This window comes from Candidatus Uabimicrobium helgolandensis, from assembly GCF_041508025.1.
Classification (GTDB): domain Bacteria; phylum Planctomycetota; class Uabimicrobiia; order Uabimicrobiales; family Uabimicrobiaceae; genus Uabimicrobium; species Uabimicrobium helgolandensis.
The window spans coordinates 5,992,663-6,108,005 of the sequence record NZ_CP165719.1; the positions used below are offsets into that span (position 1 = coordinate 5,992,663).

At 34.5% G+C, this 115,343-nt stretch carries 82 protein-coding genes and 3 pseudogenes (2 of these 85 only partly in view); 39 read left to right on the forward strand and 46 right to left on the reverse strand.

Annotated elements, in window-relative coordinates; translation table 11 throughout:
• A protein-coding gene (locus UABHE_RS22285; protein ID WP_372365501.1) for a DUF1800 domain-containing protein crosses the window boundary here: on the reverse strand, positions 1 to 471 show its beginning. It extends 1,008 nt beyond the left edge of the window; only the first 471 of its 1,479 coding nucleotides appear in the window; it begins with the start codon at positions 469 to 471; its stop codon lies beyond the left edge, outside the window.
• Positions 464 to 985 carry a hypothetical protein gene (locus UABHE_RS22290; protein ID WP_372365502.1) on the reverse strand — a complete coding sequence of 174 codons (522 nt, stop codon included), beginning with the start codon at positions 983 to 985 and terminating at the stop codon, positions 464 to 466. The genes UABHE_RS22285 and UABHE_RS22290 overlap by 8 nt, the downstream gene beginning before the upstream one ends.
• A gap of 542 nt (positions 986 to 1,527) precedes the next feature.
• On the opposite strand from UABHE_RS22290, the gene UABHE_RS22295 reads away from it, so the two are divergent.
• Genes UABHE_RS22295 through UABHE_RS22310 form a run of 4 tightly spaced genes read left to right on the forward strand, consistent with a single transcriptional unit; the run spans position 1,528 to position 5,896 of the window.
• Positions 1,528 to 2,433 carry a metal ABC transporter solute-binding protein, Zn/Mn family gene (locus UABHE_RS22295; protein ID WP_372365503.1) on the forward strand — a complete coding sequence of 302 codons (906 nt, stop codon included), beginning with the start codon at positions 1,528 to 1,530 and terminating at the stop codon, positions 2,431 to 2,433.
• A gap of 10 nt (positions 2,434 to 2,443) precedes the next feature.
• Positions 2,444 to 3,256: a metal ABC transporter ATP-binding protein gene (locus UABHE_RS22300; RefSeq protein ID WP_372365504.1), complete on the forward strand. Its 813-nt coding sequence runs from the start codon at positions 2,444 to 2,446 to the stop codon at positions 3,254 to 3,256.
• A complete protein-coding gene (locus UABHE_RS22305) occupies positions 3,240 to 4,592 on the forward strand; it encodes an iron chelate uptake ABC transporter family permease subunit (RefSeq protein ID WP_372365505.1) in 1,353 nt (450 codons plus the stop codon). The genes UABHE_RS22300 and UABHE_RS22305 overlap by 17 nt, the downstream gene beginning before the upstream one ends.
• Complete coding sequence (locus UABHE_RS22310; protein ID WP_372365506.1) at positions 4,589 to 5,896, forward strand: iron chelate uptake ABC transporter family permease subunit; 1,308 nt, start codon at positions 4,589 to 4,591, stop codon at positions 5,894 to 5,896. Before UABHE_RS22305 ends, UABHE_RS22310 begins: the two co-directional genes overlap by 4 nt.
• A 7-nt stretch (positions 5,897 to 5,903) precedes the next feature.
• Here UABHE_RS22310 and UABHE_RS22315 read toward each other — a convergent pair whose 3' ends face one another.
• The 6 genes from UABHE_RS22315 to UABHE_RS22340 all read right to left on the reverse strand — a co-directional run bounded on the left by UABHE_RS22315 (position 5,904) and on the right by UABHE_RS22340 (position 11,912).
• Positions 5,904 to 6,470 carry a GDYXXLXY domain-containing protein gene (locus tag UABHE_RS22315; RefSeq protein WP_372365507.1) on the reverse strand — a complete coding sequence of 189 codons (567 nt, stop codon included), beginning with the start codon at positions 6,468 to 6,470 and terminating at the stop codon, positions 5,904 to 5,906.
• The gene (locus tag UABHE_RS22320) at positions 6,463 to 7,530 is read right to left on the reverse strand and encodes a DUF4401 domain-containing protein (RefSeq protein WP_372365508.1); all 1,068 of its coding nucleotides are present in this window, start codon (positions 7,528 to 7,530) and stop codon (positions 6,463 to 6,465) included. Before UABHE_RS22320 ends, UABHE_RS22315 begins: the two co-directional genes overlap by 8 nt.
• Complete coding sequence (locus UABHE_RS22325; protein WP_372365509.1) at positions 7,518 to 8,543, reverse strand: DUF2157 domain-containing protein; 1,026 nt, start codon at positions 8,541 to 8,543, stop codon at positions 7,518 to 7,520. The genes UABHE_RS22320 and UABHE_RS22325 overlap by 13 nt, the downstream gene beginning before the upstream one ends.
• A 408-nt stretch (positions 8,544 to 8,951) precedes the next feature.
• A complete protein-coding gene (locus UABHE_RS22330) occupies positions 8,952 to 9,911 on the reverse strand; it encodes an NAD-dependent epimerase/dehydratase family protein (protein ID WP_372365510.1) in 960 nt (319 codons plus the stop codon).
• Between the two features lie 12 nt (positions 9,912 to 9,923).
• Positions 9,924 to 11,327, reverse strand: a complete 1,404-nt coding sequence (locus UABHE_RS22335; RefSeq protein ID WP_372365511.1) for a hypothetical protein — start codon at positions 11,325 to 11,327, stop codon at positions 9,924 to 9,926.
• A 42-nt stretch (positions 11,328 to 11,369) separates the two neighbouring features.
• Positions 11,370 to 11,912: an AAA family ATPase gene (locus tag UABHE_RS22340; RefSeq protein ID WP_372365512.1), complete on the reverse strand. Its 543-nt coding sequence runs from the start codon at positions 11,910 to 11,912 to the stop codon at positions 11,370 to 11,372.
• A gap of 25 nt (positions 11,913 to 11,937) precedes the next feature.
• On the opposite strand from UABHE_RS22340, the gene UABHE_RS22345 reads away from it, so the two are divergent.
• Entirely contained in the window at positions 11,938 to 12,534 is a 597-nt protein-coding gene (locus tag UABHE_RS22345; protein WP_372365513.1) for a DUF924 family protein, read from the forward strand.
• Between the two features lie 171 nt (positions 12,535 to 12,705).
• Here the strand turns inward: UABHE_RS22345 and UABHE_RS22350 are convergent, their stop codons facing one another.
• From UABHE_RS22350 to UABHE_RS22360, 3 genes are read right to left on the reverse strand one after another with little or no spacing between them, the layout of a single operon-like run.
• Positions 12,706 to 15,636, reverse strand: a complete 2,931-nt coding sequence (locus UABHE_RS22350; protein WP_372365514.1) for a hypothetical protein — start codon at positions 15,634 to 15,636, stop codon at positions 12,706 to 12,708.
• 8 nt (positions 15,637 to 15,644) lie between these two features.
• Positions 15,645 to 16,238, reverse strand: coding sequence for a hypothetical protein (locus UABHE_RS22355; protein ID WP_372365515.1), 594 nt, complete (start codon positions 16,236 to 16,238; stop codon positions 15,645 to 15,647).
• Positions 16,235 to 16,897, reverse strand: coding sequence for an RNA polymerase sigma factor (locus UABHE_RS22360; RefSeq protein ID WP_372365516.1), 663 nt, complete (start codon positions 16,895 to 16,897; stop codon positions 16,235 to 16,237). Before UABHE_RS22360 ends, UABHE_RS22355 begins: the two co-directional genes overlap by 4 nt.
• A gap of 134 nt (positions 16,898 to 17,031) precedes the next feature.
• On the opposite strand from UABHE_RS22360, the gene UABHE_RS22365 reads away from it, so the two are divergent.
• Positions 17,032 to 19,914 (forward strand): HEAT repeat domain-containing protein, encoded by a 2,883-nt coding sequence (locus UABHE_RS22365; protein WP_372365517.1) that lies wholly within the window; start codon positions 17,032 to 17,034, stop codon positions 19,912 to 19,914.
• A gap of 43 nt (positions 19,915 to 19,957) precedes the next feature.
• On the opposite strand, the gene UABHE_RS22370 is transcribed toward UABHE_RS22365, so the two are convergent.
• Entirely contained in the window at positions 19,958 to 20,779 is an 822-nt protein-coding gene (locus tag UABHE_RS22370) for a hypothetical protein (protein ID WP_372365518.1), read from the reverse strand.
• A 775-nt stretch (positions 20,780 to 21,554) separates the two neighbouring features.
• Here UABHE_RS22370 and UABHE_RS22375 point away from each other — a divergent pair.
• Entirely contained in the window at positions 21,555 to 22,121 is a 567-nt protein-coding gene (locus tag UABHE_RS22375; protein WP_372365519.1) for a hypothetical protein, read from the forward strand.
• 365 nt (positions 22,122 to 22,486) lie between these two features.
• Positions 22,487 to 23,326, forward strand: coding sequence for a leucine-rich repeat domain-containing protein (locus UABHE_RS22380; RefSeq protein WP_372365520.1), 840 nt, complete (start codon positions 22,487 to 22,489; stop codon positions 23,324 to 23,326).
• 313 nt (positions 23,327 to 23,639) lie between these two features.
• Here the strand turns inward: UABHE_RS22380 and UABHE_RS22385 are convergent, their stop codons facing one another.
• Positions 23,640 to 24,518 carry a Scr1 family TA system antitoxin-like transcriptional regulator gene (locus tag UABHE_RS22385; RefSeq protein ID WP_372365521.1) on the reverse strand — a complete coding sequence of 293 codons (879 nt, stop codon included), beginning with the start codon at positions 24,516 to 24,518 and terminating at the stop codon, positions 23,640 to 23,642.
• 366 nt (positions 24,519 to 24,884) lie between these two features.
• Here UABHE_RS22385 and UABHE_RS22390 point away from each other — a divergent pair, with 366 nt between their 5' ends.
• From UABHE_RS22390 to UABHE_RS22405, 4 genes are all read left to right on the forward strand, one after another.
• A complete protein-coding gene (locus UABHE_RS22390) occupies positions 24,885 to 25,091 on the forward strand; it encodes a hypothetical protein (protein ID WP_372365522.1) in 207 nt (68 codons plus the stop codon).
• A 586-nt stretch (positions 25,092 to 25,677) separates the two neighbouring features.
• Positions 25,678 to 26,700, forward strand: coding sequence for a FecCD family ABC transporter permease (locus UABHE_RS22395; RefSeq protein WP_372365523.1), 1,023 nt, complete (start codon positions 25,678 to 25,680; stop codon positions 26,698 to 26,700).
• Positions 26,697 to 27,467, forward strand: coding sequence for an ABC transporter ATP-binding protein (locus UABHE_RS22400; RefSeq protein ID WP_372365524.1), 771 nt, complete (start codon positions 26,697 to 26,699; stop codon positions 27,465 to 27,467). The genes UABHE_RS22395 and UABHE_RS22400 overlap by 4 nt, the downstream gene beginning before the upstream one ends.
• A 37-nt stretch (positions 27,468 to 27,504) precedes the next feature.
• Entirely contained in the window at positions 27,505 to 29,217 is a 1,713-nt protein-coding gene (locus tag UABHE_RS22405; RefSeq protein WP_372365525.1) for a serine/threonine-protein kinase, read from the forward strand.
• Between the two features lie 316 nt (positions 29,218 to 29,533).
• Here the strand turns inward: UABHE_RS22405 and UABHE_RS22410 are convergent, their stop codons facing one another.
• Positions 29,534 to 30,481 (reverse strand): GNAT family N-acetyltransferase, encoded by a 948-nt coding sequence (locus UABHE_RS22410; protein ID WP_372365526.1) that lies wholly within the window; start codon positions 30,479 to 30,481, stop codon positions 29,534 to 29,536.
• A gap of 196 nt (positions 30,482 to 30,677) precedes the next feature.
• Here UABHE_RS22410 and UABHE_RS22415 point away from each other — a divergent pair, with 196 nt between their 5' ends.
• Together UABHE_RS22415 and UABHE_RS22420 are read left to right on the forward strand one after the other, a co-directional pair.
• Positions 30,678 to 31,286: a peptidase C15 gene (locus UABHE_RS22415; RefSeq protein WP_372365527.1), complete on the forward strand. Its 609-nt coding sequence runs from the start codon at positions 30,678 to 30,680 to the stop codon at positions 31,284 to 31,286.
• Positions 31,287 to 31,751: 465 nt separating this feature from the next.
• Positions 31,752 to 36,434 (forward strand): protein kinase, encoded by a 4,683-nt coding sequence (locus UABHE_RS22420; protein ID WP_372365528.1) that lies wholly within the window; start codon positions 31,752 to 31,754, stop codon positions 36,432 to 36,434.
• A 104-nt stretch (positions 36,435 to 36,538) separates the two neighbouring features.
• Here the strand turns inward: UABHE_RS22420 and UABHE_RS22425 are convergent, their stop codons facing one another.
• A complete protein-coding gene (locus tag UABHE_RS22425) occupies positions 36,539 to 36,793 on the reverse strand; it encodes a serpin family protein (protein WP_372365529.1) in 255 nt (84 codons plus the stop codon).
• Positions 36,794 to 37,016: 223 nt separating this feature from the next.
• Here UABHE_RS22425 and UABHE_RS22430 point away from each other — a divergent pair, with 223 nt between their 5' ends.
• Both UABHE_RS22430 and UABHE_RS22435 read left to right on the forward strand, forming a co-directional pair.
• Complete coding sequence (locus tag UABHE_RS22430) at positions 37,017 to 38,885, forward strand: serine/threonine-protein kinase (protein ID WP_372365530.1); 1,869 nt, start codon at positions 37,017 to 37,019, stop codon at positions 38,883 to 38,885.
• Between the two features lie 159 nt (positions 38,886 to 39,044).
• On the forward strand, positions 39,045 to 39,203 hold the full coding sequence (locus UABHE_RS22435; protein WP_372365531.1) for a hypothetical protein: 159 nt from the start codon (positions 39,045 to 39,047) through the stop codon (positions 39,201 to 39,203).
• Here UABHE_RS22435 and UABHE_RS22440 read toward each other — a convergent pair.
• From UABHE_RS22440 to UABHE_RS22450, 3 genes and pseudogenes are all read right to left on the reverse strand, one after another.
• A pseudogene (locus UABHE_RS22440) lies at positions 39,154 to 39,361 on the reverse strand (prolyl oligopeptidase family serine peptidase); the annotation flags it as partial. The gene UABHE_RS22435 and the pseudogene UABHE_RS22440 overlap by 50 nt on opposite strands.
• 103 nt (positions 39,362 to 39,464) lie before the next feature.
• Entirely contained in the window at positions 39,465 to 40,919 is a 1,455-nt protein-coding gene (locus UABHE_RS22445) for a hypothetical protein (RefSeq protein WP_372365532.1), read from the reverse strand.
• A gap of 566 nt (positions 40,920 to 41,485) precedes the next feature.
• Positions 41,486 to 41,899, reverse strand: coding sequence for a hypothetical protein (locus UABHE_RS22450; protein ID WP_372365533.1), 414 nt, complete (start codon positions 41,897 to 41,899; stop codon positions 41,486 to 41,488).
• A gap of 127 nt (positions 41,900 to 42,026) precedes the next feature.
• Here UABHE_RS22450 and UABHE_RS22455 point away from each other — a divergent pair, with 127 nt between their 5' ends.
• The 4 genes from UABHE_RS22455 to UABHE_RS22470 all read left to right on the forward strand — a co-directional run bounded on the left by UABHE_RS22455 (position 42,027) and on the right by UABHE_RS22470 (position 46,759).
• Positions 42,027 to 43,721, forward strand: a complete 1,695-nt coding sequence (locus UABHE_RS22455) for a leucine-rich repeat domain-containing protein (protein WP_372365534.1) — start codon at positions 42,027 to 42,029, stop codon at positions 43,719 to 43,721.
• A gap of 126 nt (positions 43,722 to 43,847) precedes the next feature.
• Entirely contained in the window at positions 43,848 to 44,726 is an 879-nt protein-coding gene (locus tag UABHE_RS22460; protein ID WP_372365535.1) for an alpha/beta hydrolase, read from the forward strand.
• A 129-nt stretch (positions 44,727 to 44,855) separates the two neighbouring features.
• The gene (locus tag UABHE_RS22465) at positions 44,856 to 45,386 is read left to right on the forward strand and encodes a hypothetical protein (RefSeq protein ID WP_372365536.1); all 531 of its coding nucleotides are present in this window, start codon (positions 44,856 to 44,858) and stop codon (positions 45,384 to 45,386) included.
• Between the two features lie 968 nt (positions 45,387 to 46,354).
• Positions 46,355 to 46,759, forward strand: a complete 405-nt coding sequence (locus UABHE_RS22470; RefSeq protein ID WP_372365537.1) for a hypothetical protein — start codon at positions 46,355 to 46,357, stop codon at positions 46,757 to 46,759.
• 481 nt (positions 46,760 to 47,240) lie between these two features.
• On the opposite strand, the gene UABHE_RS22475 is transcribed toward UABHE_RS22470, so the two are convergent.
• Both UABHE_RS22475 and UABHE_RS22480 read right to left on the reverse strand, forming a co-directional pair.
• Entirely contained in the window at positions 47,241 to 48,509 is a 1,269-nt protein-coding gene (locus tag UABHE_RS22475; RefSeq protein ID WP_372365538.1) for a GspE/PulE family protein, read from the reverse strand.
• Between the two features lie 338 nt (positions 48,510 to 48,847).
• Positions 48,848 to 49,474 carry a hypothetical protein gene (locus tag UABHE_RS22480; RefSeq protein WP_372365539.1) on the reverse strand — a complete coding sequence of 209 codons (627 nt, stop codon included), beginning with the start codon at positions 49,472 to 49,474 and terminating at the stop codon, positions 48,848 to 48,850.
• A gap of 645 nt (positions 49,475 to 50,119) precedes the next feature.
• Between UABHE_RS22480 and UABHE_RS22485 the strand changes: the two genes are divergently transcribed.
• The 4 genes and pseudogenes from UABHE_RS22485 to UABHE_RS22500 all read left to right on the forward strand — a co-directional run.
• The gene (locus UABHE_RS22485) at positions 50,120 to 50,755 is read left to right on the forward strand and encodes a hypothetical protein (RefSeq protein ID WP_372365540.1); all 636 of its coding nucleotides are present in this window, start codon (positions 50,120 to 50,122) and stop codon (positions 50,753 to 50,755) included.
• 5 nt (positions 50,756 to 50,760) lie between these two features.
• Complete coding sequence (locus UABHE_RS22490; protein ID WP_372365541.1) at positions 50,761 to 51,321, forward strand: hypothetical protein; 561 nt, start codon at positions 50,761 to 50,763, stop codon at positions 51,319 to 51,321.
• Between the two features lie 722 nt (positions 51,322 to 52,043).
• Positions 52,044 to 52,310, forward strand: coding sequence for a WD40 repeat domain-containing protein (locus UABHE_RS22495; RefSeq protein ID WP_372365542.1), 267 nt, complete (start codon positions 52,044 to 52,046; stop codon positions 52,308 to 52,310).
• Positions 52,259 to 52,549: pseudogene (locus UABHE_RS22500) on the forward strand (WD40 repeat domain-containing protein); the annotation flags it as partial. The gene UABHE_RS22495 and the pseudogene UABHE_RS22500, both read left to right, overlap by 52 nt.
• A gap of 200 nt (positions 52,550 to 52,749) precedes the next feature.
• On the opposite strand, the gene UABHE_RS22505 reads toward UABHE_RS22500, so the two are convergent.
• Both UABHE_RS22505 and UABHE_RS22510 read right to left on the reverse strand, forming a co-directional pair.
• The gene (locus UABHE_RS22505) at positions 52,750 to 53,328 is read right to left on the reverse strand and encodes a hypothetical protein (RefSeq protein ID WP_372365543.1); all 579 of its coding nucleotides are present in this window, start codon (positions 53,326 to 53,328) and stop codon (positions 52,750 to 52,752) included.
• Between the two features lie 224 nt (positions 53,329 to 53,552).
• Complete coding sequence (locus UABHE_RS22510) at positions 53,553 to 55,127, reverse strand: tetratricopeptide repeat protein (RefSeq protein ID WP_372365544.1); 1,575 nt, start codon at positions 55,125 to 55,127, stop codon at positions 53,553 to 53,555.
• A 231-nt stretch (positions 55,128 to 55,358) separates the two neighbouring features.
• Here UABHE_RS22510 and UABHE_RS22515 point away from each other — a divergent pair, with 231 nt between their 5' ends.
• Both UABHE_RS22515 and UABHE_RS22520 read left to right on the forward strand, forming a co-directional pair.
• A complete protein-coding gene (locus UABHE_RS22515; RefSeq protein ID WP_372365545.1) occupies positions 55,359 to 56,075 on the forward strand; it encodes a transposase in 717 nt (238 codons plus the stop codon).
• Positions 56,076 to 56,401: 326 nt separating this feature from the next.
• Positions 56,402 to 56,893, forward strand: coding sequence for a transposase (locus tag UABHE_RS22520; protein ID WP_372365546.1), 492 nt, complete (start codon positions 56,402 to 56,404; stop codon positions 56,891 to 56,893).
• Between the two features lie 541 nt (positions 56,894 to 57,434).
• Here UABHE_RS22520 and UABHE_RS22525 read toward each other — a convergent pair.
• The gene (locus UABHE_RS22525; protein WP_372365547.1) at positions 57,435 to 57,848 is read right to left on the reverse strand and encodes a hypothetical protein; all 414 of its coding nucleotides are present in this window, start codon (positions 57,846 to 57,848) and stop codon (positions 57,435 to 57,437) included.
• A 4-nt stretch (positions 57,849 to 57,852) separates the two neighbouring features.
• Positions 57,853 to 58,116 (reverse strand): hypothetical protein, encoded by a 264-nt coding sequence (locus UABHE_RS22530; RefSeq protein ID WP_372365548.1) that lies wholly within the window; start codon positions 58,114 to 58,116, stop codon positions 57,853 to 57,855.
• Positions 58,117 to 58,309: 193 nt separating this feature from the next.
• Here UABHE_RS22530 and UABHE_RS22535 point away from each other — a divergent pair, with 193 nt between their 5' ends.
• Positions 58,310 to 58,588: a helix-turn-helix domain-containing protein gene (locus tag UABHE_RS22535; protein WP_372365549.1), complete on the forward strand. Its 279-nt coding sequence runs from the start codon at positions 58,310 to 58,312 to the stop codon at positions 58,586 to 58,588.
• Between the two features lie 119 nt (positions 58,589 to 58,707).
• On the opposite strand, the gene UABHE_RS22540 is transcribed toward UABHE_RS22535, so the two are convergent.
• The 8 genes from UABHE_RS22540 to UABHE_RS22575 form a co-directional block, all read right to left on the reverse strand.
• Positions 58,708 to 59,337 (reverse strand): leucine-rich repeat domain-containing protein, encoded by a 630-nt coding sequence (locus UABHE_RS22540; protein WP_372365550.1) that lies wholly within the window; start codon positions 59,335 to 59,337, stop codon positions 58,708 to 58,710.
• Between the two features lie 41 nt (positions 59,338 to 59,378).
• On the reverse strand, positions 59,379 to 66,434 hold the full coding sequence (locus UABHE_RS22545; RefSeq protein ID WP_372365551.1) for an RHS repeat-associated core domain-containing protein: 7,056 nt from the start codon (positions 66,432 to 66,434) through the stop codon (positions 59,379 to 59,381).
• A 70-nt stretch (positions 66,435 to 66,504) separates the two neighbouring features.
• Positions 66,505 to 67,083, reverse strand: coding sequence for an RHS repeat domain-containing protein (locus UABHE_RS22550; RefSeq protein WP_372365552.1), 579 nt, complete (start codon positions 67,081 to 67,083; stop codon positions 66,505 to 66,507).
• A 255-nt stretch (positions 67,084 to 67,338) separates the two neighbouring features.
• Positions 67,339 to 68,355 carry a tetratricopeptide repeat protein gene (locus UABHE_RS22555; RefSeq protein ID WP_372365553.1) on the reverse strand — a complete coding sequence of 339 codons (1,017 nt, stop codon included), beginning with the start codon at positions 68,353 to 68,355 and terminating at the stop codon, positions 67,339 to 67,341.
• A 134-nt stretch (positions 68,356 to 68,489) separates the two neighbouring features.
• A complete protein-coding gene (locus tag UABHE_RS22560; RefSeq protein WP_372365554.1) occupies positions 68,490 to 69,251 on the reverse strand; it encodes a hypothetical protein in 762 nt (253 codons plus the stop codon).
• 29 nt (positions 69,252 to 69,280) lie between these two features.
• The gene (locus UABHE_RS22565) at positions 69,281 to 69,430 is read right to left on the reverse strand and encodes a hypothetical protein (RefSeq protein WP_372365555.1); all 150 of its coding nucleotides are present in this window, start codon (positions 69,428 to 69,430) and stop codon (positions 69,281 to 69,283) included.
• Positions 69,427 to 69,801, reverse strand: a complete 375-nt coding sequence (locus UABHE_RS22570) for a hypothetical protein (RefSeq protein ID WP_372365556.1) — start codon at positions 69,799 to 69,801, stop codon at positions 69,427 to 69,429. Before UABHE_RS22570 ends, UABHE_RS22565 begins: the two co-directional genes overlap by 4 nt.
• A 314-nt stretch (positions 69,802 to 70,115) precedes the next feature.
• A complete protein-coding gene (locus tag UABHE_RS22575) occupies positions 70,116 to 70,649 on the reverse strand; it encodes a hypothetical protein (protein ID WP_372365557.1) in 534 nt (177 codons plus the stop codon).
• Positions 70,650 to 71,421: 772 nt separating this feature from the next.
• Between UABHE_RS22575 and UABHE_RS22580 the strand changes: the two genes are divergently transcribed.
• The 3 genes from UABHE_RS22580 (at position 71,422) to UABHE_RS22590 (ending at position 79,132) form a co-directional block, all read left to right on the forward strand.
• On the forward strand, positions 71,422 to 76,617 hold the full coding sequence (locus UABHE_RS22580) for a hypothetical protein (protein WP_372365558.1): 5,196 nt from the start codon (positions 71,422 to 71,424) through the stop codon (positions 76,615 to 76,617).
• A 279-nt stretch (positions 76,618 to 76,896) separates the two neighbouring features.
• Complete coding sequence (locus UABHE_RS22585; protein ID WP_372365559.1) at positions 76,897 to 77,544, forward strand: PEP-CTERM sorting domain-containing protein; 648 nt, start codon at positions 76,897 to 76,899, stop codon at positions 77,542 to 77,544.
• Positions 77,545 to 78,109: 565 nt separating this feature from the next.
• Complete coding sequence (locus UABHE_RS22590) at positions 78,110 to 79,132, forward strand: IS110 family transposase (RefSeq protein ID WP_372365560.1); 1,023 nt, start codon at positions 78,110 to 78,112, stop codon at positions 79,130 to 79,132.
• 431 nt (positions 79,133 to 79,563) lie between these two features.
• On the opposite strand, the gene UABHE_RS22595 is transcribed toward UABHE_RS22590, so the two are convergent.
• Positions 79,564 to 80,031 (reverse strand): hypothetical protein, encoded by a 468-nt coding sequence (locus UABHE_RS22595; protein ID WP_372365561.1) that lies wholly within the window; start codon positions 80,029 to 80,031, stop codon positions 79,564 to 79,566.
• Between the two features lie 382 nt (positions 80,032 to 80,413).
• On the opposite strand from UABHE_RS22595, the gene ahcY reads away from it, so the two are divergent.
• Entirely contained in the window at positions 80,414 to 81,838 is a 1,425-nt protein-coding gene (gene ahcY, locus UABHE_RS22600) for an adenosylhomocysteinase (RefSeq protein ID WP_372365562.1), read from the forward strand.
• A gap of 294 nt (positions 81,839 to 82,132) precedes the next feature.
• Positions 82,133 to 83,131, forward strand: coding sequence for a hypothetical protein (locus tag UABHE_RS22605; protein WP_372365563.1), 999 nt, complete (start codon positions 82,133 to 82,135; stop codon positions 83,129 to 83,131).
• A 198-nt stretch (positions 83,132 to 83,329) separates the two neighbouring features.
• On the opposite strand, the gene UABHE_RS22610 is transcribed toward UABHE_RS22605, so the two are convergent.
• From UABHE_RS22610 to UABHE_RS22625, 4 genes are all read right to left on the reverse strand, one after another.
• Entirely contained in the window at positions 83,330 to 84,652 is a 1,323-nt protein-coding gene (locus UABHE_RS22610) for a cytochrome P450 (RefSeq protein ID WP_372365564.1), read from the reverse strand.
• Between the two features lie 560 nt (positions 84,653 to 85,212).
• Positions 85,213 to 85,896, reverse strand: a complete 684-nt coding sequence (locus UABHE_RS22615; protein ID WP_372365565.1) for a YfaP family protein — start codon at positions 85,894 to 85,896, stop codon at positions 85,213 to 85,215.
• A complete protein-coding gene (locus UABHE_RS22620) occupies positions 85,889 to 86,233 on the reverse strand; it encodes a hypothetical protein (RefSeq protein ID WP_372365566.1) in 345 nt (114 codons plus the stop codon). The genes UABHE_RS22615 and UABHE_RS22620 overlap by 8 nt, the downstream gene beginning before the upstream one ends.
• An 11-nt stretch (positions 86,234 to 86,244) precedes the next feature.
• Entirely contained in the window at positions 86,245 to 90,885 is a 4,641-nt protein-coding gene (locus tag UABHE_RS22625; protein WP_372365567.1) for an alpha-2-macroglobulin, read from the reverse strand.
• A gap of 233 nt (positions 90,886 to 91,118) precedes the next feature.
• Between UABHE_RS22625 and UABHE_RS22630 the strand changes: the two genes are divergently transcribed.
• Together UABHE_RS22630 and UABHE_RS22635 are read left to right on the forward strand one after the other, a co-directional pair.
• A complete protein-coding gene (locus UABHE_RS22630) occupies positions 91,119 to 93,389 on the forward strand; it encodes an NADP-dependent malic enzyme (protein ID WP_372365568.1) in 2,271 nt (756 codons plus the stop codon).
• Positions 93,390 to 93,532: 143 nt separating this feature from the next.
• Positions 93,533 to 96,013, forward strand: coding sequence for a glycogen/starch/alpha-glucan phosphorylase (locus tag UABHE_RS22635; protein WP_372365569.1), 2,481 nt, complete (start codon positions 93,533 to 93,535; stop codon positions 96,011 to 96,013).
• Between the two features lie 222 nt (positions 96,014 to 96,235).
• On the opposite strand, the gene UABHE_RS22640 is transcribed toward UABHE_RS22635, so the two are convergent.
• The 4 genes from UABHE_RS22640 to UABHE_RS22655 all read right to left on the reverse strand — a co-directional run bounded on the left by UABHE_RS22640 (position 96,236) and on the right by UABHE_RS22655 (position 101,703).
• Positions 96,236 to 96,616: a response regulator gene (locus tag UABHE_RS22640; RefSeq protein WP_372365570.1), complete on the reverse strand. Its 381-nt coding sequence runs from the start codon at positions 96,614 to 96,616 to the stop codon at positions 96,236 to 96,238.
• A gap of 207 nt (positions 96,617 to 96,823) precedes the next feature.
• Entirely contained in the window at positions 96,824 to 99,646 is a 2,823-nt protein-coding gene (locus UABHE_RS22645; protein ID WP_372365571.1) for a response regulator, read from the reverse strand.
• A 32-nt stretch (positions 99,647 to 99,678) separates the two neighbouring features.
• Positions 99,679 to 101,154 (reverse strand): S10 family peptidase, encoded by a 1,476-nt coding sequence (locus UABHE_RS22650; protein WP_372365572.1) that lies wholly within the window; start codon positions 101,152 to 101,154, stop codon positions 99,679 to 99,681.
• 105 nt (positions 101,155 to 101,259) lie between these two features.
• Complete coding sequence (locus tag UABHE_RS22655) at positions 101,260 to 101,703, reverse strand: nucleoside deaminase (protein ID WP_372365573.1); 444 nt, start codon at positions 101,701 to 101,703, stop codon at positions 101,260 to 101,262.
• Positions 101,704 to 101,903: 200 nt separating this feature from the next.
• Here UABHE_RS22655 and UABHE_RS22660 point away from each other — a divergent pair, with 200 nt between their 5' ends.
• The gene (locus tag UABHE_RS22660; RefSeq protein WP_372365574.1) at positions 101,904 to 105,161 is read left to right on the forward strand and encodes a protein kinase; all 3,258 of its coding nucleotides are present in this window, start codon (positions 101,904 to 101,906) and stop codon (positions 105,159 to 105,161) included.
• 212 nt (positions 105,162 to 105,373) lie between these two features.
• Here the strand turns inward: UABHE_RS22660 and UABHE_RS22665 are convergent, their stop codons facing one another.
• Entirely contained in the window at positions 105,374 to 106,738 is a 1,365-nt protein-coding gene (locus UABHE_RS22665) for a hypothetical protein (RefSeq protein ID WP_372365575.1), read from the reverse strand.
• Between the two features lie 627 nt (positions 106,739 to 107,365).
• On the opposite strand from UABHE_RS22665, the pseudogene UABHE_RS22670 reads away from it, so the two are divergent.
• The 4 genes and pseudogenes from UABHE_RS22670 to UABHE_RS22685 all read left to right on the forward strand — a co-directional run.
• Positions 107,366 to 108,277 (forward strand): annotated as a pseudogene (locus UABHE_RS22670) (leucine-rich repeat domain-containing protein); the annotation flags it as partial.
• A 284-nt stretch (positions 108,278 to 108,561) separates the two neighbouring features.
• Positions 108,562 to 110,334, forward strand: coding sequence for an ABC transporter ATP-binding protein (locus UABHE_RS22675; protein ID WP_372365576.1), 1,773 nt, complete (start codon positions 108,562 to 108,564; stop codon positions 110,332 to 110,334).
• Between the two features lie 22 nt (positions 110,335 to 110,356).
• Positions 110,357 to 110,710, forward strand: coding sequence for a hypothetical protein (locus UABHE_RS22680; protein WP_372365577.1), 354 nt, complete (start codon positions 110,357 to 110,359; stop codon positions 110,708 to 110,710).
• The gene (locus tag UABHE_RS22685) at positions 110,707 to 111,510 is read left to right on the forward strand and encodes a carbon-nitrogen hydrolase family protein (protein ID WP_372365578.1); all 804 of its coding nucleotides are present in this window, start codon (positions 110,707 to 110,709) and stop codon (positions 111,508 to 111,510) included. The genes UABHE_RS22680 and UABHE_RS22685 overlap by 4 nt, the downstream gene beginning before the upstream one ends.
• On the opposite strand, the gene UABHE_RS22690 is transcribed toward UABHE_RS22685, so the two are convergent.
• The 4 genes from UABHE_RS22690 to rtcA all read right to left on the reverse strand — a co-directional run.
• Positions 111,507 to 112,019 carry a PTS sugar transporter subunit IIA gene (locus tag UABHE_RS22690; RefSeq protein WP_372365579.1) on the reverse strand — a complete coding sequence of 171 codons (513 nt, stop codon included), beginning with the start codon at positions 112,017 to 112,019 and terminating at the stop codon, positions 111,507 to 111,509. The genes UABHE_RS22685 and UABHE_RS22690 overlap by 4 nt on opposite strands.
• 67 nt (positions 112,020 to 112,086) lie before the next feature.
• Complete coding sequence (locus UABHE_RS22695) at positions 112,087 to 112,728, reverse strand: ATP/GTP-binding protein (RefSeq protein WP_372371668.1); 642 nt, start codon at positions 112,726 to 112,728, stop codon at positions 112,087 to 112,089.
• A gap of 174 nt (positions 112,729 to 112,902) precedes the next feature.
• Entirely contained in the window at positions 112,903 to 114,429 is a 1,527-nt protein-coding gene (locus UABHE_RS22700; protein ID WP_372365580.1) for an ABC transporter substrate-binding protein, read from the reverse strand.
• Between the two features lie 25 nt (positions 114,430 to 114,454).
• Positions 114,455 to 115,343 carry the 3' portion of an RNA 3'-terminal phosphate cyclase gene (gene rtcA / locus UABHE_RS22705; RefSeq protein WP_372365581.1) on the reverse strand. The gene runs 152 nt beyond the window's last position, so only the last 889 of its 1,041 coding nucleotides appear in the window; its start codon lies beyond the right edge, outside the window — the gene reads right to left on this strand; the stop codon is at positions 114,455 to 114,457.

A 115,343-nucleotide genomic window follows, 5' to 3' on the forward strand; every position in this document is an offset into this window, starting at 1 on the left:
GATACAGTCGGATTTTTCGATGTGTATATTAAAATGATCCGTCCAAAATCCAACCATTACCTCAAATAATTGTCTACGGCTATAAATAGCGCGTAATAAAGTATGTTTAACCATTTCCGAGCGCAGGACTTTTTTTCTATATTCATAGCACATCGAAAAATGATGGTGGATCGTTTCAAAACGACGTGCTCGTAAATCACACAAGGTATCGTTAATGGCCATAGGCTTAAATTGCCATTCTAACCAAGCTTCGCGACCTATTGTTTTTAATTTTTCTAATTCTCCAGGCCACAAACCATACGTTGTGCGCGACAAAAAGTGAAAATCTTTATCTATATCTTCGTCTTGTGCAGGGGTCAAATTTTTGGGAATATCTTGGCCAAATTTTTTCGATACAGCACTAATGACGTCATTGCAACCACAAAGAGATAGTGTTCCTGCCACTACTTTAGTAAAATCACGCCTATTCATTACTTGTCTCGTTATCGCGTTGTACATTTTCTAATTCTTTAGATTTTTGTTTACGATAACCGCGAAGGCGCATTTTTGCCCCGCAACCAACGATAAGTCCATAAGGAAATAAGATAAACCATCCTAAAACTGGAAAAAGACAAGCAAGAAAAAAACAAGCACCACCGGCAGCAGTTGTTTTCCATGGAGATTGAGAATCACTAATTAGTTTGCGACCAATCATAGTAACAAAACCGCTAAGTCCAATACATGAATAAAGAAAAAACAAACTCAATATAGTCGGCCCTAAGATTTTTCCTACTTTTTTAGCATTTTCACCAATTGTTAAACTTAAAAAAACGATTATCACACTCGGAAGAATTCCATAAAAAAAATTCTTCTTTAGTCCTTGCGAGCATAATTCACATACACCATTGGTATCTTCTAACCATATTCCTCGACAAAAGAGAAGCAACGCATTTAAACTCAAAAGTAAACCAATAATAAACATTGTTATTGCTAAAACTTCAGACATTATCATTAAAAAATCTCCTATTAATAAAATTTATCTTTACTGGTAATACTTGTAATAAACATAAAAAGTTCACGAAAATTTTTATTAACAATTATATTAATTTACGAAATAAAAGTTAGTCGCCAATAACAAAAAGTTGGTGACTTCTAACTTTTTTGTTTGACTTATCGTAATTAATGTGCTTATAATTAAAATAGAACTATTTCTCAAAATAAGGCGTGGACATTTAGACTTTATTCGCCGCATAGAATTTACAACGACTTACACACTAAACAAATTTTAAATGTCCACACGCACTAGTAATCAAATAAAAAATGTCATCATAAGTCATCGTGATTCTAAATGACCCACCAAAAGTATTTATCCCTTTTAATTTCTAGTTTTGTTACTTTTTTGTTGCATACTACAATTGTGCTGACTAGAAAATAAAAGTTCTGTATTCAAACTACTTTTTCTGAGTCACTTAGTACTCTAGAGCATTAATTCTCAATGAAATTGTGTTTTTCTAATTGATGACATACCTAGTCAAAGAGAGGGTAGAAATGAAAAAATATATTATTAGCTTGTTATTAATGTTTATCGCTATACCTAGTTACTCAGAAGATAATAAACTTTATGTTGTAGCTACTACGGGAATGATCGCTGATGCTTTGGAGAATGTGGGCGGAGATCTTATTAGAATTGACAGTTTAATGGGGTCAGGTGTTGATCCACATCTTTATAAAGCAACTGCCAATGATACAAAGAAACTAGCAATGGCAGATGTTATTTTTTACAATGGTTTACATCTCGAAGGAAAAATGGGCAAAATTTTTCAAGCAATGCGCCGCCAAAAACCAGTTTGTGCTGTTGCCAACGGATTGCCAAAAAATAGACTTTTAAAACCAGAAGGATTTGAAGAACTTTACGACCCACATGTATGGTTTGATGTTTCCCTATGGCAAGAGGTTGTCAAAAAAATAACACGCGTACTTTGCGGTATTGATAGCCAAAATGCACAGCATTATCAAAAAAATAGCAATGCATATTTGCTGAAATTACAAAAATTACATGTTTGGGCACAACAGCAAATTAATAAAATTCCCAAAAAGAGTCGAGTACTAATTACAGCGCATGACGCTTTTGGTTATATGGGAAATGCTTATGATTTTGAGGTAATGGGACTTCAAGGGATTAGTACAGTAACAGAATCTGGCATACAAGACATCGAACGAATCGTTGAGGTTATTGTTTCGCAAAATATTAAAGCTATTTTTGAAGAAACATCGGTGATGAAAAAAGGGGTTGAAGTTGTAATAGAGCACTGTCTGCATCGTGGGCAAACAGTAAAAATGGGAGGTTCACTGTTTTCTGATGCGATGGGCGAATCTGGTACTTTAGAAGGAACATACATAGGCATGGTCGAGCACAATATAAAAACTATTGTAAGTGCCCTTAGCGAAAAATAATGGTGAAAATATGAGCAGAGAATCGTTGAAGCAAAAAAACGAAATAACGAGTGATGCTGTTGCTGATGTTCACGACCTTACGGTATCTTATCATATTCATCCAGTACTGTGGAATGTAGATTTTCAAGTTCCTTGTGGAAAACTAATGGCAATTATTGGTCCTAATGGAGCTGGAAAGTCTACTCTAATTAAGGCTATGCTCGGTATTATTCCTGTGACCAGTGGCTGGGTAAAAATTTTTGGCGATTCGTATAAAAAAGTACGTAGTCGCATAGGTTATGTACCACAGCGTGGTTCAGTTGACTGGGATTTTCCTACCACAGCAATCGATGTTGTTATGATGGGAAGATATGGTCATCTAGGATGGTTTCGTCGACCAAAAAAGAAAGATCGCGAAATTTCTTATGCATATTTAGAAAAAGTTGGTATGCAAGATTTTGCGAATCGTCAAATAAGTCAATTATCCGGAGGACAGCAACAGCGAATTTTTTTAGCGCGCGCTCTGGCACAAGAAGCAGACATTTATTTTATGGATGAGCCATTTGCAGGTGTTGATGTTGTTACCGAAAAAGCTATTGTCAATCTACTATTTGAACTACGATCGCAATCAAAAACTGTGGTTGTTGTACATCATGATTTACAAACAGTAAAAGAGTATTTCGACTGGATTTTATTGCTAAATATGCGAAAAGTGGCTATTGGTGCTGTTGATGAAGTATTCACAGAAGAAAATTTACGAAAAACTTATGGTGGAAAACTGGCTATTTTAAGTAAAGCAGCAAACGCAATGACGAAAGGCCGAGTCGATGGAACTTTTGACTAGCTCGTGGTGGATTTTTGATGAAATAGGAAAGTACTTTCTTGTAGAGGGAAGTACAAGGCGTTGGGTAATGTTCGCCGCTATTTTATTAGGGATCTCTAGTGGTGTTGTGGGGACTTTTGCTTTTTTACGAAAGCAGAGTTTGTTGAGCGATGCAATGGCCCATGCTGCCTTACCTGGTATTTGTCTAGCCTACATGTTTACAGGTGTAAAAGATCCACTACTCTTTTTGTTAGGTGCTTCCGTTACTGGGCTCATTGGTGCTATTATTGCAACAGAAATTCCAAGACATAGTCGCATTAAGATAGATACTGCCATAGGGCTCGTATTGTCCAATTTTTTTGCATTTGGTATTGTACTCTTGACAATTATTCAGAAAAATTTTAGTGGAAATAAAGCCGGCTTGGATTCTTTTCTTTTTGGAAAGGCTGCTTTATTAGCACGTTACGATATATATGTTATGGGTTCTATGTGTTTGCTTTTATTGGGCATTACTTTCATATTTTATAAAGAGTTTAAATTACTTACATTTGACCGAAGTTTTGCAATTACTCTTGGTTTGCCAGTACGTTATCTAGAACTCCTCATTACTCTTCTTATTGTACTTGCCGTTATGGTTGGTTTGCAAGCCGTTGGAGTTGTCTTAATGGTAGCAATGCTCATTTTTCCAGCAGCTGCAGCAAGACAGTGGACGGATCGATTAGGGCTCATGATTCTTATTTCGGCATTTATTGGTGCGTTTGCAGGAGCGGTGGGTTCTTTTTGTTCTGCGATTGTCGCGAAAGTTCCCACTGGCCCTGTTATGGTTGTGGTCTGTTCTTTTTTACTCATAGTAAGTATGTTTTTTGCACCTAATCGCGGCTTAGTACCAAAATGGTTGCGCTTGCGTAAAAGTCGTCAACGAATTCGCAGAGAAAATATATTAAAATCTTGCTATAAAACTTGCGAAGAACACAACAATTGGAAAATGAATTTTACTATTGAAAATTTCTTTGCGTATTTTAAGTTACCACGTTATCTACTTCGCCATTATTTACGTTCGCTTATAAAGCGAGAATTTATGTCTCACGAAAATGGCAATTGGCAGTTAACAGAAAAAGGATTGAAAAAAGCATTACAAATTATACGCAAGCATCGTTTGTGGGAAGTTTATCTCACTAAAAAAATGGATATTGCAAGCGACCATGTTCATCGCGATGCCGAAGATATAGAACATGCTATTAACAACGAAGTTCTACATCAATTAGATAACGAGCTCAAATCTCCACAGCAAGATCCTCATGGAAAAGCAATACCACAAAATGTATGTTTTTCGGAACAAGAAAGGAAAACAAGGTGACGTTTATAGCACTTGCAAGTTTTGAAATATGGATAATGGTAATAGGTGCTTTGGTTTGTAGTGCTTGTGGTATCTTGGGATGTTTTTTAATTTTAAAAAAACTTGCGCTCATGGGCGATGCTATTAGCCATGCTGTTTTACCCGGAATTGTTATTGCCGTTATTTTAAGCGGTGGTTTAAACTCTGTAGCCATTTTTATTGGGGCAGGGCTTATAGGAGTTTTAACCCCTATTTTAGTGGATACATTAAAAAGTTCGCGACTTATCGATGAAGATGCGGCTATAGGCTCTGTTTTTACTTTATTGTTTGCCATAGGTGTTATCATCGTAGCAAATGCGGGAAACATAGATCTTGATACTGAATGTGTTTTGTACGGAGAAATAGCAACAACGCCTTTTGATACATGGATAATAGGTGGAAATTCTTATGAATTTGATGGACATGTATACACAAAAGGTGGTGTTGACGTAGGTCCAAAATCAGCATGGGTTCTTGGGATAGTTCTACTTATAAATATTGCTTTTATTTTCTTTTTTTATAAAGAACTCAAGATTTCAACTTTTGACCCAATGTTAGCTCTGTCGATGGGGCTTAAGCCAAAGTTAATTCATTACCTACTTATGTTTCTGGTAGCGATTACTACTATTGCTAGTTTTGAAGCGGTAGGGGCAATCATTGTTGTTGCAATGTTTATTGCTCCAGGAGCCAGCGCATACCTGTTAACAGATCGTCTATCGTTAATGATTTTTCTTTCAGCGATCTTGGGAGCAGCGAGCTCTGTCCTTGGATATTTTTTGGCATTATCACTAGGAGGAGATGTTTCTATTGCTGGTTGTATGGCCGTTTGTGCGGGGAGTATTTTTACAGTGTCATTCTTTTTTTCGCCGAAATACGGAGTTGTTGTTCGTTTAGTACGTAGATATAATTTGAAAAAGCGTTTTGATGCTGAAAACATACTCATGCAAGTATATCGATTAAATGAGTCAGGAAAAAAATGTATAACTGAGGACTATAAAAAAAATACTGTTAATATGTTTGTACAACAAGGGCTTCTTGCAAAAAGCGATAGCGAATTAAGGCTTACCGAAAAAGGCATTAATAAAGCGATAGATTTAATGCGTGCTCACCGTCTCTGGGAAACATACATCCACAAACTTGGATTACCAGAAGACCACGTTCATCAACCCGCTGACGAAATGGAGCACTACCTAACAAATGATTTATGCAAGGAAATAGAAAAAGAATTGCAACATCCCGATTCTGATCCACATGGAAAACCTATTCCGATAAAGCCTGAAAAATAAAATGCTATTATTTTTCCAAAGGTTCTATTACTTTAAATTTATTGTCATACAATTTGTATAGAACCGCTTCTCCTGATTTTGCCAATTTAATAAAGCCATAACGAGCCCGCTCATAATATTTGGCATGCCCTTCTTGAAAAAAGTAAGCATCTGTTTTTCCTGCGCTAATTTGGACTCTGTTATTTCGATAGTGGTATTTTAGTAGATATTCGTTTTTGGTTAATACTTCGCCATCATATAGACGAACAGGAACAAGTCCCTTAATTCTACCGCTTGCCAATTGCAAATAAGCTGCCGGGCCTTGTCTTGGCTCTACATTGCTGCTATCTAAATCTTTTTCAAGCTCATTGAGTACAACATAGCCGCTATTTTTAGGTTTTAGCATTGCTATTTCTTGGGATAAACGATATCTCAGTATCATATAGTCTCCTTGTATCAAAGAGCGCGGATCAGTAGGAGCAAGATCTAAGAAAACAGTCTTACCTTCTTTTAATGTCATTTCTTTTTTGTATATCAGAACATTGAGAGTAACAAAAATGATGACAGTGGTGATAATAAATATGATTTTACGCATTTTTGACCTCTAACTCAAAACGATCTACTACAATACTCAGAATAGCGAGCAAAGCACCACTACCCATTAATACAAGAGACTTATTTAGTAAAGTTGTCTCTAAACTGTAATAGAAAAAGAATAAAAAACCAGCAAAATACAAACACGAAACTAGCATTAATAACTTATCACCACGATAGAATCCAAGCACTAAAACAAATATCCCCGCAATCAATGCAGGAGAATTGATCATTAAAACACAAAACAATAAGCTCACAATCACAATAAAAATACCAATTGCTGTAGAAGCTAAGTTTTCAAGCAATGTAATTTCCAATAATAACAGTGCTAGTGTAAGAACTACTCCTGAGACCCACCACATATTAACATCGTATAATTCTGGAAATGCTGAAACGCTAACCATTCCAAGAAGTGACAAAGCCATGCCGTATAAAGAGTAATGAAAAAAACGGTATTTACCAAAAGAAGATTGTTTATACCATGAATAACCTGTTGCTACAGTCAACATCGCTATGACTATTTGCATTGCTTCTGGGCTTTGATTCCAGAACCTAGAATTTGAACCTGATAATAGGAAAAATGTGGCACATGATATAAATATCGGCATCATAAAATACTGCACTGCATGCCTATAGAAATAGCACATAGTAATTTGCAACACAATGATAGAAGTACCAATAGCAATTTCTGGATTTATATCGCGAAACATAATACCAACACCCACCATTACTAAAAATTGCCCGGTCATATTGAGCACTAACGACACTTGATTAAAAAACATAGAATCTTTTTTTTGTTTGTTCAAAATAACCGCAATCGTACATGTTAGAATACCTAGTATCAGTACTGTATCTTCAACGTTTTGAAATAATGTTAGAAATAAAAAAATAATCAGTAATACAGTCGAGAACCACGCAGCAACTGCGATAAGAGCGTGAATGTACCACGGAGTTACACTTTGGGGCTTCATCGACGATAAGATTTCCTGCTGTTGTTCAGCACTAATAAATCCTTCAGCTAATAGCTGTTCGGATATTTTTTCCAATGTCAATTGTTCCATGCTTTTCCTACCTTATTTAACCAATAACCTGCAGTAGCGGTAATTCCCATAATAAACAAACTCATAGGAATCATGGTTCCAGGTCCATCGACCACTTCATTGCCAAACATACAACTAAATACAACAATGAGACTCAAGCAATTAATAGTCAACATAAATAAATCGCGTATTTGTTTTTGGTAAAACCAAAACACTCCAGCAACATAGAAAATGTATATAACAGGTACTAGTGACAGACCTTTAGAATCAAAAATTACAACAATAATGGGAGGTAATAAAATAGAGTAGATTAATATATTTATTGCTCTTGGAAAAAAACGATTTTGCAACCATTCTATTTTTTTATGGTAAAAATACTCCCATAGAGCAACAGCGGTAAAATTGATGGTAAAGAACACGAGATAAAAGTCTTCTTTAAGAAGAAATGTACGACCATAAACTTGTTCGCAATAAAGAAATACAGAAATGTTGATGAGCACAAACCACGTAAACCATAAACCTGCAAATTTGCTAATAGCAACCCAACCAGCCATTAACACAGACCATCCCAGAAATAATTCATAAGTGTCAGCCCCTGTTTGATAAATTGTTCCGTATACTCCTAACGTTGGTCCTATCATAACGCATGCGCCGAGTAGAGAGCTTTTGCCAACAATATGGTCAAACCCTTTGATCATTGCAACTGCGGCAAAAGTAAAAAGGATAGTTTGTGTTATTGCTAATTTTGCAAACTTATGAAGACTTGCCCAGTTGTAAGCAAAGAAAAATATAATTCCACAAAGTAGCAAGGTAATTCCCAATAACAAAAACGTTTTGCTAATAAAATCTTGCCAACCTTTGCGATCAGGAATTACTTTTGATATGCGTAAAGACTCTTCCAAAGCTTCAGTAGATAACAATTCTCGTTGCGCTAAATGGTAGAGAAATGCAGTTTTTACCGGACGTACAGTTCGTAAAATTCTTTGTAATTCCTCCCATTTTTGAGGCTTATTCTCTTTTGTTGGGTCAAACATTAAATTCTCCCAATAATGGTTATGTTGCTTTTGTGACTATTTTCTTTTTCTTCCGATAATAGCCGAATACAATATTTTCTCACTATCTATTCGTAAAGCTTGTCTATGAAAAAAAATAGTCAAGATTAGTCCAAATGTTACGCATGTAAATAAAAAGTATGCAAATACACTAGTGCGAGGTAAAAAATATCCCAAAATTAAGGGAAGTGCTGTTCCTATTGAAAGTGACAAATAAGCTTGGAAATATTTATCTCTAGCTCGAAAAAAAAGTGATTGTGGCAGTTGTGGAAAATTTAGAATTTTCAAAGAACGTACGCGTGCAAGCGCTAAAATACTAATCGCGAAAATTAAAAGTAGATGTTGGCCTTCCAAATTTATACCCTTTCTTTCTCGGAAATCTAGTTCAGGTTAAAGCTTTTCCATGGATTTAAGCCCTTGAGATACAGAAACAATAGGAGTGTAGCCTAAATCCTGTTGTGCGCGATCAATTTTTAGAGTACAATCACTCGACATTACGTAAACAGCGTGTCTTGTAAGAGGAGGTTGCTTTTTTATAGCGAGTGTTCTCCATATAAATTCTGTCATCTGCGCAGCTAATCTTGCTAACCAGCGGGGCACCGATTTCGCTGGTAAAACTACTCCTTGGGTTTTCAACATTTTACTTAAAAAATCGCGCATATCCTGGTTTTCATTGTCAGTAATAAAGTAGGCCTTTCCACCTTGTCCGCCTGTTAAAGCTAATGTTATTGCGTGAACGAGATTATCAATGTAAACAGTTGATGTCTGGTAATACCCTCCTCCAACCCATACAAATTTGCCTTGCTCTACCATCTCTTTTATCTTAGGAACAATGGTTTTATCTTCTGGCCCCCAAATAAAACGCGGGCGCAAAACTATTGTTGTAAAAAAATCGTTGTTTTCTTCCATAACTCTTTTTTCGGCAGCAGCTTTTGTACGAGAGTATAAAATGGGGGTTGTTTTAGGGTAAGGATAGCTTTCATCGACATCACGCATATGCTGTCCATAAAACAAAACAGCTTCAGTACTAATATGAATGAATCTCTTTACACCAGCTTCTTTTGCTATATCTATTAATTGCTGTGTTCCAATAACATTTGTTTCCCAAAATTGCTCCTCACTTCCCCATTCTTCCACAAAAGCAGCACAATGAATAACGACATCACAACTTTGTAAATTTTCGCAAGTAACATTCCCAAGTTGACACTCGATAGCCTTTGCTCCTATGGATTCCACAATGTCTTTGCTCTGCTGAGAACGAGCCATTGCCCAAATTTCGTGATTTTTCACCAACGTTTTGCTTACCGCTTTACCAACAAAGCCAGAAGCACCTGTAACAAAAATACGCATTTGATTCTCCTGTTAATATTCTTTTAATTTTTTTAATGTTATTTTCGTTTGCAATAAAACTCTGGGGTCTACACTCTCGACGTGTAATTTTTCAAGAGTAGGGATCGATACTTGGGCAATAACACCCATGTTACGGATATGAGAAATAATATGACATTTAAGAATTGGTCGTACGCGAATTTCATTTAAATATTGCATAAATTTTTCGATAACACGCCGGTTTTCATTTTTATATTTACTCAACGCCAACAATGTTTCTTTACATGGATAATACTTATTTTCAATAAAAATTAATTTGTCCGCTATCTCTATAAATATTAGCAGTGCGCGTTTATTTTGTTTTTTTGATAGAAATTTGATAATTCGCAGTGGCACTTTTTCTTTTGCGATTTTTAACCAATTTACACAGGCATCTTCTATGCGATTGTCTTCAGTATTTTGGTCCAACAATAAATTCATGTAAATATTATTTTCGCGTATTTTTTCAATAAGATATTTTATCGCAAATGAGCGATGTTTTTCGATTTGTAAAAGAGTTAACAGCGCGTTTTTTATAATTTGTAGGTTGTGTATTTCTTTATCATTTACTAAATTTCTTAGTAAAAACGCCGCATTGTGAGCTTTATTCCCCAAAATAGCACAACATTGAACTGTACTAGCAAGCAGTGTTTTATTGCGAAGATTTCTTTTGACAATAGTCAATAACTGTGGAAGCGCATCATCATTAATTATGTGGCCGAATATTTCAAGAATCGCTTTATTTTTGCCCAAATCTTTTTTCTGTAGAGATTCTAAAAAAATTGCACATACTTGTTTTTTTTGTAGCGTTGTTGCACAGTACTTCAAAAATAGATGCTCAAGGTAGATTTGTTTTTTGTCGAGAAATAATTGTGAGATATTTACTTTTTGTTGTGTTGTGTTCCACCGATCTCTAACTAGTGTAATCATCGAGTCCTTATTGTTTTGCAACAAATTTACTGCTAATTTAAAAGAAATGATTTTTTTGTAGTAGGCACTGAGAATACTTTGTTGTGTTGTTTTTATCATTATCGGATACAAAATTTGTTTTACGATTGTGGTAAATTTATCGTTACTTGTACACATCAGAAGAGGTTCGACCAGTTCTTTGCTCTTGCCTTCTACTAATTTGTATTTCTGCAATAGTTTTAAAAACACCAAGCGTCCTAAACTGTCTTTTTTTTGCGCTTCTTGTAAAAGAATAGTTGCAAATTCTTTTTTCTCTGTGGTAGAAAGAAAATTGAGTTTTTCTTGTGCTACTATCGAAGCAATGCGATCCATTCCAACTAATTCTTCGAACAATAGTTGCATTGGACTTTCTTCTTTATATAGTATAGCAATAGAAGTAAAAATAATAAAAACAGTGATGCTTAACTTTGATTTTAACCCAAGAATCATGTTTTGCTTTCTAGTTTAAAGTTAGACAATAGTGACCTGAAGTTAATAAGACGGAATGCGCTGTAATACAAATTCTACTCTAGAAACAATTGATATTCTAGGGAGAAAAGTGATTCTATAGTTATATTTTTTATAGATATCAACTAAATGATCAAATTCGCTAATCGCTTCTTCGAGAGAATGTTTGCGCTCAGCGTCATTTTTATATATTTCTGGCCACGGTGGCGCAAAAAACACATTTGAATTGTAACGAAACTTGTGAGCTGCGTTATAGAACTTATTATGAGAACCACTTGCTGGTATTGAATCAATAATACTTCGATCAAAAAAAGTCAATTGGTTTGAAGCATTGCGAAAATTTTCGATAGATTTTGCTAAGGCAAGATTACGAAATTGTTGTATATTAATCCACGGAAGTGCTGTAGAGTTTTTTTTCATCTGTTCTTTGACTATTAAACGTCCTGGCTCAGGCATCACTGAAAAATTGCGCTGTGCTAGTGCTGCAATCAGTGAAGATTTTCCTCCGCCAGAACAACCAGAAATAACAATGTAATTTGAGCGCTGTACTGTAGAACTTTGTTGCATAATTTTCCCCTCATAGGTGCATAAAATGAATTATACACAAATACTTGATTATTGGTTTGGTAATCTAAAAAACAATGATTTTTTTCCTGCTCGCAAAGCAAAAATTTGGTACCGCAAAGATGTAGAAGTTGATAAATATATTAGTGAAAATTTTCGTGAAATTTGGGAACTTGCGCAGAAGAGGCAGTTAGGTAGTTGGCAAGAAGATGTACGTGGTATGTTAGCGATAATTATTGTTCTCGATCAATTTTCGCGTCACATGTTTCGCCAAAAACCAGAAGCTTATGCTGAAGACACTTACTGTGTTGAATTGTGCTTACAAACTTTACCAAAAAAGCAACAGCTTTTGACAGTGGAAAAGGCTTTTTTATATATGCCTTTGCAGCACAGCGAAAATTTAGATTTGCAGGAAAAAAGTGTTGTTTACTATCGTAAACTTGTTGAAGAGTCTCATAGTAAAATACGCGAACAGATATATGCTTTTTATGATTATGCTGCGGCACATTGCGATATTATTAAGCGCTTTGGGCGTTTTCCACATCGCAATGTAATTTTAGGACGTACATCAACAAAAGAAGAACAACTGTTTTTACAAAAACGCGGACTATCGTATTTTTCTTAACTAGGACATATTATCATTTAGTGCACGAGAATGACAGTACCGCTAAAAATATTGTGATGCGTTCTCGGGCTTGCAAGTAGACCGAACCTTAAACGTTAAGTCTAATTCTCGACCAGCGACAATATTCAATTGTCCACTACGCTGATTTGACGCTAAGTGCCAAATAATTTGTTATTTTAAAAACAGTTTTCTTGCATGCGCTCGTACCAACCAACTATCATTTTTTATAGATATTTGTTGTAAAACTTTCTTGTCTTCTTGCGTTAGTTTCCACAGTGTATTTTGCAATATATAAAGTATATGCAGCTTACTACTTTCTGTTTTTTGCAGCTCTTCTAGCAAAACATTCTCTATTTTCATTTGCCTCATAAATGATATAGATTTTATCATTTGGTGTGGATAGTGCATTTTCATACACGAGAGAATAAGGGGAGTAAATTTACGATCTTTTTTATTTAACATTGACATAATCTTGTGGCGATCTCGCCGAAAATAATCAGTGAATATTTGTTGGAGTTCTTTACTTTGAAGAACAGCAGCTTTATCTTTAAACATAATAGCTTCGAAAATTTGAGAACGAAAGTGCTGGTGATTTGGTTTTAGTTTTTTCAATAACAGATTTAGATATTTCGCATCAGAAGATACTTGACTAATTGTCGTTACAATCTGCCTATTGAGAGAATAGTCATTTGAAGGGTAAAGTTTAATGATATCAGGTAGCGCTGTAGTAGAATAAGTCCCCCACTTACCGAAAGCCAGTAAGGCTTGATTTTTACTTCTGTTACTTTGTTTTAATATCTTTATAAAAAATTGTATATTTTCGTGACAAGGTAAATAGCTAAGCCCTATGGCAATATAGCGCTTTATACTATTCAATCGCGATTCTAGATATTTTTCATGTATTTGTGGTATAAGTGAAGAATTGTGTTTGGCAAGAAATATCCATGCAACAGTTTTCAATTTTTTATTAAAACTGAAAGTAAATTTGCGCACTAATTCAACAAAATTTTGCGTTTTATCGCTCTCAAATGAGAGCAACAGTTCAATTAGAATTCGTTTTTCAATTGCATTTTGCGATTTTTTTAAACTAGAGGCGATTTGTTCTACATCTCCAATAGCTAAAATGCAAAAACGAATTGCATCGTTTTTTCCAGGAGACACGATTAATTTCTTTATCAGTGCAGGCACAATACTTTTCGCTTGTGTGCCCAATTTACTTATGACTTTCAAAATATTACTATCGTAATTTCTGCGTTGCGTCACTTCTAATAATTGCTTTTTCACTTTGCTTAAATCAAAATTACCCGCACCTAAAAGTTCGGTAGTATATTTACCTAAATTTTTATTATCTAAACAGTTTATCAAAAAATGTAAAGCTCTATCGTTGTACTGTGCAATCTTACTTAACACGCAAACAGCAAATTTTTTACGAGAGTGGTAGTTATCTTCAATAATCAAATTATGAACCGAATTAACGAAAATTTCGCTTGCGTTTATCCAATCTAAATCAGAAAGAGCAAGACTCTGGATCAGAACATGTGCACGAGAGTTTTTTTGATTTAAGATATCTACAGCTTTTAAAAATACTTGACCTTTATATTTGTTCAAAAAATAACTAAGGAGTTGTGGATTAGAAGAATACAACCGCGTTAATAGGGATAAATCACAAGAAGAGCTAGCATCTACAATTTCCAATATTCGCAGCCAATTTTCAAGTGCTTGAGGCTGAGTAGTTTTGCGCAAGTATTCTTGTATATGTGTGCCTACATCATGAGCTACATGAGTAATAAGTTCAAACATTTCTTCAAGCTGATCGTGATCAGTAACCTCTATCAATTGTGCAATATTTTTGGGAACACCTCTAAAAGAACTCTTTAGAAGTCTTTTACATATATTTCTTTTGATATTACTATCTACTTTAGAACTAAGTAGCTGTTCTATTAACATTTGTTTTTCGGCAAGTGTAAAATTTTTAGTATACGATAACAAATATTGCGATGCTTTAATGGCAATATACCCAGCTAATTTATTTTGTTTATTTAATAATTGCAGAAATTCTGGTGACTCGCTATCAGCAAGGATTTTTAAAGCCAAATCGTGAAATGGTCTTTGCGTAAATAGATATTTTTGCAATATTTGGATAATATACGTGCTTTGTATATTTTTTTCGTGGATAAGATGTATTGCAATCCACTGTTTTCTGGAATCAGAAGACAGTAACAGCTCACCAATAATTTTTTCATCAACAATAAAAGTGTTTGCTAGTTGTTTTATCTGTTGGCGCCATTTGGCATCGTCCTCAAAACTAATGAGCATTGTACTTATTTTATCTGCAAATTTTTCACGTTGTTTTTGGTCTATTTTTGCTGCATACACTTGGTTGAGTCCCAGCCAAAAAGCTAGTAGAACAACAATGAGTATTGTCGCAACGATACTCAATTTTTTACTCTTTTTTTTGTAATAAAAACTACTAATACCTAACAAATTAGCCATTGTAGGTAATTCGTTACTTTTGACACCAATGATAGCAGGAGATAATCTATTTTCTTTAATAGCTACAGATAAATACTTGAGTGGTTGATATTCAATATTTAATGCTGAAGATATAATTTTGGCATCGCGCTGTGGCAATACCAACGCATGAGCTTTTGCCATTTTTGCTGCCCGATATTTTGCGACAAGCCCTTGTTCTGCAATTTTACTAGAACAATAGGTGCGTATTTGTGCATCAACAAATGGTGGAGCTCCTGTAGGAAGTTCAATAGCACCACTAAAAAGAATAATTGGTCCATCGCATATTTTTTTAGTGAAAACACTTAAAGCAATTGCTAATTGCATTGAAGTGCCTTGTCCAATAATTTGTCCATGTTGCGCTATACTTCGGCGCTCGTCTGGCGACTCGATTAGAGTACCAACAACTCCTCGGTCAACAACGCGATTTAGAATCTTAGGGCCAGCATCAGTTACTGACAACTTATGCTCAACTCCGTTTACGACAACACTATGAAAGCCACAATATTTAGTTGGCTGTAAAATCACAACAGAATCTTTTGTCGTTTCAAAATTGCTTGCAGCATATGGGTAACCTATTTGGATATTCATACAGAATCCTAATGTCTCAACACTTCAAAATGAGTCCAGCTATCAATTTGTTCAAATGGAATTAGATCTTGAAGAAATTGTTCGCTAACATTGATATTAACCAATTCTTCAGAATCGCGATAGAAAACCATCGTTAATCTAACAGGTATCGCACTTTCGACGTGAATTTCGTACCCTTGCGCTAAACGTTGGCAAATAATATACGTGTCATCAGGTAAACCCATAATGCTACCAGGAATGTTACCTAACTCGCCAGGACTACCAGCTGCAACAGGTAAATCTTCGCGCAATACGATGTTATTTGCTTTTGTTAAAAGTTCGATAGATTTTGCCGTGGAAGTTTCGACATTCCACAACTGTTTTTGTTTTACGAATGGCGATAAAATTTGTTTTTCGACATGTAAAAAAATTTGTTCATTGAATTGTGTGAATATACTAGCGATTTGTTTATTATCGAACATTTGGCTAATATTATCTTCAAATAACTCACGACAATGCAAGCATAAACGAATATGGTCACGCCAATCTTGTTGAAATGTTTTCTCCACAAGATCAACATTTCGTTGCTGAAATATTTCTAGCAACTGATCGCATTTTTTCATTCGATTGTAACTCCATTCTTTTCTAAACAATGTTGCAAAAACTCCATTGCTCGGTATCTTCTCGTTTTTAGCGTATTGTTTACGATGTTTTCTCCTGTCATAGCAAGAATGTCTTGTTGTAACTCTAATAGTGGCTTACGAATACGTTCGGCAAGCTCTAGTAAAGTTGTCTCTTCTAGTATTTTTGCTACTGCCTGTAAAGATTCCCTGCGATGAGCAACTAACACTGTAAGAAGCGTTCTATACTTTTCAGGAAATTTATCAATGCAAAGCTCTATTACTTTTTTTACATCGCTTTCGCAAACAAAGTTTTGTGTGGTAGGTATTTGTAAATTGTTAAATGCAACAATATTTTTTCGACGGCGCATATAATCAATCAATTTATTTTTTAATACACCATATAGCCAACGACGAAACGAACTATTTTCTGGAGAAAAATGGGATTGCAATGTTTTAATAACACCTAGCCAGGTATTTTGAACAACTTCCTCTGCTTCTTCTACACTTTGTAAATATCGAAAAGATCGAGCAAAAAGTAAGCTCTGATAACGCTTTACCAACTCTGAAAAAGCGAATTGTTTCTGGTTTAGTCCACTACAGTAGATTTCAACTAACTTTTCATCAGTAGCATTTACATAATCTAAACTTGTGTCACTCATTATTCGATCCTTGAAGACAAAAATATTCAAATTTTTTTGCAAAATCTCATTTTTTTTGAAACTTCTGCCTATGTAGCGCGAAGTATAAGGCAAATCATTTACAACAATTCAAACCAACATCAAAGGACAAAAAAATGAGAAAGCACATACTGCTTATACTTCTTTGTATTATTTTTCTAGGTGCACAAGAGTTTAACATAATTGAGCCCAAGGTAAAAGTATTGGTAAATCAGTTTTATTCAAGTAATCAAAAAATTCGCAACGCTGCTTTGGCTAAGATTTTGGGTATTGGTTCTTCAGCCAGCCCCTCGTTAATTGCGGCATTGAAAATCAATAACAAAAATGTTTATTCTTATTGTGTTACAGCTCTCTTACAAGTAGGAAAAAAATCGGACTTGGAATTGGCGCTTAAATCACCGCACCCACGTGTTCAATCGGGAGCGAAATATGTATTAAACGAAAAAGCAAAACAACAAAAAATACATAGTGAAATTTCGCAACAAATTTCTCCACAAGTAAATCAATTTATCGAAAAGTTTTATTCTCCGGACAAAAAAGTGCGAGACAAAGCCCTAATGCAACTTGTCAAAATGAAAGAAAAGGCAGTGCCATCGTTAATTGCAGCACTACAAATACCCAACCAACAAGTATATTTATACGTTGTCTATTCCCTAATCAACATTGGACAGTCAGCAACGCCATCTTTGAGGCAAGCTTTAAACCATTCGAATGTGACAATTCGCAATGGCGCTAAATTTGCGCTAAGTAAAATACCACAGCCGCGAAATGTACCGCGAAAAAAAGTTAAAGTTGCAGCAAACAAACAAACCCTAAAAACACAAAAACAAAAAACAACGCAAAGTGCAGACAAGAAAGAGGAGAGTTTGGAGTCTAATTTGAAGATTCAAAGCCTTTCAAAAAATCTGCAACCAATCGCCAAACGTTTGCTTAGTTCTAATTATAGTGACAGAGTGTACGGCGCGAGGGATGCACAAAGAATGGGCAAAGCTGGTTTACCGCTTTTACCATTCTTAGTGCAAGCTCTAGATCATCCTAAACCATATGTCACAAAAAAAGTAACTAGTGCCTTATTGACTTTTGGAGCAGATGCCATTCCTGCATTAACTACAGGATTACAAAACTCTCACTCACAGGTTCGTTGGTATTCTTGCCAGCTACTAGGTATCTTGGTTGCGGTGCAAAGTAAATCAAAAGTAGAAAACCTGCTTTCGGATTCAAATGCTCAAGTGCAGAAAGTCGCACAAGAAACTCTAAACATTTTCCAAAAAGAACAAATGTATTCCGATTCTTCTCCGCAAAACATTCGCAAATTAATCGAAAATTTGGATAGCGTTGATTACAAAACGCGTACCAAATCGCGACAGGCATTAATAAATATGAAAGAGAAAGCCTTTGGTTCACTGTTGGCGGCCGTTGCTGATCAAAATAATTCTCTACGTCGTAGCGCCACAAAATTGATAAACGAGATTGAAATTTCGCCAGCGAGTATTTCTGAGATTATGTCGGTAGTTCATCATCCAAATCAAAATTTACAAAAAATTGCGCACACAATATTGTACCGTAAAATGGGAGACGGAGCTATTGCACCACTCGTGAATTATGCAAATAGCAGTGATATTAGCAAACGCACCCAAGCTGTTTTTTGCTTGTCTATACTAGGTCCTAAACATCGCTATGCTGGAGAACTAGCCAAAAGTAAAAGTAAGTGGCAACAATTACGAAGTCAAACTATTCTACCAGCGATCATGAAAAGTCTTACTCACCACAACTCCCAACTACAACAATCGGCGATTAATGCAGTAGTTACTCTCGTACAAAAAAACGAATACTTGTTGGAAATTATTGTATCACACCTACGCAATGATTCTTCGCAAGCGCAAGCAGGCTGTGCACTTGTGATAGGAAAAATGAAAGCTTTCAAATTGAAGAAAGAATTACTTGAAAAGACTGCTCACGATGACGAAACTGTTCGCGATGCGTGTTGTTGGGCTTTAGCGAATATGTATGCCAATGAAACACCATCTTCCAAAGCAGTATCTTCAGTAACGCGCTTGCTTCAAGACGAAGACAATAATATAAAAACTTGGGCAACAAATAAAATGCAGGAATATGGTCCCTTGGCCACTTCTGTATCAAGCTTAATACCTCTTTTAAAAAGTGATGATCAGCATGTCAGACGTACCACAACATACACCCTCGCCCAAATGGGTACAAAAGCAACAGAGGCTATTCCACATCTCATGACATTGTTAAATCATGACAAAGAAGATACGGTTCGTGCAGGAGCTGCCAAAGCAATTTTCCATATAAAAATTACTGACACAAAATACTTGCAAGATCTCATAGCTTCTTTAAACGATTCTTATCAAGATGTAAGGAGGCATGTAGCGAAAAGCATTGCGGGTATGGGAACAGAAGCCATTCAGCCGCTGATTATAGCAGCCGCAACTGATGAAGAAAATACTCGATTTTATTGTGGAAAAGCGGCGGGACATATTGGGCAGGATGCTATAGCAGACATGATCAATTTACTTACCCATAACGACTGGCGCTTACGCGAAATGGCAGCAATAGCGTTTGGAGTTATGGGGGAAATTGCCGAACCTGCAGTTCCTACACTAGTGCAATCGATGCAAAGAGAAACCAACTATAGTACTCGCTTTGAAATGGCACTAGCTTTAGGTGAAATTGGTAAGAACACCAGTGACATTGAAAATACATTAGTGGCGGAAGCTAAGAAAAAACAAGGTGCTCGTGGAGCATGTTTGCAAGCTCTTGCAAAAATAGGATGCCAAAATTATCAAACGGTTTCTTTATATTTAAATGCACTTGCAGATACACAGTGGAAAAGCAGAATTTGGGCAATCAAAGGTTTAGGAAAAGCTAAAGCAAAGCGCGGAGTAACACCACTAGTCATTATTGCTAATGATTATAAAGAGAGTTACCAGATGCGTCAAGCAGCTAAAAAAGCGCTCTTATTAATTACCGGTCAGTAGATTTACAAAAGAATAGCCATTTAAAGTGGCTATTCTTTTTACACTATGTAGCATTTTTAGATTGAGGTACTGTCAATAAGCTCTGAAAAGAATTGCGATTTTCGCCGACAATGGTAAGGTTTTTCCAGTCAACTAGGTATAAGTTATTTTCTATTAAAAAGCGATCCATTTTTTCACAAACGCAGTCTTTGGTGTTTTTTTGGCGAACTAAGTTTAAAAAAGCAATGTTATCTTGAACTATTTCACCCCACAAAATGAGGCTATCAATAGTTAAAAATGCAAAACTATTTGCAATAACTCTCTTACTCTCATTGTATCCGACACTATCATAGCGTTTTTGCACTTGAAAGATTTCTTGGATATTATCAACGGATAAACGAGATGTTTCCAAAGGAGATTCGATTAACTTACGCGAGTGAATATTTTCAAACTTCCCTTCTTTATCTTGTTTATCATAGATATTACCTATAGCTAAAAGTTCTGTATTAATTTCACGCGCGAACGACATAGAAACGAACTCAACTTGCCTTACATCACTTTCAGCAATAAAAAATACATCTCCTGGGTTCTGTACTTTTTCACCAGGAGTTACTTTGTTGTTAATGGTAGGCAAGGAATAATTTTTCTTCTTAAGCGCTACTTTAGTTTCTTCATCCTCTAGAAAAATTTCCAACTTACCGCTCTTTAAAAAATCACTCTTTTCCTTTGGTTTGGCATCAATTACTTTAAAACTCTGACCTCCCACGTGCATTTGCGTATCAACAGCAAATGTATCAGGCAACTCACCTGTTGGTATTTCGCAAGCAGCCAGTAATTTGTCACCTGACTCTTGATAAAAAGATACAAAAATCTTATCTCTGTTCATTTGTTATTCCTACAATTAGGGATTCTACCCGCAATATATTCATATTTTGCAAAATAATTTTCGTCATTCTTCAAGATACACAGCACTAAACTGGTCAATTTACTGCTATGTCAAATAAGATATCCATTAGTTTTAATGAAATTCAATTTATAGGATATCACAATGGAATTCAATCACTAAAAACTTGACATACACAAAGTTGCCTAGAATTTATTACTTTGACTCGATAATTTTTACAGAAAATTTATCTTGACCATGGTTTTTTCACTCATAAACTAAAATGCTATTCTTAGCCTTCTCTTGTTAGTATTGCGGAAGATTTTGGAGGTTTATTTAGATTTTGAATATAGTTTTGAAAATTTAAATCTTTATAGAGCATTGAGAAATCGAAATCGACATTGGAATATAACTATGTTTTGGTGTTGAGTAAATTTTCTATGTGCTACGAAACAAATTTATTGGAGGAGTAGATTTACGTTTGTAGATCAAGCCGATGATAACAAGCCTAGATAGGAGAAAGAAGACAAATAGTACATAAGAAATCTCCAGGTTTTGTGGTGTGTATAAGAGAGATAAAAATAAAGTCTTTTACTCAAGACTATTATAATTATAATATCTATGTGAAATAGTTGTTTACATAAAAACACATTGGATACAGACAATCTTTTTATATTAAAGCTCTTAGACGGTTGCTAAATTCGTTGTAACGCAAACGTCATTAACCAAAAGAACAGAAGTTTTATATATGAGCTCTCCTTCAAATAAGGTTTATGAAATGAAACAACAAAAGCCTCTTATCTCGCTATCTGCAAATGAAACCCTAAATACACAAAATCCCCAAAAACAAATTCTAGCCTATAATCTAAACCAAATACTACCAACAGAGGATCTATGGAAGCATTGGGGTAACTCAAATCAAAAATGGGATGAGCCAGAGAGCAATTGGGATGAGCCAGAGAGCAATTGGGATGGGAGCAATTGGGATGAATTACCGATACAAATGCAAAAATGGATTAACAAAGGTAACATCACCAATAATCAACGTGTTGTAATCAATCGTTGGATTTTGGAAAACGCATTTCCAGAGGCATTTGAGTCGACAAGTCATTTGTACGCTGATAAAGTTGATACCAACAACACAAAAAACAATTGGATTGAAGCCCTTCAACCTACAGCGAAGCCTGCATTGGAAGGTAAATCCCAATCATATGTAAGCAATTACAACACAAAACATCTACGTAAATGGTGGGTTATCGTATTGCTCCATTTTGTCTTACTTCTATCAGTCGCTGCAATGTGGAGTTTGCGTAGTTATATACCCGATGTTCGTGAGTTATTGTGAGTCTGGCATTGAATTATTTACGAGTCTGGCATTGAATTATAGAATCATAAAAACGCTGTTTTTTATGTAAGCATTTTGTTTGCTATTATTATTTTTAGTTTACATCTCTATGGACAAAATACATATAGCTCATTAAATGAAGAGCAATCTACTACATCTCTTATATTTTTGTTTTCGGGAATTCTGATTAATATAATATGGTTTGCAATGTCTTCGTTATTTGGCTTTAACAGGTCTTCAACGATAATAAGAGTTAGAATTACTGATAATAGTTTCTTGACTAGTATCTATATTCATTTTTCTTAAGGTATATATTTCTGAATATCTAATTTTACCCATTTTATTTTTTCTACTTAGAGGTATATATGTCTAATTCTGAGCGAACAAAACTCTTTCTATCTTTTTTGGTACTGGGGTTTTTATCCCTTATTCTGTTCTATATAAATCCACATGTTATGAAACCTCAAAGAAGTAAAATTCTAGTGTTTTTCTCTGTGTATCTTCATTTATCAATAACTATACTGTGTCTATCTATTTTATTTTTCGTTACTTCTATTTTTGATAGAAAGGAATGTCAAAAAAAATGCAATATACCTCAACGCAATTCTGTACAATATGATCGCAAACCAGTTATTCACTATAAGCAACATATAAAAAGAGAGTTACCAAAATATATTGCAAATGATACCTGTTACAGCGACTGTACTTTCTATTTAAACGAAGATAAGAAGTATACGTTTGATTGCGTGAGATTTTATAACTGTAGTTTTGAAACCGATGTTACCTTTGGAATGTTAACAAATTGTGATTTTCATAATTGTGTTTTTTGGGGAAAATTAATTATTGATTTGGAAGATATGCAACTAGATGAAATACCTAGCTGGGTATTCAAACTAAAAGCCCTTACTCACCTAGTTTTTAGCAGAAATAAACTAATAGAACTACCAATAGAGATCACTGAGCTAAAAGCTCTCATTCACCTAGATCTTAGCAAAAATAAAGTAATAGAACTGCCAACAGAGATCGCTCAACTAAATTCTCTTACTTGTTTAGTTATCAATGACAATAGGATAAAAGAGCTCCCAGAAGAGATCTCTCAACTAAAAGCTCTTACTCGTCTGTTTATGTATCACAATTACATGAAACAGCAAGACAGAAAACAGATCAAAAAATGGCTCCCTAACTGTCAAATATGCCATTGGTGATGTCTTATCGTACTTGTCAAACTTATTAATGAATTTCGTTTAAAGAGTGACAGACCAATAGAATAATTCAATGCCAGACGTGTGCGATGAACTTTATCATATTGAAATATGATAAAAGTGCTGTATAAAAGATGAGGGAAGGCCCTCTGAATCAGCTTGCAGGAGAAGATCCCGGAATTATAAGAGGAGCAAAACTTTAGTTGGTATCTAAGTTATGAAATCTTTAGAAAAGTTAGAAATGCAGTTCTCCACTATTGTTAATTCGGACAACGGTTCTACCACTTAGCTACCGGAAGATTTTGTCCAATTGTGTTCACTTCTTTGTTTTTTTGAGTAAATTACACAAATATTGTATTGTTTTTTCTTTGTTTAGAGCACGGTTCCAGTAATCACAAAAAACCGTGTCGAAGTGACGTAACATTTGCGGATCCATTTCTCCACAAACAACTTCTCCATAATACATATATCCTAACCATAAGTAGTTGTTAGCGTACAATCGAAAATTAGTTGCTGGATGTGGGCAAGTTGGTCCGGGTTGTAATATGCGAATTTCAATAAAATTATGATTTTTCATGAACTCTATAATGTGTTCTATTTGCTTAGTTAATATACTTGATGGAATCATCACACTCTTTTCAAGGATTGTGTCTAAAATAATAAATTGCGATGTAATTCTTGCATCGAGATAGGTTTGTTTTCTTTGTTTTCGCGCTTCTATGAATTTTTCTATTTCATTGGTGGAAAATCTATGTTGCTCATTTTGCCATTTAGAACAAAGATATTTAGTGTACTCTGGTATTTCAATTTCTGGGTCTAACCACGAAATTACCAAACTTTTCATAATACCAATATTCTTCCGTTGATAAAACATCTCATACATCACTTTTTGTGTGCTAGCGAGACTATGATGCGCATTTCCTAACAAAGAGATGTTGCGATTGGAGTAGCCACCATGTGCCAAAAGAATTTTGGCTGTAATAGGATCTAAATCTAAGCTAGATATAATTTGATTGATCTTGTCTTGGCTTAGTATATAGCCTTGTTTTTCTGCGCGAAACCAATGAGTTTGGGAAAACCCTACTTTTTTTGCCATTTCTGTGGTCGTGATTTTGCTTTTTTTCTCTTTTTTTGCAATATTTTCTCTAATCTTTCCCAAAAAATAACCAAATGCAGCACTTTTCTTTTTTGTCATTTTTACTCCATAAAATAAAATTAAAAAAATATCACTGTTGCAACTATCGATATAAAAGAGAATCGTTTTTTTCATAAAATGAATAATTTGCTACGAGTTTAAAATAGCATTTTTTAGGGTAGTATAAATTCAATTCTAATTCAATTGTTAGGGAGAATTTATGGATTATACTACAGATAATTTAATTGTCATGATAAATGATGCATATAAAAGAAATAAAACATTCTACATTTGCAACAACAAGTTAGAATTTAAAGTTGCTTCATCCTGGTTAAAGATTTTATGCTTATACGCTTTTCTTTTTTTTACTATAGCTGTCGCCATACACAATATTTATAGTGGCACTGAGATAACCTTTTCCTCGTTATGGTTAGCGATTGTCTCGTATTTTTGCGTACTAGCCCTAATGGATTGCAATTAAAACCTACAACTAAAAATAACTGGCAAAAGGTATGTGTTAGTGATTTTGATTTCCAAATAAACAAAGAAAAAGAATTTACTTTAGAAAAAAACTATGATAAAGACGGTGAAATAAAATTACGTACTTTTCTTTATTACGCTCGAACAACTTAGATGTTAAAAGCTACTTGAAGTCTGTTTTCAAGTAGCACAAATCGTTGTTTTTATGCTATTATGTTAGAGAGCGTTCAGATTTATCTTCCTTATAATTTAGCTTTTAGAGATTAGTTTCGTTATTTTTTCAATTACAGAGCATAATTTTAACCTCAAAACTAGGGCGTGTCATCATTCAAAATATTGTGTGTTTTTTCGAGCCCGAGCCCGTTTGCGAGCCCGTTTCCGAAACTTTCACTAACAATTTATCAAAGAAGCAAAGTTTCTTTTTCCATCGCAAAAAACTAGTATTGAACCAATAAATCACTTTCTGTCGCTCTCAAAAAGTTTTCGGGCGCGGGCTCGCAAACGGGCTCGGGCTCAATACTACCGGCGTATCATTAAATGAATCCGTTATATTTTTATCTGTATTGAATGATGACACGCCCTACTATTTCCTAAAACAATTCACATTATGCAAAACCTAAATGTCGGCGCATCCTAAACTCCAAAAGAAAGTTCAGCAAACACCTTCTCTTTAGTGTGGGTAAATATAAGCTTTTAAAAACACGTAAGTGTTTTTAAATTCACTGTTAGAAAGCAATAAATGAAATCGCGTAAATTTTTATTTCTATTTTTGGCTGTTTTTTTAGTTTTATCAATAAGCTTTGCAACAATAGTAGGTAGTGTACATATCCCATTACAAAAACAAATGTTTGCCATGACTAACTTGCTTCAAATTACCAATGTTCCATTAGAAGCGAGTGATGTTTTCATATTACTACACATACGTTTACCACGAGCAATACTAGCAGCATTAGTTGGATTTTCTTTGGCTTTTTGTGGAACGATTATGCAAGGAATTTTTCGCAATCCACTTGCCGATCCTTATTTACTTGGCATTGCTAGTGGAGCAACGGCAGGCGCAACAATGATGATTGTTCTTGGTTTTTCATTGTCGCTAATGATGCCAATAGGTGCTTTTTTGGGAGCGATTTTTTCTGTGGCAATTACCTACTTGATTGCTCAATCACAATGGGGAAGTTTTTCCAATGTAACACTCATTTTATCTGGTGTTGCTATGGGGGCAATGTTTTCTTCTATCACTACTTTTTTCATTTTTATCTCAGAAGACGAGCAGTTACGCCATATTATGTTTTGGATTATGGGAAGTTTGGCAAATAGCCGGTGGCTATGGATTTTCTATTTATCAATACTTTTGGCGATCGTTGTTATAATTGCAAATTTTTTAAGTAAACAGCTTGATGCTTTATCCTTAGGAGATGATATGGCTTTTCACCTAGGAGTGAATCCCGCGTTTATTAAAAAACTGCTTCTTTTATTAGCAACAATACTAACTGCCGCTGTTGTTTGCGTTTCTGGAACAATTGGCTTTGTGGGGATTATTATTCCCCATACTTCGCGCCTACTGTTTGGATCAAGCCACAAGAAATTACTTATTGCTTCAGGTTTTATGGGAGCGATTTTTTTGGTATTTTGCGATATCTTGTCGCGAACAATTGCTGCTCCTGTCGAAATCCCTATTGGCATTATTACCGCTATTTTCGGGGCACCTTTCTTTTTGTATTTACTCATTCACCATAAAAAAACAGTGGGTAGTATTTTATGATGAATATTCGCATAGAAAATTTAAGCTTCAGTTATCAAAACAAGCCTATTCTCAAAGATATTTCACTCAAAATAGAGCGTCGAGAAATGTTTGTAATTGTCGGGGCAAATGGCTCGGGAAAAACAACACTACTTCGTTGTATCTCAGGATTAAAAAAGATCGAGAAACAAAAAGTCTATCTAGGATTAAAAGATTTAGTCAGTATGTCTGCGCGCGAAGTAGCGCAATATCTTAGTGCACTAGAGCCGCAAATTAATATTGGCTTCAATTACACGGTTCAGCAAGTTGTGTCAATGGGAAGAATAGCTTTCACAACAACCCCACAACAAGATGCAAAAATTGTGAACACTAGCATGAAAAAAGCACACGTAGAGCACTTTGCACAGACCTCTATTTTTAATTTGAGTAGTGGCGAAAGGCAAAGAGTTTGGTTAGCAATGGCATTAGCACAAGAGCCGCAAGTTCTGATTCTTGATGAACCAACATCCTACTTAGATATAAAATACCAATTACAAATTCTAAATGTAATGCGTTCTCTTACTGATCAAGGCATAACTATTATTGCTACTATCCACGATTTATGCCTTGCAGCACAATATGCAACTAAAATAGCAATGTTAAAAAATGGCCAGATTGTAGGTATTGGCACACCTGAAGATATTATTACTACCGAAAAAATTAAAGACGTTTTTGATGTCGAAGTTCAGATATACCAAGAAAATAACCAAATTATCGGCGTAGTTCCGAAGAAAAGTCAATCTACCTAGTTAGTAGATATATCTCTTACCAATGAAAGAAAGACCAATGAATCCGAAAATGTTTTCTCATTATCAGATCTTATCCAAAATAGGGCAAGGAGGAATGGGAACCGTTTATAAAGTTTATGACACTACACTCCAGCGAACGGTCGCTTTAAAAGTCATCGACAATATTGAAGATAATATTCATTTGAGAAGGTTTGTACGCGAAGTGCAAGCAATGGCAAAACTAAATCATCCTAATATTATTAGGATTTATGAGTATGGAGAACATCCAATACCTTTCTTTACAATGGAACTTGTCGAAGGAATGAACCTCGCGAAATACATAAAAAATTCACCTAGCAATTGGCGCAAAATAGCAGAAATTATGGAAAAATTATCTGAAGCATTGTACCAAGTACACAAAATTAATGTACTACATCGCGATATAAAACCTTCCAATATTATGCTTACAAATGAAATGATTCCTAAATTAATGGATTTTGGGTTAGCAAAAGATAAAAATGCTGAGGAAGAAATTACTCAAGTATCGCAAACAGGTCAAATTTATGGAAGCGTTGCTTATATGTCTCCGGAGCAAGCACGGGGTTCATCAGATACAAGAAGTGATATTTATTCTGTTGGCGCAACATTATACGAATTATTGACAAAGCAACGAGTTTTTCCATTTAGCTCTCCTTATGAAACCATTTATAATATTTTCGAAAAAGAGCCTACTTCTCCCAAAGAAATCAATCGCGATATTCCGTTAGAGTTACAACAAATATGTCTAAAATGTCTTGAAAAGATGCCAGAGAATCGTTACCAAACAGCGCATGATTTAATGCGCGATTTAAGAAATTTTAGAAAAAATCGTCGGGTTGCCGTAAAAAGGCAAATGAAAAAACAAGTGTTAAACTTTTTCCAAAAATATACAATCGGATTGCTATTGATTTTCTTTGTAATAACTACATTTAGTCTAGGATTTCTCTACCAGCAACAGGAAAAAACATTGCAGAAAATTAGCAAGGAAAAAAAAGAATTAGCAAAAACTAACTTAACTTTAACTACAGTTTCTAGTGATTTCAAAACACTTTCTCTGCAATTAGAATCAAGTAAGAACATTGTTGCAAAGCAAAAAGAAATCATAGAACAAAAAAAAGAAGAAATTGATTATCTAAAAAAAGGATTCTCGCATGTGGTGGAAAGAGCAAGTTTCTATTTAAGGATAGGGGAGGAGCATGACAGGCTGACAAGAATGCTAGAAAGAGTACAAAATTATCCAATCGCTCAAATACATAAATCATTGGGATATATAAATTTTATAAACGGTTTTCGCTCTATGCATGATGATCCACAACAAGGGAAAATATATTTTACAAGAGCAAATGAACACTATGATTTTATTATTACTCAAAATCTCATGGATAAAGAGTCTCTTTACTTTCAATCACTAGTATATGCTAATAGAGCTAAGTCTCATGCTTTTTTGAATAATGCAAGTACATGTTTGAAATACATGAATAAAGCGATAGATTTGATGCCTATCTCCAGTAATTATGTTGACAGAGCTATTTTTTATTTTTTATTTTTAGAAAAAAATGTACAACGAGCAATACAAGATCTAGAAAAAGCAGTAGTAGTAAGCGATCAAGGACCACACAAGTTGACGAAAACAGAAATTTTTGCCATTCAAAGTAGAGTAGACAGTCTTAAAAGAAACCCTAATATTACAGTGAATGAGCTAAAATTGTGGTTTACAGCTTTAGTAAGGTAACGAACAACGGTTACTAGCGCGACATTATGCAAATTGTTGAATAATTATTTTTCTTCATCTAAATTCTGTTGGCGATATGGACAAAAATTCGATAAACACAGTAAACGAGAAATTTGATAGCGAACTATTTGTAATTCGTGCAACTAAAAAATCACTGTGCTTATCTTCTTTTAGCAAGGTATTGACAACTTGCTCCATTGTAAATTCCTTATTTTAGTAAATCGCAAAACCACACTTCAAACATGCGAATAAATTATATTTCTTCTTAAAATAAATACGAATGTTTTTCCACTATGTTTACAATATCTAAGATCAGTTACAAATGAAGTGTCATCATAACATCTCCTCTGTCATATACAGGCTTCAAATCAGCGTTCATCTTAAAACCAACTTTACGGTATAAGTTAATTGCAGGAACTAAGCCTGAATTGGTTTCTAAAAAAATACTCGAAGTACCTATTTCTTTTGCCTTGTCAATAACCGCTATCGCTAGTTTTTTTCCAATTTGTTTACCTTTAGCATTTTCGGTAACGGCCATTTTTGCTAACTCATACTTACCATCAGAGTGTTTTATTAAAGCACATGTCCCGACGATTTCGTTTCTATACTTAGCAAAAAATATATGGCCTCCAGGTGCAATTATATATTTTTCAGGATTTTTTAAAATCTCTTTGTCTTTATCCTCTACGTAAAAATACTTCTCTAGCCATTCGTAATTTAGGGTAGCAAATACTTTCTTGTGCTCAGAGCTATATTCAAAAATCTGTACAGTAGATAGCTGCTTTTTCTTGTTTTGTTCGTTGTATCTCTCGTGTAAACTCTTTTGATTCATCTCTTTCTCTAGCTTTTCCAGCACATCAATAATGTCATAACCTGTTGCGTTAGTAATTTCTCTTATAGCAGCGTAAATCTCTTCCCATATTTCTGTCAAATTATCAATGAGCCCTTCACCCTTGCTAGTCAATTCCAGCATATTTTTGCGCTTATCTTTTTTATCTTTTTTTGAACGAAGTACACCTTTCTTTATCATTTCTTTTGATATTTGATTAACAGAAACATGACTAACACCTATTTTTTTTGCAATTTCAGTAACAGAGTAACAACCGGGATAACGATAAAACAGAGAAAACATCGGAAACCATCGAGGTTCAAAATCAATATTGTGATCACTATATATTTTAATACCGTCCTGCATTAAACGATCACTGATTCTCTTAAATCGACTTCCTAAAGCTAATTCACCTAGCTGTTGTAATATATCCATTTTACTACTCCAAAAATAACAAATATTAATTACGTAACTGCTTACGTAATTAATATAAAATACATTGTTTTAGATGTCAATTATTTTCTAAAAAAATAATACAATGTTCTGTTTTTGACTATTTACAAAGAGTTAGATAAAATTTAATAGGAATGTTAACGTTCTATAAAAGCTCAAATATACGGAAAGATGAATAATGAAAATTTTACTGACAGGTTTTAACTCATTTGCAAATGTAGTGACTAATCCTTCCCAGCAAATTGTCGAGAAGATAGATACCCAAAAATTTTTGTCTGAAATTGAAATAATTACTGAGGTTCTACCAACAGAATTTGTAGCTGCAGGAAAAAAAATTGAAGAACTCATTACCACTATTTCGCCGCAGATTATCTTGCTTTTGGGTGTAGCTGCGAAAAGAAAGCATATTAGCTTAGAACGTGTAGCACTTAATCTAAACGACAGTTCTCTACCTGACAACACAGGTTTACGTATAGAAGGAAAGCAAATTGTCGAAAATGAACCGCTAGCCTATTTTTCATCGCTACCATTATTACATCTCAAAGAGCAATTAGAAAAAAACGATATTCCATGTGAAGTATCCAATCACGCGGGAACCTATGTGTGTAATCACACTTTTTATCTTGCATTGCGAAAAATTAAGCAATTAAGAAAAAACACTGCATGTAGCTTTATCCATGTACCTACTATTTCCCAAATAGAAGAACCTAACGCGATCAGTTTGGAAAAGCTTATTCTGGGGATAGAGATTTTAATAAACTCTATTCACAAATATTACGCAGTTTAGAATTAAAGTCGCAAATAAAATCGAAAACTAGGTTCCTAGGTTCTTTCTCAATTTTGATGGGCGCAGTTTTACTTATATTTTGATCAAAAAAATACTAGAAAAAGGGAAGATATAATCACAGGAAACGATAAAATATAGAGAAAAAAGAGCTAAAAATGTTTAGGATCTGTCATCAATTAGATTAATAAAGTAAAATAATGCTAGAAACCAGATATACAGCCGCTAGAAAATTTTGAGCAGTCTTGTCAGATCTAGCTACGGCATGTCGAGATTTAAAAGAATAACTAAAATAATGTAACTTAGCTTCTTGCGTTATTTTATTAAGATAAAATTAGAAGATTTAAATGTCGACACGCCTTAAATATCTCGCTTTGTAAAGGTTGATTGTAGTACAAAATTTATACGTTGAAACAAATAAGACCAGGTATTTTTTTATAATTGTTAGCTTAAATAGAAGTGATTATTATGAACGAACTTTCTAAATCCAATTACCAACTAGCACAAATTATTTTAGAACGCAGTATGGTAGAAAAGACGTTACTAGAAAAAGCACTAAGTATGTGTAACAAACAAAAACTGCATTTGTCACAATTTTTAGTACAAAAAAACATACTTTCTACAACTCAAATTGCAAAACTTTCGGCAAATCGGACTTTACAGTTTGATAAATACATTCTTATTGATGAATTCGCACGTGGAGGGATGGGAGTAGTTTATAGAGCGAAATCGATGGATTTAGATCGTGTAGTTGTGTTAAAAACATTATTAAGCAATTCTGAAAGTAAAACAATTTTACTAAAGCGATTTTTAAAAGAGGCGCAAGCAGTGGCATCGCTTTCGCATCCAAATATCGTACAGCTTTACGACTATGGTGAGCATAAACGGATACCATATTTTACAATGCAGTATGTCCCAGGAAAAAATTTTGAGGATTTTATTTATGAGAATGATGACTTAGAAGTTAGTATTAAAATTTTATTAAAAGTTTCTCATGCTTTACATTATGCTCATGAGCAGGGCATCGTTCATCGCGATATAAAGCCAGCGAATATATTGTTAGATAAAAATAATGAGCCATATCTAGCTGATTTTGGTTTGGCAAAAATAGAAGATAAAACGTCATCTTTAACGCAGACCGGTAAAGTAATTGGTACTCCTTTTTTTCTATCACCAGAACAAGCACAGGGTAATAAAAAACTTGTTACTAAAAGTACAGATATTTATGCTTTGGGTATTATTTTATATCAAGTTCTTACAAAAAAATATCCATTTACAGCAGATAATCTTTCTTTGTTGTTGAGGAAAATTGAGACTGAAACCCCCACTCCTCCACAAAAAATTAATAACCAAATTCCAAAACAACTCAACTATTTATGTCTAAAAGCCATCTCTAAAAAAATAAAAAATCGTCATTCAACAGCCTTGGAATTCGCAGAGGATTTACAACAGTATCTCGAACAACCACAAGCGGTGAGTCATAGATTAGCCGTTTTCTCTGCCAAAATGTGGTGGAAAAATATAAAGACAAAATTTGCTATTGCAATTTGTATAGTTACAATTTTTATTACTGGAGTAACTATATGGCAGCATCGTAGCGAACTGGATATTAATAAAGAGCAGTTACGCGATAAAGCTTACTTTGAAATTAAAAACCTCATCGAACAAAAAAAGTATGGGGTAGCTCTGTCTAAAATTAATTTGTTCTTACAAAAAGATATTGTGCCGCGAATTATCGCACTAAAAGCAAAAATATACTACGAACAAAATGCGACAGCAGTCGCACGTAAACTTTTTACTCAAGCACTGTCTTACAACAAACAAGATAAAGTTTTGTTATTTAATGCAAGTGATTTTTACTGGGTGATAGGTGAAAATAAAAAAGCCTTACAATTGATTACTCAAGTTATTAAAATTTCTAATGACCAAGCAAAATATTATCGATTGCGCGCTCAAATCTACGATAAACTCAACGAAGTACAACTATCTAAACAAGACAATGGCACTGCCAACAAAATAGAACAAGCGGATATCCACAAGTATTTACAGAAACTTAAAAATTTCAAAAAGCAACAACAGTGGGGAAAAGCAATTGCAATAACAGAAGAGATCTTACTCCTATATCCTAGTTATGCAGATGCTTATAAAGAACGTGGCAAAATTTTTTATCATCGCGAAGATATTGTCTCTGCTATTAATGACATCACCCAAGCTATAGAACTACAACCCTCTTTTACTAACTATCATCTCCAAGCTAAGTGGTTACAAAAAGGAGGTTATCATCAAGATGCACTCACTAGTTATTACACACTACTAAATTACAAGAAAAACATGGAGTTCTATGAACAAATTCTGCAACTACATTGTCATTTAGGTGAATATGATAAGGCTGTGACTCTTTATAATGAAATTGCAAAAATAAATACAATTACTCCTTCTGTTATACTAGTTATGGCAAAGATATATTTTTATCGCAATAATTTTTCATTGGCGAAAACATTCATAGAACAACTTGAAGAAATACAAGATAAAGAAACTCTTTATTTACGAGGAATGATTTATTTTCGTCTCAACCTTAACGAAGTTGCCTATCACTCATTACAAAAATTACTTACTTTTGAAAATCATTTATCAAAAAATAGGCAATTCGATCTTTATCGAACACTTGCTGAAATCCTTATGCAAAAGGGAGATAATAATCGAGCCAAAGAGTTTTTAATAAAATCTCTTGATATACACCCTACCCATGCTCCCACGAATTTTCTATTGGGAAAATGTTACGAACGTCTAAATAATTACAAGCAGGCATTATCTCTATATACAAAATCTATTGATCTTGAACCTTGGCAAGAAAAATTTTATCATCGACGTGGAAATGTCAATTTTAAATTAGAAAAATGGCTTTCTGCGCACCACGATTTTCTAAAATGTATAGAACTAGGTAGCCGCTCACCAGAATTAGTTTCACAGCTTTTTAATACTACTTTTAACGAAGGACAGGCTTTCAATCGCATGCTGATGATGAGCATTATATTTGGAAAAATACTGTCACTTTACAGGAATACCGAAATTACCTTATTTGGAGAACAACAACAAAACTTAGCGAAAGATATTTTGAATACACCTTCTAGAAATTATTATATTGTAGATTCCGCAAAAAAACTTGATATTGCAAAACAGTTTCTACAACGTCTGGATAATAATTCTTCCAAAAATGTCAAAACCATTGCTGCAAATGGTCTAAACGCTTTACATTATATTCCTGAAGTGCTTAACTTAGTTCGTCTTGCCGTTAAAAATAATCCTTCATCTCCGGTTTTAAGAACCATTTATGATAAAATGTGCAACAAACAACTAAGTGATGCCAAAATTGTATTAAAAAAGTTACTTATTACTTATTTCACTGCAAAAGACCAAAATTCCTTACTGCAAATCTACAACAATAAACAGGTCTACACTGAAGTACTAAAACATCTCTTATATCAAAAACAAGAAAACCCTGTAATTCGTTTTTATGCAGGAGAAGTACTTGTTCTAATGTGCACGCGAAATGCTTATGAGATTGTACGCAAAGCAACATTGTCTTCAGACACCGAGGTGGCTCTTATTGCTACTGCTGTCTTCGCTAAATATAAAAAACCTTCTCATCGCCAATGGAATGTACGTGAGCTCTATTCGCTTTCGGCTTTTTTAAAGATACAGTATATTGAAAATGTTGCGCAAGAAAATATAGAATTGTGGTTAGAAGATCCGGATATATATGTTCAGTTGTACGCCATAAAAAAAATGTGGTCGATTGGCAATGTGATGCCTCTAAAATCGTTAGTAAGACTTTGTAAAAACGAGAAACCTCTTATCAGAGCTTTTGCGTTAGAGACGATGTGGAAATTACAAGGGCACACTCATAAATTTAGAGAATATGTTGCAAAAAAATATTCATACTTGCTAGTAAAGGCGATGGATGATACAAATGCAAAAGTTCGACAAATAGCGGTATTCAGTGCGCAAAAAATTTCATTACCCGAATGTCGTAAAAAACTTTATGAAAAATTACATGATGTAGAAAAGTTTGTACGCTCGCAAGCCATTATTGGCCTTGCTCTATACGGTGAATTTGAAATAGTAGCGAAAATTACTCTAAACCTGAAAGAAGAATTTGCTATTCGTTTGATGCCATTTGCTTACTTTGAAGGAGCTACTTCGAAAACAAAAATGCCCGTTTTTACCTTTGCCAATACCTTACAACGACTAACAAAAGATCCTGACGAGCGTTTACGTAGTGTAGCTATTGCTTATTTAATGAAGGCTGGCGGAGGTAAGGTTGCCAAATTTTTTATTCCACAAATAGATACAAAAGATGATACAAATCGGCTTGCTGTTGCTACTGGCCTTGGTTCCAGTGGTAATTTACAGATGATTTCATATCTTATGGATATAGCCAAAAACGATAAAAATATAGAGATTCGTAAAGCTGCTTGTTGTTCTGTTGTACGTATTTTATTCCAGAACAACGATAAACGATTGTCAACATTTCATAGTTACTTGCTAACCCAAGAGAAAGAAATTCGTCAAAGCGCTTCTATTGGATACACACATGATATTTATGAAATATTTTACCGCAGCCAGAAAAAAGCATCTTCGGTAACAAACGTTTTTGATAACAGTGAATATAAACATTTCTTGTACAACATCGAAAATAGTACAGAACTACTTCCTTTAGAACTTCGAGAGAGTTTAGAGTTTCGTTTAGCAAAAGCATACGAACTCGCTGAAAAAGATCACCAAGCATTTAACAGCGGTGTTATACAATACTTATGTGGAAAGAAACGACAAGCACAACAAACCCTAATGCAGTGTAATCTTGAAGGGAATGGATTATATTCCTATTGGTTAGCACGCATTTATTTTGATGAACAAAAATATGCCCAAGCACAAAAATATATAACAAAAGCAGCGCAAAAATATCCATGGGATCGAAAAATTATTAAACTATATGCCAACATAGAACAAAAAATGGGTAATCGTTTAGTGCAAAAAGAGTTGAACTATAGGATTGAGATTATGAATGAAACGATTGCTAGGCTAGAAGAAAGAACTATAATACCAATAGCTTTTATTTATAGGAATTTATTACCTAAAAAAAATAAATAACGCATTGTCTTTCATTATAACGATTTTGAATACATCAATCATTACTACAATAAAACACGAAAACCCTAATAGAAATTTGTGCAATTCATTGAGGAGATTTCTACTTAAATACATTCAACAACAGATCTCTGAATGTATTTAAGCGCAGCAGCTTCTGTTCCTTTTTCATCAACATTTACAAATGCTTTATGCACAACTTTGTCGATAAATAATTTTTCGATTGTTGTCATACCTGAAAAATTGGCAATACTTTCTTGAAAAGCGTCCACCATACCTAAATTGTGCAGCACTGTATTGGCATTGAATTTACTTTCCATTTTGAATTTCGGCAGTGTTACAACCATTCTTTCTTTGCGCATTTTTATTTTACTTTTGTTATGCTAAATTAGTTCGCTTACTAAATTTTTTAGTATATCGAGCCTTTGATAAGAAAGATACTGAAAATATCGTTAAGAAAGTATAAAATTAGAAACGAGCATTTTGAAAACTCTCTTTTGCATTGAGATAAAATAATAGCAAGTAAAGGTATATCGATGAAAAAACTCAAATTTTTAAGAAAGACAAAATAGTTAGGAAAGAGCTATGACCGAAAATCAAAATGAGCTTGAAAAAATCAAAAAAGATAATGATTTACAAAAGCTCTGGAAAACGAACAAGGTAGATTTACAATCTGCAAATATTGGTTCGACTTGCAAAGGAAAACGCTCGTTAAAAACCGATTTCTTTTATACACCAGACGAGACGATGCATGACAACACTATTCTTGACGACAATGTTGAGAATCCTGTGTCATCCAATAAAGAAGAACGGTCGCGTTTTTTTTGCCATGAAGAAATTGCACGCGGTGGCATGGGTATGGTTTTACGTGGCTCGCAAAACAGTTTACAACGCGAAGTAGCAATCAAAAAGTTACTAGAAAATGCCAATGACCAAAAACATAAAAGAGATTTATTTATTTCGGAATCCTTAGTTACCGCTTATCTTAATCATCCAAATATTATTTCTGTTTACGATTTAGATGATCAAGACCAAGAAATATGTCTTGCTATGAAACTTATTAGAGGTGTTTCTTGGGCAGATATACTTGATGATGAACAAAACAATCTCGAACAAAATTTACAAATTTTTTTACAAGTATGTAATGCTGTGGCATTTGCTCATAGCAAAGGAGTGATTCACTGCGATTTGAAACCTGAAAATGTAATGATAGGCGAATTTGGTGAAGTAACTCTCATGGACTGGGGAATTGCTGTTTGTGTTTCAGAATTATCTATAATTCCAAGTGCAAAAGACATTCAATCTCCAATGGGAACACCTGCATATTTTTCTCCGGAACTTGCTAAAGGAGAAGGAGACCAAATCAATTTCTGCACAGATGTTTATTTATTAGGTGCTATTCTTTGTGAGCTTCTAACAGGTAAAGCCCCCCATCATGCAAAGAGTATTCTTATGTCTATTTATTCTGCAGCGCACGGAATAATCCCTCAATTTCCGTCGAATGCTCCTCAAGAGCTCGTTGAAATTTGTAGTAAAGCTCTTTCTAAAGAGCCGCAACAACGTCATCAAGATATAGCGCAATTACAAACAGAAATCCAAAATTTTTTACAACACTCCAAAAGTATTCTACTCGCTGAAGAAGCGCAAAATTTACTTGATACTTGTGAAATCGAAGATTCTTCAGTATATGAGAAACTTGTCGAATCTTATTTTGGTTTTCAACAAGCTCTAAAACTGTGGCCTGGAAATACTAAGGCAGAAGATGGGCAAAAGCAATCTTGTTTGCAACATGCTAAAATAGCTATAAAAAAAGAAGATTTTAACTTAGCGCAAACGCTCTTAGAAAAACTAGATACATCTGAAGAAAAATCTCAGTTAAAGACAGAAATAAACTATGCAAAAAATATAAAACAAGGGTCGGAAATAGCCCAAAAACTGTTTAAATTCAACTTGTTTTTTTTAGTATCAGTTCTACTTTGGCAAATATCAGGGCCTTTTATGCCTGAAGGCACACAAGATGTCATTCTGTCACAACTACCTCTTTTGTTACGTATAAGTATCGTTGTATTTTTTGCAACATTTTATTTTGTTTTTTACAATAATAAGTGGGGTTTAAAAACAAATATTCAATTAAGCATTATTTATGAAGTACTAGGAAAATTTCTTCTATGTATAGGAGTATTTTTTGCTACTTTCCCAAGCAATTTTTCAGTAATAGGAATATTTCCCTCCGCCTTATGGATTCTATTTGTCAATATTTTAGTTCCATACAACTGGAAACAGGCATTAATCGCAAAAGTAGCTATTTTAGTTTCTTTGTGTGCTATAGTTATTATTTTTGCTTCTAGTTCTATTCTTCCTCCTAAAAATATATTACATACACTGATCGCACAAACTATTGTTGTTTGTATTGCGTCCGTTGTACTACATTTTCGTAAGAATCTTGCGTTGTAGTATTTTAGTGCAAAAAATCCAAATCGAAAATCGCTGGACTTGAAATACATTTTCGATCTCAAGCGATAACAGATCACTATCCTTTTGTTATCCAATCTTGGTTGAGTGAAAGGATTCTGTACGTGACAAACTTATGAGCAAATCCCGTAAGTGCTTTATTTGTTTACAGTAGATAAAAGCAGTGGAGATAGTGCGTTTTGTCAAAAGAGTGTCAGAGCAAAAAAGAGTGAAAATCCAGAAGCTGTGTTTACAACTTCTGGATTTTTGACTACTTCTTTAGCTGCTGTAACAAGTAACAATAAATTAATGTACTACTAAAAGCACGTTGTTCGTTATTGTTGCGGCGTGATCGCCTTCGGTGTTTTCGAAGTAAATACTTTGTGTCCCATCATGTCTTTCATTTTTGCCACCATCTTACGAGCATGTGCTGGATGTACGCGATCATCTCGCGTTGAAGTATTGAATAACACATAGGGTAATACACATTAGAAAAAACGCTTAATTTTTTATATTCGCCAAAATGTCAGGCTATCTTAGTTCGGTACATCATGCTTTGTAAACTAGATGTTCTACTACTTTTTATTTCTTTACTTCTATCATAATAGGCCAATCATTGACATCGACCAAATGTTCTTGCCACGGAACAACAACAACGGATTTGTTGTTAATGAATTTTTCTATTTGGACCGCAATTTTCTCTCCCGATTTAGAAGGATAAAACCAAACTTGGCTATTTGTTCCATAGTCATTGTAGGCATTTCCTGTTTTGTTGATAGAAACTGTATACTGATTTGTTAATTCCCCTATAGTACCGTCCTTATTCAAGTAAGTTTTAAACAATAAACCAGGAGTTCTATCAATAATAAATTTTAAATTTTTCAGTCCCATAGCAGAGACGCGCAATTCGGTTTTGTGAAGGTAAGCACTTCGGTTTGGTGCTCCAGATGTTAGCATTTCTAATTTTAGACGTCCTGCCGGAACTTGCATAACAAAATTCCCATTTGCTTTTGTCGAATATTGAGCTCGACCGCCTCCCCATGAAAATGTCATGGACTGTTGCCATTCTTTTTCAACTTTATTTGTTGCAGTAATGAAAAAATGAATTGGCACTAAAGGTGCTTCAAAGCTATGTCCGTCTATTATTTTCCCTGATATTTTGGTATAAGAAGGTATACTAATCACAAATTTTAGCTTCGATGCATTTGTCGCGGTTTTTGTTCTCGATAAGCGAAGACGTTTTCCTTGTAACATACTATGTTGCACTTCACCAGAATTACAAGTATTGGGTATAAGAGGAAAAGTGAAGGTCCCATCTTTGTTTGAAGATCTGTGTAAATGTTTATGATGAGGTCCAGGAACCAAAGTTATTGTGGCTCCAGATATAGGATTTTTCGTCAATGCATTAACGACTTTACCATCAATAGAATTCCCAGGTTCTAAGGTAATTTTTTGTTCGAGAGCCGTTTTTGTGATTACTTGATATCCACAGTAGGCACGATTAGAAATTTTAGAACTTCCCCACATGCAGAATTTCTTAAAAGACTTAGAGTTGTTGAAAGAAAATCCTCGTAGAGTAAATTGACCTTTTTCATTACTTTTGCAAGAAAGAACAGGAACTTTTACCTCTTCTAGACCATTTATCCACAAAGGTCTAAATGTGTTCAAACCTACTTTTGTAACAACTAATAAAGTGTTGACTACAGGCTCATCACCTTCTCTTACTACTTTGCCACGAATGTGGTAAACTTGAGATAAATGAAGTTTTTTATCAATTAATGACATGGAACTCCATATGCCAACGGCGTATTGTGGCATGTCGATAATAATAGCCTCGATTTGCGGCGGTGTAACTTCTACAGTAAATTTTCCGTGATCATCAGCCGTTTGGGTTGCGTGATTTCCACTTGCGTATAGTACGGTAACTTTTGCCCCTACTGCCGGTTTACCTGAAGGAGTAAAGACTTCGTAGATATTTTCCGTTGCTATATTTTGAATAGCTAGAAATATGAATAGTGTATAAATTATAATTTTCATGATTATTCCTTTTCTGATCATATGGACTACCAATAAAATTTAATAAACTTGTCATTTATGTTTTTTACGCGTTTTGATTTCCGTCGGTAAATTTAACTAACAAAATGAAATAGTATATTCTTGAGTTGAGTAAAGTTCCACGCGATTCGTTGAACTTTATTGTCCTGAATTTAAATAACGGCTTTTATGTTAAAGAAAATTGTGTCAGAGGCGAAAACCCCAAAACTCCTATCGATGTGTTTCTTGCATTAGCAAGCAACAGTTTACAACAAAATCTAAGTATTATTAGCAGCAAAAACTAAAGTGTTTTTCTGACTTGTCTTGTGTATCACAAAGTGAACAATTTCATGCAGAAAGTAAAAAATGAAACAAATTAAATCGATTAAAAGGCAATTTAAAAGGCTGCGTAATTAACCTCTATTTATGAAATGTTCCTCAGTCTGGCAGTTGTTTTCGCCGTAATCAGATTTCGAAAATTAGTAATATTTGCTCTTCACCGCACCAAAACTCCTAGATATTCTTATTTGACAAGACACCTCATCGAAGTTGTGGTAATCGTGTATTTCTCAAAAAACACAAACATACAAACAAAAACGCGATAGATAAACAGCAAGAATTGCAAAATTTATAGAATGTAGTACCGGTGTTTGTAAAGCGGTGTAGTGTTTTTTTGCAATAAAAACAAAAATACTACTTAGTAAAAGAACAATAATCACAGCTCCCAAAACCAAAAAAATCAGCATCGCGGGAATAACAGCATCTCCTGCACTCTCATCAGGAATTGATATCGCCAACATAATTCCAACAATAGCAAACAAAATGCTATATATAGGAATAAAAGCACAGCTACTTTTAATAGCGGTTTTCCATAAAGATTTTTCTTTGTCTTTGTAAAAGTGTTTTATTTTCATTTGTAGATAGCCAGCATTTACTAAAGACAATCCTACTAAAATAAGATGAACAACTAAAATATTTGTCATTTGCAATTAGATACAAAAGGTAACGGACATAATCCTTTCACCCACTCTACAAATTCGCTCAGCTTTTTGATTTTTCCTTCCATAATACGCAGCTCCTATTATAATAGGACCATTAGAAAGAAATAAAATGAAAAAAATTACATCTAAAAAATTACAGGTCATCGAAAATGAAACGACCTATCACAAATGCATATTTAATCTTGATGAACGCAAATCAGTGCGGCTTGAGAATGTGAATTTCTATGAATGTAGTTTTCAAAATACTATTACATTTACAAAATTAATTGGTTGTAATTTTGACGCTTGCCAATTTTTAGGCGAAGTGATTTTTTTTTCTCAGTTCGAAGATTTGAGTGAAATACCAGGCTGGGTTTTTGAGCACAATTTTTGTACTGAATTGAGATTACATGGCAATAAATTAATTGAAATTCCGTTGGCAATTTGCAACATGCAATCTCTAAAATTACTTGATGTTAGTAACAATCTTCTACAAAAATTGCCTAAAGAGATTGGCTGTCTAAAATTTCTTACTTACTTAGATTTGTATAACAATCAGCTTACTGAGTTGCCAACAGATATCAAAGATCTTAGTTCTCTTGTTTACTTAGATGTTCATGGCAATCGTCTAACTAAAATACCTAAAGAAATAGGTCAACTAAAATTATTATCAAGACTAGATTTACATGGAAACAAATTAACAAAACTGCCACAAGAAATATTTCACTTACAATCTCTTGAAGAATTTTGTCTAAACAATAACAATTTTACTTCTTTGGAAATAGAGTTTCATCAATTACATAAGCTAAATTTTCTTGATCTTAGCGATAATGAGCTGACTTGTATTAGTGACACAGTCTTTAAATTAACTACTCTGTCTAAATTATATTTAGGGTATAATCTTTTAACGAGTATTCCAAAAGAGATTAACCAGCTGCAAGCACTGACACACCTATATCTTTATAATAATCAATTGGATAAAATCCCAAAAGAAATTGGCCAACTTAAAAAGCTAACTAATCTACGTGTACAAAATAATAAATTGAAAACATTACCACAAGAAATTGGTTTGTTGCAAAATTTAATTGAATTAGATTTACATGGAAATCAACTCGCGTGTATACACGTATTGATGCCGCTTAGGGCTCTTGTTAACCTTAATTTAAATGATAATATAGTAGCTGAAATTCCAAAAGAAATTGGTAACTTAACACTTTTAGAAGAATTGTTTTTATATAAAAATAAACTTGTCGAATTGCCAAATCAAATTAGTTTATTGTGCTGCTTAATACGACTAAATGTTAGCTATAATCAATTGACAAAATTTCCAGCACTGAATCAAATGAAGAATTTAAGAGATTTGGAACTTTCTCAAAATAAGCTTACAGAGTTACCTTCTTTACGATCACAGAAATTGAACTATTTGCATCTAAGCGATAATCAAATTAAAGTATTACCTCCTGAAATTGGTAGCTTAAAAAATCTCAGCATATTTCATTTTGATAATAACGGAATAACAGAGCTTCCCAAGGAGATAAAAGAGTTAAAGAATTTAGAACACTTGCGATTGAGCGGTAACAAACTAAAGACTTTACCACAAGAAATTGGCGAAGTAAAAACTCTGAAGTATTTGTGGTTGAATGATAATCAATTGAGTGAACTACCAGAAGAAATATTTGAGTTGTTCAAGCTCAATTTACTTTATATTAACAATAATAGATTGACAAGCATATCCCTCAAAATAAATAAGCTACCAGATCTTACATTGCTAAATTTTTCTAACAATATGCTTTCAGAACAGAATATCAAACAAATTAAAAACTAGAACCAATAATACTCAACGCCGCTATGGCACTCAAAGGCAGACTGCGTGCTCTTAAAAACTTTTGCGACTTGCTTAAGATATTTATCTTCCGTTCTTTCTTATTTTGATTCATGAAAGGAGTATTTTATGAATATGTATATTTTTATAACTCTGTCGGTGATTTTTTGTTTTAGTGGGCAAGAGATGTTTGCAAATAACCTTATATCTGCTACAAAAGAACAGTACTCTATCGCTAGTAGTTTACAGGCGGAAGAAAGTTTACTTCGCGCTTTTAATGATATGGAGTTTGATGTGGGACAAGATCGTCTGCTTCTATTTATCCACGGCCGCGGAAAGCATCCCCAGAAATTGTTTACCAACAAATTACTAAGTAGCTTACAAAACTCATACAAAGTCAAAGTTTTGGCTTTCCACTGGTCACCTTCGTGGGATGGTCCTTTGGGTTGGGAAAAACCTAAAAGAGGGGCGGTTGCTTCAGCTGAAAAATTACTTTTTGTATTACAAGCTTTGCAGAAATATCAGAGTAAACATCAACAGTTAAATGTATCTCTTCTTACTCATAGCATGGGGAGTTTGGTGTTACAATCCTTTATTGAAAAATACCCGCGTACCATTTCTTCTTTGTTCAAGAATGTTGTTATAAGTGCTTCGGCTTCTCCTTTGAAAAAACATGCTGATTGGGTAAATGACCTTCAGATGCAACAGCAACTTTATATTACAATAAACAACAACGATTCCATTTTGGCGGTAGCAGGAAGTTCCCTGTTTTCGGCACGTTTAGGAAAAAAGCTTCGTAAGTTTTTTGGTGGTTACGAAACGCTGTCTGATAATAGTATATATATTGATGTTAGCGATCTAGGAGTTAATCATCGCTATTACATTGGTAGCAAGAATCATTTACATAATTTTTACAGCTTGGTTCTTAGTGGAAAATCCGTAGATTTAAATCCTCATAATGGTTTTGAAAAACAAATGGACAAGCCTATATACAAAGTCAAAAATTAAAACTCAAATTACTGCGAAATATCGAAATGTGTTGAATATTTACAAAAATTCGGAACGCGGAGAATGATAGTTATCTATAGTCTCTTTGTTCTAAATCTAAACAGTAAAATTATCAACTGGTGGAGCACTATGATGAAACTTGTTATTTCTCTTTTGATATTCATTTTTATAAACACAGGTTATGCGGATGTGCTATATATAAAATCTAAAAATGCTAAGTTGCGAGAACATCCGCAAAAGAAACACAACAGCATAAAAGTAAAGCATAGTACAAAGTTAACGAAAATAAAAAAAGTACACAGGTGGCTTTTTGTAAAATACAAAGAGAAAAAGTTATGGGTATATCAAGGTAAAGTATCCAAAAAAATTCCTCAGAAAGATAGAAGTCTTCGCGTCATTCGTCATGATGATATTGCAGTACATGCCCCAGGAGATCATCTAACTCGGAAATTTAGTTCCTTTAACGGTATAGAAAAAAAGCATATGCGTTTTATGAACTACCATAAATCCTGTATTACAACTGACAAAAAAGGTCTTTTTCCAGAATTAATAAGTGAAGATGGAATAGAAACAATCGTTATCACTTCTGAGTTACTAGAAAAATTCCAAGAAGAGGGTGAAATAGGTGAGTACGCTGATATAAAAAATGGTTTTGAATAATAGGTTTATTGTATTCTTCAGGCGTTTTATTTTTTCTCATATTGTTTTGTAATCCTTGTATATTACCGTACCGGTTTATTTTTGTGATATTATCCACAGCCATTTGCATGCGTATGCGATTTCTTTGTCCAGTAAGCCTCCAAGATTCAATGTAATTAATTAGCTGCCCCCTTTCATCAACATGAAGTCGCTTTATCATTTTTCGCGTTCGCAAACTTTTCAATAGTTTTTCTATTAGTCTACCATCAACATGAACTTCGCAATCGTATTTCATTCCATCTATTGTTTCTTGAGTTTTACGCGCTGTAAATTCTAGCGTTTTTTGCGAACTCAAGAACACTTGATACTTTGCAAGCGATGCAAAAAAATCACAAAAAGTCTAGCCATGCAATTCTACCTTTCAAAAGTAACGAAACTAATCTCTAAAACAACAAAATAAAGCTCAATATAACCGATGTAAACATACAAATTTGTCTAACATACAGTAAAAGGCCAACTCTATTCATAGATTTGTTAGCACTTTAAGAAAATCCCAAAAAAAAGTAACAGTTCTGTTTTAGAAACTCTACCTAGGCGTTCAAAACAAGACTTTATTGAACTCCCCTCGTTAAAATTTATATAATGAATTTCATTACCAACAGATGTAGCCCTTAATTTAAAAGCAATATAGTAATTAGTACCGTCAAGTGAAATAACTAGCTGACTAATAGAATACCAAAGTACAATATAATGCTGTGTTTCAAAGGTAACCAGCGTATTAACATTCACAGGCAGCATAAATTTTTGCTAAAATTTCTTATTTGTGATTAAAGCAATATCTACTATTACGTAACTAATTCCAAGCTATTTTGGGTAATTTATAGGACCTTAGAAAGGCATTAACGATTGTATTTATTAGGCATGATATTATAGGAAAATCACTTTGCCTAGTTGAGATGAACGAAAAATCGAATTATAAGGAAAATATTATGAAAAAAGGCCATGTATATGCCTCAATCATTATCGTATTTTATTTGTCAATTCTTGTTTGGATGTCTTTCTTTAAATTCAAAATACCACAATTTTTACCTGAACTATTTGGTATTACGATTACTTCCCGTATTATACATTTTGTTCTTCATTTTACTCTATCAGGTATACTTGCAACAATAACATCGAAGATCGCTTCGCACAAAGAAGGAGACGCTCTTTTATGGTGGAGCTTTGGGCTTTGGGGGAATATTATTTCTTTACTTATGGCTATATTTTCCAGCCGAGAAACGATAAAAAAAGGTCCTTTTATCTCAATTTATACCACTGCTCTTTATCGCGATGTAAGATGGCGTTTTTATTTAACAGTGGATGGATTTTCTGTAGAAGAGAAAGCTAATTAAAATTTTGTATTTGATCTTTTGAAGAGGATTAAAATTAAGTGCCCTTAATGCCAGACCAATGACTACAAATCTCTTGGTTTTGCTTTTATTTAAAGACTCACAACCCAATTTTTTAAATTCGTTAAGTTGCAAAAGGAAAATTTTCTCTCTATTTACTAAGGTAGGGTCGAAGGCTAGCGCATTATCTTTAGGTAAAAGGTTTTTCCACTACTGCTCTTTCGATTGCAAAAAGAGTTCACATATTCTACCATTGATATGTTTCCAAGAGCCGCCCGATCAAACGCGGATGGATTTCCCATACTACGCTTTCCTAATAGATTTCGTATCAAGGTTTATGGAGCTTATCAGTTCTATGACTTTCAGGATACAAACTTTGTAGTTGGAAAATAATCCAAGTTTTTGTATGAAGTCCTTACTCCACCTTTTCCAACCAATTCCTCTTCTTTTACTAGCGCCTTTTCTCATGTCTGTTATTTTGGTTTTATCTTCGTTCTCCTACTGAGTCTGGCACCGAATTAGTAGACAAATTATGAGATCGTTGAAAAAGGACTCTCAAAATCTCTAGAGAAGTGGTTTCTCCTGCGAGTAGTTTTTCTATACCACTTCCTAGCAACGTACTCATACCATCTTCACTTGCTGCTTCGCGTAATTGCGTAGTGCTGGCTTTGTCACAAATGAGTTCGCGTATAGCTGGCGATATTTCTAAAACTTCATGGATACGCGTTCGTCCCATATATCCATTATTGCACTCTTTGCAGCCTGTCGCTCGGAAAAAGTTTCCTGTCGAACTTGGGGATTGTCCGAGAGCGAGTAATTCTCCGGTTTTTGGAGTATAAGAAGTTTTACATCTTTGGCAAAGTTGTAAAACGAGGCGCTGAGAGGTGATATAACGTATCGTAGTAGAAATGAGGGAGGAATCAATACCCATTTCTACGAATCGCGATAAACAAGAACAGGTGTCGTTATTATCAGGTATGGTTGCTAGTACTAGGCATTTCTTGGCAGCGCGCATAGCGATTTCTGCTGTTTCTCTATCAAGAATTTCACCTACAAAAATTACATCAGGCATATGATCGAGAACTGCGCGTAGTCTGTTAGGATAGTTACCGCCTGTACTGGGGTCTGTTGTAATCTGAATTAAGCCGGGGTAATTCATTGTAATAAAGTTTTCTATGGTAATTACTTTGATTTCACGGCGACTTAGCTCTGGTAATATCGAAAACATAGTAGCTGTTTTACCACATTGAGCAGGACCTGTTGCTAAAAATAATCCACAACGAGAATTTTCGATAGCCTTGTGCAGTCGGGGAATGCCTACTACATCCCTCCAAATGTAAAAAGAAATTGTCGTGCAAACGATGTGCATGACCATACTTTCGCCGTACTGGCAGGGCAAAGTCGAAACAAATAGGCGCACGGGATATGTAGTATGCCCTCCGTAAATAATTTTGCAATAACCGCTTTGGGGAATACTTGTTTCGGCGATATTCATTCTCGCTATTTTTTTTACGTACTTTAGAATAGGAAAGCTTTTCGGTAAATGAGTGTGTTTGTGAAACGCACCTGTCAAACCGCAGCGGTAGCGTACTCTGAGTGTTTGCGCCATGGGCTCTATGTGAATGTGACTCAATCTTGTGTAAAAGCATTTTTTAAGCGCCGAATACAGAAAACGATGGACATTTTGATTGTGTTCGTCGTTCTTGCGTTGCCGTGATTTTTCTAAGAGTTGGTCATAAATTTCAGTTTCCATACAAATTCCTCTATAAACTACGTGTTATTTGGATATTTTCTCTGTGAAAGTAGGTACTGTTTCCTAAAACTTCCGCTCTATTATCACTGTTCTTTTTCAGGGCACTGTAGTAACGATTTAACTTGTAAAAATCTAAAGTAGCAACCCTAAAAACTATTAACTTACGGAAAACATACTTCTTTATTTGAGCTTTGTTTTATTATACGTTATAATAAAACAAAACAAGTAAAATTGCTATGTCAGGAAGAAATAAAATGACATGGATAAGTATTGAGAAAATGGCAGAGTTTTTTGGTGTAACAACACAGTCAATGCGCGATTGGACAAAACAGTGGAGATTAGAAACAATATGGAGCCGTGTCGAGAACGATTATCAGTTTTTTAATGGTACAAGCTGTAGTTTTTATATGAACATAGCGGCTAATTGTTTTTGCAAGTGGTATCTTCCTATCAAACAATTGTTTCTCGCGTTTACACCATTCAGTTTGATCGGATTTGATATGCATTTCAACATAACGATTTATCCTTTTTTCCCATTCAAGGTGAAAGCGAATCGTTAAATGGTCGCCATTTTTTCGACATTCAAACCATAAATCTTCCAGAGGTAAGCAAGATACCTCTACTATTTTGTGGGCATTTGTCAGCATTTGAATAATACGCTGAATTTGTAAGCGACATTCTTCTATGTGCGCTTCAATATCTTGTTTGCGATGTTTTTTATTCACTTGCTTTATCATCATTTTTTCATATTCGTTTATTGTCAGCTTTTCGTTCACGTCCAAGTTAAAAGTTATAAATTGATAGTTTACTAAAACTTCTGAGTACATAATATACAAATCGCTGCGAGAGTATCTCATGAAGAATACAAAAATAATAAAATCTTTCCACGGAGTTATTAACTCTGTTGGGTTTGGAATAAAACTTTTTATGAAATCCCATAGTGATTTTTTAACGGTGTTTTTCATCCCTTTTTGGGTCAAAATAGACAAGTCGGAAACGAGGGAAACGAGTGTCAGACTGATTTTTGATTAAACGACAATACCAACTCCAATAAACTATTAGAAATAAAATCGCAAGTTAACTAAAAGCTGCGTGACTGATTTGTCTTAAATGTTTAATTTTTTCCATCCTTTTCCTTTTTCTCGCAGGATTTTCAATCCATCATTACTTACCTGTACCTTTCAAATCAAGAAAATTAAGGTTTGTGAGTGACTTTATATGCTCTAATCTACCATCACTTATTTCTGAATGACTCAAATTAAGAGAAGTGAGATTTGGGAGTGACCTTATTCTCAGTGTTGGTTTATTTTTTTTAGGACTTTATGCTTTTGAATAGAAGTGGTAGCATATTGAGTGAGGCTATTGTCATATTTTTTTATAAAACTACGGATAATATAGCACCTAATTTTTCTTTTGTTATTTTTTCTATATTTAAATATTTTAAAGTTTTATGACATGAAGGTTACCATCATTTGTACATATAATTGTAGTATTTGTATGCTAACAACTGCATAAAATTTTTTTATCATTTTTTAGAGATTGGTGATAAGTTAATTGGTGGCGCCCTATACTAGAGTAGTACAAATTTCATATATATGGAGGAATCAAAAATGAAGCAAGCTATTTTTTTATGGTGCTTTTTGTTGTGTCTGACAAGTAGCATTTGGGGATTAGAAGAAAAAGATGTTTATGGTGACTGGGTATACGGAGTAGCAAATTTTGATATTGTTGTAAGTTTTTACAATGACGGTAGTTTTTCTTTGTTTGAAGAAGATGATGAAACATCTCAAGAACTCGGTTCTGGGAACTGGAATATAGAAGAGGGACTAGTAACAGCAGAGTTTCATTTCGACGATGATGAAGGTGTGGTTGTTGCCTTTGAAATGCTTGATGGTGAAATGATGCTAATTGAGTTAGATGGAGAAAATGTCGAAGATGAAGAATTGTATTTTGAAAAAGTGAAAGAGTTACCGCTGGCACCGATTCCAAATGAAGATGAAATCTACAATGAAGAGGTTGTAGAAGATGAAAATTACGATGAAGAAGCCTATGACGGAGAAGCTACAGAAGACGAAAACTACGATGAAGAAACCCATGACGGAGAAGCTACAGAAGACGAAAATTACGATGAAGAAACCTATGACGGAGAAGCTACAGAAGACGAAAACGACGATGAAGAAACCTATGACGGAGAAGCTACAGAAGACGAAAACTACGATAACTATGACAATGAAAATCAGGAGTAAATTCAATGAATAAATTTATTTGTATGGTAGTGTTTTTTGCTGCAAGCATTCTTTTTGCTGAAGAATCGCATGAACGTATAAAAGCAGCACAAGGTTATGTAAAAGCAGCACAAAATTTAGGTTTTCATAAAGTTACGATAATAGATCGTTCAACATACAAAACTCTTGCCTGTACTTATAGTCGAAAAATAGCAGATTGTGCTAGAACTTATAAAGATGTAAATAACAAGTCTATTAATGAGAACCAAGAACTATTAGACATCCATTACATTGTTTCTCCTAAAAAAAATCAGGAGTCAAAAAAACACTTTTGGTTTTATGGGAAACAACACAAGGTTATTTATACAGGGAATAATCCCTATTTTGTTGGAATGAAAGGCGCAAAAGAAGTTATATGTGTATGTCAATTCAATAGTTTATGGTTTATTGCTTCTGCAAGATTGGTAAATAAAAAGGGCTCTCTTGGAAAACTTGGAGTATCTAATGCTAAATTTAATAGTGCGGAAAGTGCTTTGACAAAGATCGATCAAGAGATTTGGTCTTCTCTCTTAGAACAAGAAATGTAGTCCTTTATAAGGTCGAGTATGCTTGTTAAGAAAAGTGAATTGACCTCTACATTTATTTTAACTCTGATATCTCTAAAAGAGATTTGAAAAAAGTGTAAAAATTGAAAATCTTTTTCGCGTAAAACATACAAATGAATCTTTATATCGAAGGCCTGCTTTTACTATCAAAATTAAGCATTTTGTATCTTTTTTGGAACAGTTCAACGTGAGTTTTTTGATGGGCGTAGTTTTGGAGAGGACTTAGACTACATCTTCATTCCTCCTATTTTTGCAGGCTTTATTGGTTTGATTTTGTCTATTTTTATTGCGGTTGCAGTGTGAAATATTTGATTAGAGTTATGATTGTTGTTTTTATTTTGGATATTTTTAGTGTTGGTCTATTTTTTTTAGAGCTTTATGCTTTTGAATGGAAGTGGTAACAATGTCGAGCAATATTATTGGCCTATTTTCTTATAAAACTATGGATAATAGCGACCAAAATATTTCTCTAAAGCTAGAGGTAGAGATTTACCTCTAGTTTATATATGGTACGATTTTTTATTTTTGCTTGTTTCCTATCTGTGAGCAGACAGGAAACAAAATCAATGTCTGAGGTGAGATAATTATTACCAAGGATTTTGAAACGAGTGTCAGACTGAAGAGTAAACAAAACCTTTTATAAAAAACAACCTCATCTTAATGGAGAGACACTTGTTTCGTTTTCTCGAGATAAAACATTACGATTGTGGGATATAGAAAAAGGAAACTGTTTATTCAACTTTAAAGGTCATGAGAAACAGATAAATTGCATTAGTTACAACCCTGACCGAAAAACAATCGCCTCTGGATCTAGTGACAAAATAGTGCGAGTATGGGACATGTCTAGTGGAGAATGCATACTGACTCTAAAAGGCCATAAAAGTTCCGTGAATAGTATAAGTTATAGTCCTGATGGAAAACACTTGCTTCTAGTTCTGAGGATAAAACAGCACGAATATGGGACGCGATAAGTGGGAAATGTCTACTTGTCCTCGAAGGTTCTGAAGGATGGGTACATAGTTTAATATATAGCGCTGACGGGAAACAGCTTGTTTGCGCATATGGTAAAGTCGTACGAATATGGGATATAAAGAATGGGAACTGTTTACTTCTCCTAAAAGGTCATAAGAAATGGGTACGTAGTTTGTGCTATAGCCTCGATAGAAAACAGATTGCTTCTGGTTCTGAGGATAAAACAGTACAAATATAAGACGCGATAAGTGGTGAATGTTTTAAAATCGTTAATGGAGCAAATGACGCTGTTCTTTTTTTGACAAAGAAAAACAGCTTCATGGAGTGGTAAAGACAGTAAAAACAGAACTGAAAGACTGTAAAGGAACACCTATAGTTTATTTCCCTGGAATAATAACAAAAATGAAAAAATTTTTACAGCATTGGGTAAATAGATCTTCATTCAGATGAGCTTATCTTTTTATATAAGTTAACGAGAAAAAGAACGTTTGGATCTATATTTTTCTTATTTTTTTTTACAATAAAGAAAAGCGTAACTGCATTTTTGCACCATAGTTTTACTTGCCTTTTTTCAGATGGAAAAAACATAATGAGAGACTCATTATTATTTTTGCGTTTTAAAATAACACTTAATAAAATTTTTGTATGCTCTTCTCCAAAAAAAATACTAAAATTACGAACGTATCTTGCCATTGCTTCATTTTTTTCCAAAGCATAATGCTTATGAATTATTATATCTTGAAAAGATTTTGGTTCAAAAAAATATACAGCCCAAGAGTGTTTGTGCTTACTAAAACTATTATTAACAAATTTACTTAAGTTTGTATGTTTAATACTTATATCCATTGAAAATATAGTGTGTCCTAGCACACGTACACATTTTTTTTCTATAATTGCAGAACATTGAGAACAATAGTAAAATCCAGTTTGAGTAAATAAATATAAAGTCCCCAAAAACGCTACAAAAAATATCATTATTTTGGTGAATTTTTTAATATTTGTTCCTGTAAATTTCATCAAATGTCCTTGCTATCTACCATGAAGAATTTGCCGTTGTAACTTGATTTTTAAAAGTGCCAGAGAGCGCCCAGCAAAGTCGCAATTATCTCAAAGGTGAAAGTCCTTTCATAGTAAAAACTAGAGCTATGTAGCTAAATAGCGGATATGCGAGAGATCAAGTATTCGAAGCCTATTGATAAAGTCATTGTAAGACCTCTTCCTGTATCGTAGAAATTGATTCTCTATTTTTCTAAATAATCGTATAACAATATAATAGCATGTTCACTACCTAACTCTATAGCTTCATTGTATAACTTTATAATTTCTTTATCTTTTAAAGTTCCATATTCTGAAGAGTATATATCTGCAAGATTCCACAGTGCGTGAGGTATCCAATTTTTTCTTTGCTCTTTTAACAACTTAATCGTAGCAATGTTAAAACTATTAGTTTTTCCTCTTAGGAAATTGTCCTGAGGCATATAAATACCATTAAGTAAAAAGATTCTATTATAAGCTTCTTGTTTTAAGTGCAAAAACATATCCTCGTCTTTTTTTACTCCTTTACCAATTTTGTACATATATGCTAAACTGTACAAGCAATAGCCATTACCTTGTTCTCTTGCCTTTAAAAACCATTCTAGTGCTTTTTTTGTATTTTCAGAAACTCCTTGGCCACAATAATACATGGTTCCAACTCTGTAAGTTGCACTACTATTTCCTTCCTTAGATGCCTCTTTATATAAAGAGATTGCCTGTTTATATAATTTTTGTTTGTAAAATATATTTGCTTTTACTATCTTTTCGAAGCTTCTAGGCTTGTCAAAATGAGGTTCTTTATAAAACACTGCTATGGATATTTTTTTTAAACACCAATTTAGTTGGTCATACTTATTCAGTCCAGGTAATGAGTCGTACATATATAATAAATCGTACATTGCATTACTACATCCTTTTTCTGCAGCTTTAAGATAATATAACTCGGCTTGGTATAAATCTTTTTGTACTACTTTACTATAGCGATAAACATTACCAAGCATAATCATTGCTGTTAAACTACCTTGTGCAATCGCTTTTTTATAGTAAAAAATAGCTTTGTTAGTGTTTTGAGCAACAATATTTCCATGACTATAAATTTCAGCTAGTTTTATTGAAGCGTCATACTCTCCTAGTTCAGAAGCTTTTTTGTAGTAGATTAAACTTTTTTCTCTATTAGAAATAGTTTCTTCTTTTCTGTACATGTCTCCTAAAGCTGTCATTGCTAATCCGCAACCCTGTTTTGCTGCTTTCTCGTAGAAAGAAAAAGCCTGTTTTTTATTTTCTAGATCATTTTCGTATATTTTTCCTAGCTTGTAGATAGCAAGTGGTTGCTCTGCACACTTTTCATATAACTCAATAATAGTGTTTAGATCTGATTTATTGTACTCGTACTCCAAAATACCTAATAAAAAACATTGTAAGCCAGATTGTTTATAATAATAGAGTGATTTATCAAAACTTCGTTCAACACCTATACCATAACCATAAACAAAGCCTAAAATATAGTATGATAGTGGATCTTTATTTTTTATCAACTTTGGTGTAATAGTGGTTAAAAATGATGTTGCCTTTTTTATATCTTTTTCTACAGCGTGACCTTCATATAACATAATAGCTATCAAAGCTTCTTCATACATATTAGGATATTTAATTTTAGAGATACATTCCCATGACTTTAGATGATTTGAACGTTCTCTGTGCCAAATTGCTTTAGAAAACCAAGATGAAGATTCTTGAGTAAGTAATGGTAAGAATAAAATGACTATAAATAGTTTTTTCATTCAAAACTCCCTTTATCACATATACAATATTTTGCAAGATTATGATGTTACCTCTTATCAACATTTACTTGAGTTTGGTCTCCTGTCTGACATGTGTCAGACTCAAGCAAAAATAACACAAGTTGTTTTATAGCAAATTCTTACAATCTAATAAATGGCATAGATTAAGATGTTTTGTCGAACGAATTGGTAAAATGATAGGATCAAAAGTCATTTTACAAAGGAGAACAAATGCGTCCGATTCGTATATCTATGGTCAACGGTTTATTTCATATAACAACAAGGTGTAATAATAAGAACTTTTATTTTCAACAAGATGAGGATTTTATAGAATACTTAAAAGTCATAGAAAAAGCGCGCGAAAAATACTCTTTTAAGCTACACGCTTACTGTATTACCAGCAATCACGTCCATCTACTAATATCGACACCTACAGATGATAATTTATCCAGATTGATGCAGTTTATCAATGGTGAATACGCAAAAAACTATAACCGTAGACACAAGCGTACAGGGCATTTTTGGGGCGGAAGGTTTTATTCAACAATTATTGACTCGGAGACTCAGCTACTTAATTGCATATTTTACATTGAACTTAACATGACAAGGAACAACGTTACCAAACATCCAAAAGAGTGGAAATGGAGTAGCTACAATCGGCACACAACAGGTGAAGGGCTTATCGATGTTGACTATCATGAAATTTATATGAACCTTGGTAAAACCATGAAGCAAAGGCAAAAAAAGTACATTGAAATAATGGAGGAAAGAATGAAAGAGAGAGGGTTACTTACCAAAAAACCTCAAATGACATATGGTTTAATTTTTGGCTCAGAGTCTTTTATAAAAGATGTTATTAGTAAATATACCTCTCATAAATACTACCAAAAACGTAAATGCTGCACTTTAGATCAGAGTACATCTTGTTTGAGAAGATTTAAAACCTAAATCCAGTTTAAATTCAATACTTGATATTTAGATTTTTATAACGATAGGAATCGACTACAACCAAAGTCTGCCTTCATTTCTCAAGTGAGAAAAACACTTCACACTTACTTGCTTTAATTGCAATTTTTTCCGTACAACAGTCTTTTATTTCAAATACTTTTTTTATCACAATTCCAAAATTTCACCTATAAGTTCGAAAATTTAATATTAATACATATTTTTTTCAGAAATAATCGTATTAAGCCTATCGCAATATTTCTTGTAAATAATTGTAGAATAAGACCCTTAACGTTGTCGGGTATTGAGTCTGGCACTAGAATTGATTGATGCAGTTTATCAATGGTGAATACGCAAAAAACTATAACCGTAGACACAAGCGTACAGGGCATTTTTGGGGCGGAAGGTTTTATTCAACAATTATTGACTCGGAGACTCAGCTACTTAATTGCATATTTTACATTGAACTTAACATGACAAGGAACAACGTTACCAAACATCCAAAAGAGTGGAAATGGAGTAGCTACAATCGGCACACAACAGGTGAAGGGCTTATCGATGTTGACTATCATGAAATTTATATGAACCTTGGTAAAACCATGAAGCAAAGGCAAAAAAAGTACATTGAAATGATGGAGGAAAGAATGAAAGAGAGAGGGTTACTTACCAAAAAACCTCAAATGACATATGGTTTAATTTTTGGCTCAGAGTCTTTTATAAAAGATGTTATTAGTAAATATACCTCTCATAAATACTACCAAAAACGTAAATGCTGCACTTTAGATCAGAGTACATCTTGTTTGAGAAGATTTAAAACCTAAATCCAGTTTAAATTCAATACCCGATATTTAGATTTTTATAACGATAGGAATCGACTACAACCAAAGTCTGCCTTCATTTCTCAAGTGAGAAAAACACTTCACACTTACTTGCCTTAATTGCAATTTTTTCCGTACAACAGTCTTTTATTTCAAATACTTTTTTTATCACAATTCCAAAATTTCACCTATAAGTTCGAAAATTTAATATTAATACATATTTTTTTCAGAAATAATCGTATTAAGCCTAACGCAATATTTCTTGTAAATAATTGTAGAATAAGACCCTTAACGTTGTCGGGTATTGAGTCTGGCACTAGAATTTAACTCTTTGAAATAGAAAGACTTGCATGATGTTTCTTATTCGTCATTATTAACTTTAAAATAAATGAGTACATTTTACTTTCAGTGGTCTGGCACTAGAATTAAAACAAAACCTTCATTTCTTTGTATAAGTTTGTCTCTGCGATAAGGTCTGTCCCCCTTTTTTTTAACATTTCTTTGTATAAGTTTGTCTCTGCGATAAGGTCTGTCCCCCTTTTTTTTAAATTTTTTCTATGCGATTTTTGTTGTTTGATAGAATGGGGATGTTTGTTTTTGGGATTGGTTTTGTTGTTATTTTTGGCGTTAGCTTGGTAACTTTTTCTTTTGCTAGGCTTTCAATGTAAGCAATTGCTTTCCAATCAGAAATACCTAACGCAAGTTTTACCAGTTTTATTGTGTGGCCTTTTTGTTTGCAAGATTTGCATTTGAACTCGCGTTTTTTTATCTCAAGAGTTTGCACTTCTTTACATTTTGGACAAAGAGTTTTGTTGTTCTGTTGTAATTTCAAATGTTGCAGAAGCTCTTGTATTCTAAAAGCACTTAATGCTGCTTTTCTACGGTTCTCTCTTTTCGTAACTAAACTTTTTGTTGATTTTTTATCTTTTTTGCTGTATAATTTCTTTATCTCTGACATATCTCTATCTCCCTAATTTTCTTTGTCTACGGGATTCGAATATTATGTCACGAAGGAAATTGAGCTTCGCTCGTAATTCTATTACATTTGCTAACGCTTCCTGCTTGTAATATGACTTTGCTAACTCATTTAGATCTTCTCCTTTTATACTAAAAAGGATACTTTCTCTTCCTTCAAATGATACTTGTACGTCCTTTAGCTCGGCGTCTGATTCACTCAGAATGTAGCCTCCTAGCCAAAGGTCGCAAGTGGTTAATGTCTCTGACATTTCCTTTGCTCCTTGTTTAAGAACCTTTTCTTTCTGTGATCCGCCAAGATACTTCAGATTGAAAAGGTTTATTTTTTGCCTGTGTGACAATTTAAAATTGAATTATGTAAACAAATTATTGTTTTATGGTAACATATGATTTACTGTAGTCAACAATAAATTGATAAATATAAATTATTTGTTTGGTGCTGCTATGGAAAAAATAAATATCGGAAAGATAATAAGAGAAGGTAGGATAAATCAAAATATCTCTCAACGACAACTTGCTAATGAATACAATGTTACTCCTGCTGCTATATCTGCTTGGGAGAGAAATAAGACCTCTCCTCCTGCGCATGTTTTAATTTTATTGGCTAAAAAGCTCGATATTGTTGAAGAGTTGTTTGGTTATCCAAAGCCAAAAAAAGAAGATGAAAATCAAAAAATTTGGAATGCTATTAATGAGATTAGGGAAAAAATAGGATTGGTTTGAATAACGAAAAAAGCGTGCAAAAACTGCACGCTTTTTATTTTGGCTAACTCTGGTACTAAAAGATCTAAATTTGTAATATGAATGTCTGTATGTACATTTTCTACCCAATTTTAATTACATTATCCAAAGTATATATTGCAATTTGGTAAAAGACGACGTATATATCTTTGTTGTCTTCTAGTTATTGGGTTTCCTTCTAGGTCTAGCTCTCTTAAATTTTGAAGTTTACCAATTTCTTTTGGAAGTTTGTTTATTTTATTCCACCTTAGATATAGATCGGTTAAATTCTTAAGGTTGCTAATGTTTTTTGGAATAGTTTCTATTTCATTTCCACATAAGTTTAAATGAGAAAGTGAGCTCAATTTTGTTATTGTTTCAGGAAAGTTAGATATTCTATTCCTAAGCAATACCAATTTATTAAGTCTTTCTATTTTTTTTAGAGATGGAGATATAGATTCAAGTTGATTTTCGTACAAATGTAAGTCATCTATAAAAGTTAGATCAAAAACATAATTGGGTACTTTGTACAATGACTGGTTACTCAAATCCATGATAACTTTTGAAAATCCACAATTGGAAAAAGAACATCCTTCTAAGTTAATAAAATGTGCTTCTCCTCTAAAACTGCAATTAGTAAAGTGTGAATTTTCAATAGAATATCGACTGTCTTTATCAAGATAAAACGTACATGCTTTATAAGATATATTGCTACAAACGTCTTTTAAAACTTTATTGAAAAAAAGATTCAAATTGTATTCCTATACAAGTAACCCAATATTTATTTGTTAATTTATTTTCTTCGACTACGTTTGTAGTCCAAAAATTTTAAATAACTTTTTTCATCGGAATAAACATATCTTCCTCCGTGGAGAGGTGCTGTGAAATCAACAATAATTTTTTTCCCACTGCGATGTTTAATTTCTGCTGCAACATGCCCTCCTTGGTCGGTATATCGCGGTTTAAAACTGTAGCCCATTTTAGCAATATTTTGAAAAATTATATTTTCTTTATTTTTGAAGAACTTTCTGTTTTTAGGTGGAACTGAATTTTTATTTGGAAATAAATTTACAAACTCAGATGCAGCTCCGCACTCTCGATTATTACCTGCTTTCTTAAAAGTATCTAATTTAGCTTGCATCATAGCATCAATTATCACCTTAGCAGTAGTGGGATCACCAAAAAAATCAACGACTGCTTTTGCATTGTCATAAAAACCAGTCAAAGAATCAGTTAAACCAGATAGTTTAGAGTATAAATTTATGTATCTTTGAGCTTTCTTTCTTGTTTTGTAAATTTTTAATGCTGAACCTGCAGGAGTACGTTCTGCCAAATAATCCATGACTTTCATGAAAGAACTTCTTTTCTCCTCACTCCTTAGTTTTCGTTCTTCTTTTTTTATAACATTAAAGATACTCTCTTTTAGAGAGGTTGATTCTATGAGTATGTTGATCTTGTTCTCTAAAAGTTGCTTTGCTTTTTCTTGAGCTTTTTCTAAACCCCACTTCTTTAAGAAATCTTTGCCAAAAAGTTTTATAATTTCTTTATTTTTTCCAAAAGCATCACTATAAGAATAAGGGTTTCCACCAAAAGCCTCATAAAGCCCCATGGAGTCGACATATCCAAGACTATCTCGTTGCAAAAAACGACCAAACTCAGAGCTGTAATAACGATTTCGGAAGTACATTAATCCATTGGTTTCTTCATCTACTCTACGTCCGTGAAAACCATAAACCAGCAAATCAAAATCACTAAACTCCTCCAGCTCGCTATTTTCGTTTATCTCAAAGATCTTGCCATAAGAAGTATACTCAAAAAGATGAAGCACATCGCCATTTTCGTCAGAAAGTGCAACTGTATCCCCACGATGGTTTTCATGAAAATACCTCTCATCTTCGACAGCGGTTCCATCTTCGTTAAACACCAGCATTTGTAAATGCTCATCAATGCCCAAACCGTCAACAAACTGCCGCGAAACGACTTCTTGTCCGAACGCTTGTCCAACTTCGGCTCGTTGTTCGTGTTCTTCGATTACGCGCCAGTCGCTGTATAGAAACTTGCGCCGAATCTGAGTTAATTCCGTTTCAGGTTCACCTCCGCTGTTTGGATCGCAGTTGAATTCACTGCGTGCTACTTTAGAGATGCGTGTTTCTTCTAGCTGTCCAAAAAAGCCAAGTCCACCTAAGAACAGCGGCGTAGAACACGGATGTACATTTCCGGTTATTTGCTTTTCTTGGCTTTGCTTTTCACAATTGATATAGAGCGTCATATTCTCACCGTCGTAAACGGCGGCGATGTGTACCCACTCGTTTAGTGGAAGCGCGTTGTCACTACAGATATTGCCAAAGGCTTTTTTGAAGCCTCTATGTTTATTATGACCTCTGCGGCGATAACGACGGTGTTTATTTTTTTTCTGTTGTTGCTTCGTCACTAGAGAAAAGCATGCTTTTTTGGTTTTGCGATCTACGGATAGACGGTAGCCTCCTAAGCGGTGTATTAGCGAACCAGTTTTACAAAAGCGCCATTTATTTTCGTCTATATAGACGAAGGTTTCTAGGGTTAGTTTGTCTTTAATAGTGTTTAGGCTAGTTGACGGCTTTACGTGAATTGGTGCGCCTTTTAGTTTCACGGCTTTGGTACCAAAGAGGCCATCTACGCTGCGTTTTCTCTTGAATCTTGGTGCGCGTGCGTGGTTATTATTACCTGAGCTGTCTAGGACCTTGCCAGAGGTTTCATTGTAGTGATATAGAGCTACGGTGTCGGCATCTGCTGTGTATTGTTGTCCGCCGCCACTACCTTCTGTTTCGGTGGTGCGGGTGAATTCTTTTTGGATGCGTCTGTTGGCAAAGTCGTATTTGTAGGTGGCGATTAGTTCATTGTCAGCTTTATTTGTGATTTGAGTTATACGGTTTAGGGCGTCGTAGGTGAATAGTTTTTCACTGTCGTCGGTTAGATTCCCGTTGTCGTCAAAAACTTGTAAGTTACCCGCAATTAAGCCGTATTCATTCATTTCATTAATGGTTTGCGTTTGAACCTCACCATCAATTGTGGTGTTTGCCCAGTTTCCAACTCCGTCTAGTTGCCAACTTTGACTTTGAGTTGATGTTGTAATATCGTTGTTGGTAATTTCTCCGCGCTTAAAGTCTACTACGCGGTACAAGGAATCTAGTTGATATTTTTCACTTAGATTTGCAAAACGTAGGTTTTGTTTTTGCGTTTTGAAATTTACGCGATTGTAATTATATTTATAACCTTGAATTAACTCATTATTTGCACCTATGTGACGTAACTGAGTTAAGCGCGGGAGATTATCATAGCCAACGTTTTCATTGCCTGAGTCGTTTAACATGGTCAGCTTTGTACCATTTTTATAAACACGCTCAATTACGCGGCTTCCAATATAATCATACGCTGCGATAGGTGTTGTATCATTCGCGTCAGAAATATTTTTTACGCGATCTATTTTGTCATAACTGTAAGTGATTTTACGATTGTTTGGATAAATGCACTCCGCTAGATCACCTTCTTCGCGCCAGTTCATTGAAACTACGTGTCCGTTTTGCTTTTCTTCCAGCATGCGACTTAACGAATCATAACGTCTTTCAACAATACTATCATCTTCAGCATTGTTAGGATCATTGTTATCTATTGCCTTGATTAAGCGCGACAAACCGTCGTATTCAAAAGTTTGCTGAGTTGTTCCTGCTATATTATTTGTTGTAGATCTCGCAATATTTTTTTGAATTATGCGATTACTACCGTCATAAATATAGGTACAAACAGATCCATTGTTGTCTATGTATTCGAGAACGTTGTGATCTTTTGCATATTTAGTTTGGGTAAATTTGCCATCGGCAAAGATTGTTCTTATTAAACGATTTAGGGAATCGTACTCGTAAGTAGTGGTATTTCCATTGTCGTCTTGTACAGAAGTTAAACGCGAGTTATCATCCCAAATATTTGTTTCGGTAATTTTACCGTCATTGTTACTTGGATTTGACAAGTCTAGAGGACTACCACCATCGCCGTCAACAGTGATTTCTTGGGTGGTTTGAATTACTCGCCCTAAACCATCATGGATAATCTCACTTATATTACCAAGATCATTTGTTCCACTATTTTCAGGACCTTGAGCGTCCGCAGTTCTTATAGTTAAATTACGGCTATCATAAAAAATATAACTTGTTTGTCCGATATTATCAGTGGCTAGTATTGGGCGATCAAGGGCATCGTAAACAGTTGTACTGGTAAACGATTCTTCATCTATGCGACCAGAGGAATTCCTCTCTATTGAAGTAATTGATATTACATTGCTGTTGTTATCATAAACGCTCGAAACTTCGTTATTTTCTGCGTCTACAGCGCGGATAACTCGGCTGGCACCATCATATTCTACACTACTAATCTCTTCGCCATTTGGGCTTGCTGAAATAGTAAAAGTGGTGCGCGAGTTACGGTCATATTCTACGAAGCTTGTTACGCGACCGTCACCAGGGGAGAGATCATCGTCATTTAATACTACAGGTCTTACGGTTGTGATTCCTGTCGAGACAAACAATTCCGCTTCCTGTTTAAATACACGCGAAAGCTCGTCGTAAAATGCGTGTGTACGACTTAAAAGAGTGTTACCAGTTGTAGAATTAGCTGTGCGGCTAAGACCACTAACAGTTCCAAATATAGATGATTCAATTACATTAGATGCTGGATCATATTTTTGTTGAACAACTTCTCCTGTAGATGTTGTTGTTTCTACTAAACGATCAAATCCATCGTATTTGAAAAGTGTTTTTTCGCGTTCACCATCTCCATCTGTATCTTCAGCATCAGCAACTTGTAGTACATTGCCATTTGCGTCAATTTCTGTTGTTGATTTGCTCTCTATCGCTGCTCCAGGCGATGATATGGTAGCAATGACTAAATCGCGTTCATCGTAGAGCGTACGAGTAATATTATTTGCATCTGCTCCTGATACTGCTAGAGGACTTTTTACTTCTATTAAATTTTCGTTTTCATCGTAACGCATTTCCGTGGTGAGAATCTTGTTGTTGTCAACACGCTGTGTTACTTTGATCGGATTATTGAGTATATCGTACTCAACTGTTGATTCAATAAAATCGGGTAAATCGGGGTTATTACCATCGCGATATTCTACTTCGCTACGCACAACATTGTTATTATTGTCATAAAACAAGCGTGTTTTGTAAGCAAAAGCTGTTAAATTATCTTCCGCTGCTTGACTAACATTAGCTGCTGATTTTGTTTCTACTATTTGATTGAGCGAGTTATAAGTAAATTCTGAGCGTATACCTCTTGGATTTACTACGAATATGGTATTTCCAACACGATCATACCCAAATGTCGATGAAAGCTTCGTTGGTGCTGCATTACCGCGGTATCTTGTGGTATGAACATTATCCACAATCACTTGTTTTAGATAACCTGCTTGTGGATCAAATTCTTCTCCTAAATGGTTTTGACCGTCTAGTACGTTTAGGCCATCACCATCAGGATCATTTTCAGGATAGTAAAAATACTCGGTGACTTCACCTTCTGCTGTTTCTGCTTTTAGTATTTGTCCGTAACGAGAATAAGAAACTCTTGTTTCTATTTTTTGAACAGTACTTCCTTCAACTGCAGCTTGAGGGCTTGCATTTCGTAAATTTACTAGTGGAGCTTTAACTAAAATCATATTCCCACAAATACTGAACGTCGAGTCTTCGTTTAAATCACCTTGTTCTAGTTTGTTTTCAACCGAAGATATATCTATGTTGTATTTTTCAATTAATTCTCTTAGTGTAAAACCACAACTGCATCCTACGGTATCAAGGTTTCCTTCAAAATAGTCAGGAATATACTCCGATGTATATCTTCCTTCTGTTATAGGGCCACCGTTTTGCGGTTCAAAATTTTCTGTTAATTCGCGTTGTTCTGTGTAGCTAATCAGCTGGTTGAATACAGGTTCATACTCCATTTCAACTTTTAGAAAATCTTGGTCTGCTCCGCGTACTGCATCAGGAAAAACAGTGGCGCGAATTGGATTGCCGCGCTGAAATACATTGTTGTTATTTTCATCGTACTCAGTAACTACTCTGTTTTGTAATGGTGCGATGACTTCTGTTTGTAAGCCTGCTTCGTTATACTTCATTGTTGTTATGAAAGAGACCGGATCGTTTTCGCGTAGCCCTCTTGTTTTGACTTCTTTTTTTATTAGATTTTTATTTATGTTGTAACTAAGAATAGTAACATTTCCACGCCTATCGGTAACTGTTACAACTTCTCTTGGTAAATCAAGGTCATCAGGGGCTTCCTCAATGTTTATTTCTTCTCTAGAGAAAAAAACCGTTCCTCCTGCTTCAACGCCTGAGATATTTGTTCCTGACCAATCTTGTTTAAAAAGTCTATCGTCTGCATCATAAAAATTTGTGACACTTGCCTCATTGTTTGTGGCAGTTTCGTTAGGTTCGATGATTTCCAATAAATTATGGTTTAAGGCCTCGTTATCAAAACCTGATGAATAGACATATTTGTAAAGTTTTCCATCTGGAAAATCGTTGCCATTCGACGTGTTTTCTACTACAGGAGAACGTACTGAAATAAGCTGCCCTAGATTATTGTATGAATAAACAACTTCGCGCGATATAAAATCTGTGATTTTGACAAGCCTGTTATTCTCATCATATTCGTGTTTGATAGGTCTTGATAAAGAATCGAAAACCGTATCTAAGAGACCTTTGTCGTTATAAGTCATGGTCAAAGCGTTGCCACAGCGAGTTGTGATCGATGCTAGTTTTCCAGCGCGCTTTTGTGGATCATCAAATGGAAAAAATTTATAAATGGTTCCATTTGGTTCTCGCAAAAAGAAAAAGCCAGCGTCGTCCTTTACTATTTTATTAAAATGTGTTTCTGGTGAAAGAATACTACCGTCAGAAAGAACTGTATAAATGTCACCACGCATACGATGGTAGAGAATAACTTCTGTTGCTATTCCTGGATTTTGAATAAGACGCATATTGTAATTGTGATCCCAATTTTGTCCGATTGGGCCGTTAAAATTTACGCGTGATTTATAGTATCTTTCAAAACGATAATCAATACCACGTCCAGCTATTTGTAAATCGATATTTGAACATATCATCTCTAAATTGTTGAGTGCTACAGGGTCACCAAGTTGTGCTCCTGCTGGTGAAGGACATTTAGAAATACCTGGAGAGTTAGAGCAACCTGAATCGCATGAGGTGTTTCCTGGTGAACCAGCTGTGCTGTTTATTAAATTTTGTATTTTGTTTGCACTTATAGATAGAAAGTTATACGCCAATTCTCTGTTGACGAGAGAACAATCGTTTTCTTCTATTGTTGCATCGCTACCGCCTTGGATTTGAACTTCTGCTTCGAAGAATACTGGAGCAAAAGGAAGAAAACCAAAAAGTTCTCCTCTAACAATAACTTTACCATCTTCTACAAAGAAAGTAATATCCAAATCATCGCCAAAAAAAACAGATCCCCATATTGGATTGTCGAAACTTCCTACAAATTTCAAAGGGAGCGATTCTTCGGGTATAGGGCTAGCAGCGCTTTTAGAAATATGAAAACGACTTGTTCCTTGTGATTTGTTTAAGTTATCGCGCTTAGCAAATTTTTCCGTTTTATAATTTCGAAATTTTTTGATATTGGATTTTTTAATACCAGGATTTAGGGCAGAACTTTCAAAGCTACTTCCACCTCCTCCTCCATCTGTTAAGCCTAATGTAGTAAAGCCAAATAATGATGTTTCTTTTCCAGCACCAAAAACTATAAAGTCTTCTAACTCACTTTGTTCAAAAGTCAGACTGGAAGGGGTTTCATCTGTCACTGTGAATTTTTCAGAGCATGTTTTATTTCTAAAACCACCATCTTCATTGAAAAAAAATCTAACTTTCCAATCACCGGATAAATTTTTTCGATTGTATACAAAAGAATGACATTCGTGTCAGACTCCCATCTGTTCCATTTAATACTACAGGTCTTACGGTTGTGATTCCTGTCGAGACAAACAATTCCGCTTCCTGTTTAAATACACGCGAAAGCTCGTCGTAAAATGCGTGTGTACGACTTAAAAGAGTGTTACCAGTTGTAGAATTAGCTGTGCGGCTAAGACCACTAACAGTTCCAAATATAGATGATTCAATTACATTAGATGCTGGATCATATTTTTGTTGAACAACTTCTCCTGTAGATGTTGTTGTTTCTACTAAACGATCAAATCTATCGTATTTGAAAAGCGTTTTTTCGCGTTCACCATCTCCATCTGTATCTTCAGCATCAGCAACTTGCAGTACATTACCATTTGCGTCAATTTCTGTTGTTGATTTGCTCTCTATCGCTGCTCCAGGCGATGATATGGTAGCAATGACTAAATCGCGTTCATCGTAGAGCGTACGAGTAATATTATTTGCATCTGCTCCTGATACTGCTAGAGGACTTTTTACTTCTACCAAATTTTCGTTTTCATCGTAACGCATTTCCGTGGTGAGAATCTTGTTGTTGTCAACACGCTGTGTTACTTTGATCGGATTATTAAGTATATCATACTCAACTGTTGATTCAATAAAATCGGGTAAATCGGGGTTATTACATAAGTGTATAAAGCCATCATGATATTTCCAGCGACTATCGATAAACTTAGATCCAGTTTCAGACTATAGTCAGTAGTCAATCACTCTGTACATTATTATCAGTCAGTCACTCTGCACATTATCTGCACATTATTATGAGAATCACTTATTTTCCAGTTCCTTTAAAATATCTAATGCCCTGTTTTTCCATGCTTCCATTTGAGCAAAATCATTTCCATGTTGTTTTGCTAAACTAACAACTGTGTGGTACCTTTTTCTTGCATTTTCTAATTCTCCCATTGCTCGAAAAGTTTCAGCAAGATATAAATTTGCGCTAACTTTACCTGTGATAAACATTGCTTTTGCATATGACAAATCATGTTTTGTTGCTTCTGTTGATTCCTCTATATCTTTTATTAGCTCAGGAAGTAGATTTATTGCATGTTTCAAAGTTTTAACAGCTTCTTTGTTTTTTCCAAGAACATGTAAAGTATGACCCATTCGTGTAAAAAGCATTGGGTTTTTAGGCATCAATTTAGACAGTTTAGTGTAACCCTCTAATGCTTTATCATAGTTACCAAAATTAAACAGCAAATCAGACGAATTCATCAATACAGATTTATTGTTTTCATTTATCTTCAGTACCTCCATATAGCCTTTTAGTGCTAAATTTGCATACCTTTCACATTTCTCAGGATCTTGTCTATTAGTATCAGCAAGGGCTTTATAACAAAAAGCAATATTTGCTAATACTTCGTCATGCTTATTGTAACCTAACTCATAACTTTTCTTAAAAGCATCTATCGCTTTTTCCAAAGAACCTATTCGTTTAAAGAGTTGTCCTATCTCAAAATAAGCCAATGCATTTTTAGGGTCTATTTGGAGAACTCTTCGGTAGTAGCTTATGGCTTTATCTTCTTGTTCCATTTCTCCATGTATATCACCAATAAAAAAACAAAGTTTTATTTTTTTTAAATTATCACTTTCTTTTTTCAGTTGATTTTTCAAAATAATAATAGCCTGGGAATATTTTCCTTGCTTAGTTAGGGTAAAGGCCTCATTTATTACTTCTGATGATTGTTTCATTTGCATACCTTTTTTATTAGTATCTTTGTCACATGAAGTTGCAGACAAAAGGGAACAAATACAAATTAAAAGTATAATAGAAATAGATTCCATGCCATATCCCTTTTTAACATAAATACTTAAGTTTAAGTTTAAATTTTTAATATCATAATCAACACTTTAATTGATATTTCGCCAAACTTTCTGCATCAATTGTATAGAGACTGCTAGAGTCACAGTATACCACATTAAGGAACTGGTGTCAGACTCCCATCTGTTCCTTGTTGCCCAAAAATAATGGCTTTTCCATCTTGCGATAAACGGTATGTTAATACAGATCCTACACCTACATCAACAGGTCCACCAATCCAAGTGACTCCTCCGTCAAAAGACACTTGCCCTTGTAAGCGATCATTGCCACCGGAGTCTTTTTGTTTAAATACAGCGGCAATAGATCCATCGCCATTTGTTTCTAAATTAACATTGAAAGAGGAAAGCAGGTCAAGGCTCGCATCTCCGATAGGAGACGATTCTTGCCAATTTGCAGAATCATCAATTGGGCCAGATGCGGCAAATAGCTGATCTTTCCCTGAGTTTGTATCGAATTTTTTGTATATAACAACACCGTTACCAGTGCTTGTTATTTCAATATTCTTTACTTCTATGTCTCCACTCATTACTGGAATATTACCTTGGGAAACAAAGTTACCATTTTCAAATTGAAATAGTGAGGTTATGTTACCACCTTGCACTATTGCGGTTATTTCTCCTGAGCTACTTTTTTTGGAGAATACTTTAGCGTCTGTTATCGGTGACAAAAAGTTAAAGTTACCGAAATTTGTTCCATCGAAGATTACGAAACCAGCACTACCACTTTGTTCTACTGTGGCTACTGTAGTGTTGTCTCCGGTAAAGAACACTTGCTTTTTCTGGATATCTGGGGTGGCAAAGTCTTGGGTTTCACCTTTCCACTCTTTTTGTGCAAATGTTGGTACTATAAAAAGCAACATTGCTCAAAATAATGCTAAATATTTATTCACTATTGTTCCTCTAATTGCGTTTTTATTATTTCTATCTGCTTTTTCTTTAAACCTACAGAATAATGTTGAGGATTTTCTTTTATAAACTTGGTTAGGTTTTGTAAATTTTTCGCGAGCTGCGATTGATTTTTTTTGTTACGCTTTTTCAAAGTAATGAGCCACTGCTCGATGTTTTTTTATTCTTGTTGTCTGGATCAGCTTGCAATACTTTTTTAAAGTGTTTAATCGCTTCTTTCTCACTGCCCACTTTGCCCATAAAATCTACACCTAGTTTTAAATGCCCTACAACATCGCTATTTTTGATATTTTTTTGCAAATGCTGTTGTTTTTTCTGTGAGGATATATTTTTCTGTTTTCTAGGTGCTATATTTTTTGAAGAATTATCTACGTTTTCTATTTGCTTTCTCAACTGCACAATTCTCTTATGATTGATGAATATTAACGTTGTTAAACAAATATAAAAAATCAAACCTATGCTGATAGTAACATCATAGAATAGTTTTTTCTTTTTGGTTTCCAAAACCTCCTCCCTCATTTTGATTGTTGTATTTTTTGTTTTTCGAGTGACTGTAGGGTTGCTTGTTGTTGATACAAATATAATGCTTCAGCACAAATCAACAACATCAGTACCGCAAATATAATTTTTCGTAGTAGCATTTTGTCCTTTCAGTTTTGTCTAAATAAGGGAGTAAATAAGACATGTTTTTTATATTTATATAAAGTCTTTTATTTATGAGGTTTTTTAAAGCATCAAAGATGCTTTTACTTTGTAAAACGCTTCAAAATAAAAAAGCGGCAAAGAAAAATGACTTTTGTCCAATTAATTCCACAGATTTAGTGACATTTTAATACGTACGGATTTTCACTGGGCATAATAACAACGCGTTTAGTTGCAACTTGATAACCAGATTGAAAAACCTCAAATAGATAACTCTCTAGCTTTATTTTTTGACCATCAACTACTTTTATACCAGAAGATGTCTCGTTTTTTACGCGGCATATATATGATTGTTTTTTGTTTTCTGGTTCTATATCGTAAGTAATTTCGAGTTTAAATTTCACATCTTTTGGATTTAATATGTGAGAAATTATATATGGTTGGTTTGAAGGCAATATTTCAATAGTTGTTGTTATTGAAATATTGCCTGCGTGCTTAATTCTTAGTTTATATTCACCAGGCTTAATGTTTTTTCGGTTTTTGATATCAATACCATTTAAAGTACATATTTGTGGTGATATTTCCATCTTAGGAAAAGATGCGAATATTTTCGCTTCTACGCGACGCGATAAATTATTTTTTTCATCTGCTTGAAGTTCAAAACTAAAGAGGCTTATCAGTAGTAAAGGTATTAGAAAATATTTGTACATTGAATTATTACCTTTCGAAATTTTTTTTTACCGCTCACTTGTTGTGAATAAGTAGTAAACTAAAGCATTAGAATGCTATCTTTGAGTTGTATACCAATTTCGCTTATTTGAAGTATATACTGCTCAGACAATGAAAGCCTACTTTGTATTCATTTCTTCGGATATAGATGCAAATATGTTTGCTAGATTGTTAACGAGACGCTACGCATTAAAATAACATTTTTATAACTTGTTGATATATCTCCCTAGGAAGAACGATTGGTGTAATGGATGAAGAACTTCATACAACTGTATTTTCTATATTTCATAGTTAGTTGTAAATCAAGACTAAAACGGTGATGTTCTTGTTTGAAAAGAAGTATATAAAACCAACGTTTTGCTAATTTTCTCTTGATTTTTTTCTACTTTTCCTTAGGCTTGGTAGGCGTTTCGAAATATTTTTTATATTTTCTTATTAAGCGTGTTATCGACTAGAAAAAAACACACTTTCATTTAAATTCTTTATTTTATAAGCAGTATAAACTGTTATAGCCGTCATTGTTATAAATATTCGGCTAAAGATTTGGCCTCTAGTGGACTGTAACATCTATTTTAGCATAGGTAACGCAGTGTATTTTGCGTTTTTAACAAGGCGCGACGAAACACAAAGCCGTAGTTCTGTACCTGAGGTGCAACGAAGTTTAAAACCAAAAGACCAAGTTATTTAGCTTAAAATCGGTGTTACAGCGTACTAGTTTAAAAATATTACTCTTACAGTGTTGAAGGTATAGGTATGTATAAATATATTTTTGTAATTCTTGCAATATTATTGTTTTCAAATAATGCATTTTGTGAACATTATGTTTACATCTCCGATATAACAGTGGAGAAAAAAAATAGCAAAGGAAAGCATTGGGATAGCTTTTACGGAAAACCAGACATTATTTTGTCTATCTATATCTGGCAAAACAGCAAATGGCTTAAGTTGTACAATAGCCCAAAGTTTCAAAATATGTATCAAGTAAGAGAAACAGTGGTCACTGAAATTTCGATTTCACATGGTCAGAAGATTAAATTTGAAGTTACTGACAAGGATTTGAAAAAAAGTGATATTATTGGCGATGTTGAAATTACGATAAATCATTCTAGTTTGTTAGAGAAACAAAATCTTTCTTTTGGCAGAGTTAAAAATTTATCTTTCCTCACTTTGCCATATAAAAATGAAGCGCAAAAAGATTCTTATAATCAAAACCGCGGGAAAATACTCGAGAAGCAAAAGGAAACGATAGCGACGCAAAAGAAGATAATTATCGATTACGAAAAACAACTAAGTGAGTTGAGAAAAATAGTTAAAGAGTATGATGATTCAAAAAAAGCTACTGTTTCTAAGCATCGTTTGTCTCTTAAAATAAGCGATCCTTTGTTTACTGAAAAGACAATAGAGGCCGATGATATTGTTGTTGTAGATACCAACAAATCTATTAAAAATAGATTGATTGCTAGTGGTAGCTATATTGTGAGTATCAGTAAAAAAGGATATGAAACTCTCGAAACTAAAATAGACGTAAATGACAATGGAATAGTGGCAAAAGGAATCACTTTACAACATAAATTTAGAGTGGTACAGTTCCTTGCTACGGATGCTTCAGAGGGAGGAGAAAACGTTTTGTTAAAAGGGCAAGATATTGTTCTTTTACAAAATAATGAACGAATTGACTATCAAAATGTTCTTCTTCCAGGTCACTACACTTTAAAAATTAACCGCAGTGGCTATGAAAAAATTCAAAAAAATATTACCGTGGTTCCTGGAGAAGCTGAAGACAGGCACTATATAGAAATGGTTGCTATTCCTCGTAAGGTTCTCTTGCAAATAGACTATGATGTTATGCCTCCAGGCGATTTAAACCCTGATAAGAAATATTTACTTCCCTTGGAGAATGCGGAAAAAATCGATATTACGGAAGAAACAGCTGTTATAGGTCACTTTAATATAGTTGTGGAAAAAGCAGGTTATCAAAAATTTACCAAGGAAATATTTATAAAGCCAAGTAGCGAGCCTTATGTATTACATGTTCATATGTCATCAAGGAATAGATATACTTTGTGGAAAATATCTTCTGATTTTGATGTTTCCCCTATTCCTAGTCCTGATGAAATGGATGTTCATGTTAATATTCGCAAAAAAGGCTACAAGCCAATTGAAAATTTAGAGAAATCACTGTCGACGCGAAAATTAGAAACAGAAGTACGTTGTTTTTTGGAAGCTCTTCCACGGCAAGTTATTGCAAATATATCAGCCGATAATACTTTGCGGACTATTACTCCAGATGTGATTTCTTTGTCGCGTATCCTTGATGGAACAGAGCAAGAAAGCGTTGATATAGCAACAAAAGCGCCTTTTAAAGAATACAAGCCCGGGCGTTATTTTCTACGAATTTATAAGGTTGGATATAAACCTATAGAGCAAGAGTTAATTATCTTTCCAGACGATAAGCACTATGTTATCAAAAAAGAAATGGTTTCTATGCGCCGCACATCAATTATTGATGTAACAAGTGATTATGAAGATAACAAGATAAAGCCAGATTCAATGCTCATTGATCGTCAAAATGCAGAAGAGGGCTATAAAATAAAGCCAGGGGAATATACGTTGGTTTTAAATAAGGCTGGGTATTATCCGATCGAGAAAATTATTAATGTTACCCCCAGCAACAAAGTATTTACGATCAAAGGGCAATTTAATGCAAAACCTCGTGAGGTTCAATTTAAGATTTTTGGCGTTACCGGAGAAGCGAAAGATGTAAAAGTCACCATCGGTGACATTGAAGTTCGTAATGGTAGTTCCGTTGTTCCTCGAAAACTATATGATTTTCGCGTAGAGTGTAAAGGTTTTGTGACACATACATTCAAAAGTGCAATACCTCCAGCTAATGAGCCTTATGTTTTCAATGCGACTTTAAAACCCAAAAAACGCCGCGTTATTCTTAGTGTAACAGCTGAATTTCCAAAAGGTATCGATTTAGAACCACTGGATATCAAGACTCTTAGTACCGAGACATTACAAGAAGCGACAGAAGTTAAACTTGGAAAGCATGAGTTAGTTATAGCAAAAACAGGATATGAAAGTATTCGCGAAACAGTGGATGTAAAAGTTTCAGAAAAACCTTTTTACATTACAAGAACAATGAAAGCAAAAAAGCGCGCTTTGATGTTTGATTTGGAATACGATGTTATCTCTGAAACCTCGAATTTTTTGCAAAAAATAAGATTAAAAGGTAAAACAATTGCATTTGATAGCATAGTCAAAAGTAATGATTTGATTGCTCCTGAAAACTACCAGTTAGAAATCTATGCTGATGGTTATAAACCATTATCAGAAACAATTACAATCCATCCAGCTGAAACCCCTTTTCTGATAAGCCAAAAACTCATTGCTTTGCCGAGACAAGTGGTCTTTCGCATTACCTCAGATTATGACGCCGCGACAAATTTACAAGAGTGCGAAATTCTCGTTGATGGGGTTCCGGTTAAAAATATTACAAAAATAAAACCAGGTGTACATTCTTTGACGATTCATAAGCCTGGTTTCCATTCTATTAGCGACGAAATTAAGATTTTAGCAGGTACCACTAGTTTTATTGTTGAAAAACAGTTAGTTTCCATACCACGTGTTGTAAAAGTAACACTGGTGGATAATGAAAATGGAAAGGTCATTATCCCTGATCTCGTCACATTAGATGATTCGAAGGTAACAGGAACAGCTATTTTTAAACCAAAAAATTATCATTTGATTATAGAAGCAGAAGGTTATGGAACACTAAGTGAAGACATCAATATTGAGCCTGGTGTCAACGATTATGTCATTAAGAGATTTCCAAATTCATCTAAACGTTTAATATTAACGGAGATAAAGGGAGATTATAATGACAAACTACTCTCTCCACAGCAGTTAACATTAAATGGGGTCGATATCATACCAGGTACTAGTAAAGTACGTCCAGGTGGTCATAATTTAGTGATCTATGTCCCAGGCTATGAACAGTCAACTTCTCGTGTATCAATAACTCCAAGTCAGTATGGCTACACAATTAAACATAATCTCGTTTCTAAAAAACGAAAATTAGCTTTTAACATTAGCAATTCCCTAAATCCAGAGATTAAGATAGCTCCAGATAAAGTGCTTTTTAATGTCGTAGAAATACGAGAAGGTGAAGAAGTAAAGCCAGGCGAATACTATGTTCAAATCGAAAAGAAAGGTTATGATGGTATCACGAAAATGGTGAAAATTGAACCATCAGAGGACATTTATACGTTAGATGTGTCTATGTCTCCACGTGCTCGTCATTTAAGCTTACAGATAGATGGTGAATATCGCCCGGGTGTTCTTGTTGATTTAGATGAAGTTATTGTAAATGGAGAAGTCTTTGATTTAACAAATGTTCTTGAGGCAGGAGATCATTCGGTTATTTTAAGAAAAAGAGGCTATGAACCCCTTTCTTTCGATATTACGATAAAAGCAGGTGTTTCCGCTTTTGTAGTAAAAAAGACAATGACAACAAAACCTCGCCAAATAAATGTAAAGGTAACAAGCGATTTTGTTCCGCAAGATGAAATATTTGAGCCAGAATTGTTAACACTTGCTGAACGAGATATCGTGCCTGAAGAAAGTTTCAAACCAGGATTCTATGAAATGGTAATTTTTCATCCAGGCTACGCTGAAATACGCGAAAAAATAGAAGTAGAACCTGGTGAAGGTGTCTTTCAACTGGAACGTCATTTAAATCCTAATCGCCGCCGCCTCTCTGTTGATTTAGCTTACGATGTGAAACCAACAGAAAAATTAGGTCCACATAGAATTAGCTTGCGTAGCCTTGATGATCCAGAGTTTCACCAAGTAAAAGAAGGTGATATGATTTCTCCTGGAGAATATAAAGTTCAAGTTGAAAAGGAAGCTTATCTTCTACATGAAGGGCGTATAGTTGTTCAACCAGAGGTCGGACCTTATGTACTTTCCATGGAATTATTAGCTAAACATGTGCAAATCCTCGTAGATCTAAAATACGATGTTGCTCCAAGTGATGAACAAAAATCCATTGGCGATTATAAAGTTACATTCGTTGACAGCACAAAAATTGGGCGTAGTGTTGAACATGGCAATCGAATCAAACCGAATTCTCAAATTTTAGAGATTGATCAGCCTGGCTATGAGTTTAGAGAGAATAAAAAAACGATTCACATTAGTCCAAGCGAAGAACCGTACTGGATACGTGAAACTTTATATGCAAAACCAAGGCCACTATCATTTAGTATACTTGATCCAAGAACAAAACAATTGGTGACAGCAGAAGAAGTTATCATCAATGGTGAAACAGCGACGCCTCAAGCAAAATTCAGTCCAGGAATTAAATATGGATTAATTGCAAAATTTGAGAAATTTCAAACTATTAATCGCACCATTTTAATTCAACCTGGAGAAGGGCCATTTGTTATCAACGTTAGTTTAGTAGCGTATAAAAAATACCAAATGAGAATTGGTAAAGCATATACCAATATGATACGGGACAATATTAAATTCCCGTTAGAAGTTTTTATTGATGGAAAACAATTAGAGAAACATCATATTGGTGAAGGAGAAGGGTTCAATTTGATTAACTATGATTTTTTTGCCCCGCAAAATTTACAATCTATGCGTGTTGTATGCGGATACTACTATAGTGATTTGACCGCAAGAAAAGCATTTGATTTTCGCGACTTAGCAAAAATTGATATTGGTCGTTTAGAAGAACATTTGTTGCAGCTAGCAAGAAATAGTCCAAGAAATGCTTTACGCCGCATTGTACGTCTATTAAAAGATAGCCAAGATAAATACAAAATAATGGCTCTTTCTAGAGAAAATCGTCAAAGAATCGCAAATTTATTGCGCGATTTAACGTTAAATGTAGAAGAATCAAAAATGAGAAAAAAAGTCATTCGGAAGCTGCATAAATAAAGGTTAAATTTTGAGAAAATTTTTTTGAGATTGGCTAGATGGCGGCATACTTCGTTTGCTACGCTTGTATCCTCAACTCTCCAAGAGCTGAGAGTACAAGCGTTTACTCAGGAGGACATCATACAAAAAAATTCTTAACTTTAGAATTTCAAACTTTGACAGAATATAAGAATTTTTCTTAATTGATGACACATCCTAATTAAATAATGTGTAATAAAAAAATAGAAGGTAAGTACCTTTAAATTTTTTAGTTATCGTTTGAACAGAAAGGTACAAAATATGAACAAAGTTATTTTTTTAATTGTATGTTTTCTTATTACTCTCCCTACTAATGCGGAAATATTGACATTTACATATGTAGATGGGATAGTAGAGTCAGGAATAATTAACGGGGTTGATCAAACAGGTTTAAGTATCGATCAGGTTGAAATTGAGATAAGTGATGGATTAACATTTTCGGGTGGACAAATTCTAACCGGAGGAAATAGCGGAGACTTTATTAGCTTATCCGTGACAATAGGAGGCACAGTATTCTTAGCCGATGCAGGAAGTTTTCAAGATGGATTTCGCGTGGATACGGCAGGATTATTCAACGCTTTAAATGATCCTGCCGTCTTTCGATTTTTAGGACTGGACAATAATGAGATAATCAACGCACAAGATGGAGATACACTAAGGGAGCATTTCGCTCGCAATGGAAATAGTTATACCGTAGACCAGGATGGACTGATATTGACAGCAGGAACAATGACATTCAATGGAGGCTTAACCATTGATGCAACTATAAACGGAACCGTCGGAGCGTTAGTTACTTTAGACGCAGCAGTACCTGAACCATCAGCTTACATTTTGTTGTGTTTCTTAGGACTAGGAATATTTATCAGACAAAAAAATGCCAGTAAAAAAGTGTATGGCCAAGAAGAATAATTATTTTAGGACATCTTAGGGCGTGTCATCATTCAAAATATTGTGTGTTTTTTCGAGCCCGTTTCCGAAACTTTCACTAACAATTTATCAGAAGCAAAGTTTCTTTTTCCATCGCAAAAAACTAGTATTGAACCAATAAATCACTTTCTGTCGCTCTCAAAAAGTTTTCGGGCGCGGGCTCGCAAACGAGCTCGGGCTCGCAAACGGGCTCGGGCTCAATACTACTGGCGTATCATTAAATGAATCCGTTATATTTTTATCTGTATTGAATGATGACACGCCCTGGTATCATCAATCTTGACAAAATTAATCTACTTTGAGAAGATAAAATTCGCACACGCCCTAAGGCAAAACTTGATATTTAGACAGAATCAATAATCTTCTCTTGAGTAGACCGGACAAATAAACGCCAAAGGTTTCTCAAAACCGTTGTTAGACAGGTCAAAAATCTCTGGGAAAGCGTAGAGAAATCAGAGCTCCGAGCTCGTATACCAGGTAGCAAAGGGTCCCCAGAGAACAACACTCAGTGAGAAAGGTATTTCATTCATAAGATAAGGAATAAAAAATGTCAGTTCTCACAGTAGGAATAGATGTAAGCCAAGACAAATTGGATGTCGCAATAATAAATAAAAGTCAGGATAAGCCAACAGATCTTGGAACATTCTCCAACGAAAACAAAGGTCATAAAAAGTTATTAAAACAGTTAAAGAACATAATAAAAAAACATGAGTTAGAAAAAATACGAGTAGTAATAGAGCCAAGCGGTGGATATGAGCAACCAATAGCAAGATTTGCTCTCGACCACGAATGGACTGTAAACATGGTCAACCCATTTAAAGTAAGAAAGTGGGCTGAATCAGAAGGCATAAGAGCCAAAACAGATCGCATGGATGCAAGATTACTTGCTAATTTTGCTATTGCAAAAGGCACTTTACCACAGTGGCAACCTCAAGAAGAACACATTGCTCAACTTGACGAAATGCTCAAACGTAAAGAAGAGTTACAGCAATCGCTTTTACGTGAAAAAAATCGCCTTAATGCTTTACTTCTCAAACTAAAGTTCGAAGGTTCTGCCCTTGCTAGTATCAAAAGATCTATTGAATGGATTCAAGATGAAATCAGACGCCTTGAGAATGACATCAACAACCACATTGGGAAGCATACTGACTTAAAAGAACAAGTCAAAAAGCTCAAAAAAACTCCTGGCGTTGGTGATAAAAATTCTCTTTACTTTCTTGTTCTGTTTCATCGTTGGACTTCTCTTACTCAAGGTCTTGGTTCTGCAAAGCAACTTACTTCTTATGTTGGTCTTGATCCAGTTCCTCGATCTAGTGGTTCTAGCATTAAATGCCACGAAGCTATTTCTCGTAAAGGTAATCCTTCTTTACGTAAAATGCTGTATCTTGGAGCTCTCGGAGCTGTTTACGGAACTACAAAAGGTCCTCTTCGCACCTTTTTTAATCGTCTTGTTTCTCGTGGCAAGCACAAGAAGCTTGCTCTTATTGCTTGCGCTCGTAAAATTCTTATTTGGGCTTGGACTACTTTTCATAAAAATACGTCTTTTGATCCTTTAAAATTTACTTCTTAACCTTATTTTTTATAGCTTCTTTACTGTTCTTTGAAAATTTTAATTTTACTGAGTTTTTGACTTGTCTCGATGAGAGAAATCTAGTATTAAAAAAATAACAAGGGTATACTAGAAGTCAGATATACAGCAGTTAGAGAATTTCGAACAGTTTTGCCATAGCTAAGCGATTAAAACGAGTATGTATTACCTTATTAAGAATATAATTCTTATGCGATGTTCTCCTAAGTAAATAATTATTTACTTTTGGTACGCATCAATTTGATGCTTTATTTTACTAAGTAAACGCTTGTCTCTTCTTCCTAGAGGAAGAAGAGACAAGCGTAGCAAGCCAGGGGTTTTTCTTAATTAATGACCATCCTAAACTAAGTTTGGATTATTATAATTCTAGGTTTGTTATCCTACTCAATAATCTTCAATAATTTACACAAAACCTACCGCTGTTTTGGGATATTTCTGCGATTTTTTTTCCTTCTTTCCCAAATTCTTTTTGCTTCACGACTATTTTGTTTATACTGTTCATCATTCCATGGAACAGACATTGTATTTAATTCTTCACTCTTTATAATTACTTTATTATTAATCCTGATGTAACCATAGACTCTTCCACAAATTTGCGAATTGAGTCGGTAAGTACCAACAAAGACTTCTTGCTTTGCAGGTAGTTTCAAGGCACGGCTTTTTTTTCCATTTTTTATGATTTTTTTTTCTACTTTGATTGCTGTTTTGTATTTTACTGTTTGACCTGTTGTGTTGTCGTTTTGTAACCATAACTTAAATGTTTGATAATCACTTGTTTCTATATTTAAATAGACTTTATCCCATGAAAATGGATCTTCTTTAACAACAGACTCATCTGCGATACAAAAAACAATTAATGTAAAAAATATAATTACTTTCATAGTACTTCTCCTCATAATTTGCGATTTATATAACTTAGGGAAGTGGCGGAAAATAATTTACCATTTCACATGCTCTTTTATCCATCTACGTCGTTATTCTTCACTTACAGAACTACAGCTATGCGCGCTCAAAATACCTAGTTAATGAATAAGATTTCTATATAAAATCTGGTATATTATTTTTAACCACTCCTTACTTATTAATAGAGATGCGCATAATCCCAAAAGGTTAAAAAGTATTGTAAAACTTTTTTATCTAAGAGTGGATTTGGGAAAACAACAAACGCGCTAATAAATTCAACTGTAGGTTGATAGCTATCTCCTAAAAGAGAAGTTATACTTATAAAAAATAAACGTAAACAACTTCAAAACGGAGAAAAAAATGTTGATACCAACACCAATGTCCACAACAGAAGATTATTTCGTAAAAGATATATCTCTAGCAGATTTTGGACGTAAAGAAATTCAAATTGCAGAATACGAAATGCCTGGTTTAATGGCTTGCCGTGAAAAATACGGAGAAGAAAAACCTCTTGCTGGTGCTCGCATTATGGGTAGTTTACACATGACTATTCAAACAGCTGTTCTTATTGAAACTTTAACAGCTCTTGGCGCAGATGTTCGCTGGGTAAGTTGTAATATTTTTTCAACCCAAGATCATGCTGCAGCAGCAATTGCAAAAAGTGGTGTACCTGTTTTCGCTTATAAGGGTGAAACATTAGAAGAGTACTGGCAGTTTACACTTAGAGCTTTGGTATGGCCTGACAGCAAAGGTCCAAATCTGATTGTTGATGATGGTGGCGATGCGACACTAATGATGCACCGTGGTTACCAAGCAGAAAACGATATGAGTATTCTTGATGTTCCTACAGACAATAAAGAACTACAAATCGTAAATAGCCTACTTAAAGAGTTTATTCCAAAGAATCCAAACTTTTTCCATAAACTGATAGAAGACTGCAAAGGTGTTTCAGAAGAAACAACAACAGGTGTTCACCGTTTATACCAAATGCTAGAAAACAAAGAGTTGTTACTGCCGGCTATCAACGTAAACGATTCAGTTACTAAGTCGAAATTTGATAACGTTTATGGATGTCGTGAGTCTTTAGTTGATGCGATCAAAAGAGCAACAGATGTAATGATTGCAGGTAAAACAGCATTAGTATGTGGTTATGGTGATGTTGGAAAAGGTTGTGCAGAAGCTTTGTCAGCACACCGCGCACAAGTATGGGTAACCGAGATTGATCCTATATGTGCTTTGCAAGCTATGATGGCTGGATACAAAGTTGTTACTGTTGAAGATGCTCTTCCTCACGTTGATATTTATGTGACTACAACAGGTAATAAAGATATTATTACTATAGATCATATGAAAAGCATGAAAGACCAAGCTATTGTGTGTAATATTGGTCACTTTGATAATGAAATTCAAGTAGAAGCGCTAGCTGAATTTCCTGGAGTTAAACACACAAATGTAAAACCACAAGTTGACATGTACACTTTTCCATCTGGAAATTCGATGTTTCTTCTTGCTGAAGGACGTCTTGTAAACCTAGGATGTGCAACAGGACACCCAAGTTTTGTAATGTCAAATAGTTTTACAAACCAAGTGCTTGCGCAAATAGACCTATGGAAAGAAGATAAAGAAATAGGTGTATATCGTTTGTCAAAAGAACTTGACGAAGAAGTGGCACGTTTACACGTTGAAAAGCTAGGTGGTAAATTAACAAAACTTAGCAAGGAACAAGCGGATTACATAAATGTTCCAAGTGAAGGACCTTACAAGCCAGAACATTACCGTTACTAAAAAATGGTTTTAAATTCTAACTTGTAGTATAATCTTCAAAGTGTGTTTGCTTGAATTTGCAAACACACTTTTGTATTTTAAAATATAAAATTTCAAAACATCTCTTCCTCCTATTTATCTTCCTACTTCAAAAAACACTCCCAAAATTATTCACCAAAACATGCTCAAAAAATTACAGAAGAATGACTAAGCCATGAAATTTTAATGACAATGTTTTTGTACAATAAAACCCTGTTTTTCGCTTTAACACAATTTTGGATTACAAAAAATCATCTATATGAAAAAGGGGATAATATGAACAACATTATAATGATTTTAACAGCTATTGTTTATTCTGTAATTTGCAACGCTTCAGTTGAATCTAAGGGTTCGTACGAAACTGAAAATATGGTTATCGATATAGTTTTAGCTGATGTAGATACAACGCACTACGATCAAAAAAAGCAAAAAAAAATGACAATTTCTACAAAACAAACCTTAATATCGCTAAAAGCCAAACACAATTATGTTGTAGTAGGTAAACTCACAACAAATGGAAAAACATATACAATTCCTCAAAACAACTATATGCAAAAATTACCGGCATTAAAAATCAATGGACATGTTAAAGATATGCTTTTGCAATACGCAGTGAGAACACACAAAGAAACAAAAACTATTCGCAGCAAGTTGACTATTACAAAGCAATATCAAAATTTACTAGTAACAGCTTTTTATATCAGAAGTCTGTCTGGCAGTGGAGGTGTCATCGCTACGGAAAAAGAGCTTGAGATACTCAATGCTATTGATATCGTACTTGCTGTAAAGCAAGATACATATAAACTTGATTTAGATGGAATGACATCAGCCGAATTTTCAACTAAATTGAAGCAATGGAAGAAAAAATCGCCAAGAGTGAGAGGTGAACTCAAATCTCCACCTATTATTATTATAGATCTATTTCTTTTGAACAATTCCAAACATCAAGTTGTATTTGAGATTGGAAAAGATAGTGGTTACAACAGTATAAAAGGTAAAGGTGCAGGTTTTTTATCTATAAACACAGTAGAAATGCATACTACGCAGTATATATACGGAGAGCATGTCAGACTTCAACCGGAAGGTTACTATCATATTCCACTTAGTATGAAATCAGGAAGTCGTTCTAGTGTTTATAATTTCTGGACAACAACAGGGAAATGTCAGTTAGATTTCCAGGTAAATGGCATGGTCAGAGAACTAAACGGAGTAGAAATTTTTAGCACAGCGTTCACTATTGATACAAGCGGGATCGAAATATACGTTATAAAGTAGTATTACAAAGCTTTACTGGAAATAGCGACAAAAATGTTCAAATGTTGTCTTTTGTTTAGCTAAAAACATAACAGAAAATTATCTTAGACATAAGAAAGCAAAAATGGAACTTATTTTACTTTGTTGTGTCTAAGTATATAAAGAGTGTGCCCAAACCTTTATAGTAGGATTTACCGTTGCATTAAAGCGTAATAAAAGCTATTTTACAATCATTGGAACTTTGCCACTTGGAAAAAAAGTCACTCCACGACGTACAGCAATAACAGTTTTGTCATTAGCTAGTTGTAACTGAAAATTTGATATTATTTGGGCTATTACAATTTTCATTTCGTACAAAGCAAAATGCATTCCCAAACAACGTCGCGCACCACCACCAAAAGGAACAAATTCGTAAGAATTGTATTGTTTTTCGATAAAACGCTGAGGGAAAAACAATTGTGGATCTGAATACAAATCGGGATTACGATGTGTAAGGTAAATACTTAAAATCGCAGCGGTTTTTTCTGGAAGTGTGTGTCCCATAATTGTTAGTGGTTGTTGTAATAAGCGGCCAATAGCTGGAACAATTGGATATAGGCGTAAAGTTTCGCGGCATACAGCATCTAGAAAAGGTAATTTGACAATGTTATCAATATTGAAATCATTTTTAAATGGCTGTAATTCATCGCATAGATTACGCAGAACTTGAGGGGTTTTGTGAATCCAGTACAAACTCCATGACAAAGATGCTGCAGTTGTTTCGTGACCAGCTAATAGTAAAGTCAAAAGTTGATCGCGCAATTCCAGGTCAGAAATTCCATTGCCATCATCATCGCAGATAGCAAGAAGGCGCGAAAATATGTCATGTTGCTGAGGATTTTTTCTCCGCGACTTTATATCTTCATAAATCAACTCATTCACTTCTTTTACCACACCCAAATATTTTGCCCACGGTCTAAAAAATTTCTTACGTAATTTGGGAATATACAAGAAAAGTGCATTTTTACCGTTAAAAATAGAGAGATAGCTCACTAAAAGTTGTTTGTATTTTTCAAAACGCTTTCCTTCTTTTAATCCAAAAATCGCATGAAGAATAACCTCTAAAGATATTGTCTGCATTGTGTCTTGTATTACCACTCGCGAATTTTTTTTCCAACTACCAGTGTTTACAACTGTAATATCTCGAATAATTTCTCCGTAATCACGCACTACATTACCAGTAAAAGGAGGTGTCATAAAACGCCGCATTCGTAGATGCTCATCGTGATCAATAAGAAGTAATGATTTGGAACCTAGGAGTGGCTCTAATGGCTTGCTAATTGGTCCAGCAAAAACATCTTTGTAATTTGCGGTAAAAATATCACGTGCTGCTTCAGGTGAATCGAAAAAAACAAATTGCGTTTGCGGATTTATTTTCATACTAAAAGGTGTTCCGTATTTATTTATACATTTATCTAAAAGACCATAAGAGTTTCTTATAAGAGCAGTTGTTTGCCACCACCAAGGACTTGAAGGGCCTGGAAAAATTTTTTGGTCTGACATTAACATCTCCTTTATTTTGGCGGGTTGTTTTGTTCCAAAGTTGAAGGTTGTAAACTGTATCAATTGTTAGCTTCACTTAGAATTCTTGATTTAATCGGCAGCTTATTCCCTTCGAAGCAACCCAAATTATCTCTTTAACTACAATTTGTCTGTAAATGATAAATGTGAACGAGTTTTTACCTACTCATAGAGAACTGTCATTACCAATGAGTAATCTAACAGATTTCTCAGAACACTTCTGAGAAATCTGTTAGGGCGTGTCATCATTCAATACAGATAAAAATATAACGGATTCATTTAATGATACGCCTGTAGTATTGAGCCCGAGCCCGTTTGCGAGCCCGCGCCCGAAAACTTTTTGAGAGCGACAGAAAGTGATTTATTGGTTCAATACTAGTTTTTTGCGATGGAAAAAGAAACTTTGCTTCTTTGATAAATTGTTAGTGAAAGTTTCGCAAACGGGCTCGGGCTCGAAAAAACACACAATATTTTAAATGATGACACGCCCTAAATAGTGTTAAACTAAGTCCTAAAACAAAGTAGCGACTTCGTCTTAATATTTATTGCTGTACAGAAAAAGAACAAACCTCGACAAACTCACTCTTTTTAGACAACAAGCGATAATAATCTATTCTCGACTCTTTTGAAGTCCCTTCAAACAGCACAACGGTAATCTTAACACGCGTTTGTCCATCGCTACCACCGTAGTATTTTGATTTTACAATATATTTTCCATTAATTGCGTTGGAAAGCATAAAGGTCTCAGGACCAAAACCGTTGGTGTCGTCGTGGTCTAATTGACCACCTATTTTTGATTCTTTAGAAGAGTAGTATGTTTCTTCTCCTGAAGGATCTATCACGTGTAAATCAATGTCTGTTGCAGTATCCCATGTCATTAGAATTTTAACATCGCGTTTAGGCACTTGGGAATGAATAACAATAGTATCGCGTCCTAGACCACCTTCGTTTTCCGCTAGAATTTGGATAACATTTTCTCCTGGAGCTAAAACAACAGAGTACTTAAATTGTCCTCCAGAAACGTCAAACAAATTAGCAGAAGAATTGATAACAATGTAAGCGCGAGAGATGTTTGTGTCACTAATCGTTCCGCTAACTTCAACCATGCGCTTGCTAGATTGTCCTCCATTAGGAGTTTTAATCGTTACAGTAGGAGCTGCTTGTTGTTCTGAGGCATATAGCACACACGATAGTGCTAATACCGTGATGATTATCATTCTAATCATTGAATTTTCCCTTCTCTACATATTCCTTTGCCATTTGGAAAGCTTTCTCTTTAAATTTTTCTAAGACAGCCCACTCATCGCTCGAACCAAAATTTAAATGACTACCATCAGCAAAGGCACACAAAAAATGTGAACCTCCACCAAAAGCATCGGCCATAGAATTTACTTCTGAAGTAATGAATGTACATGGAGCTGTTTCTCCAGCACGATAAACAGCCAGCACATACAAGTATTGTATTCCTCCTAATGCTTGTATTTTTCCAAATAACCGTGCATTGTATATATCGTTTGCTGTACTTTCTAATACGTCAGCAGATTCAATTGCTGGACCGTACATAACATTCTCCTCTATTTAATTGTGAATATTTTTTCCGTCGAGTTACCACGTATTTCAGGATAATACATTAATGAAGCAATCGCTGGAAGTGCATGAAAAGTACCAGCAATCGATGGACGAAAGAAATAATAAACTTTATGTTTACCTTGTTTTAAGTTAGTAAAAAAGAAAATAGTTTTCGCATCGTGGAATTCGCGATGGGTATATTGAGATTCTACACTCGAATTCATTTGTAACAGGCGATCCTTTGTGATGACAATAGCACTCGCAGGCACATGATCTTCTAGCATGACAAATTCTCTTGATTGAGAACAGTCAATTTCTAATTCAACCATGATCATATCGTCTGGCGATATATCTTTTCCCAGTGGTTTACGAGTGTAATTTTGTTGTGTCTCGTCTTTATGTAAGGTGAAATAGGAGCGCTTAACTGCCATGCCACTTGTTGTTTCGGAAATATTTTTTTCTGCTGTAAAGTATTCTATATGAGCAGTATAATACAAATAAGCGCTGTTGTTATCACTGTGAATGTCCAGAGTTGTTGTTGGTTGTAAACTAGAAAAAACTTGAGTAACTCCAGAGCTGCTCACATCCACCACATGCGACTTTCCGTTTGCACTTATCGTAACTTTTGTTGAAGTGCCTTTTTGGACACCATGCGCATTTAGATAACTACACAAAGTTAGTACTACCTCAGAGGTATCTTTTGTTGAATTCCAGCCACGATCCTTGCGTTTTGACATTAGCCACTCAAGAGCAGGAACAATTAATTTGTTTTTCGAATCACTAGCAACAAGAGCGCGAATAGCCATTGCTGTAACTTCAATAGCATTTTTATTCCACGAAACAGCATTAGTGTCGCCCCAGTAAGGAAAACTATCACCAGAGAATTGGCTTTTTTCTGCAACTTCCTTCGCTAAAATTTTTGCTTCTGCGCTACGATTTTGCTGAACGAAAGATAAAGTAAGTAGTGATAGAGTGTAACTATCTGCTTTTAAACGTTCTTCTTGGTCAAAAATTGCGTCTAAAGCTCCTTGTGGTAAGTTTTTCGCACAAGACAAGGCGTATGCTGTATATGCCTTGGTTGCATAGTTGACTGCGCTATTTTTAAGACTAGATTTTAGAAAAACTAATGCGCGCTCTAAAACCTGAACGTTTATTTCATAATCTAAATTTTTAGCATGAATAAGCCCTAAAGCAACATACGCTGACAGCATTGGATGCGAAGCTTCATTGCTATTCCACCATCCCCAGCCACCGTCTTTGTTTTGTAGCTGTATCAATCTATTTACCCCAGCGTTCACATTCTTTTGTAATGTAGCTGTATCTATTTCCATTTGCATTTTCTGCATAATTTCACTAGCCACAATATTTGGCATAAATCTCGACATGGTTTGTTCAGCGCACCCGTATGGATATTCAAGTAGCATATGTGTTGATTCTTGTATTGCCGCTAAAAATCCCGGTAAAATTCGCACTGTAACTTTACTTTGGGTAGTGTTCTCTGGAAGAGTAAATTTATGTTGAGATTTTTGTAGTAAACGACCACTATAACCATAACTTTTAAGAATACCATGTGGTAAAATGCGAATCTCTTCGTTTTTTGAATCGCTATACTGTTTTGCTGTGACCGAAGAATTTATTTTAGCTATTCCACTATTTTTAGCAACAAAAGAAATATTTTGATTTAACCATTTACCGACCTTTACTACTTTTTTCTCTGAAGAAATTTTTGAAAACTCAATGTGCTTAGAACTTTGTAAGCCTAGTAATAATTCTTGTTTTGTTTTTGTGGCATTACGTGCTCTTATGCTTGTAGTGCCTTTATCACCTTCTACTAAAAAGCGCGGGCGAGTAAGTGATACCATGAGTGGTTTACGGGTCGAAACTTCTTGTTCTAAGTACCCTACACGCGTACTACCATCAACTGCTCTTACTACAACGCGCCAATCAGTAAGATTATCAGGGAAATCAAAAGAAATTTGTGCGTGGCCATTTTGATCGGTAGTTGTGGAGGCAACCCATGTAGCTGTTGTCTTAAAAAGTTTACGTGCATTTTGTTTTTCTGCGTTTTGTTGTTTTTTTGGACTTTCTTTTTTCTCTGCAGATCGACCTCGCGGCGCTGATGCCTGTGGCACGGGTTCTGACGCTGGCGCTGGTGCTTCCGATTCATCCGAGTCCTCAAACAATGCGCCTTCGCTTTCATCGCTAACCGCATCAGCCATATCATCAGCTTCTTCATCCATAGTGTTTTCAGAAGGTCGCCGTTGAGAATCACTCCTCACTGCACTCATTTTTTTCTTTAAATTACTAAAAAGTTTTTTTATAACTGGTGCTGGGAGACGCGATGACAGCTTGGCATAGTCATATGATAACAAACGAATAGACGAACCACTGTTTACATTTTCGCGACGCAAGGGGTAAAAAAATTGATGTAACAAAGCGTTGCGATCGCTTGCTAAAGAATAAATTGACTGATCAACAACACCAATAGAGAAATCTGTTGTTACTGGTTTTCCTTTATGGTCAATGGTAGTAATATCGAAAGTAGCTTTTTCTCCAGGTCGATAGTTACTCTTATCTATTTTTACTTTTACATCAAGGATTTTGTGTTGCGGTGGAACGACAATCATATGTTTGCTTTCCATAAATCCGTTGCGATATATTGCCGCTGCTTTAAAATAGATGTTTGGTGACATTTGTTCGGTAATCACAAGTTTAAAAACGTAGCTATTTTTACTAATATTTACAACTGTGTATTCAAGAAGATCAACTCCTTCAACAGTTAAAAGAGGCGAGATCTTTTTCGTTGGTAAAACAACAAGAATATGAGCGGTCTCATTCACTCGATATGTTTTCTTGTCAGCGACAAGGAGAATAGAATCACCACTATAAGAAAGAGGCGCATCTCCTTCACTCACCCATACTGTTTTACTTATTTGGCCTTCGCTACCTATAGCTTCAATTTCAATATCAATAGCACCGTTAAGTGCTGCCGGAATCTCAATTATAGCTTTACCATCTTTGTCAGTCTTACCTTCAGAGGTGAAAAATATTTTTTCCTGCAATTTTTCAACCGTTTCTGTGTTGCCACCTTGCAATGACAAGCGCTCTCTTCTTATAGCCTTGATGCGAAAAGGAGTGATAATAGGCTTAGAGTTAATGTCAACTGCTTTTACAGTAACAATAATTTGCTCTTCAAGAGCGTAAAGTTGCTTACTTGTTTTCATGTCCAGTTTTGTAGGATAACGTTCTACTTTTATGGAACCCGAACCCGAGGCAGAATTTCTTGCTTCATCGCGTACCGATACTTGTAAACGATAGTTGTAGCTAAATTGATCTTTATCTGTGGGAAATGATAGTGATAGTCCACCGTCTTTTAAATCAACACTTCCTGTTTTAACTAATTGAGGCTTAAATGATCTGAATTCATTTTTACTATAAAATTGATCTAAACCTACTTCTTCAAATAGTGGTTGATGAAATGCGCTTTTATAAAGTTCATAATTTACACGACCTTTTGTTATCTCACCACCAGAGTAGTAATTGCAATTTACTTTAAAGTTGGCTTTTTGCCCCATGAGAATTGCTTTTTCGTCGCCAACAATTCTTACTTTGAATTTAGGTTTTTGGAATTTTTCAACTTGGAATTCAGTTTGAAAAACTTTATTGAGTCCTTTACACTCCAAAAAACATGTGCCTAGAGACATTTCTTTAGGAAGATCAATTTCACCAGAAAAAATGCCAGAGATAGCGGTAGTTTTACCACTGGCGACTTTATTATCTTGGGCATCTTTTATCGTGTAGTTTACAGTGAAATTTGTTTTTGATAGAAAGTATTCACCGCCACGCTGTGAGCGCATAATACCTTTAAAATAAACTTTTTCTCCTGGAAGATAAAGTGGACGCTCTGTAAAAATATAGCATTTCTGCACATCGACGATCGATGGAAAAAACATTGCATCGTCAATGGTGAAATTGTTTTGAACTTTAGCTGTTACTAATAATTGTGGGGAATAGTGGATATTGAAATGAGCGATACCTTTGTGATTACTCGTTCGTGTTTCAACTAGCTTGTTATTGCGATATACAGAAACATTACTGTTTGCAAAAAGTTGTCCTGTACTGCGATTGACACTATAAACAATAAGTTGTTGTTGGTCGCGACGCGTTATGATTGCTAAGTTAGTAATTGCCGCCAGAGAATAAGCAATGTAATTATCTCGACGACATTCTACCAAATACAAACCTGCATTTTTAATAGAGGGGAAAAATAATTTTTTATAACCGTCACCACGTGTTTCTTGTAATTTTGGGTTTTGCACATATGCCACCAATGAAAACTGGCTGTTCTCTATGCTTTTCCCATGAATTTTAGGCTTTGTGGTAAGTGAAGAAGTGCTTATCGCATGATTTAATTTTGGGCGAATGTTACTGTCTTCGATTTGTAACTTATGAAAGTTGTTTTGGCTAGCTAAAAAATTATTTTCATTGGCGATTTTGTATACACTAAGTTTGAGATTGTTGGTATTACCTTCGAATCCGATTTCAAGATGATTGCCAACAGTATTGACCTTCTCTTGTTTTATCCTAAAAGGTATATCTGCAAAACATGAGCATATCATTAACAAAACAAAAACGTAGATTTTCATAAAAGTCCTTTATGTCACAAGAGTTTAATTTTTAATGTGGTCAGTTAACTTTGTAAAAAAGTCCTTCTATTAGAGCATTTTTACGATAAAAAGTTTCCAAAATTTTTGCGCAAATAGTACAATATTTTTTAGTTGCTAGAATGTAAGACGTATAGAAAGAAAGATTTGCTCACAATATTAGGGTGTAGTGGTAAATTATTTTCACCATATCCTACAACAAAGAGGATGATTTGATGATCAAAAAAGAAGATGCACTTCATTACCATAAAAAAGGACGAAAAGGAAAAATAGAAGTAACAGCAACCAAGGAATGCCTAACTCAGCGCGACCTTTCGCTTGCATACTCACCTGGTGTGGCACACCCGTGTTTAGAAATTGAAAAGAACCCCCAAGATGCTTACGATTACACAGCAAAAGGAAATTTAGTTGGCGTTATTTCAAATGGTACAGCTGTTTTGGGATTAGGGAATATTGGTCCACTTGCTTCAAAACCGGTGATGGAAGGTAAGGGAGTACTGTTTAAGAAATTCGCAGACATTGATGTTTTTGACATAGAGTTAAACACACAAAATGCTGATGAATTTATTCGCACAGTGCAATTACTTGAACCAACCTTTGGTGGTATCAATCTTGAAGATATCAAAGCTCCTGAGTGTTTTTATATTGAAGAACAGCTACAAAAAACCATGAACATTCCTGTTTTCCACGATGACCAACATGGAACAGCAATTATTTCAGGTGCAGCGCTAATCAATGCTCTTGATATTATTGGTAAAGATATTGCTAAAATTAAAATAGTTATCAATGGTGCTGGTGCTGCGGCGATAGCAGGTATTCGTCATTATCTTGATCTCGGAGTAACGCAAGAAAATATCATCATGTGCGATCGTAAGGGAGTTATTCATAAAAACAGAGAAGATGAACTTAATCCTTACAAGGCTATGTTCGCGGCTGATACCGAATGCCGCACTTTAGAGGATGCGATGAAAGGCGCAGATGTTTTTCTTGGTTATTCTGTTGGTGGCGTTGTTTCAAAAGAAATGCTATGTTCGATGAGTAACGATCCTATTGTTTTTGCCCTTGCCAACCCTGACCCTGAAATATCTTATGAAGATGCCAAAAGTGCAAGAGATGATGTTATTATGGCGACAGGACGTTCGGATTATCCTAATCAAGTAAACAATGTTTTGGGATTTCCTTTTATATTTCGCGGAGCGTTAGATGTTCAAGCAAAATGCATCAATAAAGAAATGAAAATTGCTGCTACTCACGCTCTTGTAAAGCTTGCGCGTCAGCCAGTTCCAGAATCAGTTGCGCAAGCTTATGGAGAAGAAGAATTTAGTTTTGGTCGCGATTATATTATTGCAAAGCCATTTGATCCACGTGTAATTGTATGGGAGGCATCAGCTGTAGCGAAAGCAGCAATGGACACAGGTGTTGCACGTGTTAATATTGATATTGAAGAGTACAAGAATCAACTAGAATTCCGTATGGGTAAATCGCGGGAAATTGTGCGAGTAATGATCAATAAAGCTAAGAATTCAGCGAAACGCATTGCATACCCTGAAGGCGAAAATGAAAAAATTCTACGCGCAAGTAATATTGTTGTTGAAGAAGGTATTGCACAACCAATTCTTATTGGAAATAAAGAAAAAATACTCAATAAAATTAAAGAGCTAAACCTTTCAACAGAGGGAATTGAAATCGTCGATCCACATAATTTCCCGCGTTTTGAGGAATACACTAATGAATATTGTCGTTTGCGCCAAAGAAAAGGAATGACTTTATTACAGGCGAAAGAGCTTCTTACATCACCAATGAGATTGGCGGCAATGATGGTTGAACTAGATGAAGCTGATGGAATGGTTGCTGGTATTAATCATTCGTATATTGAAACAATACGTCCAACCGTACAAATTTTGCGTACCTCTCCTGTAGCTAAGACCTTAGCAGGAATGTATATGATGATTGTCAACAACAACATCAAATTATTTGCTGATGTTATTGTCAATGTCGATACCGATCCCGAAATTTTGGCAAATATCGCCATTCTTTGCGCTGAGCAAGCAAAACAGTTTGATATTGAACCGCGTATTGCAATGTTATCATTTTCTAACTTCGGAAACTCAAAGCACCCAGAAGCCTTGAAAATGAAAGAGGCAACGAGAATAGTGAAGCAAAGAGCACCGCATTTAGAAGTCGACGGAGAGATGAGTGCAGATGTTGCGATCAACGATCAAATTCGCCAGCAAAATTACCCTTTTTCAACATTGAAAAAGTCGGCGAATATTCTAATTTTCCCAGAACTTGCTGCAGGAAATATTGCATATAAATTATTGCAAGCCTATGGTGGAGCTGAGTCGTTAGGACCTATTTTACTTGGTATGAATAAGCCATTACAGCTACTACAAATGGGTTTAAGTTCTGTTTCTGACATTGTAAACATGACAGCAATCGCGGTTGTTGAAGCTAAACTAAAGGCTGAAGCTAAAGAAAATAACTAAAGTTAGGGCGTGTCGACACTCTCTATAGAATTACGATTGTTTAGATAGGCGGACGATAATAATATCGTCCGCCTATTATTTTGTATTACCAAACTTAATTTTAATCGATCACACTTATCAAAGAGAAATGAAAGGCGAAAAAATTGAATCCAAATTGGGACAATATAGACTCGCAAGTTACCATACAGCAAGAAAGTATAGCGAGTTTTTTTGTACATTATCTAAAATTCTTTAGCGGTAAAGATCGCCATAGCGCTAGCGAGTTAGATATATATAATGCTCTTGCATACACTATTCGTGACCACATCATTGAAAAATGGTTAGAAACGAAAAAACTTTATAATAATAATGAGCCTAAACGGGTTTATTATTTGTCAATGGAGTACTTACTTGGCCGATTATTCACAAATAATATTATCAACTTAGGCGCTGACGAACAGTTCAAAAAAGGTTTAAAGAAACTAGGCGTCAATTGGGAAGACTTTAGCACTTGGGAGCGCGAATCTGCTTTAGGTAATGGCGGATTAGGACGTTTAGCCGCGTGCTTTCTAGACTCTATGGCTACTTTGAATCTTCCTGCGGTTGGATATGGGCTTCGCTACGAGTACGGTATTTTTCGCCAAGACATTTGTCAAGGTTACCAAGTCGAAGAACCAGACGAGTGGTTGAAATTTGACAATATTTGGGAAATGAAACGCGTTGAGCATACTGTCCCAGTACACTTTGGTGGCGAAGTTGAAGTTTATCACATAGATGGTGTTGAAAAGCACAATTGGTGTCCTTCTTATACTGTGTTGGGAATCCCTTACGATATGCCAGTTGTTGGTTATGGCAACAACATAATCAATACTCTGCGTTTGTGGTCGGCAAAAGTAAGCGAGGAATTTAATCTCCAAGATTTTAATCAAGGAAATTATATTGATGCTGTAAGTGAGAAAGTAGAGGGCGAAACTCTCACGAAAGTATTGTATCCCGATGATCGTACTGAAAGTGGGCGAGAATTGCGTTTTCGACAGCAATACTTTTTTGTGTGTTGCAGCATCCAAGATATTATACGCAAGTTTAAAAAAGAAAGTAATGATTTTAGAGACTTTCCTAAAAAAGCAGTTATTCAACTCAACGACACTCACCCTTCTATTTCAGTGTCAGAATTAATGCGTATTCTAGTCGATGAAGAAGATATCAATTGGGATTTAGCTTGGGAAATTACCAGTAAGTCTTTTGGTTACACAAATCACACTATCTTACCAGAAGCGCTTGAAAAATGGCCTGTTGAATTTTTTCAACGTCATTTACCTCGCCATTTACAAATTATTTATGAGCTCAACCAACGTTTTTTACAAAAAATCTCAGTCATGCACCCAGGAGATAACGATATACTTCGTCGTATGAGTCTTGTCGAAGAATATCCACAAAAGAAAATACGCATGGCTCACTTAGCAATTATTGGTTCAACTTCGGTGAATGGTGTGTCTGAAATACACAGCGAAATTCTGAAATCGCAAGTGATGCCCGATTTTTATAAGAGTTTTCCCAACAGGTTCAATAATAAAACAAATGGAATTACTCCGCGAAGATGGCTACTCCAAGCAAACCCTGATTTAGCAGATTTAATAACTCAAAAAATAGGAAAAGATTGGGTTTGTGACTTAAGTAAGTTAAAACAACTAGAAAAATATGTCGACGACAAAGCTTTCTCAAAGCAGTTCCGCAAGATTAAGGCTACTAACAAAGAGAAGTTAGCACAGCTTATAAAAGAAAAAACTGGTGTTGTCGTTAAAAACGATGCGATTTTTGATGTACAAATAAAAAGAATACACGAGTATAAAAGACAGCTCATGAATATTCTTCACGTAATACATTTATATTGCGAACTACGAGAGAATAAAGATCATAAAGGCCCACAGCGTGTTTTCCTTTTTGCAGGCAAAGCTGCTCCTGGGTATTATATGGCAAAAATGATCATCAAATTGATTCTAAATGTCGCAAAGGTTATCAATAACGATGAGCTAATAAATGACAAGATTAAGGTTGTTTTTATTCCAAATTATAAAGTATCTATGGCAGAAGTTATCATCCCAGCTACTGATATTAGCGAGCAAATATCTACTGCTGGTAAAGAGGCTTCTGGTACAGGAAATATGAAATTTGCACTTAATGGCGCTTTGACTATCGGTACTTTAGATGGAGCCAATATCGAAATCATGAATGAAGTTGGAAAGGATAATATCTTCACTTTTGGATTAGATATTGATGAAATTAAAACCAAAAGACAAAGTAATTATCAACCGAATGAACTTTACGAACAAAATCCCAAAATTAAGAAAGTGGTTGATTTAATTCAATCCAACTTTTTTTCTTTCAATGAATCTGGAATTTTTGATCCTATTTGTAATTCTTTGTTGTCTGAAGACCAATATTTTATTTTTGCTGACTTCGATTCTTATCTTGATTGTCACGAAAAAATATTGCAAGAGTATCGAAATGAAAAAACGTGGACAAAAAAAGCGATTCTTAATGTGGCGAGAATGGGGAAATTTAGTTCAGATCGCACAATTAAAGAATATGCCGAGGATATTTGGAAAGTATCACCTGTTTTTCCTAAAAAAGCAAAGAAGTCTTAAAAATATTACGAGCTTGTGATTACAACTTCAGATCTCAAGCTCGTATTTCAAAAGTCTAAATAAATATCAGGAAACAATTCTGAAAGTTCTTCCTGCCTTTTCTCATCTATTTTATTGCCTCTTAGAGATATTGATTCTATTTCTAATTTATTAAACTCTAGTGGAATATCTTGGATCTTGTTGTTTCTAAAATCCAGTTCGACCAAATGTCAACGCACTCTACTAAACCGCTACTACACTACTCCACATCGTTTTTATATCTTCGGGAAGTTGTGCTAGATCAAAAGGCTTGCTCAAAACGCCAATGGCCCCCATTTTTATAAACTCTTCTATTTCATGAGGTTCAGATCTTGCTGTAAGAAAAATACAGGGAGTTTTATTTCCTAGCTCTCTGAGTTTGAATAGGGTTGTTGGACCGTCAATTCCTTCCATCATAACATCAAGCAAAATTAAATGTGGCTGAAAGCTATCTATTTTTTCAAGGAGCTCATAACCAGAGCTACACGTTTCAACATCAAAGCCTGCTATTTGTTGTAAACATAGTTGTAAAATTTTTTGAATATCTTCTTCATCTTCAACAACAATAATTTTTTGTAATAACATAATTATCTCTCTTATAGAGTCACTTAGAATTGAATTCACTCATTTCGTTTTGTAACATCGTGCATAGGAAAATTTGACATTTAGTCCTTTATGGTCCTTGAGGAAGTAGCAATATACTTTGAGAACTAAGAGCTCTGTTCTACAAAAAAAAGTAATGAAGCTAATCTCTAAAGAACTGTATTCTAAAAAAGATAAATGTCAGCGCGTTTAATTCTCCATGCTTTTCAGCATATTTTCTAGATCTATTAGTAGTTTTGTAGCAGAACTATAGCGCTTGTTTACATCAATTTTCATCATTTTTTCAATAATTTTGGTAATATCATTGGGAAGAGCACTGTTAAATTCTTGAGGATTTGGCGAGTAAACTAATCGCTTGTGCATCACCTCTAAAGTAGTTCTCCCGTTAAAAGGTAGTTGTCCTGTTACCATATGAAAATACGTAGCTCCTAAACTAAAAATATCACTACGAATGTCCACTTCTCTACTACACAGCTGCTCAGGAGATAAATAATACGGTGTTCCGAGAACAATATCAGTGGTGGTCATTGACATTTTTTTACCCGTCTCTGTTTTTGCAATTCCAAAGTCTACTAGTTTTGTAATGTCATTATCACCAATAATAATATTTTGAGGTTTAATATCACGATGAATAATTTTACATGTCTCTAAATATACCAGTGCCTGTGCTACATGGCAAATTATTTTAGTGGCGTTTTTCACTTCAAAAAGACCTTGTTCCGTTATTATATTGTCAACTGTTTTTCCTTGAACATATTCCATTACAACAAAGCATAGCGACTGCCCATGATAGTAATCGTAACCGCGAACAAGATTAAGGTGATCTATTTCCATTAAGCATTGAGATTCATTATAAAAACGTAGCGCTTCTTTTTGGTTTTTTTGATACTCAGCAGATAGAGTTTTTATGACTACTTTTTGTAAATTGCTTTTACGCGTTGCAAGGTATGTTATGCCCATTCCACCACTTGCCATTACCTTTAAAATAGTATAGCTTTCTCCACTGTTTCCGTTTAAAATTGTTCCAGCCATCATCTTTTTTTCGGAATGCATTTTGTACAAAGCATCCATTTCTCGTTGTAAAGTACCTACTGCTTCTTCCAATCTCTTACGTTTTATACGTTCTTGACGCAATTCGTGTAAAAGTTGCGTTTCATTTGCTTTTTCATCATATTTGCGTAAAGTTTGTTTGATTGCTTGAGTACGAAGTGATTGCTGCCCCCATTTTTGAGCCGCTGCAACCAGTTGCTCTGGTTGTATAGGTTTTTGTAAAAAAGCCTCACCTTGTTCCATTGCCGCTAGTTGTTTGTCAAAGTTTTTTTCTGTAGATAGAAAAATAATTGGGATATCTCGAAAGTATTCATATTGCTTTATCACACTTGCTAATTCAATTCCTGAACAAAAAGGCATATTCACATCAAATAACATTACATCTGGAATAAAGGACTCAAGTGCTTGTAATACGGTAGCCGGATCATTAATTACTTTTGAATCCATCCCTGCTTTTCGCAATATAAGAGCGTAATTTTCTGCCAATGCAAGATCATCGTCAACTATTAAAACGCCAAAGGGTTCATATATTCTTTCTTGAGAAAACTTACTAATTTTTTCTATAAATCGTTCTTGCAACACAGGGCGAATTAAAAAATCGTTAATTCCAGAGCGTATAGCTGAGAGATAGAAAGGAAATTCATGCTCATTTATTACAAAAACAATAGGAATATTCATCCTTATTAAGGCCAAGTTGTCAAGTACATCACTGTTTTGAGAATAGCTTTGATCAACGAGTATTACAAATGGTATTTGCTTGTTTAAAGCACTGTCTAATTCGTGATAAGTTGCAAAATTATTAACTGTATAATCTGTAAAATTTTGTAGACCTTCTATTTCCTCAGAATTTTTTAACATTGTAAATATTAAACAAAAATTAGTGTTAATTTCCTTTTTAGCAGTTTTTGAAGTAGTGGAAAATGCGTCCAATGCTTCTGTGCTACATTTCTTTAGGTTTAGCAGTAGTGTTTGTATTTCCAAGGAGATCTTGTCATTGAGAGAACTGTTTTTGTCTAAACGTTCATATATTTCGCTAGCACATTCACTCACAGAAGGGAAATCAAAAGAGCCGGCAGAACCAGCCAAATTATTTATCATAAAAAACAAGTCGTGAATTTTGCTTTTTTTTCCTTGTTTTGCCTCCTCCCAAATATTAAAAATATCTTCAATTTTCTTAAGTAAATTTTCAGCATAGGCTTCTTTTATTATTTTTAATTGTTTATTTAACAAAGAAACTGGAATATATATTTCATTACAACGCCTAGAACTAAAAGACTTGTGTAATTTTGGTAAGAAGCTATTCAATAAATTCGAGGCAAAAAAAGCGGACAAATTGGTTGCATCTTTTTTGGGTTGTAATTTCCTATCTAACTCAAGACATATCTTACTCGCTTCGTGAAATCCGAAAGTTCCTGCACTACCTGCAATTTTATGAACAGCCATTTTAAATTCAATAAAATTTTCGACACTTGGATCTTTGGCAGTTCTACTCAATATTTCTTCCATATTTTGTAGCTTTTCGTCAACGGAATTTTCATATTCGCGTTTTAGTTCAGCTAAAAGGTCATTTGGATCGTTTTTGTCTGTCTTCTTTTCTTTAATTAAATCGTGGAATAATTTTTTAAGTTCGCGATCGTTAACAGGTTTGCGCACAAGATAATCAACAGCAACATTTTTTTTGAATCGATTTGCATCTTCGTTGCTTTTAAAATTCGATAATAGAGCTATTTTAACAGCGTGAAATTTATTGCGAATAAACTCAACAAGCTCCACACCGTTACCATCGGGTAAATTGATATCTATAATGTAACTAGCAAAAGGCGTTAAAGAAATTTTTTCCATAGCTTCTTTATATGTGTACGCTACGCTAATATGGACTTCTATCAACTTGCCTACGAGTTTAAGATAATTCACAACGTCGTGGTCGTCATCTACTAATAATATTGTTTCTTTTGCTGGCATATTTTAACCCTAATTGCTAGTCCTAGGTAGTTTTAATATTTCGCAGATTGTTGTTTCTCAGGAATAGAGTTTTCAATGAATTCGCGCAAATGAGCATTCGAAGATTTAAGATCTTCGTACCGTAAATACATCATATGACCACTGCGGTAACCTTCAAAACGAAATCGATTTTGTAATTTGCCACTCGGATCTATTTGCCACATCGTATATTTTGCATTAAAATACGTTGTTGCACCATCGTAGTAACCTGATTGAATCATGACGCGCAGATTAGGGTTTTGAGCCATTGCTTGACGTAAATTGTCTCGTGTATTGTCATTTGACCGATCCCAAGGATGCACAGAACCAAACATATTGTAACTCAAATCAGTTTTGTAATTTAACTGCTCGCGTAAGTAATAATTAATTGCAGGAGTAAATGAATGTAACCATGAGGTTAATTCTGCATTGTAATCAGGTCTATTACCTGCATCTTCGCGATCAAGCCCACGATACCTAGAGTCTAATCTACCAACAGTAAAACCCTTTTCTCGCAATAGATCTTTCCAAAAAAAAGAAGTAGGTATTCGCAAATTATATTGTAGAGCTGTTTGTACTGATAGGCCAGAGTATAATGCTATTTTTTCAGCGATTTGTTTCTTTTTATTTTTGTCAAGAAATCCACCTTGAGCTAAAGCAGGTATAAGCTCTTCGAGAGTAAATTTTTCTACCACTGGTAGAATTTCCAACAAATCTTTTTCTTGTAATTTTTTGTCTAAAACTTTGTGATGCCAAGCAGCTGCTGTAAAATAAGGTAGGTTTAAGGCAACAGAAATAGGATTGCCTTGACGCAAAACTTTATAATCTGCAGGCGAAACTAAAATAACGCCGTTAAGGTACATCCAATGCGAATTTTGTAGCGCAAGTGCTAGTCCAGACACACGAGTTGCTCCATAACTTTCACCAATAATATATTTAGGAGAAAGCCATCTGTTATTCCGCGTAACAAAAGTATTGATCCATTCAGCTAAGTAACGTATGTCAGCATTAACACCGAAATATTTTTTTTTATCAATTTTTACATCAGAAGTTTTAATAAACCTAGAATAACCTGTATTGATAGGGTTTACATAAACAATATCCGCAACGTCGAGAACAGAATAAGGATTTTCTTTTATTCCATATGGTTGTACAGGAAATCCTTCTTCATCTACTTTTAGTATACGTGGTCCAGTATAAGCAATATGCATCCACACCGAAGCAGAACCTGGGCCACCATTAAAAGAAATAAGAAGAGGTCTATTCGTACGGTTTTTTATATCGCTTCTTTGGTAGTAAGTATAAAATAAAGAAGCAACTACTTTATCACTACTATTCCAAACAGGTTGCGTACCAGCCGTTGCTGTGTAAGGAATGATTTTTCCATTGATTGTTACTTGGTGCTCTGTGGTAACTGCAGATTCTTGTTGGAGAGATCTGTTTTGCCCATAAAGCGAGCAAATGCAACATAATATAACAAGGTAACGCATATTTTTCTCCCATTGTAAAAATTTTTGCTTGTAGTGCTACATCTGACAGCACGGTACTAATTATAGCGGCTATTTTTTGTTTTTAAATTTCTTTTTACTCGCGATTCAAATTTTCCAAAAATTGAGATGGGTTTCTTTTCCAATAGACTCATCCACAGGACCTACAATTTCAATTGCCTCTTCTGGAAGTAAATCGCGGCATGAAGTTAAAAACATATCCCCTGTAATTTCTTGTAACGCGCTAGCTGAACATCCAAAAACAACCCTGCAAACACCACTCCAATAAATAGCCCCACTACACATCATACATGGTTCGGTACTTGTATAAAGCGTAAATGAACTTAGTTGTGCAGCAGAATATTTTTGCGCTGCTTTGTGTAATAAATTCATTTCAGCATGCCTTGTAAAATCGCGATCACTATTTACAGTATTCTGGGCTGTTAAAATAACTTTATCGTTATCAACAAGTAAAGCAGCAAAAGGATGATTTCCGTTATTAACCGCCTCTTTTGCAAGATTGAAACATTGTTGCATAAATTTGCTATGCATTTTTTATTCCTCAAAGATAATTTTAAATGTAGAGATACGCCTTAGACCTTACCGATATTCAATTATTTTATAAAATATTCGCCATTTTATTTGTAAAAACTTAAATTCAAAGTAAAAATTTTGTAACAAACTTCAGACGATGGTGACTGTTTTACCAATATATCTAATAGAATACAAAACTATTTTAGTGAGATATATAAATGAAAAATTCTACTGCAATGCGAAAATTACTAAACCTTGCTTTGCCAACAAGCTTTGATTTAGAAGAAGAAAGTAGTACTCAAATTAAAGAGCAAAACATTGATCACAACAAAATTAAATTGCGTTGTGGGGAAGTTCTCAATCAATATAAAATCGGAGAAGAGTTGGGGCGAGGAGGCATGGGAATTGTTTATAAAGCTATTGATACCAGACTTAACCGTGAAGTTGCTATTAAAACAATTATCCAAGAATGTAACGATCGCCATACTAAGAAATTTATTCAAGAAGCGAGAGCTATAGCGCAACTGAATCACTCAAATATAGTGCAAATTTATGAAGTATGTGAACATCCTGTTTGTTTTTTTGCTATGGAATTGATCGAAGGATTGTCACTTGATAGTTTTATTCAACAGCATAGCAAGAAATTAAAGAACAATGAGTATTTTGAAAAAGTAGTGCGTATTTTTATTGCTATTGCCAGTGGTCTTCAGTTTGCTCACAGTAAAAATATTATTCATCGCGATATAAAGCCAGAAAATATAATGCTCGATAAAAATTTACACCCAAAAATAATGGATTTCGGACTGGCTAAACTGGAAGAAAGTGGAGTAACGGCTACCAAAGACTTTGCAGGAACTCCAATGTATATGTCTCCTGAACAGGCAAAAAGTTTGCAAGTAAATAAATTCAGTGATATTTATTCTTTAGGGGCTACACTATACGAATCTTTAAGTGCAAGAACGGTTTTTCAAGGAGATACGGTATTTAATGTTGTATTCCAAATCATTCACAATGAACCTGTACGATTACGAGTCTTAAACTCAAAGATACCTCAGGAGTTAGAAGCTATTTGCTTTAAGTGCTTAGAAAAAAAATCTCACCGCCGATATTCTTCGATGAAAATATTATCACATGACCTAGAAAATTATTTAGCAGGAAAACCTGTTATCGCAAAGCCAATAGGTCGATCGCGAATGTTATGGAAATGGGTACGTCGTAATAAAATATTGTCCTTGTTAATTGTCATGTTTATTTTTTACGCTTGGGGAGTTGTACAACAAGGTATTGCGCTTCGCGAAAAAGATAAGGCACTTCGCGAAAAAGATAAAGCACTTCGCGAAAAGAATGATGCTATCAATAAAGAAAAAGAAGCACTTCGTGAAAAAGATAAAGCACTTCGTGAAAAGAACGATGCTATCGATAAAGAAAAAGAAGCGATACACAAAGAAGATATCGCAATAAGAAAAAAAAATGCGGCTTACCTAAAAACAAATTTGCACTTTGCTAACATATATGCAAAACAAAAAGAAATTAGTTCTGCAAGAAAGTATCTCAATGATGCGCGTAGTAGTTACCAAAAAATTGGCTTTCAAAATGCTGAGCGAAATTTAGAATTTCGTTGGTTAAAGAAAAAAATAAAATCATATGATCTTAAAAACAAAATAATCGATAGTCGAAATATAATTAAATTTAAAGATAAATTTCTTCTTATCACAAATATTGGTAAGATCCTAACATACAAATGGGATAAACAGTTACGAAGAAAACATGCCTTATCTACCCAGTTACCGATTTCTTGCGTTTCGTTAAGTCCAAACTACAAAAAATTAGCGGTGCTGTCCATGAATCTAGGAACAACACGACGTTATATTTCTATTTATAATACCAGCACAATGAAACAAATTGCGGTTTGGGAAATAGACAAAGGGAAAAAAAATCGTAATAGAGATGGAATATGTTGTTTTTATTCTAACGAGATACTGTTAATCGGAGGAGAAAAGGGTTTTCGTATATGGAAAATAAAAAATCTACAAATAGAAAAAACGATGGAAAACAGTTTTGCGAAATTTTATGCAAATAGCACTATAAACAAGGTTTCTTCGTTTTCAATAAACAGTAAGACAAGTAAAGTATTTTTCACTTACGGCGGAAGATTTTATATTTATGATTTTCCAAATAAGAAAATAGAGCATTTCATAACCATTCCAGATGAAGAAATAATAATATGCAAATATAACAAATTTACTAAAGATATAATTATCGGAACAAGAAAAGGTAAACTGTATTTAATTGATAGCAATTACAAGGTAACCTATCTTTTTAGGCACAAATCTTTTGTCACTAAAATTTCATACAATCAAAAATATATTTTTACTTCTAGTATAAGTGGAGAAATTTTTGTATGGACTCATAATGGCAAATTAAAACATAAAATTTATAGTGAAGAAAGTAGTTTACGAGATTTTATTTTGTACAAGAAAAAACTTATTGCCATCAACAAAGAAGTTATTTATTCGTACAAATGGGATATAAAACAGAATCCTTTTGTTATAGAAGAAAATACACAATCAGAATATGTAACAGTTCAAAGAAAAACTCTTTCTACCCCAACATCATATGGTCAGCTTTTATTGTATAATCTGGATAATAAAAAACGAAAAGAAGTCGTAGGATTTAAGAAATTTATCTATTCCTTTGTTGCCCCAAACAGCAACAAATTAATGTACATAAATAAAGTGCGCAGTGTTTTTTGGGATGGTAAATTATTAGCGAAAAACTCTAAAAAATACCCTTTTTTTAAAAGCCATCCAATTGGCGGAGTCTATCATAAACAACAAAACTTGTTGTATTTATATAGTGAAGGTGGACATATCTTAGTTTGGGATTTGGAAAAGGAAAAAATTGTCAAACAATTACGTTTCGAACTGCGAGAATTAAAAAATATATGCGTTTTAAAAGCGGCACTAAGTCCAGATTTTCGCTATCTTTGTTTTGTTTTTCGCGGTAGTTTTGGAAACAAAAAATATATTTATTTGGTAGACTTAATTACAGGAATACATCAAAAAGTTGAGATGCGCTATAGTAGTGAAAACATACATGTGCAATTCGCAGTGATAAACGCTACTCTATCTTTAATTCTTTCCTTCGAGAACGAAATTCAAATTTGGGATTTTAATAAATTGCGACAAAAAGAGTACTCATATATAACACTTGAGTATCATAGTGATTACATTAATTGTTTTGCTCTTGCTCAAAACAACAAAAGATTAATCGCCATTGATAAAAAAGGGCGGATGATGATATGGTATTTGGGAACTAAACTCCCTGATGACCTAGAGGAAAGTAATAGACTTGGACCAAATCGTTTGCTGTTAGAAATAGAAACAAAGCTTAATATAAAAGATTGTGTCTATTTGCCAACTTCAAAAAAATTAATCACTGTTGGATCAAAGATATTAATGTGGGATTTCCGTTGAACAAAAATAACTGTCGAATCTTATCGAGCTAAGTGACCCGCCAAAAGTAATTACCCATCGGCATTTTGCTCTTTTATTTCCTAGCTTTGTTGCTCCTTAGTTACGCAGCTATAGCTGCCGTCTCGCCGCGCTAGAAAATAAAAGGCCTGCATTCAATGAGTAGCTACTTTTGTCAGGCCACTTACATCAGAGTAGCTCGATGGAATCGTAACCTAACTGTTTTTGGTAATTTCGCGGATTGTTGCTTGGAGGTTAATACAAAGCCTTTGATACCCCTCAACTGAATTTTCATAAATAATATGTCGGTAACGATTTAAGTCAAAAGGGATATCAGCGACATTCTGCGTCAAAAGAATGACTTGTTTACCAACAGTATGTGCTATTCCTAATTCGTAAAAGACATTGGAATTCCGACCAGTGATTTCAGCAATAACAAAACGTGAAGAACAGATACCTTTCCAGATATCTTCCATTATATCATGTCCATATAAATCGTCAGCGCGCACAGCTTTTAGCTCGCATTTTTCTATTGTAGGACGAATGTAATCTTGCCATACAGTTGTTGACCATGACTCAGTGAACGGCATTAATGTAAAAACCTTATTGGGCTCTACAATGTATTCTCTTGAATGAAAAATAGGTTTTACAATCATTTTTGAGGTCCTTTTTGCATAAACATTTTGTAAAGCATTTTGTGGATATGTCAGTGCTCCTTCCAGGAGTTGATCATATAGAGGACGAAAGATAGGAAAGTCAGATTGAAAAGCAAAAATCCATATTCCTAAAGGCGCACCATCATACTTTGATACACCAACAAGACAATCCCAGTGTTGTTTGTTTTCCGGAAGGTATTCTTTCATTATTTGAGCAACACTGCTATCCTCTTCTCGTGCTCGCCACAGAAAAACACTCTCATCGCGGCAAAATTGTAACAGTTCGCTATCAAGGTTTTTAGCCTCTGCATCTTTTTGGTACACAGGACTTCCGCGCATGGGTAGTTTATAATATGGAATAATATAGCGATTTTCGTCTACAAGTAGTAGGAAAGATGCGTATGCTGAAAGAGACTTGTGCAGCTTAGCAAAATAGCGCCAGATCGTAGTTCCTGGTTCTTTCTCCACTTTTGAACAAATATTTTCTAACTGAGAAAGAGTGTTTGTTACATTGTATTCATTGGTAGATAGAATACGTTCGTAAACATAATCACCTAAAAAGCGTACTATAACATCAAGTCCTTTTTTCTCGTGGTCAGTAAATGGCGTTTTGCGTAAAAAATCTAATTTGAAAAAAGGTAATTTGTTATGCCACTGTGATTTAGGAAATTTTATGTCGAATTTTATACTGTTTTTAGAGTCTTCTACGAGTTTGTTTTTCTTGTTTTTACGTAAAATAGAGTTAACAACATAATCACCTTCTTTAGTTAATTGTTCGATAACACACTCATCGATGTTTAGTGCATCAATTAACCATTTTAATGGAGCTTTAGGAATTAATTTGTTATAACGTACATAACCTGTAGCTCTAGACTGTTCTCGTATTTGAGTTATTGTTTCTAGTGTGATTTCCGTTATATCCATGAGTGACCGCCTAAAAATATAAAAGTTACTCAGTGACTTAATTTTGGTTACAATACTAGTTTACATTACAACCTAAAAATAACAAGAAAAAGTGTCGCGTAGCAAAAAGTTTTTAAGTAAGAAAAGCTTTGAGTACCCTTTCAAGTCAGCATAAAATTTGAGTATCAGAGCAAGGACAGCCTGAGAAGCACATAGCTGTAGTTATGTAATCGAAGGCTCAACGCCGCTATGATACTCAAAGGCAAGCTGCGTGCTCTTAAAAACTTTTTGCGACTTGCTTAAAAGCTCTTGCAACCTGTTTAACATAAGTAACCCGCCAAAAGTAGTTAAGTGACCCGCCAACGGGTAACTACTTTTGTCAGACCACTTACTTGGTCACTTACAACAATTGAACCCATAAACGAGATAATGTATACAAGACCTGAAATGAAAACAGTAAAAAACAAATCCTTACAAGATATTGAAGAAAATACTACTTACGTATGTTGCGCCTTCTACTTAAACGAAGAAAAGTATTACTCTGTGGAGAATTGTCATTTTATTGACTGTAGTTTTCGGTCTAGCGCTCAAGTTAAGAAAGTGAAAAGCTGTAAATTTCAAAATTGTGGATTCTCTAGTAAATTAGCGCTCGATTTAACTTGCAATCAACTGACAGAGATACCAAAAGAGATAACGCAATTACAAAATCTCACTTACCTCGGTTTGCTAAATAATCAAATAACAGAGATACCAAAAGAGATAGGACAACTTCAAAATCTTACTTATCTAGATTTAAGGTACAATCAATTAACAGAAATACCGAAAGACATAGGACAACTACTAAATCTTACTATACTCTATTTAGATGGTAATGAGCTAACAGAAATACCAAAAGAAATAGAACAACTTCAAAATCTCACTACACTCAATTTAGCGCAAAATCAACTAACAGAGATATCAAAAGAGATAGGACAACTTCAAAATCTCACTTATCTAGAGTTGAGTATCAACAAGTTAACAGAAATACCAAAAGAAATAGGCCAGCTTCGAAATCTTACTGAACTCGGTTTAGTGCAAAATCGACTAACAGAGATACCAAAAGAGATAGGACAATTACGAAATCTTACTGAACTCGGTTTAGAATACAACGAACTAACAGAAATACCAAAAGAAATAGTACGACTTCAAAATCTCACTTGTCTAGATTTGAGTAGCAACAAATTAACAGAGATACCAAAAGAGATAGGACAATTACGAAATCTTACTGAACTCGGTTTAGGAGAAAACGAACTAACAGAGATACCAAAAGAGATAGGACAACTTCAAAATATTACTTATCTAGATTTAAGCTACAATTACTTAGCAGAAATACCGAAAGACACAGGACAACTACGAAATCTTACTGAACTCTATTTAGATAGTAATCAGCTAACAGAAATACCAAAAGAAATAGCGCAACTTCAAAATCTCACTACACTCGGTTTGAAAGAAAATCATTTTTCGGATTACGAAAAATCGAAATTGAAAAAGTTGCTACCGGATTGTAAAATTGACTTCTAGGGAGTTATCACTATAGAAGAATATGTAGGGACGAAAAGTCTATACACAACAATCCTAAGTCCCATAAGAAAAATAGAACACATAATTACTATATTTTTACAAATACAAGGGCAGCCTGAGAGGCACATAGTTGTAATTATGTAACCGAAGACTCGACACCGTTATGATACTCAAAGACAAACTGTGTTTTAAAAGTTTTTGCAACTTGTTTAATATAAGTAACCCGCCAAAAGTAGTTACTTGGTCACTTACAACAATTGAATTTATCAAAGAAATGCATAACTATGGATAAAAATAATAAACCTCTCTCTCGTTTTCTTCGTTATTCTCACAAACAAAAACGCCAAATATACTTGGCAAGTTTATTTTCGGTGCTCAATAAAATCTTTGATATCGCTCCACCTTTTCTCATCGGTGCTGCAGTTGATATTGTTGTAAAAAAAGAAAACTCAATGATCTCTCATTTAGGATTTGTGGCACAAGAAACACAATTAGTTTTTCTAGCTGTAATCACGGTAATTGTTTGGGCTTTAGAATCTATTACTGAGTATATGGAAAAAATTTATTGGCGTAATATTGCTCAAGATATTCAACATTCAATGCGTATCGATGCTTGGCAGCACTTACAAAGCTTAGATATGTCTTTCTTTGAAAAGTACAGTAGCGGTCGTATTATGTCAATAATTAATGATGATGTAAATCAATTGGAACGTTTTCTCGATGTAGGGGCAAATTCTTTAATTCAAATTGCTACTACTGTGGTTATTGTTGGAGGAACATACTTTTATATTTCTCCAAGTATTGCTTTTTTCACAATGCTCCCAACTCCGTTTATTCTAATAGGAGCTTTCTATTTTCAAACTAAACTAGCGCCGCGTTATGCTGATATTCGCGAAAAAGTTACGCAAATGAACGAACGCCTAACAAATTGCCTTGGCGGCATCACGACTATTAAGAGTTACACTACCGAAAAATGGGAAGTCGAACAATTTCGCAGTGATTCTGCCTCTTACCAAGAATCGAATAGACAAGCTATTCGCTTTAGTTCTGCTTTTGTTCCTGTGATTCGCGTTTTCATCTTGATGGGTTTTACTTCTGTTCTTCTTTTAGGAGGATGGAAAGCAATAGAAGGAACAATGGAAGTAGGTATTTATAGTATACTTATTTTTTTAACCCAAAGATTATTATGGCCTTTAACTGGTTTAGCGCAAATTGTAGATTTATATGAAAGAGCTATGGCATCAACAACTCGAATTCTCAATCTCCTAGATGAAAAATCGCAAGTGATTACATCAGACAACGCGCGGAAAATAGATATTAATCACGGAGATGGCAAGGTTGCGTTTGATAATTTGAGTTTTGCTTATGATGAAAAAAAGGTTTTAGACAATATAAATATTTGCGTTGAAGCGGGAAAAAGCATCGGCATCATTGGCCCTAAGGGATCAGGGAAAACTACTTTGATGAAACTGTTGTTAAGATTTTACGACTTTCAAACAGGTGATATTTTGATTGATGGAATATCTATTAAAGATTTTGATTTGCAAAGTCTACGTAAAAATATAGGTCTTGTAAGTCAAGATGTTTTCTTATTCCAAGGAACTATTGGCGAGAATATCGCTTACGGTTCACCTGATGTAAATAAAGATAGCATAACAAAAGCAGCAGAAATTTCTGGTATTTCCTCGTTTGTATCTTCTCTTCCTCAAGGATATGATACAATTGTTGGGGAGAGAGGTCAAAAGTTATCAGGAGGGCAGCGCCAATGTATTTCAATTGCACGCGCTATTGTCAAGAATCCCCCTATTTTAATACTTGACGAGGCCACTTCTGCTGTAGATAATGAAACCGAAGCTGTTATTCAAAAATCATTAGAAGAAATTTCACGCAACAGAACAATGATTATGATTGCTCACCGTTTATCGACCGTTCGCAATGCAGACTGCATCTTTGTTATGGATAACGGAAAAGTAGCGGAGCATGGAACACACGAGCAGTTATTAAAAAATGGACAATTTTACTCTCGTGCATGGAAAGTACAAACAGGCGAACGTTAGAACATAAAAGTAAAGGACACAAATGAATCCAGATGATTATGTGATATTGCAAAAAAAAGTAGAGGAAAACTCACAAGAAATTTCTTTTTTAAAAGAAAAAATAGCTTTTTTAGAACAGAACAAGACTTTGACTTTGACAAAGCCAAGTGCCGAAAAAAGATTCGGTTTTTTCCTTTTAGATATTATCCTTGTTCTTGTTTTTCTAGCTGTAGCGCTCGCAACAACTGCGTTTTTTATAGAAGAGGCTCACGCTGATCTTCTTACAGGAATATTTATGTTTGTTGTTATTTTTCCTATTGCAAGTGTTGTAGCTGGAATTCTCGGAATGAAGACTTCTAAGTCTATTAAAAATTTTTTTCAAAGGGATAATGCATGATTCGCGTTGGAGTTGTACAAATAAATACGAGTTGCTCAAAACAAGAGAATTTACAAAAAATCGACAAATATGTAGAACAAGCAGCACAAGAAAATTGCGATCTCGTGGCCTTTCCTGAATTGTTCAATTGCATGGTCGAAAAAAAATTGATGAAAGAAAATGCCGAAGATGAAAATGGCTTTACTTGTTCGCATTTAAAAGAGCTAGCAAAAAAACACTCCTTGTATATTCTTGGTGGGAGTATACTTTATACAAACGACTCATTAGAATTACCACAAAACCGTTCATTTTTTTATAGTCCAAAAGGCGAACTTCTCGCTGACTATGCAAAAATACATTTATTTGATATAGATATTCCCAACCAAGTAACGCACTTTGAGTCTCAAAGAATTACTCCAGGCAACAGTATTGTAAATGTAAAAACTGACATAGGAAATATCGGACTATCTATTTGTTATGACTTGAGATTTCCAGAATTATTTGCGAAATTGCGCAGCAAAGGAGCTGAGATTATCACATTGCCCGCTGCATTTACTTATCAAACAGGGAAAAGTCACTGGGAAGTTCTTATTCGAGCCCGAGCGATTGAAACCCAAACATTTATTATTGCTCCCAACCAATGCGGAAAATTACCAATTGGAATCGAAGCATATGGGCACAGTATGGTTTGCGATCCGTGGGGAAAAGTCTTGGCGCAAGCGGAAGAAAATGAAGGGATTATTTTTGCAGATTTAGATGTGGATTATTTGCAAAAAATACGTAGAGAAATGCCAGTTTGGAATCACAAAGTGCTAAACTAAATAGTTCTAAACACATCATTAAAAATACGAATAACTTCACCTTCTGAATATACCCCTAACAGTTGATCCAAGGCATCTGTCTCAAGAAAACCTTTAGCCAATTGTTTATAAACTTTTAAATAAAGTTTATCATCGTAAGGAGGAGCAACCATCGGAATAAATATTCTTATCGGTTCTTCTTCCTTATCCATCTCAATACCTTCAGAAACGCGCAAAAAACCCATAACAAAATTCTTTGTTTGTAACGTTCTCACGTGTGGAATAGCAATACCACTACCAATGATACTTGTTGAACGTCGTTCGCGATTGACAAGTTCCACTGTTAATTTACTCAAGTTTTGAACTTTTTTAGAGTTGTAAAGAAGTTGTGCATTTTCCTTGATAATTTCTTCGCGGTAAGTTTGCATATCTCTTTTCGAAACTTCATCTTCATCTTCAGGAATTTCAGGTCGCGACGAAATAGGCTCTAACCGTATACTTTTTGGTGACAAAAAACGTGCTAAATTCATAGTGCTTCTTTCTCATTGTTGTAGCAGTAAGTAGTTTCTGATCTACTATAAGTAGATCAGTATCTACCTATTTTTTCTTAGAAAACTTTCCTAATTTTTTAGGTTGCGTAGACGAGGATTGAAACATCTTATCCACTGTTTTAAGCACCAGTGCAGCAATGGATTTTAATGTTGGAAATACTCCCTCTCCTGTAATGGCTACTGCTTCAAAACTTTTGAGTTTTCGGTCAGGATTCAGGGTGTTGTCTAACTCTTCCACAGTAAATATATTATCTAAATCTCTTTTGTTGTACTGTAAAACAAGGGGTGTTTCGTCTATATTAATATTATGTGCTGCAAGATTTTCTTTTAAGTTATTAAGAGAATCGATGTTTTCAGGCATTTTATCACGTTGGCTATCAGCAACAAACACTAAGCCGTCAACTCTTTTGAGAACAAGTTTACGCGTAGCATTGTAAAATGGCTGACCAGGTACTGTAAATAAACGCAATTTGGTCTTTAATCCACCAATACGACCTAGATCTAGAGGCATAAAATCAAAAAATAAAGTTCGGTCTTGTTGAGTTGCAACAGAAGTTAACTGTCCTTTGTGGGTTTCGGGAGCTTTTTGATGTATCACTTCTAAGTTTGTTGTTTTTCCAGATAAGCCTGGTCCATAAAAGACTATTTTTAAACTAATTTCACCACTAGCATAGTTAATTTCCACTATTCTTTCTCTTTCTATAAAATCACTCTAGGTATTTAGGGCACGTCCTATTTCCCATAATTTAGTACTTTTAGATGCTAGACTATTACTGCGAAAGTACATAATAATACCGTACTCACTCAAAATGCCTAGATTCTGTGTTTCGCAAAAATCTAAATAGGGATGATACTCCCTACACTAATTATCTTGTAGCTTCCAAGTTTCAGGAAAACGATATGAATTGGTAGGGTGTAGTTTTATATTCAGACCTTTATTATATGCAACATAGCTATCCAATTGCCATAAAAAAATAAATGGCATCTCTTTATGAATAAAAGAATGAATATTACGACCAATATCTTGGACTGCCCATGGATTTAAAGTGCTGTGTAGTTCGTATAATAATTCTGCTAACTCAGAATTTTGGTAAATATTATTATTTTTTCCCATATCATACAAAGAAAATAGCCGTATGATATCAGTTGTATTACTGAATGTGTAAGTTTGGTAATAGATGTCGTAATTTTTGTTTGGCTTATTATCAATATTGGTTTTCAAACCAATTTTCTCAAAAGAATTAGCTATTAATTTAATTGCTATTGTTGGAAAGCTTTTAATATTTAACTCTAAAATGCGTCCTTCTTTTTGCCAATATTTTTGCTTCACATAACCATTAGCAATAAGTATTTTGTTTAATGCTCGTCGTGCACTGCCAAGATCAAAAAATGACTCGCTTATTTTGTTGTTGTAAAACCAAGATTTACGAGGAAAAGGACCACTGATTCCACATTTTTTATTCGAAGAAAAAGCTTGTTTAGCGATTTTTTCGCGATCAATACTATTTAATAGCGCTATGCGAAATTTTGTTTCAGAAAAGAGATTTTTATAGTGATGATCACGAGTATAATTAAATTTTAGATAATGTATATTAAACTCAGAGTTTGGTTTATAAAGAATATTTTGGCTAGAGATTTTCCGGTTTAGTTGGGGAATGACATGAAGCTTGTTTCCACTTAAATCCTTAATTGCACTTTCAACAGAATTATACTTTCGAAAGATAACCTTATTAAAAAATGGCTTTTTTCGGTAAGTAAAATGCTCGTTAGCTACTAAAACAACTTCGTCACTACCAATACCTTTTTTATACTTGAAAGGTCCACATCCAACAGGGTTTTTTGCAAAAGCAGAGTTTTTTTGTAAAAGGTTCTGTTGAAGAATGTGTTGCGGTAAAATTTTAAATGTAAAAAGCGCAAGTGGTTCATAAAAAGGTTGGGAAAGTGTGATAGTGATTGTTTTAGGATTGACAAATGTTACATCATCAATAAATGCTTTTAAGACGGGATTGTAGTTGACACTTAAAGGGTTGAGTAATACTTCTAAAGTAAACTGTATATCACGTGCTGTTAGTGGAGAACCATCTTGCCATTTGATATTTCGATTTAGTAAAAATGTAAATGATAAACTGTCTGGTGATACATCTACTTCTTGTGCTAATGATAAAGTAAATTTGTTATCTTGTTCTTGGACAACAAGACTATCAAAAATAAATTGACAGATACGATTTTCAACAGATTGAGTTGCAGTTATAGGAATCAAGTTTTGTGGTCGACTAAAATCAGCGCAATACAAAGTACGGTTTTCCGTTGCAGAAGTAAAAATAGTGCACCCACAGTAGAGCACAAAAACAATAAGTATTGTTTTGACATTTTTTATATTTAAAAGCATTCTAGTTCCATTCCCAGGATGTTAATCAAGGTGTTATCTTAACTAATCCACATTTTCCTTCAGCGCCATCAACTTCAATTTTTGCATTGCTAAAAGCTTGAATAACTTGCGCATTTGTTAGTAGATGTTGCGTTATTTTTGAGACTGTGTATTGTGAGGTAGATTTCGCAAATGATAAGGGCAAGAGTAATTGATCAGCAAGATGTTCGTCAACAACAGCTTTACTTCTCCAATATTCTACGAATATTTGGCCCAGTCTTTCAGCAACCACTTCTGACGAACGTCCGCGTTTTCCCATTTCTGAAAAACTGACTGTCCAACCATTTTTGAAATGGCAGTGAATTAACAAGCAGTTACCAGAATCCATAGAGTTGTGATTACGGACAATACTACCTATCTTACCAGGAATACTGTTTTTCTTGAGATAATGTTTTAATGCCTCAATTTCTCGATCGCTAACATGTTCAGGTAATTTGGAAGCGACAACATCAATCGTTATTTTTTTTATTGCTGGACGTTTAATCAGCTCAATAGAATCAATTGCATTACATTGAGTAATTTTGCTTTGGAAATGCCCGCCGCCTTTAGGAAAAAAACCTGCTTGATTAATTGTTAGGTCAATTTCAGGCATAATTTGTTTTATTGCTTCTGCCCAAGAATGCTGAATGAATTCAAAAACAGGGGAAAAAGGAACGTGAGTTCCTCCTTTAATATCAATAATGGAATTTCCAGCAAAAGATAGTGGTAGGTGAATTGTTTGTAATACAAGAGAAGTAGCACCAGCTGTTTTTACATCAAAAAAATAATTTCCCGGAACGCATTTTTTTGGACTAAAACTCAATTGTGTTGAATGAAGTTCATCACCAGTAACATCTGCTTGTGAAATAAGGGTAGCTGCTTGTATAGCTGTTAGA

Excerpts from the sequence above, each read along its gene's own strand:
- UABHE_RS22290 (WP_372365502.1), bottom strand. The coding sequence starts at position 985 with ATGTCTGAAGTTTTAGCAATAACAATGTTTATTATTGGTTTACTTTTG.
- UABHE_RS22295 (WP_372365503.1), top strand. The coding sequence starts at position 1,528 with ATGAAAAAATATATTATTAGCTTGTTATTAATGTTTATCGCTATACCT.
- UABHE_RS22300 (WP_372365504.1), top strand. The coding sequence starts at position 2,444 with ATGAGCAGAGAATCGTTGAAGCAAAAAAACGAAATAACGAGTGATGCT.
- UABHE_RS22305 (WP_372365505.1), top strand. The coding sequence starts at position 3,240 with ATGGAACTTTTGACTAGCTCGTGGTGGATTTTTGATGAAATAGGAAAG.
- UABHE_RS22315 (WP_372365507.1), bottom strand. The coding sequence starts at position 6,470 with ATGCGTAAAATCATATTTATTATCACCACTGTCATCATTTTTGTTACT.
- UABHE_RS22320 (WP_372365508.1), bottom strand. The coding sequence starts at position 7,530 with ATGGAACAATTGACATTGGAAAAAATATCCGAACAGCTATTAGCTGAA.
- UABHE_RS22325 (WP_372365509.1), bottom strand. The coding sequence starts at position 8,543 with ATGTTTGACCCAACAAAAGAGAATAAGCCTCAAAAATGGGAGGAATTA.
- UABHE_RS22330 (WP_372365510.1), bottom strand. The coding sequence starts at position 9,911 with ATGCGTATTTTTGTTACAGGTGCTTCTGGCTTTGTTGGTAAAGCGGTA.
- UABHE_RS22335 (WP_372365511.1), bottom strand. The coding sequence starts at position 11,327 with ATGATTCTTGGGTTAAAATCAAAGTTAAGCATCACTGTTTTTATTATT.
- UABHE_RS22340 (WP_372365512.1), bottom strand. The coding sequence starts at position 11,912 with ATGCAACAAAGTTCTACAGTACAGCGCTCAAATTACATTGTTATTTCT.
- UABHE_RS22345 (WP_372365513.1), top strand. The coding sequence starts at position 11,938 with ATGAATTATACACAAATACTTGATTATTGGTTTGGTAATCTAAAAAAC.
- UABHE_RS22350 (WP_372365514.1), bottom strand. The coding sequence starts at position 15,636 with ATGAATATCCAAATAGGTTACCCATATGCTGCAAGCAATTTTGAAACG.
- UABHE_RS22355 (WP_372365515.1), bottom strand. The coding sequence starts at position 16,238 with ATGAAAAAATGCGATCAGTTGCTAGAAATATTTCAGCAACGAAATGTT.
- UABHE_RS22360 (WP_372365516.1), bottom strand. The coding sequence starts at position 16,897 with ATGAGTGACACAAGTTTAGATTATGTAAATGCTACTGATGAAAAGTTA.
- UABHE_RS22365 (WP_372365517.1), top strand. The coding sequence starts at position 17,032 with ATGAGAAAGCACATACTGCTTATACTTCTTTGTATTATTTTTCTAGGT.
- UABHE_RS22370 (WP_372365518.1), bottom strand. The coding sequence starts at position 20,779 with ATGAACAGAGATAAGATTTTTGTATCTTTTTATCAAGAGTCAGGTGAC.
- UABHE_RS22375 (WP_372365519.1), top strand. The coding sequence starts at position 21,555 with ATGAAACAACAAAAGCCTCTTATCTCGCTATCTGCAAATGAAACCCTA.
- UABHE_RS22380 (WP_372365520.1), top strand. The coding sequence starts at position 22,487 with ATGTCTAATTCTGAGCGAACAAAACTCTTTCTATCTTTTTTGGTACTG.
- UABHE_RS22385 (WP_372365521.1), bottom strand. The coding sequence starts at position 24,518 with ATGACAAAAAAGAAAAGTGCTGCATTTGGTTATTTTTTGGGAAAGATT.
- UABHE_RS22390 (WP_372365522.1), top strand. The coding sequence starts at position 24,885 with ATGGTTAGCGATTGTCTCGTATTTTTGCGTACTAGCCCTAATGGATTG.
- UABHE_RS22395 (WP_372365523.1), top strand. The coding sequence starts at position 25,678 with ATGAAATCGCGTAAATTTTTATTTCTATTTTTGGCTGTTTTTTTAGTT.
- UABHE_RS22400 (WP_372365524.1), top strand. The coding sequence starts at position 26,697 with ATGATGAATATTCGCATAGAAAATTTAAGCTTCAGTTATCAAAACAAG.
- UABHE_RS22405 (WP_372365525.1), top strand. The coding sequence starts at position 27,505 with ATGAATCCGAAAATGTTTTCTCATTATCAGATCTTATCCAAAATAGGG.
- UABHE_RS22410 (WP_372365526.1), bottom strand. The coding sequence starts at position 30,481 with ATGGATATATTACAACAGCTAGGTGAATTAGCTTTAGGAAGTCGATTT.
- UABHE_RS22415 (WP_372365527.1), top strand. The coding sequence starts at position 30,678 with ATGAAAATTTTACTGACAGGTTTTAACTCATTTGCAAATGTAGTGACT.
- UABHE_RS22420 (WP_372365528.1), top strand. The coding sequence starts at position 31,752 with ATGAACGAACTTTCTAAATCCAATTACCAACTAGCACAAATTATTTTA.
- UABHE_RS22425 (WP_372365529.1), bottom strand. The coding sequence starts at position 36,793 with ATGCGCAAAGAAAGAATGGTTGTAACACTGCCGAAATTCAAAATGGAA.
- UABHE_RS22430 (WP_372365530.1), top strand. The coding sequence starts at position 37,017 with ATGACCGAAAATCAAAATGAGCTTGAAAAAATCAAAAAAGATAATGAT.
- UABHE_RS22445 (WP_372365532.1), bottom strand. The coding sequence starts at position 40,919 with ATGAAAATTATAATTTATACACTATTCATATTTCTAGCTATTCAAAAT.
- UABHE_RS22450 (WP_372365533.1), bottom strand. The coding sequence starts at position 41,899 with ATGACAAATATTTTAGTTGTTCATCTTATTTTAGTAGGATTGTCTTTA.
- UABHE_RS22455 (WP_372365534.1), top strand. The coding sequence starts at position 42,027 with ATGAAAAAAATTACATCTAAAAAATTACAGGTCATCGAAAATGAAACG.
- UABHE_RS22460 (WP_372365535.1), top strand. The coding sequence starts at position 43,848 with ATGAATATGTATATTTTTATAACTCTGTCGGTGATTTTTTGTTTTAGT.
- UABHE_RS22465 (WP_372365536.1), top strand. The coding sequence starts at position 44,856 with ATGATGAAACTTGTTATTTCTCTTTTGATATTCATTTTTATAAACACA.
- UABHE_RS22470 (WP_372365537.1), top strand. The coding sequence starts at position 46,355 with ATGAAAAAAGGCCATGTATATGCCTCAATCATTATCGTATTTTATTTG.
- UABHE_RS22475 (WP_372365538.1), bottom strand. The coding sequence starts at position 48,509 with ATGGAAACTGAAATTTATGACCAACTCTTAGAAAAATCACGGCAACGC.
- UABHE_RS22480 (WP_372365539.1), bottom strand. The coding sequence starts at position 49,474 with ATGAAAAACACCGTTAAAAAATCACTATGGGATTTCATAAAAAGTTTT.
- UABHE_RS22485 (WP_372365540.1), top strand. The coding sequence starts at position 50,120 with ATGAAGCAAGCTATTTTTTTATGGTGCTTTTTGTTGTGTCTGACAAGT.
- UABHE_RS22490 (WP_372365541.1), top strand. The coding sequence starts at position 50,761 with ATGAATAAATTTATTTGTATGGTAGTGTTTTTTGCTGCAAGCATTCTT.
- UABHE_RS22505 (WP_372365543.1), bottom strand. The coding sequence starts at position 53,328 with ATGAAATTTACAGGAACAAATATTAAAAAATTCACCAAAATAATGATA.
- UABHE_RS22510 (WP_372365544.1), bottom strand. The coding sequence starts at position 55,127 with ATGAAAAAACTATTTATAGTCATTTTATTCTTACCATTACTTACTCAA.
- UABHE_RS22515 (WP_372365545.1), top strand. The coding sequence starts at position 55,359 with ATGCGTCCGATTCGTATATCTATGGTCAACGGTTTATTTCATATAACA.
- UABHE_RS22520 (WP_372365546.1), top strand. The coding sequence starts at position 56,402 with ATGCAGTTTATCAATGGTGAATACGCAAAAAACTATAACCGTAGACAC.
- UABHE_RS22525 (WP_372365547.1), bottom strand. The coding sequence starts at position 57,848 with ATGTCAGAGATAAAGAAATTATACAGCAAAAAAGATAAAAAATCAACA.
- UABHE_RS22530 (WP_372365548.1), bottom strand. The coding sequence starts at position 58,116 with ATGTCAGAGACATTAACCACTTGCGACCTTTGGCTAGGAGGCTACATT.
- UABHE_RS22535 (WP_372365549.1), top strand. The coding sequence starts at position 58,310 with ATGGAAAAAATAAATATCGGAAAGATAATAAGAGAAGGTAGGATAAAT.
- UABHE_RS22550 (WP_372365552.1), bottom strand. The coding sequence starts at position 67,083 with ATGCGTTACGATGAAAACGAAAATTTGGTAGAAGTAAAAAGTCCTCTA.
- UABHE_RS22555 (WP_372365553.1), bottom strand. The coding sequence starts at position 68,355 with ATGGAATCTATTTCTATTATACTTTTAATTTGTATTTGTTCCCTTTTG.
- UABHE_RS22560 (WP_372365554.1), bottom strand. The coding sequence starts at position 69,251 with ATGTTGCTTTTTATAGTACCAACATTTGCACAAAAAGAGTGGAAAGGT.
- UABHE_RS22575 (WP_372365557.1), bottom strand. The coding sequence starts at position 70,649 with ATGTACAAATATTTTCTAATACCTTTACTACTGATAAGCCTCTTTAGT.
- UABHE_RS22580 (WP_372365558.1), top strand. The coding sequence starts at position 71,422 with ATGTATAAATATATTTTTGTAATTCTTGCAATATTATTGTTTTCAAAT.
- UABHE_RS22585 (WP_372365559.1), top strand. The coding sequence starts at position 76,897 with ATGAACAAAGTTATTTTTTTAATTGTATGTTTTCTTATTACTCTCCCT.
- UABHE_RS22590 (WP_372365560.1), top strand. The coding sequence starts at position 78,110 with ATGTCAGTTCTCACAGTAGGAATAGATGTAAGCCAAGACAAATTGGAT.
- UABHE_RS22595 (WP_372365561.1), bottom strand. The coding sequence starts at position 80,031 with ATGAAAGTAATTATATTTTTTACATTAATTGTTTTTTGTATCGCAGAT.
- ahcY (WP_372365562.1), top strand. The coding sequence starts at position 80,414 with ATGTTGATACCAACACCAATGTCCACAACAGAAGATTATTTCGTAAAA.
- UABHE_RS22605 (WP_372365563.1), top strand. The coding sequence starts at position 82,133 with ATGAACAACATTATAATGATTTTAACAGCTATTGTTTATTCTGTAATT.
- UABHE_RS22610 (WP_372365564.1), bottom strand. The coding sequence starts at position 84,652 with ATGTCAGACCAAAAAATTTTTCCAGGCCCTTCAAGTCCTTGGTGGTGG.
- UABHE_RS22615 (WP_372365565.1), bottom strand. The coding sequence starts at position 85,896 with ATGATTAGAATGATAATCATCACGGTATTAGCACTATCGTGTGTGCTA.
- UABHE_RS22620 (WP_372365566.1), bottom strand. The coding sequence starts at position 86,233 with ATGTACGGTCCAGCAATTGAATCTGCTGACGTATTAGAAAGTACAGCA.
- UABHE_RS22625 (WP_372365567.1), bottom strand. The coding sequence starts at position 90,885 with ATGAAAATCTACGTTTTTGTTTTGTTAATGATATGCTCATGTTTTGCA.
- UABHE_RS22630 (WP_372365568.1), top strand. The coding sequence starts at position 91,119 with ATGATCAAAAAAGAAGATGCACTTCATTACCATAAAAAAGGACGAAAA.
- UABHE_RS22640 (WP_372365570.1), bottom strand. The coding sequence starts at position 96,616 with ATGTTATTACAAAAAATTATTGTTGTTGAAGATGAAGAAGATATTCAA.
- UABHE_RS22645 (WP_372365571.1), bottom strand. The coding sequence starts at position 99,646 with ATGCCAGCAAAAGAAACAATATTATTAGTAGATGACGACCACGACGTT.
- UABHE_RS22650 (WP_372365572.1), bottom strand. The coding sequence starts at position 101,154 with ATGCGTTACCTTGTTATATTATGTTGCATTTGCTCGCTTTATGGGCAA.
- UABHE_RS22655 (WP_372365573.1), bottom strand. The coding sequence starts at position 101,703 with ATGCATAGCAAATTTATGCAACAATGTTTCAATCTTGCAAAAGAGGCG.
- UABHE_RS22660 (WP_372365574.1), top strand. The coding sequence starts at position 101,904 with ATGAAAAATTCTACTGCAATGCGAAAATTACTAAACCTTGCTTTGCCA.
- UABHE_RS22665 (WP_372365575.1), bottom strand. The coding sequence starts at position 106,738 with ATGGATATAACGGAAATCACACTAGAAACAATAACTCAAATACGAGAA.
- UABHE_RS22675 (WP_372365576.1), top strand. The coding sequence starts at position 108,562 with ATGGATAAAAATAATAAACCTCTCTCTCGTTTTCTTCGTTATTCTCAC.
- UABHE_RS22680 (WP_372365577.1), top strand. The coding sequence starts at position 110,357 with ATGAATCCAGATGATTATGTGATATTGCAAAAAAAAGTAGAGGAAAAC.
- UABHE_RS22685 (WP_372365578.1), top strand. The coding sequence starts at position 110,707 with ATGATTCGCGTTGGAGTTGTACAAATAAATACGAGTTGCTCAAAACAA.
- UABHE_RS22690 (WP_372365579.1), bottom strand. The coding sequence starts at position 112,019 with ATGAATTTAGCACGTTTTTTGTCACCAAAAAGTATACGGTTAGAGCCT.
- UABHE_RS22700 (WP_372365580.1), bottom strand. The coding sequence starts at position 114,429 with ATGCTTTTAAATATAAAAAATGTCAAAACAATACTTATTGTTTTTGTG.